We start from the raw sequence: 115,343 nt of genomic DNA, 5'->3' as shown, positions 1-115,343 counted from the left end.
AAATGCCTTGCCTAAAGCATTCCTAATTCCAGCTGAAACCTACATCTTCAGGTAGTTTGGGTATCTAACTTATTATTACTGGTGACCTTATATGGCTTATAAATTACTAATATCTAGCGCGTTAGTTCTGTGTTTAACCGCTTGTGGCTCTGATAGTAGCACCAGTGAAGCGCCCATAACGCCAGAGCCTGCACTTCCTGAAGTATCAACCTATACCGGTCAATTTTTTGATTCCGCAGTTGCTGGACTCAATTATAAAACGACCAGTCAAAGTGGACAAACCAACCAACTTGGTAAGTTTCAGTTTCAAGGTAAGGAAAGCATTATCTTCTCTATTGGGGGGATTGAACTTCCTAGTACTGTTGCCAACCTCTATTTAACACCGTTAGATATATATCAAACCCAAGATACCAATCAAATAGAAGTGGTTAACTTATTGCGACTTTTGCAAAGCCTTGATGCTGACGGCGATGCCAGTAATGGCATCGAAATAGAAGAGTCGGTTCACCAATTAGCCGCCAATCTGACTATTGATTTTTCTGCCAGTGATTTTGAACAACAAGTCGCGGATTTGGTAAGTAAAAGTGGCGCTGTTAACCAAGCACTCATTTCTGCAACAATGGCTATAGACCACTTTAAATTAACCCTCAATGAAATAGGTCAAAATAACCTTTCTAGCTGCACTAAAGAACACGAAAAAATTGGCCACACGGGTTTCTTCAGTACTTTTGCCCATAATGTCTCGGGTAAGGCAACAATTATTGATGACTGCACCATAGAGATTAGCCAATTCAGCTATGATGGTGGCGGACCAGATGTCTATTTTTATGGCGCTATTGACCATGAATATACCAGTGTAGATGCTTTTCCTATGGGGCAAAAACTTAATGGTAAAATCTACAATAACGCTAGGATATTTATTAAGTTGCCACAAAATAAAAGCTTGGATGATCTTAATGGGCTAAGTGTTTGGTGTACAGAATTTGAGGCTAACTTTGGCCAAGTGGAATTTACCCCATAACGATAACTTAACAACTTCATGAGGGTGCCCATTTAACACTGAATTTCTGGATAGATGGATCAAGCTCAGGCATAATTCAAATAATTAAGTGACATTATTATTAGGATTTAACATGATCTACAGCATGACCGCATTCTCTCGCATTGAAATTAAAGGCGATTGGGGCAACGCCGTTTGGGAAATTCGCTCAGTTAATCAAAGGTTTCTTGAAACCTATTTTCGTTTGCCAGAACAATTTCGTGGCATAGAGCCTGTTTTACGTGAGCGTTTCCGTAAACAACTTAATCGCGGAAAAGTAGAATGTAACTTACGTTTTAATGCCAACCCTGCAAATAAAAGCGAATTAGCGCTTAATGAAAATTTGGCGCTGCAACTCATTCAGCATGCTAATTGGATTAATGAGCAAACACTAAACAGCAAAGTAAATCCTTTAGAAGTAATGCGCTGGCCTGGTGTGATGGAAGCACCTGAAAGCGATATGTCTGCCATTCAAGCTGAATTACTTGCTGCTTTTGATCAAGCGCTAAAAGACTTTATTGCTGCTCGTGCCAGCGAAGGTGAAAACCTAAAAGCTATGATTGAACAACGCCTTGATGCAATAGCTAGCGAAGCTGATAAAGTAGCAGCGCATATGCCAGACGTCATTGCTTGGCAGCGTAATCGCATTATCGAAAAATTCACCGATGCTAAAATCGATTTAGACTCGGGCCGTGTTGAGCAAGAGTTAGTTTTATTGGCGCAAAAAATGGATGTTGCCGAAGAGCTTGACCGTTTAAACAGCCATGTCACTGAAACGAAGAAAATATTGAAAAAAGGTGGCGCACAAGGTCGTCGTTTAGATTTCATGATGCAAGAGTTTAACCGCGAAGCAAATACCCTAGGCTCAAAATCGATTAATACCGATATCACGGCAAGCGCTGTTGAATTAAAAGTACTAATCGAACAGATGCGTGAGCAGATCGCGAATATCGAATAACCTTCAAGAAAATTTGAATCATTAAAAAGCCATAGTTAAGTAATGCCTTAACTATGGCTTTTTTGTGAGCAATCAAACACATCAACATAGTAATGAAGCATATAGCTTGCTATAACATCAGTAGCTATTTTATAAAGGTACCTTCAAGATGATTACACTTTCCGCAGAACAATGCCGCATTATTGGCGTAATGCTTGAAAAAGAAACCACCACGCCTGAGCAATATCCTCTTTCTTTAAATGGTATTACAACTGGCTGTAATCAAAAGAGTAATCGTGATCCGGTGATGTCACTATCAGAAAGTGACGTGCAAAACCTAGTTGATGAACTCGTGCAAATGAATCAATTAATGGTTGACCAAAAAGCATCGACTCGCGTTAATAAATATTTTCATCGTTTTTGTGATACCGAATTTGGTAATTTGAAATTTACGCCTCAACAACGCGCCGTTATTTGTGTTCTATTTTTAAGAGGCCCGCAAACGCCTGGTGAATTGAGAACGCGTACTAATAGATTGGCTGACTTTGCTGACGTGAGTGAGGTTGATAACACCTTAACTCAGTTGCAGGACTTAAATGGCCTGACCTTGGTCAGAAAACTAGAACGTGAACCCGGTAAAAGAGAATCTCGTTACGTACATTTGCTTTCAGATGTTGATGAAAGCAGTTTCACCCAAGCTGTCACGACTCAAACTGAAGTAGTGCTTTCAGAAGAACAAACATCACTCACGCAGAGAGTAACCGAGTTAGAGCAACAAGTTGCTTCATTAACAGAGCAAATCAATTGCATAACTGAATTGTTGAATGATGATTAAAGATAAATTTAAGCCTTATTCAGCGCACTAATTTGGTGTAAGTACTAGATCTGTGCGGATTGAGACAGAACAGTATAAAATAAACAAGTAACCACACATATTATGGAAAATATCCTTTATGGGTAACTATCTATCGTTAATCAGTTTTTTATTTTGCTCTTTGTTTACCTTGTCCGCACAAGGTGCTGAGCAAAAACTCACCACTGAACCAGCGGAGTCTTTGAAAAAAATCAGCACAGCGCCTGAGTCAAACAACGAATCAGCCATCATACTCTCAGAGCAACAGCAAAATCAGTGCGCGCAATACTGCAGCGAAGCCAAAACTAATGAGAGTTATAAACAACAAGTAAGTGACAGACAAAACCCTATCTCAAGTGTTGGTTATGAATTAGTAATACCTGAAGCCTTACCTCCAAGAAATCGCTGGTCTGATTTCCTTCCCTTTTTAGGTAAAGAAGCCCGTGAAGCTGGCTATTTATTACCCTTACCTTTTGGCATTTCATTGGTTGGTTTAACACAAGAGCAACCTTTCACTGTGTCTGAAATTGGCTTAGAAATTGATGGGCAGCAAAGCGAGCTCATTAATGACTTTATTGATAATTCAATTAGCGCTAAAAACCTTAAAGTATCTGACACGACTTATAATTTACGTTTTGACGCCTGGATCCTGCCCTTTTGGAATGTTTACGGCTTAGTCGGTAAAACAAAGGGCAAAGCAGAGCTTGAACTAGATGTAGACCTTGAACTCCCCACATTACTATTAGCGGCCGCAGGTATTGGTAGTGGCCTTAATGATAAACGTTGCACCAGTATTAACTTACCTTTTCAAGGGCCTGCACCAGGTCATTGCTTAGTGAGCGCTGAAGGTATTCCAACAACCTTAAACTTTCATGGCACAGTGTTGGGCTACGGTACAACGATCGCAGGTGGCTACGGTGATTTTTTTGGTATGTTTGATGTAAACTACACCGAAGCCGACATTAATATCGCCATTGAAAAATCAAAACAAACGGTGTATTCCACACGTTTAGGCTGGAATGGTAGTATTGGCGCCTTCCAAGGACAAATTTGGCTTGGTGCCATGAAGCAAGATATTAAACAACAATTGGCGGTCTCTACACCAGGTAATAAAGTCGCGGTACTGATTGACCAGCATGCCAGTTCACCGTGGAATTATCTTATTGGTGCACAATGGAACATTACCGAAGAATGGGCGATTATTGCCGAAACCAACTTAGCCTTTAGTGACAGACAACAGTTTATGATGCAGCTAGGATATCGTTTCTAACGATTCCAGCACTGAATTAAACACTTAGTTATATTTCAATGGAAATTATTATGACAGACCCAAAAACCGACAAGACTGAAACCCTAACCAACACCATTACCGATACAGCGCAGCAAGCCGTCGATCTGCCTGCTGAGTTATTACGTCATGAAATTGAACAAGCGTCAGCAATTTATAAAATAGTTATCGACTTCTTTACCAACTATAGCTTCCAACTGATTGGTGCCTTACTGATATTTTTATTGGGGTTCTATGTTGCCGGTAAAATAGCTAAAACAGTATTACGTCTTTGTGAAAAACATAAACTCGATGTTACCTTAAGCCGCTTTATCGCCAGCACCACCAAAATGGTCGTGATGGTAATGATAAGTATCATGGCGCTGAGTAAAATAGGGATCAGTGTTACGCCATTTATTGCCGCGCTAGGTGCAATTTCATTAGGTGCAGGTTTAGCATTGCAAGGCTTATTAGCCAATTACGCGGCAGGCTTTAATATCATCATTATTCGCCCTTTCGTGGTTGGAGATACCATTGAAGTGCAAGGAGTTACGGGTATAGTTAAAGAAGTACAATTAGCTTATACCATCATCCAAAATGAAGATTCCGCTGAGATCACCATTCCCAACAAACATATTGTCGGTGAAGTGGTACTTAACTCAAGAAAAGATACCTTATTGAAACTCTCTGTTGGTATTTCGTACCAAGACAACCCTATCGAGATTGTAGCGCTTGTTGAACGTACTTTAGCGAAGCTTGATATATATACAGATGAAGTACGTATGCAGGTAGGTATTGATGCTTTTGCTGACAGCGCTATTAACATTGGTATTAGACTTTGGATACCCACTACCAACTTATACGCTGCCAAATATAGCGCTTATAAAGCGATTTACTTAGCGTTTGAAGAAGAGAAAATTACGATTCCATTCCCACAACAAGATATTCATCTTATTGAGCCAAAAAGCCTTAAGCAAGCTTAATATTCAAGCTTGTTTAAGAAGTCTCGTTTAAATAAAAAAGGGCAAGCCACTACTTGCCCTTTAAACTAATTAACGACCAGTTTTCACCCCTGTCCAAACGCGGGTCATAGCACGCTGCGCTTTCAATGGACGAACTTCTTGGATATACAAATTATTAATTACATCGTCAGAAGGATAAATGGCAGGGTTTTCACGAACTTCTTTATCGATTAATTTCGTCGATGCCACGTTACCGTTTGCATAGGCAACATAGTTAGTTATGCCTGCAATGACGTCCGGTCGTAGTAGGTAATTAACAAACTTATGAGCATTTTCTTTGTTCGGCGCATCTTTAGGGATGGCTAACATATCAAACCAAAGATTCGCTCCTTCTTTAGGAATTTTATACTCAATGATGTGACCATTTCCAGCTTCTTCTGCACGTGCTTTAGCTTGGAATACATCACCAGAGAATCCATAAGCAACACAGATATCGCCATTGGCTAAATCTGTAATGTAACGTGAAGAATGGAAGTAAGTAATATGAGGACGTATTTCAGCTAACAATTTACCCGCCGCTTTATAGTCACTTGCCTTGTGGCTATTTGGATTGAGTCCTAAATAGAGCAGTGCCTGTGGAATCATTTCATCTGGCGAATCAAGAACGGCTAGACCACACTTCCCCAATTTTTCAGCATATTTAGGGTTAAAAATAAGCTCTAGAGAATCAGTCGGTGCGTCATCGCCTAATGCAGCTTTAACTTGAGCAACATTATAACCAATACCATTGGTGCCCCATAAGTAAGGAACCGCATGTTGATTGCCTGGATCGGCTGTTTGCAACTTGCTCATTAATTCAGGATCTAGGTTACTATGGTTAGTTAACTGATCACGGTTTAGTTTACTATACACACCCGCTTTAATTTGTTTGGTCAAGAAGCTGTTTGACGGCACCACAATATCATAGCCAGAGCGACCTGAAAGTAGTTTAGCTTCTAGTACCTCATTACTGTCGAATACGTCGTAAATAACCCGAATTCCGGTTTCTTTTCTAAAATTTTCCAATGTATCTTCGGCAACATAATCGGACCAGTTATACATTTTGACTACTTGTTCTTCACTAGCACTAACGCTACCCACAAATATTCCGGCACTTATCAATGCCATTGCTGTTACTGTTGCTTTTTTAAAAAGTCTCATTATTTATCCTTTCGTTGCATCACAGATTAACTAAACCAGCGAAATAAAAAATCAAACGTTCAGATATGCCAAGTTTGTTTTTTATAGGCTGCATCAAGAGGGCATCGAGTCGTTCTTTGCTTAGGCCATATTTAACTTGGCTATTTCCAGTTGACTCAATATTTCCCCCTTTGATAGAGTATTGCCTCCCTTAAAGTTTTAATAAATACCATTTTTTTTAACGTTAGTTATATCATTGGTTACTTATCAGTCGTTATTGAATAAAATAAAAAACACTCTAGTTCGTAACTTGGCACTTATAAAAGCCAGAGAGTTTTGCATTAAACGCGATTTCGGTACTACTGGCATTAACAGCTCGGTGTAAATTTGAAACCAATGATTATTCATGATTGATAAATCAAGGTTAGCGCTGACTAGGCTGTTTTTTGTAATTCTTCTAAATAAGCTTCAGTTATTAAATTGGGGCGAGCGCCCTTTCGAGTGATAGCTGAAAAATTAGTGTAGAAGTTACGTTTGTGAGGTTCAATGGCACGCAACAAATCTTGTACCACCCAACGTTCGGCAAAATGAGTGGGTAAAAAACCTATAAAACGCCCCGTAAGAATGAGAAATGCAATGCCTTCTCTATCGGTAGAGGTTGCCGAGCCCTTAAATCTTTTTTGTTGTTGTTTAATGTCAGCTGGCTGAGGATAGCAGGGTAATACCGCGTCATATTTTTCAAGGGCGTAATCACTAATCGTATTGAGATCTTGGTTGAATAGTGGATGCTGAGCACTGCAATACAATAAGGACTTTTCTTTGTATAAGGGAAGGTAGTTTAACCCAGATAACGCACGTAAATCGGGGACCACGCCAATATGTAGTTGTCCTTCTAATACTGCATTTTCAATGTCGTAAGGTGGCATCATCTGAATATTAAAGATGACTTCAGGTGCACGATGTTTGAAAGTACTAAGCGATCTGGTAATACGCATTTGTGGGTTAGTAACCAAATTATCGGTAATACCTATATTTAGATCTCCAACCAGCTTGGTATTGATGGCATTAATTTGCGACTTGAAAGTATCTAAGCTGCCTAATAGCTGCAAGGTCGCGTTATAAACATGTTCGCCTTGCTCGGTAATAGAGAATCCCGTTCTACCGCGATGGCACAGCCGCATGTTCAATAGCGATTCTAATTCAGACATTGCGTTACTAATAGCAGGACGACTGATATTAAGTTCGGCCTCTGCAGCAGCAAACCCTCCAGATTCGATAACGGCTTTAAAAATGCGCAAGATCCGAATATGAGAATCACCAAGTCGGTGAGGTAAGATGTTTTTTATATTATTCATTAAGCCCCAATAAGTAACCAATCACATAACTATTGTTAAAAAAAGATGTATTTAAGAATTTAACAGGATGGTGATAATAGAGTCAACTTAATTCTAACCTTAGATATGTTGAGGTCAACTATGAACAATAACCAAACAAAACATGGCATCACTCAGGCACAACTTGATGCGCACTGGATGGCGTTTACCGGTAACCGTGAGTTTAAAAAAGACCCACGCATCATCGTTTCTGCCCAAGGCAATTACTACACCGATGCCGACGGTCGAAAAATCTTTGATGGTTTATCTGGCCTTTGGTGCTGCGGCGCGGGTCATAGTCGTCCGGAAATTACCGAAGCGGTGAGTAAACAATTAAAACAATTGGATTATGCACCCGCTTTTCAATTTGGTCACCCGAAAGCCTTTCAACTGGCCGAGAAAATTGTTGAGTTTATGCCCAAAGGGATAAACCGCGTTTTTTATACTGGCTCTGGCTCAGAAGCCGCTGAAACCTCACTGAAAATGGCGCGTGCCTATTGGCGAAAAAAAGGCTTGGCCAGCAAAACTAAATTAATCGGTCGCGGTTTGGGTTATCACGGCGTTAATTTTGGCGGTATTTCAGTTGGCGGTATCGGCGCTAACCGTTCGTTATTTGGTCCTGCCGTCGATGCTGACCATTTACGCCATACCATGTTAGATGAAAATAAATTTGTTAAAGGTCAACCCCAAACAGGCGTTGAGCTAGCGAATGAATTACTCGATTTAGTGGCGCTGCACGACGCTTCAAATATTGCGGCTGTGATTGTTGAGCCTATGGCGGGCTCTGCTGGTGTGATACCACCGCCAGTAGGTTACTTAAACCGTTTACGTGAGATTTGTGACCAGCACAATATTCTTTTGATTTTTGACGAAGTGATTTGCGCTTTTGGTCGCATGGGTGCCAATACCGGGGCAGAAGCCTTTGGCGTCACCCCAGATATTATTAACATCGCTAAACAGATGACCAATGGCACCATTCCGATGGGCGCAGTGATTGCTAAGCAAGAAATCTACGAGACCTTTATGGAGCAAGGTGGCCCTGAGTATATGGTGGAATTCCCGCACGGTTATACCTACTCCGCTCACCCTGTTGCTTGTGCAGCCGGACTGGCCGCCTTAGAGATTTTGCAAACAGACAAACTCATTGAACGTGTTAAAGACCATAGTCCGTATTTTGAAGAGTCCGTTCATAACCTTAAAGGCTGTAAACACGTCACTGACATTCGCAGCTATGGTTTTGCCGCTGGTTTTACAATCGACCCTGTTCCAGGAGAGCCTGCATTACGCCCTTATCAAATAGCGATGAAAATGTGGCAGAAAGGATTTTATGTTCGCTACGGCGGCGCCACTATCCAGCTTGGTCTGCCCTTTACCAGTGAACGCGAAGAAATAGATTCATTGCTCAGTGCTCTGGGCGAAACCTTTAACGAAATAGCGTAAACAATTTAACAATGGGCTTTATAGCCCTATGCGGAGAATTTTATGAATGAAGTAAATGTAATAGGCCATTTAATCAATGGTGAAATGGTTAATGATGATGTGCGCACACAAGCAGTCTTTAATCCTGCTACCGGCGCTGCAGAAAAGAAAGTCGCTTTAGCGTCAAAGCAAACGGTTGAACAGGCCATTTCAGCGGCTCAGACAGCCTTCCCCGCATGGCGTAATACCCCGGCAATAAAGCGCGCACGGGTGATGTTTCGTTTCAAAGAATTATTAGAACAACATGCCGATACTATCTGTCGACTCATTGGTGAAGAGCACGGAAAAATATCACACGATGCTGCCGGTGAATTACAACGCGGTATTGAAAACGTTGAGTACGCCTGTGGTGCACCTGAGTTACTCAAAGGCGAGCACAGCAAAAACGTTGGCCCAAACATTGATTGTTGGAGTGAGTTTCAACCGTTAGGTGTTGTTGCCGGTATTACCCCGTTTAACTTCCCTGCCATGGTTCCTATGTGGATGTTCCCATTGGCAATCGTGTGCGGTAATTGTTTTATCTTAAAACCATCAGAGCGTGACCCAAGTTCAACCTTGTATATCGCCCAGTTATTAAAAGAAGCAGGCTTACCTGATGGCGTAATGAACGTCGTAAACGGTGATAAAGAAGCGGTCGATGTGTTATTAAGTGACGAGCGCATTAAAGCAGTGAGTTTTGTTGGCTCAACACCCATTGCTGAGTACATTTACGCCACCGCTAATGCCAATGGCAAACGCTGTCAGGCACTGGGCGGCGCTAAAAATCACGCCATCATTATGCCCGACGCTGACATGGACAATGCGGTCAATCAACTACTTGGTGCTGCCTTTGGCTCATCAGGAGAGCGCTGCATGGCGTTATCTGTTGCGGTTGCTGTCGGTGATGAAGCGGCTGATGCCTTAGTAGAGAAAATGACAGAAGCGATGAAAAACTTAAGTGTTGGCGCTCATGACAAGGCCAGTAATGATTTTGGTCCGGTCATTACGCAAGCGCATAAAGACAAAGTCGAAGGCTATATCACCAGCGCCCAAAATCAGGGAGCAACCATTGTTGTCGATGGTCGCCAACCACACGTTGAAGGTTATGAAAATGGCTTCTTCGTTGGCGCCACCTTAATTGACGGTGTTACTGCTGACATGGACAGTTACGTTGCTGAAATCTTTGGTCCGGTATTACAAGTGATGCGCGTTAAAACCATGCAAGAAGCAATGCAGTTAATTAACGACCATGAATACGGCAATGGTACCTGTATCTTTACCCGTGATGGAGAAGCAGCGCGTTATTTCTCAGATAACATTCAGGTCGGTATGGTAGGCATTAATGTGCCACTACCCGTGCCTGTTGCTTATCATAGTTTCGGGGGCTGGAAGCGCTCATTATTTGGTGACTTACATGCTTATGGCCCAGATGGCGTTCGTTTTTATACCAAACGTAAAACCATCACGCAACGCTGGCCTTCAAGTGGCGTGCGTGAAGGCGCAAGTTTTGCATTTGCTTAGTTAATTTGGCAAAAGAAACTTGGCTCAAGCACTATAAAACAAAGAGCGGCGCAATATTTCAGCGCCGCCCTTCAAAATACATAAACATGAGAACACAAACTATGTCGAACCAAAAAATTATTAGATTAAGTCCTAATCCTCAAGATTTTGGTCATGATTGTGATGACTTAGATCCCCAAATGTTCGCATCCGAATTGCCAGTTCAGCATACTCATGTTTACTATGAAGACGACAATCTAGGTCTTTATATTGGTGTCTGGGATACCTCAACAATGGTTGAAGCCGCTGCTCCTTCGCCTTGCGACGAATTTATGTATTTACTTGAGGGTGAAGTAGAGATAAAGAATAGTAAAACGGGTACGATGGAAAAAGTGCAAGCAGGCGAAGCTTTTGTTATTCCTAAAGGTTACGATTGTCAGTGGCATCAAACAGGTTATCTGCGCAAATTTTTCGTTATTTCAGAGCACCCAAAAGAAGACATTCCCACAACACCGGTTGTTGAGGGCATCATTAAGCTTAAAGTTAATAACTCAAGCCAGATGGCCATTGAAGATAGTACTGGGGTGGAGATCGAACCAACGAACACACCTTTTGTCATCAAAGGAAAAGAGCCTGCGCAAAAACATCTGCCTTCTTATAAAGATCATACTGGCAAGTTCATTGCCGGTACTTGGCACAGTGAAGCGTTCAATAGTGAAATGCAGCCCTTCCCTCGCAATGAGTTCATTTATTTGCAATCTGGTTCACTCGTCATTACTGAACAAGAAGGTGATGAGCAGGTGTTTACCGCCGGCGATGCTTTTTTTGTCCCGCAGGGAGCTTTATGCAGCTGGAGATCAATAGGTGACGTGCATACATTTTATGCTATTTTGCAATCAAGCTAATACCAACCGGACTGATCACATATTTAAAATATTTAGCCATCAAGGTGTATATCAACAATGAATAATAAACATTATATCAATGGAACATGGGTTTCACCGGCTACGAGTGAAACATTTTCGGTGATTAACCCTGCTACTGAAGCAGTTATTGCTGAAATTCCAGCAGGTAACAGCGTTGATATTGATGCCGCTGTGAAAGCGGCTCGAACAGCATTCGATCAAGGACCATGGCCTCGTTTAAGTGGCGCTGAACGCGCAGTATATTTGAGAAAAATTGCGGCTATTATTATCAGACGTTTAGATGAGTTAGCAAAGCTGGAAGTACTCGATAATGGCAAACCCTATCCTGAAGCCAAATGGGATATTGAGGATACTGCCGCTACCTTTGAATTTTATGCCGGTTTAGCCGAACAACTTGATAATACATCGGAGCAAGTCATTGAATTACCTGAGCCGGGCTTTAGTTCAAAAGCAATAAAAGAGCCGCTTGGCGTAGCGGGAGCTATCATTCCTTGGAATTTCCCCATGCTGATGGCTGCATGGAAAGTTGCTCCAGCATTGGCGGCAGGTTGTTCCATCATCCTAAAACCCTCAGAAATAACGCCGCTCACAGCGTTAGCGCTGGCAGAGATTGCTGATGAAGCAAAGCTACCTGCTGGTGTGTTAAACATAGTGACTGGTTTAGGTAAAGATGCCGGGCAGGCTTTAGTAGAACATCCTGACGTTGATAAGTTAGCCTTTACTGGTTCGATACCAACAGGGTCAAAAATTATGGCTACGGCCGCCAGAGATATCAAAAATATCAGCCTCGAGCTTGGTGGAAAGTCGCCTTTTGTTATTTTTGAAGATAGTGATATTGAAAAAGCCGTAGAATGGATCATGTTCGGCATATTCTGGAACCAGGGCCAAGTCTGTTCAGCTACCTCGCGTGTTTTAGTCGCAAAAGAAATATACCCTGCTTTACTTGAGCGTTTGGTTGAAGAAACGAAAAAAATCACTATCGGCCCAGGAGATCAAGATGGAGTGTTATTGGGACCACTTGTTAATAGCGATCAATACAAAAAGGTACTAGCTGCAATTGAGCGTGGCGTTAGCGATGGAGCCACAATAGCGACTGGCGGTCAGCGACCACCAGGGTTAGATGTCGGCTATTATCTTGAACCAACAATATTGACCGATATTGATGAAAATAGCTGGGTCTGGAATGAAGAAATCTTTGGACCTGTTGTCTGTATCAAGCCGTTTCAGTCTGAAAGCGAAGCTATCCGCTTAGCCAATGATTCACGTTTTGGACTCGCAGCAGCAGTAATGTCTAAAGATGAAGATCGTTGTGACCGCGTTTCTAGAGCCTTTCGTGCCGGAATTGTTTGGGTTAACTGTTCACAACCTACCTTTGTTGAAGCGCCATGGGGTGGCTATAAACAATCAGGTATAGGTAGAGAGCTAGGTCAATGGGGATTAAACAACTACCTTGAAACCAAACAAATTACCCGCTTTAACAGTAGTGAGCCTTGGGGCTGGTATCTCAAATAATACCAAATAATGTGAAGTACAGACTCTAAAATATAACAAAATTCTTATGAGAGTGAATGATGAAACAGCACCTTGATGCATTAAAAGATTCGAAATATTGTCCCCTTTGGCATGATCAGGATATTCGACCAGAAACTTTACCCGCCTTGTCAGCAGATACGAGCTGCGAGCTATTAATTGTTGGTGGTGGTTTTACTGGTTTATGGGGCGCCCTTCAAGCAAAAGAGCGCCAGCCCGATGCCGACATTATCTTGATCGAGAAAACGACAATATCTGACGGTGCTTCAGGGCGAAACGGTGGTTTTTTAAGTTCAAGTTTAGCGCATGGAGAAACCAATACCGATCATCAATTTCCTGGCGAGGCAGATAAACTGCATCAATTGGGACAACAAAATCTAAAAGAATTTATTGAGACACTTGAACACTATAATATTGATGCCCGTTATGAAAAAGTTGGTGAAACGTCTGTCGCAACTGACCAAGCATCAGTAGATGCACTGCGTGCTACCTACGAGTCTGAAAAAGCCCAAGGCGAAGATGTTGTCTGGTTTAACCAAGAAGAAATGCAGGCGCAGGTCAATTCACCTACCTATTTAGCGGGTTTATGGTATCGCGGAGGACAAGATGGCGTAGTCGACCCTGCCCGTTTGTGTTGGGGATTAAAGCGCGTAATTCTGGAGCTTGGCGTACGTATTTATGAAGAAACACCACTGACAAGCCTTAAAAAACTGGGCCAAGATAAAATGGAAGTCACCTGCTCTGACGTCAAGATTATCAGCGATAAAGTATTGATGGCAACCAATGCCTACCGTAACCCCATAGGTCAAGCACGCCGGTCAATTATTCCGGTATGGGATTACCAAATAGCAACTCAACCATTAAGCCAAGAACAGTTAGATTCAATTGGCTGGCATAAGTCACGTCATGCGCTCTCTAATCATGCCAACATGTTCCACTATTATCGTTTCACTAAAGATAATCGTATTACTTGGGGCGGCGGCGGCGCTGTGCGTTATTACTTTAACAACGGCATAGATCAGAGTTATGCCGACATTCCTGAACGCTTTGCGCAATTGTCTGAAGAATTCTTTGAAACATTTCCTCAACTTAAAGGGATTAAATTCACCCATCGCTGGAGCGGTATTATTGCAACTTCTACTCGTTTTTGTGTGGTGCCAGGCGTTGCTTATGATGGACGCGTTGCATGGGCTATCGGTTACACCGGTTTGGGGGTTGGCGCTTCTCGATTTGGTGCCAGAATAGGTATCGAACTATTGGGCTATAAGCCAAGTGAAATTCTCGACATGCAATTTGTAAAGAAAAAACCAATACCATGGGCACCAGAGCCACTTCGTTGGATTGGCGTATATCTGACTCATAAGGCGCTAGAAAAAGCTGATGCTAATGGCGGGAAACGTGGGTTATGGCTTAAACTTTTAGATATGCTTAACCTAGGCTTTACTTGTTAATACCAATTCCATTAAATTTATTCCCACCTCAGAGCTATGTCAGAAGAGTCATAACAAGCAAAATTTTTGTTGGTATAGTCATTTATTGCTTTTCTGACAAGCTCCCAAGGGCGAGTACCAAATAAAAAGTAAAGGCTTACATGCTGTGTTATTGATTTTGATAAGGACGCTGCATAGATGCAGCTTATTAGAGAATGCAGGAGTATATTTTCCTGAATAACCATTCTCTTCAATCAATGCCTTGCCTTTAAGCCTTTTAATTCTCGCTGAGTGGGAAATAACTCAATGGACTTGGTATAAGTAGCTATTTTTGTATAATATACGGTCCTCAATTTATCTGCTCCTAAATAAGGAGCAAAAAGAGCTTATCTATGACAGTTACCTCACCTCGCATTGCAACTATCTTGCTACTTATCGTCTGCTTTATTTGGGGGGTAGAGTTTGTCCCAATTGATCTTGCGATTGAAGTGATGCCAACGAATACTTTCAATGCTATTCGCTTTGCTGTGGCGACACTGTCGATGTTACCTCTGCTTTGGTTTGTGCAAAAGAAAAACAAAGGTAACTCTAAGCCTATCGATTATGTCCTCTTAATAAGGTCAGGTATGTTACTGGGCTTTTTCCTCTTTATTGGTTTTTATACTCAGACTGAAGGAATGCGTTTTACCACAGTGACTAATGCTGGTTTTATTACCGGTCTGTGTGTGCCTCTTGTTCCTGTATTAGGTTTTTTAATCTTTCGAAATGTTGTTCCTAAGTCAGTATGGATAGGCGTTGTTACCGCAACAGCGGGTCTCTATATGTTAACCATAGGAGACAAGTTAGTATTTAATAAAGGTGATATTCTGGTGTTGATCTGCGCCTTTGGTTTTGCTGGCCATATCATTATGACTGACCGCTTCGTCGATAACTTACCCATCATCCCATTAAGTATTGTACAAATTTTTGCAGTCTCTATTTACAGTACGATAGCTATATTCATTGGTCCTGACCCTGTTTTTTATTATCAGGATGCCGAGCCCGTTAGTTGGTATCAACAACTGTTTACCCCTTTGATGATATTTGCCATTTTAGTATCAGGGATCTTGGGAACCGCTTATGCTTTCTGGGCTCAATCAGTAAGTCAGACATTACTAAAACCTCATAAAGTAGCGCTTATCTTTGCTGCAGAGCCTGTCTTCGCTTGCATTGCCGCTTGGGTATTTTTGGACGAAGTGCTTGGTGAAAAAGGCATGATCGGTGCTGGATTAATTCTTGCTGGAATGCTTGTTTCAGAGTTAGGAGATCGGAAAAAACAGCCAGAACTCAGAGCGCTTGATCAGACAGCTGCACTGAAATGAAATAGCCAACGTTAAAATTAATAAATGGGTACTGAAAACACTATTTTTCATACCCATTAATTTCCCTTCTTTCTGCTATCAATGCTGAGATTAATTCACTAATCATTAGCTGAATCTGCATTATACATCCAATAACAATCACTATATATTGATCTAATAATAAAAAAATACACTATATATTGTGCTTAATTATTTTATTACCACAAGTTATCTTGATCTAAATCAACAAGCCACCACCCCGAAATACTATATATTGTGCTTATTAAAACAATAACATCTATATATAGGTGACGTATGACTTTTAACTGTATTACTCCGAGTGTTGTCTTCCAAGAAGTGCCTAATGAAATTAGCCTGTGCTTTAGTATTACCGGCTGTAAGGTCGGCTGCAAAGGTTGCCACAGCACTGAGTTATGGCAAGAAGATAATGGCGTGTTACTCACCAATACAAACTTCACCCAGTGGCTTAAAAAGTATCAAGGCCTAATCAGTTGTGTGGTGTTTTTTGGTGGTGAATGGCAAGCCAACGCTTTAATTGAAAAGCTGATCATCGCTAAAAATCATGGCCTTAAAACTTGCCTCTACTCTGGCGAAAAACATATTGATATAAATATTTCTCAACACCTTAATTTTTTAAAAACGGGTGCTTGGCATGAAACGTTAGGTGGCCTAGATAGCCCGACAACCAATCAAGTTTTTCGTAATGTCATCTCAGGTGAAAAGTTAAACCATTTATTTAACAAAGCTATCGATGTGAATACCTTCAAGGTTAATACCGTCGATGCTAGTCATTCTCAAACTACTATTTTAGAAACTAACTCTTTTAAGACTAATTCTCTCGAGACTAGTGCTTTTGAGATTAGTACTTTCGAACCTTATCAATTTACTCAAGGAGCTAACAATGTTGCGGCTTAACGAAGAACAGATCACCAATAAAAAAGATTTTATCAAACAATATTTTTCAGCAAAAAATGCAGCAGATGGCTCAAAAATGGATGCCAATGCCAACGTCAGCCATAAAAACATTGCGACGTTAGAAGCTGAGTTATTAAAAGATTGTTTTGTGCAAATTAATCGCGCGTTAGTGCATGACAAAATACGCGATACTTTTGATGCTGACTTGGCCAAAGAGTATTTACGTCAAATTGAAGATCATGAAATTTACGTGCACGATGAGACCAGTTTAAAGCCATATTGTACCTCAATTAGCATGTACCCCTTTTTATTAGACGGCTTAACTAAGTTAGGCGGTGAGTCTAAAGCACCTAAGCATTTAGAATCTTTCTGTGGCTCTTTTGTGAACCTTATTTTTGCTATTTCAGCGCAATTTGCTGGTGCGGTTGCGACTGTTGAGTTTCTCACCTATTTTGATTACTTTGCTCGCCTTGAATACGGTAATGATTATCTAAGTACGCATAAATCTGAGATAGAAAATCACTTACAACATGTGGTTTATGCTATCAATCAACCAGCGGCGGCTCGTGGATACCAGAGTGTATTTTGGAACATTTCATTATTTGATCAACATTACTTTGCTTCAATGTTTGGCGAATTTGTTTTCCCTGATTTTAGTAAACCTAATTGGCAGACCGTTGACCAGCTACAACAATTCTTCCTCGGCTGGATCAATAAGGAGCGTGAACAAGCAGTACTTACCTTCCCTGTAGTTACCGCGGCAATGCTAACTGAAAATGGCCAGTGTAAAGACCTAGATTTTGCCCGTAAACTCGCTCAACAAAAAGCTGAAGGTAATTCCTTTTTTATCTACTTATCTGACAGTGCCGATTCACTAGCCTCATGCTGTCGATTACGTAATGAAATTTCTGACAATACTTTTTCTTATACCTTAGGTGCTGGTGGTGTTGCCACAGGCTCAATTAATGTAATTACTGTTAATATGAATCGTTTAGTGCAAGACGGTCGAGATTTAAAAACAGAAATAGAAAAAATACAAAAATACCAAGTTGCTTATCGAAAATTGATGCAAGAGTATCAAGCGCAAGGCGCATTATCCGTTTACGACGCTGGGTTTATTTCACTTGATAAGCAATTTCTTACCATAGGTATTAATGGTATGGCTGAAGCGGCTGAGTTTGCCCAAATTAAAGTCGGCAATAATGAAGAATATAAGCAATTTGTTAGTACACACTTAAAAGTAATTTACCAAGCGAACCAAGCCGCTAAGAAAGAATTTGGCTATATGTTTAATACCGAGTTCGTGCCTGCTGAAAACCTCGGTATTAAAAATGCTAAATGGGATAAGAAAGATGGCTACCAAGTAAGCCGCGAGTGTTATAACTCTTATTTTTATGTCGTTGAAGATGAAGCAACAAATCATATCGATAAGTTTGTAATGCATGGTCAAGAAATGACGCAATACCTTGATGGAGGTTCGGCACTGCATCTAAATTTAGATGAGTCGCTTTCTACTGATGCTTACCTGAAACTCTTCAATGTAGCGGCTGCTACCGGGTGTAATTATTTCTGCATCAATGTGAAGATTACGATTTGTAATGAGTGTGACAAAATAGATAAGCGCACTTTACATCTCTGTTCAAGTTGCGGCAGTGAAAACATCGATCACGGAACGCGTGTTATTGGTTATTTAAAGCGTGTTACTGCCTTTAGTCAGGGACGCCAAAAAGAACATGCCCTACGTCACTATCATACTGAAAGTGCTTAATAAGAAGAGTTTTTTAAGTACGAAATAACTCCCATTATTTCGTACTTTTGACAAATTCATTGAATTTACGGCGACAAGGTTTATTGCTACTAAACAGGTATGACTTTATAAGCACAACGCCTTGCTCCATCAATAATATGCTCTTCTCGACTCACTACGGCAATATCATTCATTAGCGTTTGAAACATTTGCAATTCTGAACGACAAAAACTCAAACATTTACTTGCTGCAGCACAAATTGGGCAATGATTTTCCATTAACCAAAAAATGCCATCATGCTCTTCAACGCTTGCCATATAACCTTCATCGCTACGTAATTTTGCTAAGGTTTGCAGTTTTTCTTGCACACCATAACGATCGGCTAACGCTAAGGTATAATTTGTCATCGCCGTTTCTTCTCGGTGACTGATTAACTTTTCCATACCGTCATCACCAAAGAGTGTAATAACTGAATCAAGTAACTGCACAGTTAATTCATCATGACGATCAGCAAAGCGGCTGTTGCCTTTATCAGTTAATGACCAATATCTGGTAGGTCTGCCTCGAGCAGCTTTTTCATCCTTAAAAACCACATCACCCGAATCTTCCAGTCCTTGTACATGTTGACGGATCCCCATAGTAGTGAGACCCAATTCACTTGCCAGTATTTTTGCTGTTAAAGGCCCTTGGGTCTTTAATAACTGAATTATTTTTTCATGTGTTTTCATTAGATCTCCGGCAGGAAGAAGGGATATACCCATTACCAATCAAAGTGCAGGATTTCAGTGGGAATTAAAACCACTTTTGATAAGGCAAATAATTTAAGCATAGTCATTCTATGATTTTATTATTTAACGCCGTATAAAGTGATTTTAAACCCATCAAAGAAGTGCTTGAGCAACATCACTACATCGTTGCTGTGACTTATAATGGAACAACCATTATTTCACCACAGCGTCTTGAATTGAGATTGATCAAGAACTCTGAAACCTGCATCTTGAACGATAACGGGTATATATCATTATTATTAAGCATTTTTACCATAGTTTCATCGCTTAGCACAATATTTAGTAAAGTTTTTTGTTTATATTTAACTTGACCTTATTAAGTAAAGCGTTTACTTTACTTAATAAATAAAACGCTTTACTAAAGAAAACGACGAGAATTATTATGAATTTACTTATTATCAGTGCCAGTCAACGAATCGAATCACAAAGTGCAAAGGTCGCTAAATACCTGACTAACAGCAGTAATAAATTTCGTAAAACGAGCCATATTGAATTGTGTAAACAGCGATTACCCCTATGGGACGGCGAAGAGAGTAGCAAGCAAAATGACAATAGTGACTGGTTGGCCATCAATAGCCAATTACAAACAATGGATGCACTAATTCTTATTACTCCAGAATGGGGCGGGACTGCTTCGCCATTATTGAAAAATTTATTAATGATGTCTGACGCTGCAGATATTGGTCACAAACCCGTGTTGTTGGTCTCTGTCGTTAATGGAATTAGCGGTGCTTATCCCATTGCAGAATTAAGAATGAATGCTTTTTCAAATAACAAATTAGTCGCTATACCCGACCACCTTATTATTCGAAATGTTGAAGAGATTCTAAATACAGTCAATGAGACCAACCTTCAGCAAAGTATTGCTATAGCTCGTCGTGATAAACGTATTCGTCATCGTATTGGTTATAGTTTGCATACCTTATTGCATTACAGCCAAGCGATGAAATCTTTACGTGAAACCCTGCAAGTCAGCACGTATGACAATGAACACTTATATCAATACGGCATGTAAGCTCACCAACAAAATGAATTGAACTAGATTGCACAGAACAAGATCAAATTAACGAGGAGATATTATGAATTTAAATCAAGTCACCCTTACCGTTCTTAATATGGACGAAAGTACTGAATTTTACCGTCGTTTAGGTTTTTTACACATTGTAGATACACCCCATTATGCACGGTTCGCATGCCCAGATGAGGGCGCTACTTTTTCATTAAGCTTAGCTGAGACAGACTCATTAAGTAATACACAAAATAAACTGAGCTCTGGCACAACCATCTATTTTGAGCATGAAAAATTGGATGAATGGGTAGCAACGGTCCAAAGCCGTGGTATTGAATTTGAACAATTGCCCATTTCGCAATCTTACTTATGGCGTGAAGCGATATTAACGGACCCTAGCGGCAACAAAATAAAACTCTATTGGGCTGGAGAGAATCGCTTAAATCCCCCTTGGCGAGTCGAGAAAAAATACCAAGAGTAAAAAAGACTACACTACTAATGATAGATACGTTGTTAAAACGTACAGGAGAGCACTTATGATTACTTTAGAACACATTAATTTAGTCGTTAAAGACATAGAAAAAAGCTTACAATTTTACCGTGCGGCTTTTCCACACTGGCATGTACGCGGCGGCGATAAAGGTGAATGGTCTGGAAAACCAAGAAACTGGTTACATTTTGGTGATGATTATCAATATATAGCCTTTGCTGATAATGGCGTCGGTGACAATAGAGATTTAGCGGGTCATCAAGTAGGTTTAGCGCATTTTGCTTATGTTACCAGCGATCTAAAAGGCACTATAGCGCGTATAGAAAAAGCAGGCTTTGCAATTCATAAAGACGGTACGCCTGACAAATATAGAGAGAATATCTATTTTCTTGATGCTGATGGTTACGAAGTGGAGTTTGTTCAATACCATACCGACTTGCCTGAGCTAAGAAATCGATATTAGGAAACAACGATAAACCGCTTAGATGTTGACGAATACAAAATAAGAACCCATGGTAACTTTACAGTATTCATCAACATAGCTTAAACTTAGCGGGCTATCTCCCAATTTAAGGACTCTCATGGTTAAGTTTCAATGGCTATTTATTTTTCTATTTCTCTCGGGCTGTGCCACTTTAGGGGTTATGGAATTCGACAAGCTTTATGGTCCAAGCAATGTTGAAAATAGATTAGTTCAAGTTAAAGCGACTACAGCAGAAGCCATTCATTTTAATAGACAGATACAACCAATTATTGAAAACCGCTGTGTTGTTTGTCACGGCTGTTACGATGCCCCTTGCCAGTTGAAAATGGAAAGTCGCGCAGGTATTGAGCGTGGTGCTAATAAAGCAATGGTTTATAATGGTGAGCGCTTACTTACTGCAAATATTAGTGCAAGCCTTACAAAATTAACTGAACTGAAACGAGATAACTTAGAGCCACTTCGCCAACAAGGCTATTTCCCAGTACTTAATGAGCGCCAGCAAACAGAGCAAGCCAATACTCAATCCAGCTTGTTCTATCAAATGTTACAACTCAAAAAGCAACATCCTTTACCCAGTGAGCCAATACTTAATGAGAGTTTTGATGTCGCACTCGATAGAAGTCAACAATGCCCAACAATAGAAGAGTTTGAGCAATATAAGGATAAGTACCCTCTTGGTGGTATGCCTTATGCGCTACCGGCACTCTCAACAACTGAGCATGATCAATTAACTGATTGGATAGCCCGTGGTGCCATAATGCCAGATTCGGTGCCTCCCAATGCTAAAGAACAACAAATGATCAATCGCTGGGAAAAGTTACTTAATGGCAGCTCTGCTAAAGAACAGTTGATTGCCCGTTATTTATTTGAACACTTATATTTAGCCAATTTATACTTCGATAAAGCACAATCTAGTTACTTTAAACTTGTTCGTTCAAGCAGCCCTAGTGGTGAAAAAGTAGCGGTGATTACTACTCGTCGTCCCTTTGATTCCCCTTATGCTGATGGCAGCACTGATGCCATTGTCGATAAACCTCAAGTGTACTATCGATTAATTAAGCACAACGACACCATTATTGCCAAGCGCCATATGCCCTACCCGTTTGGTGAAAGTAAATTGGCGCGTATTTCAGAACTTTTCTATCAACCTGATTACCCAGTAACTACTTTGCCTGATTACCAATTAGCAAACGCCTCTAATCCCTTTAAGACCTTTCAGGCGATCCCCGATAAAGCACGCTATCAGTTTTTATTAGACCAAGCGCAATTCTCTATTATGAACTTTATCAAAGGCCCTGTTTGTCGTGGTCAAATCGCGCTGAATGTGATTGAAGACAATTTTTGGGTGTTTTTCCTCAGCCCTAATAATTTTGATCATTACCCTAGCGAACAATTCATTAAAGCCAATACAGAGTTATTACAATTACCGGCTGGCACCAGTGATAAATCCCTATCATTACTTTACTGGCGACAATATGCTAAAAGCCAGCAAGAATACGTTAAAAATAAATTAGCTTATGTGGAAGGGCTTAACTTGCAGCCTAATCAGCTAAACCTTGATTTGATTTGGTCAGGCAAAGGAAACCCAAACGCCAGCCTAACCGTCTTCAGACACTTTGACAGTGCTTCTGTATTACAGGGTTTTGTCGGTCCTACGCCTAAAACAGCTTGGCTAATTAGCTACCCTTTATTAGAGCGGATTCATTATTTATTAGTGGCTGGTTTTGATGTTTATGGCAGTGTTAGTCATCAATTAAAAACACGTCTATATATGGATTTTTTACGAATGGAAGCAGAAAGTAATTTCATTAGTTTTTTACCTAAAGATGAACGTAAGGCAATACATGAGTATTGGTACCGTGAGACCGGTGACGACATTAAAGATTATATTTTCTCAGACGGTTTTTATCAGTTACCAGAAACAGGTATGAACTATCAAAGCAATAAGCATCAAGAAGAGCTATTTCAATTGGTTGGACAGCACACCAAAAATACCAATGTTAGCCAGTTTAACCTTTCTTCATTAGCACAAAGCAGTGCCGACAAAATCATAGCTAACTTAAGTCAGTTACCTAATGAGAGCGTTGCTCTGTTACCACAAGTGAGTTATGTGATGGTATCAAATGGCGATGACAACCAAGTCTATAGTTTAATCAATAATTCCGCACACAGTAATGTTGCCCATTTGTTTTCTGAAGAGAATCGTCGCCTACCTAGAGAAGATAATTTAGCCATTCTACGTGGTGTCGTAGGCACTTATCCCAATGCCTTTTTTAAAGTAGAACAAGCGCAGCTCAGTGAGTTTGTTAGTAACTTAAACGCGATAAAAACCGAACAAGATTACCGTAAACTTAAAGACCAATTTGCCATTCGCCGCACAAATCCTAAGTTCTGGATTTTTGCCGATGAATTACACGCTTGGTATAAAACCAATCAACCTAAATCGGCGGGTTTACTTGATTTTAATCGCTTGGAAAATCGTTAACTTGTGGTCTAAAACCCATTAGTAATACCCTGTAACAAAATACTGCTGCTTACCTCAATACTCAATGAGGTAAGCCATAGTCTTGCTAAACCCTCTTCTGATACACTGCAGAACGATTTGTAAAATAAATGTGAATGCTTAGTAACATTCCATATGAATTCACTAACATAATAGTCACTTCAACAAGCGAGACTCAAATGAAGAAACAAAGCCTTTTCTTGACCAGTATCTTGGTCACTAGCGTATTAGCCGGTTGTACTGGTAACAGTGTTGAGCAAACATCAGATAAAGTTGCTGCTGCACAAAAACAGACACAAAAAATCAGTTATCCTGTGACAAAAAAAGGTGACGTGGTTGATACCTTTTTTGGTACTGATGTTGCAGACCCATACCGATGGTTAGAAGATGATCGCAGTGAAGAAACAGGCGCTTGGGTTAAGGCAGAAAACAAAGTGACATTCGATTACTTGTCACAAATTCCATACCGTGGACAACTTAAGTCTCGTTTAGCTGAATTATGGAACTACGAAAAAGTAGGCGCACCTTTTAAAAAGGGTGATTATTCCTATTTTTACAAAAATGATGGTCTGCAAAACCAATATGTCGTTTATCGTCAAAAAGAGGGCGGCACTGCTGAATTGTTTTTAGATCCAAACACCTTTAGTGAAGATGGCACCACCTCAATGGGACAGTTAAGCTTCTCAAAAGATGGCTCTATTGCCGCTTATGCTATTTCTGAAGGTGGAAGTGATTGGCGTAAAATCATCATTATTGATGTAGAAACCAAAAAAGTACTAGAGACTCCTCTGATTGATGTTAAATTCTCAGATATTTCTTGGTTTAAAAATGAAGGGTTTTATTACTCAAGTTATGACAAACCAGAAGGTAGTGAATTGTCGGCTAAGACTGACCAACATAAACTTTATTACCATGTATTAGGTCAGCCACAAAAAGAAGATAAAGTTATTTTTGGTAATACCGCTGAACAAAAGCGTCGTTATGTTGGTGGTACCGTTACCGATGATAATCGCTTCTTACTTATTTCAGGTGCAATTTCAACGTCAGGTAACGATCTTTACCTGAAAGATTTAACCAAACCAAATAGCCCATTACTCACCATTACTGATAACTTTGATGCTGATACCTACGTCATTGAAAATGAAGGCGATAAATTATTTTTAGTTACTAACTTAGGTGCACCAAATAAGAAAATAGTCACGGTAAATGCTAAAGCACCAGCCAGTAAAAACTGGACTGATTTTATTGCTGAAACAGATTATGTTTTAAGCGCTTCAACGGGTGGTGGTTTCTTCTTTACTGAGTATATGGTTGATGCCATTTCTAAAGTTTATCAATATGATTATCAAGGTAAGCAAGTACGTGAAATCAACTTGCCAGGTGTTGGTAGTGCTTCTGCCTTAGAAGGCGATAAAGACGAAAGTACTTTATATTACTCATTTAGCAACTACAAAACGCCAGGTACTATCTATAGCTACAACATAGATAAAGGTAATAGTGACGTTTACCGTAAATCTGGCGCTAAATTCGATAGCGATGCTTATGAATCAAAGCAAGTATTCTATCCTTCAAAAGATGGCACCAAAGTACCTATGATCATTACCTATAAAAAGGGTATTGAGCTTAATGGTAAAAATCCAACTATTTTGTATGGTTACGGCGGCTTCAATATTAGCTTAACCCCACGATTTAGTGTTTCACGTGCAGTATGGCTAGAACAAGGCGGTATTTATGCTGTTGCTAACTTACGTGGTGGCGGTGAATACGGTAAAACATGGCACAAAGCCGGCACTCAATTAGATAAACAAAATGTTTTTGATGACTTTATTGCTGCCGGTGAATACTTAATTAAGCAAGATTATACTTCTAGCGACTACTTGGCGATTAATGGCGGTTCTAACGGTGGTTTATTAGTAGGTGCTGTTATGACTCAGCGTCCTGATCTTATGCAAGTTGCCTTACCCGCTGTTGGTGTATTAGATATGCTTAGATACCATACCTTCACTGCTGGTGCAGGCTGGGCGTACGACTACGGTACGGCTGAGCAAAGTGAAGAAATGTTCACTTACTTAAAAGGTTATTCACCTGTTCATAATGTTAAAGCCGGTGTAAGTTATCCTGCGACTATGGTCACTACCGGTGATCATGATGACCGTGTTGTGCCAGCACATTCATTTAAGTTTGCTGCTGAATTACAAGCTAAACAAGCAGGTAACGCGCCTACATTAATTCGTATTGAAACCAATGCAGGTCACGGCGCAGGTACGCCAGTTTCTAAAACTATTGAACAGTACGCTGACATCTATGCCTTTACCTTGTTTAACATGGGTTTTACTGCATTACCTAAGTAGTACCATTCCATATAAATAACGAAATAACGCGCTAGTTATTTTAGATGTTATTGGATAAAGCTGATCTCGATCAAGTACTTGAGTAAATTACTCAGGTACTATTTCAACAAGTTCTAATGAATTCTATTTACATTTTTTAACTATCTGGAGTAATTTATGGGTTGTTGTGGTGGTTGTGGTGGCGAAGGTCACGATGAGAAAAAAGAGCAAGAACAAGCTCAAGATAAATCAACTGAACAAACTGAAGCTGCTGAAAAAGAGTAATTGATACCAAACGGATTAATTTATTGGTCAGCTTAGAGCTATATTAGCAAGCTTAAAACAAGCAAAATGAGTTAAACATAGTTAGTCTATATTTCATTCATTTTGTGAGGTTATCAGTTTGCTAATTAGCTCCCGAAGGGCGAGTTTAAAAGGCATACAAGCGGCGTTATTGATTTTAACAAGGGAATAACCATTCTCTTCAATCAATGCCTTGCCTCTAAGCCTTTTAATTCTCGCTAAGTAATCAATAAATTAGTTCGATTGGTATTACTCTCTATCATCTGTCGTTTGTAGAAATGCCGGTCAACTATCCTAGTTAGTTAATCGGCATTTTTTTTGTGCAAATCTATATTAATTACTTATACCAATTCCATTAAATTTATTCCCACCTCAGAGCTATGTCAGAGAAGCTATAACAAATAAAAGTTTTGCTGACATAGTGATCTATATCTAACAAATTTGTGCAAATCTATATTAATTAGTGAGATAACGAACTAATTACTTATGCTCTTTGATTAACGCGAGAAAGGGTTGTCCGTAACGGGATAACTTCACGTCTCCGATACCACTAATGCTGAGCATTTCACGCGATGTTTTTGGCTTTATACGTGCCAGTTCAGACAAGGTAGCATCATTAAAGACAATAAAAGGTGCGATATCTTCGCCATCAGCAATGGCTTTACGAAGTTCGCGTAATTTTGCAAATAACACACGGTCATAACTTTTTTGTGGGCTTTTTTCTTGCCAGTAACTGGCTTTTTGCAGACGCGGGCTTGCTAACATCAAAGGCTCTTGCGCTTTTAATACCACGCCCGACGCTTGTGTTAAGCATAAAATAGATTGTTGTTCGATATCTTGCTGTAAATAACCTAAGTGAATTAGTTGGCCAATAATTGAGAACCAGTAACCCACCGTTTTTCCTTTACCTATACCAAAAGTAGAGACTTTATCATGCGCTAGCTGCTTAACTTTTTCAGTGAGTTCACCGCGCAAGACTGCAATAACATGATTAATATCACCTTGTTGCTCCACACGGTACACGCATGACAGTACTTTTTGTGCTTCTATGGTGCCATCAAACTGACTTGGTGGGTCTAAGCAAATATCGCAATTTCCACAGCCTTTTTCGGTATATTCGGCAAAGTAATTCAGTACCACCTGCCGACGACACGTTTGCGCATCAATAAAGGCATCCATGGCAGCAAAACGTTGCATTTCAACATTCACTCGCTGCGGATTATCGCCTTCACTAATACGTTTTTTAATACGCGCGACATCTTTATCATCAACCAAAAATAGCGCTTCTGCATTTAAACCGTCACGACCCGCACGGCCAATCTCTTGATAATAAGACTCTAAAGTACGAGGTGGCTCAAAATGTATCACATAACGCACATTAGGTTTATTGATACCTAAACCAAAAGCAACGGTAGCGATCACTATTTGAATATTATCTTTGGTGAACCCTTCTTGTACTAGAGAACGAATTTCGTTTTCTAGTCCTGCATGGTAAGCAGCGCAGTTTATGCCACTGGCAGCTAAATACTTAGCTAGTTTTTCTACTTGCCAGCGGCTGTTACAATAAATAATACCGCTATCTTCACCCTTCTTTTTGATATAACCCAACAATTGCTTTTCGCCATTATATTTAGGCGCTAGCGTAAAACGAATATTGGGCCGGTCAAAACTATCAAGATGAATATAAGGATTTGGCAGCGCAAGTTGGTTCAAAATATCTTTACGAGTAGTCACATCTGCCGTTGCAGTTAACGCCATAACGGGCACTGTGGGAAAATTTTGTTTTAAGCACTGTAGCTTGGTGTACGCGGGTCTGAAATCATGACCCCATTGAGAAATACAGTGTGCTTCATCAATAGCAAATAAGCTCAATGGCAGTTGGTTCAAACTTTGTAAGAAGTAATAATTAGTGAGGCGCTCAGGGGCAACATACAGCAATTTAATTTCACCTCGTCCCAATCGAGCGAAAATATCACTGATTTCGCTTTGTTCCAAACTTGAATTAATAAAGGCAGCGGAGATCCCTTGCCTAGTTAAGCCATCTACTTGGTCTTTCATTAAGGCAATCAGCGGCGATACAACAACAGTAACACCGGGTAACAGTACCGCGGGTAGCTGATAGCATAAAGATTTACCACCACCGGTAGGCATTAAGACTAAGGAGTCCTGCCCTTGCAACAAGCTATTGATAATTTTAGCTTGTCCCTCACGAAAGCTCTCATAGCCAAAATAATGCTTTAAGGTATCGAGTAATAAGGCATTATTTTCTGCACTCAGTTCTGTACTGATTTCTGCACTGGTTTGGGCATTGGCAACGGAGGAATTCAAGAAGGTGTCGACTAATTTTCTTATGAGTAATGCCGCTATTTTAACTCAGCGTAGCCATGAAAACCTAGTACAGAAATTTTTTTTTATAACCCGAGTAAAATCATCGTGTTAATCAAATAAAACTGGGGGAGTACTGACAAGTTTACGCGGTGAAAAATCACCACTTAGCTTTAAATACTTGAACCGCTTCATGTCGTGTTATTATCCTCGCTCTTTTTATACCTTATAACTATGAACAAATACTCATGAGCGCATCAGCCATAAATCAACTTGAAGAAAACAGCAACCGCAATGGTGCACTAAGTGCGCTAAGTGCCTATCTGCTCTGGGGTTTTGCACCAATATATTTTAAATTACTCACCGCAATTGAGCCCGGTGAGATAATGATGCACAGAGTGATTTGGTCAACAGTCTTTTTGTTAGTGATGATTATTGTGATGAAAAAATGGTCACAGCTAGTGGCTATTTTCCAGCAGCCTAAAATATTATTGCAATTATCTTTATCGGCTAGCTTTCTTGCAGTGAATTGGTTTCTGTTCATTTGGGCAGTAAACAACAATCATTTGCTGGATGCTAGCTTAGGTTATTACATTAACCCCCTGTTTAATGTCATTCTCGGCATGATATTTTTTCATGAACGTTTGCGTCGAAACCAATTAATAGCAGTTGGTTTAGCGCTTGTTGGAGTATTGGTACAACTCATTGCTTTAGGTACTTTACCAATTATCTCACTTGCTTTAGCAAGTACCTTTGCAATTTATGGATTAATTAGAAAGAAACTCCCGATTAATTCCTTCATCGGGTTATTCATTGAATCATTGATGATGCTACCTATAGCTCTTATTTATTGGTTTTTCTTTGTCGAAAGCAGCACCAGTAATATGGCAATAAATGCCGCCAGTTTAAACTTTACCTTGATAATGGCGGGCATAGTGACAACGGCACCTCTATTGTTTTTTACTATCGCGGCTAAAAGATTAGCACTGTCGACCTTAGGTTTTTTTCAATACTTGGGGCCAAGTATTATGTTTTTGTTGGCGACGTTTTATTATCAAGAAACCATGAAAAGTGCTGAGTTAATCACCTTTGTATTTATTTGGGCAGCGTTAGCGCTTTATAGCCTAGACTCATTTAAAAAGCGTACTTAAGCCGAAATTTATACCCATGAGACTTCAAGTATGCGAGTTTGAGGATACCTGAGTGATTCATAGGTATATGAGATTGCAAAAAAAATAGCGCTTGAAAAAGCGCTATTTTTTATTCACTGACTTTATAATATTCTTTGTATTAATCGGCCAAGACTATCTAATCGTCTAGTTCAGCACCAAAGACGACGATCTGATTGCGACCATTTTCTTTTGCTGCGTATAACGCATTATCGGCTTCATTCATTTGCTTAGAGAGCTCATCTTCGCTATCAAAAACCACCCCTAAACTTAACGTAATAGATATTGACGTATCGCCCGCGGGAATAGAAGACACCGCAATTTCTCGTCTAAAGTCATCTAATTTATTATGTAAATAATCAGCATCTAAGCCATGTAACAGTACGGCAAACTCTTCACCGCCCAAACGAGCGGTAAGTCCGGCGCCAAAATGTTTACGCATATAAAGTGCAATGACTTTTAATACCTGATCACCACTATCATGGCCATAGGTATCATTTACCTTCTTAAAAAAGTCGACATCTATCATAGCTAAACAATAAGGTACTTTTTTATTGATATATTCTTTGATGCGAGACTCAGCACTACGGAAAAAAGCGCGGCGATTAGCAAGGTCGGTTAAATAATCGGTGTTAGCTGCATGCTGAATTTTAGCAATGTTATTTAAACTCTCGATATTTTGAGTAATACGACAATAGAATTCTTCAGGGCAAAAAGGTTTACGTAAAAAGTCATCGGCGCCATTTTTTATAAAGCGCGCTGAATGAATACCATTACTCGCGCCTGAAATACCTATTACCGCTAATTGCTCACGGGTATAGACACGGCGTATTTCATTGGTCAGCTCAATACCGTCCATTGCCGGCATCTCTAAATCAGTGATGACCATTTTAATATTTTTATGCTGAGCAAGTTTTTCTAAAGCCTGCACACCATTATTAGCGGTAATGACATTAAAATTACGGCGTTTTAATAACTCTACAATATGGTTTCGCGCAGAAGATGAGTCATCGACCACCAAAATGGTGTTTTTATTATTGGTTTGTTGCCAGTGTAAAACACGCTTTAAATAGAGGAAGGCTTGACTGTTTTCTTTTGGAATATAATCAATAACTGGCTGTGATAATATTTTCTGGCGAGTTTCATCATCCATTTTCCCTGTCATAACGATGCTAGGAATACCATGGGATAAGACACAAGCTATCGCCTCACCATCTAGCGTATCAGGTAAGGCATAATCAATAGTCGCTGCAAAAAAATCAGTATCTGTTGATAAGATGTTTTCTACCTGCGCTAAATCAGTAGCAATAACCACCTCAAACTTTAACGAACGCGCTATCTGTTTGATAACAGTCGCTATAGGTTTACTGTCTTCTACTATTAATAATCTTTGAGACATCACGCTACCTTCTGATTTTTAAATAAGCTAATTTTTGGCTGATAGGTCCACTATGCAACAAGTCCCCGAATAGACGAGTACTCTCTCAACAGTTAAACCGCTTGTAAATTAGCGTATTCCACCACCAACCACTTGCTACCAACATCGGCGAAATTCACCTGAATACGTGATTGAGCACCACTGCCTTCATAGTTAAGGACCACACCTTCACCAAACTTAGCATGCTTAACCTGCTGCCCCAACTTAAAGCCAGTATTTTCAAAGGTTTCAAGTGTAAAGGTATTTGAAAATTTACCTACTTTACTGGGACGCTTTACCTGAGACTGCATGCGAATTTCTTCGATACAATCTTCAGGTAATTCTCGTAAAAATCGGCTCGCTTTATGGAATTTTTCTTGTCCATATAAACGGCGACTTTCGGCGTGGCATAAATAGAGTTTGCTCATCGCTCTGGTCATGCCGACATAACACAAGCGACGTTCTTCCTCTAAACGGCCAATTTCTTCAACCGACTGTTGCGAAGGGAACATACCTTCTTCAAGACCCGCAATAAAGACCAAAGGAAACTCTAAGCCTTTAGCTGAGTGCATTGTCATCAACTGTACTGCGGCTTCAAATTCGTCTGCTTGAGATTCACCAGATTCTAATGCCGCATGGGTTAAAAATGCCGTTAACGGGGTTTGCTCTTCCGCTAACTCAGGATCGCTTTCAAAGGTTTGACATGCGGTGACTAGCTCATTTAAGTTTTCAATACGCTGTGCAGCACGTTCACCTTTTTCAGCCTGATACATGGCCTTTAAACCACTGTGGTTGATAATAAAGTTCGCCTGCTGATCTAAATCTAAGTTAGTCGTATCATCTTCTAATTGTTCGATAAGTTGAATAAAGGCAGTGATCGTTTTAGCGCCCCTACCCTTTAATTGCTCTGCTTTTAACATTTGCTGGCAAGCTTGCCACATTGTTACTTCCAAACCCCGTGCTGCGTCTCTCACTAATGACAAGGTTTGATTACCAATACCACGCGTAGGCGTATTGATAACACGCTCAAAGGCCGCATCATCATCACGATTATTAATAAGACGCATGTAAGCAAGCGCATCTTTTATTTCTTGTCGTTCGAAGAATCGTTGACCACCGTAAATTCGATAAGGCAATTGTCCTTGCAATAACGCTTCTTCAAGTAAGCGTGATTGTGCATTTGAGCGATACAATATGGCTATTTCATCAAGTTTTCCTCCATCGTCACGCCATTGTTTTATACGGCCAGCGATAAAGCGCGCTTCATCTATTTCATTAAAAGCAGTATAAATTGAGATTTTTTCGCCCGCTTCTCCATCAGTCCACAACTCTTTACCCATGCGATTGTTGTTATTGCAGATTAATTGGTTAGCTGATTTCAAAATGTTAGCGGTTGAACGATAATTTTGCTCAAGACGAATAGTTTTCGCGTCATCATATTCTTGTAAAAAACGTTCGATATTCTCAATCTTAGCGCCACGCCAGCCATAGATTGATTGATCGTCATCACCAACAATCATCACCTTACTGCGAGCTTTGCCCAGCATAGTAAGCCAAGCATATTGAATGGCGTTGGTATCTTGAAATTCGTCTACTAGAATATGGCCAAACCGTTGCTGATAATGATCTAATAGTGCTGGATTTTTCAACCATAATTCATGGGCACGAAGCAACAGCTCGGCAAAATCAACTAAACCAGCTCTGTCACAGGTTTCTTGATAGGCTTTATAAACTTTAACAAACAATTCTTCCGTCGGGTCGAACTGAGCATCAATATGTTGAGGGCGCAAACCTTCATCTTTCTTACCATTGATATACCAAACAAATTGTTTAGGTGGCCATTTTTTCTCATCTAACTCTAATGAACGAACAATACGTTTAATCAAACGAAGTTGATCATCACTATCTAATACTTGAAAGCTTTGCGGTAAATTAGCTTCTTGGAAATGCATTCTTAATAAACGATGTGCCAAGCCATGAAAAGTACCAATCCACATGCCGTGGGTATTACCATTGGTCACTTGTTCTACTCGAGCACGCATTTCTGCCGCTGCTTTATTAGTAAAGGTTACCGCTAAAATACTGTGCGATGAGATCCCCTCAACTTGCATTAACCAGGCGATACGTTGCACTAATACTCGAGTTTTACCACTGCCAGCGCCAGCTAAAATAAGCATGTTTTGCTTTGGGGCTGCAACAACATCACGTTGCTTATCATTGAGAGAGTCGAGTAATTCTGAAACGTCCATAGGAATAACCTTTATTTAGGTGGCGAAGTTGAGGTGACGTAATTTATTGAAGTAGATATCAGTACATAAAAAGCAAAAGTATATCACTATTTAAGAGCAGGAGTGCATTTTACTGTTTATTATTACAGTACCCGCTCAATTTGGTAATCTATCAAATACTTAAGCTTTTCGAATTAGTTGTGACAGGTCGCTTACTAGGCTTAATTCAATATGAGGTATTTGCTGTAGGCTTTTACCCACACCGTATTGCGGTAACCAAGCAGTTTGGCAACCGGCATTTAATGCACCATGAATATCGGCAAAACCACAATCTCCGACATGTAATAACTGTTCAGGTAAAATATCGAGTTGCTGACAAACTAAGGAAAACATATCGGTTTCAGGTTTTTGTTTTAGCAAATGTTCACTTTCATCATGACAATTGCCTGTTTGAAAACCGGCATGATAAATATGTTGAAAATAATGATCAATGCCCAGGGCTCTGGTGTCTACATTACCATTACTGATTGAGACCAACGGAAACGCTTTACTTAAACTCGCTAAGAGTTCATGGCTTTCTTTGGGTACGGTAAAATCACTTCGTAAGTTAATGAAATAATCTAAGCCCGCTTGTGCTTCTTTTCTCGCTGCTTCTGCAGAGAGATTATGCGCCAGCAAACCTAAACGATAACTTTCAAAACGCAGTCTTACCACATCGTGAGAAATATCCTGATGTGCTTTTATCGCTTGTTGTCGATACGGTGCCCAAAAACGTCGATTAAAGACCTGCTTTGGTTCAACGAGTAGCTCAGGTAATAAAATGGCAAACTTTTCAGTAAAGTAATGCGCCATTTGCTGTTCAACCGACTGCATTATTGGTCGGTTATTATACAAGGTGTCATCTAAATCAAAACTAATGGCTTTAATCGCGGTTAAACGTCGGTAAAATTGCATAGTCTCACATAATCCTTAGAATTCTTACATTGATAACTGTTGGTGTAATAACTTGGCAACTAAGCGTTTGAACTGATTAAGTAATAAGGTATCCATACGCGGGTCGAAGTGATGAGCGTCTTCACTACCAATCGCTAAAAATCCAACTGCTTGTTCATCATGAGTTAGTTTAATCAATACTACTGAGCCTAAGCATGGCTTAGAGAAAATCAGGGTTTGTTCACTTTCTTGCAAACGACCAAAATAGTACTCGTCGTTAGTTAAGCGGTTTTGCATAACGCCAGCACAATCATTAGTCGACAAACTATGGTGAGCCACCTCGGTGTTATTTCCTGAAACTAACCACAATTTAAACGAGGATAAAGATAACAATTCTGTTGTCGCTTGATGTAAACAATCGAGTAATTCTTCCGCTGATTGACAATCCAGTAAGCGTAAATATAGATCACTATAAAGCACAAATAACTGCTCATTATGGTTAGCTACTGACATTAACTGAGTAATCTCATCTTCTAATCCATAGACTTTTTGACGCAGTTGCTGTTGTTGACGTTCCACTAAAGAAACAGTCCCACGTTGCTCATCATTGAGCCTTAAGCCAGTCATTAAGCTGTTATTGCGATTAAAAAACTCAGGGTTATCTTGTAAGTAACTTACCACTAACTCATCCGTTAATGGGATATCATCGCTATTGATAGCTTGTTGTACATCATTCATCTTGCTAGGTTCTTCTTTCATTGGATACTATTACTAATAAGGGATTGGGAAAGTAGCGGATTATATCGATATTTGACCATCAAATACGTGTGTTGCCGGTCCAGACATTTTCACTGGATGACCCGGTCCTTGCCAAAATATTCGTAATTTTCCACCTGGCAGTTCTACGGTGACTTGTTTCGCTAGTTTTTTCTGCATATAACCAATAACAACGGCTGCACAAGCACCGCTACCACATGCTAACGTTTCTGCTGCTCCACGTTCATACACTCTTAATTTAATATAATTAGGGCTAACAATTTCCATAAAACCGACATTAGCATCTTCGGGGAAACGCTCATGTACAGATAATTCTTTCCCGAGTGATTCAACATCAGCTTCTGCAACACTATCGACAGTCACTACACAATGGGGGTTACCCATTGAGACAGCACCACATAATACCGTTTCACTTTCACTACGCAGAATATAAGTACCTTCTGTTTTTTGTGCAGTAAAAGGGATTTTTTTTGGTTCAAATTGTGGCACCGGCATAGTGACTGAAATATTACCATCACGCTCTATATGTAAGTTCATTTTACCTGTGCTGGTAGAAACTTTTATCTTATGTTTATTGCATAAACCTTTCATACGGACAAACTTTGCGAAACAGCGAGCGCCATTTCCACACTGTCCTACTTCACTACCATCGGCATTATAAATACGGTAATGAAAATCTAAATCTGGATCATAAGGAGGCTCAACCACTAATAGTTGGTCAAAGCCGACACCGAAGTTTCTGTTAGCAAACTTAGTGATTTGTTCTGGCGATAAAAAAACATTTTGTGTGACATTATCAAGCACTAAAAAGTCATTACCTAAACCATGCATTTTAGAAAAATTGACTAACATTATTGTTGCTCTTTAACTTGATCTGTTGACTGGTTAGTAGCTTGTTCTATTTGCTCAATAGGCTGTTGAACGGCTTGTTTTTTTTGTGATTCATCAAGCGTAGTCACCGATTTATCTTGCGACTCAACACTTTTACTTATACTTTTCTCTTGGCTTTCATCACTTTGCGCTACCGTTTCAGTTTTTGAAGTAACCGCTTGCTCAGGTGTTTGGTACAAATCACCTTTAATGCCACACGCAGATAAAAAAGTGACAGCAACAAAGGTCAGTAAAATTGATTTAAGCTTTAACTTTTGATGTAGCTTTTGATGTAAGTAATGAAGTCTATTGGTACGCATGATGGTTTTTTGCCATGAAAGTCGTTTAAATCAAGCTTTTTAGCTTAACTTAACCGCTCTGTATCTATATTTATTTTGTCTGATTGCTATTATACTCACATGCTTATCAACAATTATACTCACTTAGACAAATAATGTATTTAAAGGATAAGCAATGAACGATAGCCAATACAACTTGATCGCCGAAGCACTTCTTCTCGCTATAGAAGAGGCGATTGAAGACTCTGGTGTCGACATAGATTACGAAGGAGTTGGCGGGTTATTAACGCTGACTTTTAAAAATAACAGCAAAGTGATAATAAACAAGCAAGCACCCTTGCATGAAATATGGGTAGCAACAAAATTCAATGGCCACCATTTTGTCCTGAATAATGATAGTTGGACAGACAAACGCAGCGGTGAAGAGTTTTGGCAGTTTTTATCAAATGCTGTAAGCACGCAAGCTGAAACTGAATTAACGCTTTCAGCACAGTAATAATTATATATTTGGATAAATCGAATGAATAACACTACAGTACGAATTGCCACGCGTAAAAGCGCCCTCGCCTTATGGCAAGCAGAATATGTTAAAGCGCAACTTGAGCATTTTCATGACGGTATTAATGTTGAATTAGTGCCTATGACAACGAAAGGCGACATCATTTTAGACACGCCTTTAGCCAAAGTCGGCGGTAAAGGTTTATTTGTTAAAGAGCTTGAAGTAGCAATGCTTGAAGACCGTGCTGATATTGCTGTTCATTCAATGAAAGATGTTCCTGTCGATTTTCCAGAAGGCTTAGGATTAGAAGTCATTTGTCCTCGTGAAGATCCCCGTGATGCTTTTGTTTCTAATACCATCAAATCATTAAGTGATTTACCACAAGGCTCTATTGTTGGCACCTCAAGCTTACGCCGTCAGTGTCAATTAAAAGCAAGCCGCCCTGATTTAGATATTCGTGATTTACGTGGCAATGTAAATACCCGCCTAAGAAAATTAGATGAAGGTCAGTACGACGCTATTATATTAGCCGCTGCAGGCCTAATTCGCTTAGAAATGAGCGAGCGTATTGCACAGTTTATCGAACCAGAAGAAATGCTTCCTGCAAATGGCCAAGGCGCTGTTGGCATTGAATGTCGTAATGATGATGCGACAATTAAAGCCTTATTAGCACCATTAGAATGTGCTACCACCCGTATTCGTGTTCTTGCAGAACGTGCAATGAATAGAGCATTACAAGGCGGTTGCCAGGTTCCTATCGGTAGCTATGGTGTTATTTCTGCTGATGGTAAAAATATCCACTTACGTGGCTTAGTTGGCTCTGTCGATGGTAGTGAAATGATAGAAAGTGAAATCACCGGCCCTGTTGAAGAAGGTGAAGCGCTCGGCAATAAACTCGCGCAAGAGTTACTAAGCCGAGGTGCAGATAAAATTTTACAGCAAGTTTATTCAGAAAATGATATCAAAAACAGCTAAATCTGCCAAAAAAATGTCTCAAGTGACCCCACTTGAGACACCTATAAATGAGCAGGTTTTACTTATGCCAGTAAAACCACTTAAGGTCCTAATTACTCGACCTAAAGCTAAAGCTCAGCAACTCGCCTTGTTACTCAATCAACAAGGCATACTTAATACCAGCCAAACCTTATTTGATTATCAAAAGAATGCTAGCGCTAACGACATAGCTACCGCGCTAGAAAACGCAGATATATTGATCTTTGTTAGTGTTGCTGCCGTTGAATTTGCTCACGCCAGCTATCCTCTACCTAACAACTTATCTCAAACCATTTTTGCTGTCGGTAATGCCACCAAAAAAGCATTACAAGCAATAGGCATGACCACCATTTTATCACCACCTCCACAGCAAGAGCACAGTGAGGGTTTACTTAAACTGCCACAATTGTCTAAAGTTATAGGTAAAAGGATAATAATCTTTCGTGGCAATGGTGGACGAGAGCACATTGCTAACAGCTTAACGCTACGTGGTGCTGAGGTTCGATATATCGAAAGTTACCAACGTGTATGGCGAACATTACCAATAATTATTGCTGAGCAATGGCGAGCACAAAAAATTAACTGTATTGTCGTTACCAGTAACGATATATTATTAGCATTACTAAAGTACCTAGCCAGTACAACAAATAGCACAGATAATTATTGGCAATCTCAATGTTTGTGGGTTGTGGTCAGTGATCGCATTGAAAAAAATGCCAAAGCCTTAGGCTTAAAACGGGTCATTAATACCCATGGCGCCAGCTCTCAAATACTCTGTAATACGTTACAAGCACTCTCTTGTTCGTAAGCCTATTTATAAAGTAAATAACGATGGAATATAGAATTATGTCGGATAATGAAGTCCCTAAAAACACACTATCGGATAATAGCGATACCGAGAAAAAACAGGACGCTACACTCCCACCTAGCAGTACTGCCAATAAAACTTCAGCTACAGAGAATGATAACGCTGATACTAAAAAAGCTACGCTTTCAAAACCTGAGCCAAAAAAATCAACGGCCAGTGCCGGAGCAAGGAAACCTTCCCCATCAAATACACAGGAGACAGCTGACAAGCCTTCTAATAAAACGGCGATTATTGCACTAGTGATTGCCTCAGTGAGTATTTTCGCATCTATTGGTCATTATGTTTGGCAACAGCAACAAAGTAGCGCGCAACTATTAACGCTGAATCAACAAAACCAGCAAGCAATACAACAAAGCCAAGCACAGTTGAAAAATAGCTTAACGGCAGAATTTAGCCGACAGTTACAGCAACAACATAGAACGACCAGTCAATCACAAGAGAGTGCTAAAAAAGCACACCTTGATAGTGATACTCAACTACAACAACTAACGACTCAGATAAGGCAGTTAGAGCAGCAAGTGAGCCTGCGTCAACCTAACGATTGGCTAATACATGAAGCAGAATATCTAGTTCGTGTAGCGGCGCGCACCATGTGGTTAGAGCGAGACACTAAAGCGGCTATCAACTTACTGCGTGATGCAGATAATCGCCTTAAAGAATTGGATCAACCTAAATTTTTGCCCGTACGCGCATTAATTAATGAAGATATTGAAAGCTTAGCCTTGATGCCTACACTGCAAAATCAAGAAGCTATTTTGACCTTGATGGCCCTTAACAAACAGGTGCCAACTTTAATGCTAGCTGGCGTAAACTTGACTGAAGCACTCGATCAAACGACAGAAGATCTTGCCTTATCTGATAATATCGGTGATTGGCAAGAAAACTTAGCCAAAACCTGGCATAAATTCCTCAACGACTTCATCACTGTTCGCAGAAGAACAGGTATGGTTGAGCCACTAATGGCGCCGGATCAACAACAACACTTAAAGCAAAATTTAAGTCTAAAAATACAACTGGTGCAATGGGCGGCTAGTGAGCAAAAAGAAGAAATTTACCAACAAACTCTGCTTGATATTCAGCAATGGTTAAATGAATTCTTCGATATGAACTCGCCTGTAAACAAAAGGTTCTATCAATCGATAGAACAGCTCAAGCAACAGACTATTCATTATGACTACCCAAGTGATTTACGTTCATTAGCGGCAATAAAACGTTTGCTGCAAGATTCCAAGCAAGTAACGAAACCGCAAACGTCTAAGTCAAAAAGTGTAAAAGTTGAACAAACGGAAAAACAGGTTGTTGAACAACTTGCTGAACCCTCATCAGCACCAAAAGATAGCCCTAAACCTGAAAGTGAAAAAGCGAGTGGAGGTCAGTTATGATCCGCATTATCATTGCCTTAATCATCTTTTTCAGTGTGATGGCAATAAGCCCTTTTTTAATCGATGAAAAAGGTTACATTCTTATTGCTATGGGTAACACCACCATTGAGTTAACCGTATTATCAGCTGGTATTATGTTAACGCTACTCTTTATTGCGCTAGTTATTAGTTTAAAACTATTACGCGGTGGTTTAAATATTAGCTTTGGTACCTGGAATAAGCTTGCTTTTGCCGGACAACGTCGTGGCATTGCCAACTTCAATAAGGGTCTTGCCGCGTATATGTTAGAGGATTATAGCCAAGCAGAAGCGTTATTTGCTAAAAGTGCTATTCCATCTAAAAGAAAACAAAGCGCTTACCTACTTGCTGCCTCGGCATCTGCAAAGTTAGACTTAAATAGTAATACCAATCACTATTTAGCATTACTTGAAAAAGAAACCGTTAAACTCAAAGACGTTGGTTTAGAAAGTGTCATTGTTAATATTAAATTGTTAATGAACCAAGATAAAACTGAAACCTACGCTAAAGCCCGTGCGCTAATTGATGAAAACCACAAACAAATTGGCCATGACGCCCGCTTATTGGCACTTGAAATTGATTTATGCATCATAGAGCAACGCTTTGCACAAGCCGTGCAATACATAGCAGCGGCGCGTAAAGAAAAGACAATTCTGGATGAAACGGTTCAAACGTGGGAGCAACTCGCCTATTACGGTAGCTTTAATGAAAGCATCAAACAGCATGATAGCGAAGTACTGCACGATAATTGGAATGGTCTGAGCCGTAAGGTTAAACAACGAGAAGCGGTGTTATTTGCTTACTGTAAAGTATTAACCGAAAACGAAATCACCGAGCCGTTAAATAAGTTATTAGTACCGCTTTTTAAAAAATCACCCAGTGGCGACTTTTTAAAACAAATTCGTAATTTACCTATTAAGCGCGCCGATGAGTTAATTGCGATAGTTCAGAAGCAACTCCATAAGAATATCCATAGTGGTAAATGGTTGAGTTGTTTAGGTCATTTAGCCATGAAAAGTGAACAATATTCTATGGCAGAAAAAGCTTTTGGTAGCCTATTAAAACTAGAAGATACCGAATATGGTACGCAATATGACCGTCAGGATTTACAAGCGTTTGCACAAGTCCATAGTAAACAAGGGCAATTTCAAGCGGCTGATGCCCTGTGGTCAAAAGCAAACTCTCTATAAAAACTCAGGTGCTTGTTGAGCTATTGCTACCCCAGTAAATACTCAACAAGCACCTGACTGTACTTTACAGCTTATCCTTAGGCGCTGCTTCATCACACTTCTTACATTTTAAGAGATGGCCCAGCATACCTTGACGCCCCTTTAATGAAATGACCCAAGGCCGATTCGTAAAAGGAGGATTGTGTCTAACATGTTGGAAGTGCCCACAGGCAAGTTGCGCCACCCAATGGTGTTCTTCATCTTGATGATAACCACAAATGGCTTGTTTCATTATTTGTTCACTACATTAGTACCACTGGTTTGGTATTATCACATGGACTTACTGAGAAAAGAGCACTTTAAACTGCTTAGCTTTATCTTCACCATCAAGACGAGAGAACTTCATCAACAAATCGTCTTTACCATCGCCATTTAAATCTTCAACCATCACCAGATTGCCATCTTTTGGTAGCTGAGTATCATAACTAACACTACGTTTTTTAAATGATTTTTTCTTCTTATTGGTTTTTATACCTAGGTATATTTTCAACTCATCGTCATCATCCGATAAAACAAGCTCTTTCAACCCATCCCCGTTTAAGTCTGCTAACTTAACAATAGCACTACCACTTTGCCCAGAGGTTAAGCTAAAGGTGAGTTCTACCCCTTTTTTAATCGCCGGCCGGGTTGGGAATTTATCTTCTTTATTCATTTTAAAGACGTAAACATCTTGGTCAATACCACCGGTAACTAAAGCACCAATAATTTGCGATAGGCCAATATCAAAGCCCGCGAGCAATACCTCAAGTTTGTCATCATTATTAATATCAACAAACTCTAGACCTGTTAATGTGCCTTCTGCGTGAATAACGCTGTCAGCCTCTTGTGCATAGCCCAACATTCCTTGATTTTTATTACCAAGGAAAATTTCATAATCGTTCACGCGATCAAGCACACCTGAAGTTTTGGTATAGCGCACGACCATATCAGTCATACCATCAGCATTAACATCTCGCAGTTCTTCAATCTTCCTATATTCCAAATCACTTTGGTCTAATTGTTCACCGCTTTCATCACGTTTATTCCACCATTCAGTGCCACTGATTGCTTTATTGATCGTTATACTTGTTGCTTCTTTAGTAAAGTAACTCGCTCCATATTGTGAATAAACAAGCATTTCACCATCACCCACCACTAAGATATCCGTTTTATCATCAAAGTTAACATCACTAAAATATAGCTTGGTCTCGGTGTAACTTGCTCCTGCAGATAAAACACGGACACTGGGCATTATTGGCAATGTTTGTTTAGCAAACGTGTTCAACCCTTGCCCTATAAAAACATGAGTTTTATTAAAATCAGCAATGACGACGTCATCAAAAGCATCATTGTTTAAGTCTTGAATGAAGTCGCCTCGGCTAATAAAGTCCGCCTGTTCTTGAATATAGAGTGACTCTATCTTTGCCAACCGCTTAAATTTATTTGTTTGATATTGGAATAAAGAATCAGTAGAAAGGAAATAAATACTTTGTTGTTTCTCGTCCGTTTGCTTACTTAAATCAAAGCGATAAAAGGCTTTAGGCACGATGATTTTTTCCGCAACAACATATTGATTAGCCGTATGGTCTAACTGATAAATGATTAACCAACGATTACTCTGTTCATCAATAGAAAAAGTAACGAGCTCTTTCCCCTTACTTGGCAGTACATCTGCTGCAATAATTTCTTGAGTAAGTTTAAACGGTGAATTAATAACAACTTCATTAAATTCGACGGCTTTTGATTTTTTTGCTAACGCTGGTGAAGACATCACGCAACTGAGGGTAACAAGTAGGGCAAACAAGGTTTTGTTGTTCAACAGTAAAGGTTTTTTCATTGTATAAGCTTCATTTTGTGAGTTCCATATCGTAAGTCATGACTATCTTCTAAGAAATACATATTCAATACCATTCAAGATGCATGTTTCATTGGTGTTTGAGCTATTTCAATACCAGGTATAACAACGTAGTGATGTGTTTAGAACATAAAAAACAAATAGAGTTCCTTAACTAAAGGTGTTTCTAATTTCGGTTTAATCTTGCATCCTAAATGGCGACTGCTATGTATAACATAGCCGAGTGCAATGGTAATAAAAAAAGCTGTTACATAATATGTAGCAGCTTTTTTCGTCATGCTTATGTTAACTAAAATCTACACAATAAGATTGTCTTACCGACTGTGCCAACCTAACTATAACCGACGTAATCTGCTTGTAGTTTCTTAGCAAGCATGGCACTCATCATCGCCCTTAACGCTGCTGGTTTCACTAATTTACGCATATATCCCACATCTAAACTTCTAGCCTTATCTTCAATCCCAGGCTCCGTTGTCGCCGTGATTAATATTGCGGGTAACGAATGATGACATTGGCTACGTAAATCACTAATTAAGGTTAAGCCATCAACTTGTTTGCCTTGTGGGTCATCAGTTTGATAACCCAATTGATAATCTACCAGTAATATATCAATCTCATTACTGTGATTAGCAAACTCTTCTAAGGCTGTTTCTCTAGAATCTGCTGCGAGGATATTACATTGCCATGCTGAAAGTAGCTCAACCATGCCACTGAGTACATCTGGATCATTATCAATACATAATACAGTAATGTCTTTTAAAGCAACGATAAAGCTTGGGTTATTAACAATACGACTTTGTACTAGTGGCTCAGCTTGTTCTACTTGCACAGAAAATTTACAGCCTTGCATAGTTTTTGATTGTAAGCTTAACGTGTGTCCCAATAACTGCGCCAAACTTTGTGTGATGTTAAGCCCTAAACCTAATCCTCTGCCCGCATGATTATTTGGGGTATTAAGTTGGGTAAATTGCTCGAACACCAGGACCTGCTTCTCAACTGGAATACCCGGCCCATTATCTAAAATTTGTATGATTACTTGATTATTAAAGACTCGGGCACCCAATAATACTTTGCCTGGACTTGCATACCTAAAGGCATTACCAACAAGGTTTTGAATGATACGTCTTAATAAGTGCCTATCTGACTTCACCCATACTTTACTCACCGCCAAACGAAACTCTACTGACTTCTCGATCGCAAGGGCCGAAAATTCTTGCGCTAAATCTTCAAATAATTCATTCAGTGCGAATGCTTGAATATTAGCTTTGATGTTGCCACTTTCTAATCGCGCAATTTCTGCTAAATCAGCTAATAAATCGTTCGCCGCTTTGAGAGAGCGATCGATATTTTCGACTTGCCTTTGCTGATCAGTCGTTAAATTATTTTGTTCTGACAATGCTGAAGTAAATAATCTCGCAGCTTCAAGCGGCTGCATTAAGTCATGGCTACAAGCGTTTAGGTATTGACTCTTTTTCAAATGCGCTTGTTCTGCTTTCTCATGTGCCTTCGCTAGCGCTTCATTCGTTTTAGCTAACGTTAGCGTACGTTCATAAACACGGGTTTCAAGATCAAGGTTTGCTTCTTTGAGGACTTGCTCTGCTTGTCGATATGCCGTGATATCAGAAAATAGCATGACAAAACCGCCACCAGGAAGCGGATTACCTTCAATGCGAATAGTTTGGCCACTCACTTGTTGCCGCTCCGAGCTATGCGGGCTACCTTTACGTAAAAAATCTAAACGACGCTCTACCTGTGACTCTATATCACCAGAGCCGCACAAACCTCGTTTCACGTTATGACGAATAAGGGCGGATATTGGGCTGCCCATATAGACTAATTCAGGGGGGTATTCGAATAAGTCTAAGTATTTTTTATTCCAAGCCACTAAGCGTAACTCATCATCAACAATCGAAATGCCCTCACTCGCATTCTCAATGGCACTTTGTAGTAAATGTTGAGAAAATTCTTGCTGTTGACTAGATGCATCTTCAACAAGTACCGCCAGCTCTTCTAGGGCAATATCACGACCATCTAATGCGGAAGAAAGCACTAGTCGTGCCGAAGATGAGCCCATAACCGTAGCTAAGGTATTTTCGGTATGTTGGATCAATTGTTGATTATAAATGACATTGCCCAACTCCTTTTTATCATGCGATGATAAAAAGGAATTAAAGTTAGCTTGTGCTTTTTCCAAACCAACGAAACGCGAGGCTAACAGTTCTAATTCTTGTACATCAAGCTGTCTTTTTTTCTCTACTTTTAATAACTTAGGTGACTGCCACTCTAAAAACAATGATGCTTGAACTCGCTCTTGTACACTTTGTCTGCTGATTTGAGACAAAGCCCACATTACAATAATGTTAGCGCCTAAACTAAATAAGGTCGCCGTGGTTTTAACAGGCAAAAAGCCTTCGGCAAAAGGCGAAGCATATAGACCAAACTGAGGTAAAAAGTTAAGAGTAAGCCACAAAATAAAACCCACTAAAATCCCTGCATAAACGCCCATTAAACTAGCACGACGCCAATAAAAAGCAGCAATAAGGGCTGGTGTTAATTGTGCGAAAGCGCCAAAGGCCACTTCCCCTAATGAAGAGAGTGTATCTGGTGAAGCCATGATGAAAACACCATAACCTAATAAAATAACAAACAAAGCCAATAATTTTCTAATATTTAACAATCGCTTGCGAAAGTTATCATAGTCAGTCTGTGCTACTTTTTGACGACGATAAAGCAGAGGGAAAACAATTTCATTACTCAACATGGTACTCAAAGCAATCGAAGAGATAATGACCATAGAACTTGCTGCCGAGACTGCACCTAAAAAGGCAAATAAGGTCAACCATGTTTGTTGGGTAACGTCAGGAAGAAAGAGTACGTAGGTATCAGAAGGCACCGTATTACCAAGAAGCATTTGACCAGCTAACCCCAACGGCACAGCAAAAAAGGCAAAAATTAAAATATATATAGGGAAAACTCGACGACTTAACCAAGTATCTCTTTGATCCTTAAGCTCAACAACCATGACTTGGAATTGCCTTGGCAAAGACAAGAAAGCCGCCATAACAATCACCAACATGGCAAACATTGACGTTACATTGTCTATGGTTAATTGCTGTTCTAATAATTCATCAGCATTGGCCTGCTGCCAAATATCTGCTGGCGAGTCATACAAGACAAAACAAACGAAGATACCTACCGCTAAAAAGGCCGCTAACTTCACTAAAGATTCAAAGGCAATGGCCAGCATCACACCTGGGTGTCGCTCAGTGACATCGATATGTCTAATACCAAATAAAACGGTAAACATAGCTAGAACTAAACTAACAACTAGACCGATGTGCCAGCTATTTAAGCTTTGGTCTATTTGAAGTTGCTGAAATGAATACACCATAGCTTTAAGCTGCAGCGCGATATAAGGCATGGTGCCAACGAGCGCAACAATTGTGACCATGATAGCGAGATTGTGAGACTTACCAAATCGAGCTGCCAATAGATCAGCAATTGAGGTTAAATGAAGTTTTAAACTAACGCGAATAATACGTTGGATAAATGGCCAAGCAAAAACGAATAATAGAATGGGCCCTAAATAAATAGGTAAGTGAGACAGTAAACTGGTCGATGCTTGTCCTGTTGTTCCTAAAAAACTCCAAGAGGTACAGTAAACCCCCAAGGTCAGTGCATAAATAATGCTCTGTCCCTTTCTAGCCAACTGGTGTCGGTATCGGTCACCTAAAAAAGCAATTAAAAATAATAGGCCAATATAAGCCAAACTTAACAGCACTAATTGCCAATTAGGAAACATAAACACTCACTACTTTTGATTTATACCAAGAGGACGATAAATGACTCCAATTAGCATTATAAGAAATTACCACAATGTGGATTCCCCAATATACCTAAGGTACCAAACAATAAAAAGATTATAGTGTATTTATTTGCTAGAATAGCGTTGAACCAAGGGGTGCGCTGTCATTTAATTATTTTTAACTGATTTGTCGCTGAGAAATATACTCTTTGAACCTGGGCAGAAAATTAGTTTACTTAATTTTTTGGCATAGGGATGGTGGATACCAAGTCCATTTATATATGACTTAGTCAGAGCTACGCTAGGGAAGTTAGAACAAATAGAATTTGTGAAAGTTTAGTCATTCTAAATCAAATAAATTCGTGCCGTTATCACTTTCCTAACGAGCTCCCAAAGGCGAGTACCTAATAAAAGGTAAAGGCTTATATGCAGCGTTATTGATTGCGACAAGGGAATAACCATTCTCTGCAATCAAAGCCTTGCCTAATAAACCTTTTAATTCTCGCTGAATAGTTAATATATTAATAGAATTGGTATTGTAGATAAATCTAAAAAATTCATCAAAATTATCCTCCTTGCACACGCTCCTACTTTTTTTTGATGAGATTTTATGACGTTCTCCAAATCTGCTACCTGTTTAGCTATCACTGCAAGTCTATTTAACGTTACCGCTTCAGCTGAACAGCAAGCGAATAATGACACCAGCAATACCGGCAATACCGGCAATACCGGCAATCTTGAAACTATCACGGTCACCAGTGATTTTCGCCAGCAAAACTTACAAAATACTCCAGCTTCTTTATCGGTTTTAACCGATATTGAAATTAATCAACGAAATGCACGTCATCTCGAAGAATTAGTTGCTGTTAGCCCTAATGTTAACTTTGCCAGTGGCTCACAGCGAGCACGTTATTATCAAATTCGTGGCATTGGTGAACGTAGTCAATTTCAAGAGCCGATCAACCCCTCTGTAGGTATGATTATTGACGATATCGACTTTACTGGTATTGGCAGCATCGCTAATTTATTTGATGTGAAGCAAGCTGAAATTTTTCGAGGTCCTCAAGGCACACGTTTTGGTGCTAACGCAATTGCAGGCATGATCAATATTACCACCAATGAACCCACAGAAGATTTTGAAGGTGCTGTTCAACTGGGTGTTGGTAATTATAATTCTTACGATATGGGTGTTGCCTTATCTGGACCTGCAAGTGATACAGTGAATTATCGTCTAGCCGTCAACCAACATAACAGTGACGGTTTTACCGAAAATATCCATTTACAACGAGATGATACCAACAATCGTGATGAATTAAGCGTACGTGGCAAGTTAGCCATAGAAGCAAGTAATGATCTAACCATTGACCTTGCTGGATTCTATTTCGATTTTGATAATGGCTATGATGTATTTTCTTTAGATAACACCAGAGAAACCTATTCAGACCAACCTGGTTTTGACCAACAAGAAACAGCTGCCTTTTCAGCAAAATTTACCTATACAGGTTTTGAAAGCGCCACCCTATTAGCCATTGTCAGCCATTCAGATACAGATTTAGGCTATGGTTACGATGAAGATTGGGCCTTTGGCGAATATGAGTGGCGCAGTGATGACCCTGTTTATACTCCAGACCCATGCATTACCCCATCTGGCTGTTTAGCTGATTTTGATGGCTACTCATCTACTGACCATTATTACCGTGATAAAACCGTATTAACGACTGAGTTACGTGCGGTTTCTAACCAAGGCCAAGAAATTTTTAATGGCAGTACTGCTTGGGTTGCAGGCGTTTACTTTAAACAAGACGATGAAGACCTTTTACGCCAATACACTTATGCTAGCGGTGACTTTACTTCAATTAACGAAAGCACGAGTGTAGCGTTGTATGGTCAATTAGATACTCAAATTGCTGAAAAATGGTCGTTAATGTCAGGCTTACGCATTGAAAATCGCAGTGCTGACTATAACAATTCAGATTTATTTGATGACAGGATCGACGATACAATGGTGGGTGGTAAGTTAGTACTTAGTTACCAGCAAAATGAAGACAGTATGTGGTACGGATCAATTAACCGAGGCTATAAAGCGGGTGGGCATAATACCGATGGTACTTTACCTGAAGATTTACGTACTTTTGACCCTGAGTATTTATTGAATTATGAAATCGGCTACAAAGTTTCTTTACTCGAGAACAGTGCTTATGTTCGAACTTCGGTTTTCTATATGGATCGCGAAGACATGCAAGTTAAGAGTTCTAAAACCATAATACGTGAAGATGGTAGCTCTGAATTTATTAGCTATTTAGGTAACGCCGCTACGGGTAGTAACTATGGTGTTGAAATTGAAGGTGCTTGGTATATAAATGACTTAATAAACGTGTACGGGTCACTCGGTTTACTTGATACAGAGTTCAATGATTTTGTTAATGCTGATGGTGTTTCATTAAGCGGGCGTGAACAGGCCCATGCGCCAAATTATCAATTTAACGTCGGCATAAATGTTCAACCTACTGACCATTGGTTAATTAACTTGTCAGTTGATGGTAAAGATAGTTTTTACTTTTCCGATAGCCATGACGAGCAATCAGAATCCGTTGCACTATTAAATGCCTCAGTCGCTTATATACAAGATAATTGGCAGATAAAGATTTGGGGTCGTAACTTAGCAAATGAAGACTACGCAAATCGAGGTTTTTACTTTGGTAATGACCCTCGTGATGGCTATACTGCAAAACAATACACGCAGCTTTCAGAGCCATTAGTCTTCGGCGCTACGCTAGATTATCAATTCTAATCACTACTGATATAAACTTGGAAGTGACTAACCTCACTTCCAAAAACCTTGAGAGGTAACTTATGAAAATATCTATCGAACTGAGCTTATACCCACTAGCAGAAGAACAGTATAAAACAGAAATTTGGGCGTTTATAAAACGACTGAGAGGTGTTGAAGGTTTACAAGTGATAACCAACGGTATGAGTACGCAAGTATTTGGTGATTACGATCTTGCGGTGAACCATGTAATGGCTGAAATTAAGCACGTTCATAAAACCACAGGTGCTGCAGTTTTTGTCTGTAAATTTATTAATGGTGATCGTTCACAAGTTGAAGCAGAAAGTTAATGACAGAATTATTAAACAGTGTATCGGCCTATTTTCAACAGCTGCCATGGCTTGAGCTAGTTGCTATGGTGCTTTCAATAGCATACGTGATTCTAGCCGCTAAAGGCTCACGATGGTGTTGGCCAGCAGCCTTTATAAGTACAGCACTATATACTGTTATCTTTTATGACGTTTTATTATTAATGGATAGCGCTTTGAACGCCTATTACCTGTTAATGGCGGTTTATGGTTATTGGCAATGGTCTAAACAACCTGATCAAAATCAAAATGAAAGTAGCCAACTAACCATCGTTAGCTGGCAATTAAGTTGGCATATCAAGGTTTGTGCTGCCCTAGCACTACTGGCGATGGGGTTAGGTTATCTTATGGATAATTATTCTCCTGCACACTTTCCTTACTTAGATACCTTCACCACGGTTTATGCGGTATTTGCTACTTATTTAGTGGCTAACAAAGTGTTAGAAAACTGGCTTTATTGGATTGTTATTGATTTAGCTTCTATCTATTTATATCTTGAAAAAGGCTTAATTCCGACTACCGTTTTATTTATTGTTTTCGTTATTGTTGCTGGTTACGGCTATCATAAATGGTTGAAACTTTACCAAAAGTCTTCAACGAATTTACAACCTTCTGCTATAGCTAACACTAGATAGTTTAATGTCGCTTACCTCTTCACAACTTAACTCACTCAGATCCCTACCTTGTTTTGAAAAGGTAGTAGATATTTCATTGTTGATTGATGGCATGAGTCACACCTGCATTAAAGTGACGACTGCCTTACAGGTTTTTTTTGTAAAAAAATTAAATAGTGAAACTGCTGAAACAGAGGTTTTATCTAGCAAATATGCAGCTAAACATGGCCTAAGCCCAAGAATTATCTACCATGACAATGCTTGGTTAGTCACTGACTATATTGTGGGTATTACACTGGATAAAAATGAACTTAGCAGTAGTCAGTGTATTGATACTGGCCTAACTCTCATGGCTAAATTACATCAGTTAGTACCACAACCGAATGCTAAAACTATTCCCTGTTTAGATACTTCTGAGTCAGTACGGCGCTTATTCACTAACCCCAACTCAATACCATCACAACAAAAACTTTTCTTAGCAGACATCACTGAAACACTGACTTTAAAGATTGGTATCGAACAGAAGCGCTCTGATGTCACTAATATTATTTGCCATGGTGATATAAATTACAGCAATATTATTATTGATGAAACGCGACAATCTTGGTTAATAGATTTCGAATGTAGCCATTTAGCACCGGTAGATTTCGACTTATCAATGTTCATTGCTATTAATAACATTTCACCTCTCCACATAGATGAGATTGTTAATCGCTATATGTCCTTAGTACCAAGTTACAAGCCGAATAAAATATTATTAACTTACTATCTTCTTTATAGCTACTTTATAAATGGCTTATGGTATTTAGATAATACAAATGATGCAAAAATTAATAATCATTTGAGATCACTAGCTATTGAACAATGGTCAGCATTCGATAGTTTTGTGGTAAAATATCACTTAGATATACCAAAATTAATGCCGTTAATAAGTTAATACTTTCCTAATCTAATTTTTCTTTCTTTCATGCAAAACATTCAACTTTACTGCAGGCACAAAAAAGCCACTTTACTAAAAGTAAAGTGGCTTTCAAAATCGGTATCTGTGTTTACTTCTACGCTTACTTTTAAGAGTAGAAGTCACTAAACCTGAGGGTATTTATCTAGTTACTAACAAAAGTAACCAAATATTAGCTATGCTTGCTAGTCGCTTGAATAACGCGTAATTGCGCTACTGCACGAGCTAATTCAGCAGCAACAGCAGCATAGTCAACATCGCCGCCATGGGCGTTCATGTTGTCTTCTGCACGTTGTTTAGCAGCAAGAGCCGCTTCTTCATCCAAGTCCGCAGCACGCGTAGCTACATCAGCTAACACGGTAACGTTATTTGGTTGAACTTCTAACATACCACCTGAAAGATAGATAACTTCTTCAGTGCCATCTGCTTTAGTGATAAGTGCCATACCAGGTTTTAGTGAGGTCAGTAAAGGTGCGTGACCAGGCATAATGCCTAATTCACCTTCACTACCTGTGATCTGTAATGATTTAATGCTACCAGAAAACAAGCTTTCTTCTGCACTTACTACATTAAGATTAACAGTTAATAATGCCATTTGACTCGACCTCTATTCATGTAATTCCCTACCGCTTTTGCTGCAGGGAATTACCAGATGATTACATCTTGTTCGCTTTCTCGATGGCTTCTTCAATACCACCAACCATGTAGAACGCTTGCTCAGGCATATCATCGTATTCACCAGCTAAAATGCCTTTAAAGCCAGCAATGGTGTCTTTTAATGATACATATTTACCAGGAGAACCAGTAAATACTTCAGCAACGAAGAACGGCTGAGATAAGTAACGCTGAATCTTACGTGCACGAGATACAGTTTGCTTATCTTCTTCAGATAACTCATCCATACCTAAGATGGCGATGATATCTTTAAGTTCTTTGTAACGTTGTAATACTGTTTGAACGCCACGAGCAGTTTCATAATGTTCAGTACCAACTACTAATGGATCTAGTTGACGTGAAGATGAATCTAGTGGGTCAATCGCAGGATAAATACCTTGCGAAGCAATATCACGACTTAATACAACAGTTGCATCTAAGTGAGCAAAAGTAGTTGCAGGGCTAGGGTCAGTTAAATCATCTGCTGGTACGTATACCGCTTGGATTGAAGTGATTGAACCTTTGTTAGTTGAAGTAATACGTTCTTGTAATACACCCATTTCTTCAGCAAGTGTTGGTTGATAACCAACCGCTGATGGCATACGTCCAAGAAGTGCAGAAACTTCAGTACCCGCAAGAGTATAACGATAGATATTATCAACAAAGAATAATACGTCACGACCTTCGTCACGGAATTTCTCAGCCATAGTTAAACCAGTAAAGGCAACACGTAAACGGTTTCCTGGAGGCTCGTTCATTTGGCCGTAAACTAATGATACTTTATCAAGTACATTAGAATCATTCATTTCGTGATAGAAATCGTTACCTTCACGTGTACGCTCACCAACACCAGCAAATACTGAGTAACCACTGTGCTCGATTGCGATGTTACGGATAAGTTCCATCATGTTTACTGTTTTACCAACACCAGCACCACCGAAAAGACCAACTTTACCACCCTTAGCGAATGGACAAACTAAATCGATTACTTTGATACCAGTTTCTAACAATTCGTTAGACATTGATTGTTCAGCATAAGCAGGTGCTTCACGGTGAATAGACCAACGGTCTTTTTCGCCGATAGGGCCAGCTTCATCAATTGGCTCACCCAGTACGTTCATGATGCGACCTAAAGTCTCAACACCAACTGGTACTTGGATTCCTTGACCTGTATTTACTACATTCAGACCACGACGCAAACCGTCAGATGTACCCATTGCGATAGTACGCACAACGCCGCCACCAAGCTGCTGTTGCACTTCAAGTACTAAACCTTCAAGGTCACCTTCAGTTATCTTTAATGCGTCATATACCTGAGGTACGGCATCTTGTGGAAATTCTACATCCACAACTGCGCCAATTATTTGGACGACTTTACCTGTACTCATGTTTATTCCTCTTAATTTAAGTTAGCCCAGCTTCGCTTAGGCTAACTTGTCGTTAAATTACGAAAATTGTTTCAGATTTATTCATTACTGAATTATCTGCTTACCCTACCGCAGCTGCACCAGCAACAATCTCACCCAATTCTTGAGTGATTGCCGCTTGACGCGCTTTGTTGTATACCAACTGTAGATCGTCGATTAAATCACCAGCATTATCTGTTGCGGCTTTCATCGCAACCATACGGGCAGCTTGCTCACAAGCTATGTTTTCAACAACACCTTGGTATACTTGAGATTCGATATAACGAACTAATAACTTATCTAACAATGAGTTAGCATCAGGTTCGTAGATATAATCCCAACGATGACTAATTTCTTCGTCATCTGATTTAGGTAGAGGTAACAATTGATCAATTGTCGCGTCTTGCGTCATAGTATTAACAAATTTGTTATACACAACGTATAGCTTATCAATTTCACCGTTATCATAAGCTTTAAGCATTACCGCAACACTACCAACTAAGTCAGTAAGTGAAGGGGAATCCCCTAAGCCAGATATTTGTGCAGATACTTTAGCGCCCATATTGTTGAAAAATGATGTAGCTTTTGAGCCTACGACACCAAATTCAACTTCAGCACCTGATGCTTGCTTTTCAGCAGCATCAGCAAGTACTTTCTTAAATAAGTTAATATTTAAGCCACCACACAAACCACGGTCGGTTGAGACGACAATATAGCCAACACGCTTAGTTTCACGTTCTTCCATATATGGATGACGATATTCTAAGTTACCAAGCGCAATATGACCGATCACATTTCGTATATTTGTCGCATATGGACGAGAGGCTGCCATGCCTTCCTGCGCTTTACGCATTTTACTGGCAGCTACCATTTCCATAGCGCTTGTGATCTTTTGAGTGTTTTTAACACTCGCAATCTTGGTTTTTATTTCTTTACCAACGGCCATGACTCTTCTCCGAAAAGGTTACTTAATTAAAGACTGATTACCAAGTTTGAGTAGACTTGAAATTTTCAAGTGCTGTTTTCAAACTAGCTTCGATATCTTTATTGTAATCACCCTTTTCGTTGATAGTAGCCATCAACGCAGCTTGCTCATTACTCATGTATGCATGTAGAGCTTCTTCAAAATCAACAACCTTGTTTATAGCAACGTCGTTTAAGAAACCTTTTTCAGCAGCAAATAATGATACCGCTGTTTCTGCAATTGATAATGGGCTGTACTGCTTCTGCTTCATTAATTCTGTTACGCGTTGTCCATGCTCTAATTGAGCACGAGTCGCGTCATCTAAATCAGATGCGAATTGAGCGAAAGCTGCTAATTCAGCGTATTGAGCCAATGCTAAACGAATACCACCACCAAGTTTCTTGATGATTTTAGTTTGCGCAGCACCACCAACACGAGATACTGAAATACCAGCATTAACAGCAGGACGTATGCCTGAGTTAAATAGATCTGATTGTAAGAAAATCTGACCATCGGTAATTGAGATTACGTTAGTTGGTACGAAAGCAGATACATCACCCGCTTGCGTTTCAATAATTGGTAAGGCAGTTAATGAACCTGTTTTACCTTTAACTTCACCGTTAGTGAATTTTTCAACGTATGCTTCGTTTACACGAGCAGCACGTTCTAATAAACGACTATGAAGATAGAAAACGTCACCTGGGTACGCTTCACGACCTGGCGGACGACGTAAAAGTAATGAAATTTGACGGTAAGCAACAGCTTGCTTAGACAAATCATCATATACGATTAGTGCATCTTCACCGCGATCACGGAAGTATTCACCCATTGAACAACCAGCATATGGAGCTAGGTATTGTAGTGCAGCAGCTTCAGAAGCTGAGGCAACAACAACAATAGTATTTGATAACGCGCCGTGCTCTTCTAAGCTACGTACAACGTTTGCAACGGTAGAAGCTTTCTGACCGATAGCAACATAAATACTTTTAATACCTGTGTTCTTTTGGTTGATGATAGCGTCAAGTGCAATCGCTGATTTACCGATTTGACGGTCACCAATGATTAATTCACGCTGTCCACGACCAATTGGAATCATAGCATCAATTGACTTGATACCAGTTTGAACTGGTTCGTCAACGGATTTACGATCGATAACACCTGGTGCAATAACTTCTACTGGAGAGAAGCCATCATTTTCAATTGGGCCTTTGCCATCAATTGGTTCACCTAAAGTGTTTACTACGCGGCCTAATAAACCACGACCTACTGGTACTTCTAAAATACGACCAGTACCTTTAACTTTTTGGCCTTCCGCTAAATCAGCGTAAGGGCCCATTACTACCGCACCTACCGAATCACGGTCTAGGTTTAACGCGATAGCAAAACGGCTACCAGGAAGTTCGATCATTTCACCTTGCATTACATCGGCAAGGCCATTGATACGAATGATACCATCTGTTACAGAAACGATAGTACCTTCGTTGCGAGCTTCGCTGACAACGTTAAACTGTTCAATTCTATTCTTGATCAGTTCAGCGATTTCAGTGGAATTCAGTTGCATGCTCTGTTCCCTTATCTAAGATTGTAATGTTGTTGCTAAGCGGTTCAGTTTACCTTTGATTGAACCATCTATTACCATGTCACCAGCTTTTATAACTAAACCGGAGACGATACTCGCATCAACAAAACAATTAAGCTTTACTTTACGTGCCAAGCGCTTTTCAAGCGCGGCGCTTAATGTTGTTTTTTGCTCTGCTGTTACTTCAACAGCAGAGGTTACATCCACAGAAACTTCTTGGTCAAAATCAGCTTTTAACGCTATAAATTGCTCAAGAACCTGTGGTAGCACCAACAAACGTTCGTTTATTGCCATTACTTTCAAAAAGTTTTGGCCTTGACTGTCTACTTGCTCACCACAAACATTTAAAAATAATGTTTGTGCTTGCTCTACTGAAGCACCACTAGATAAAAAACCTTTGATGGTTTCATCTTTAGCAACTTCAGCAGCAAAAGTTAACTGGACTAGCCAGCTATCTATTGCTTTAGCTTCAACAGCAAATTCGAACGCTGCTTTAGCGTAAGGACGAGCGACAGTTGTCAATTCAGACATAGCTCTTTCCTCTTAAAGTTCAGCGACGAGTTTATCTAAGATGTCGCTATGTGCAGCGGCATCAATTGAACGCTCAAGAATTTTCTCGGCACCGGCAATAGCAAGAACTGCAACTTCTTTGCGCAATTCTTCTTTAGCTCGGTTACGTTCAGTTTCAATTTCCGCATGACCGCTAGCTAAGATTCTTTCTTTCTCAACTTGTGCTTTACCTGCAGCTTCATCAACAATTTTAGCTTCATGTTTTTTAGCAGCATCAACAATAGACGCAGCTTGAACTTTAGCTTCTTTTAATTGAGCTGTAGCTTTCTCTTGAGCTAACTCAAGATCTTTAGCAGCACGGTCTGAAGCAGCAAGTCCGTCAGCAATAGTTGCTTGACGATCTTCTATAGCACCAATAATTGGTGGCCATACATACTTCATACAGAATATTACAAATACGACAAACGCAATTAATTGGCCAACTAGGGTCATATTAATATCCATTGTGCGTACCTCCTATCAATTATTCGTTTAAAAAAAAAGTGGTAAAATTAACCAATTTTAACGAATAAGATGTATAAACCAATAGCAACACCGATCATCGCGATAGCATCGATTAGACCCGCTACGATGAACATTTTAACTTGTAGTTGTGGTGCTAGTTCAGGTTGACGAGCAGCAGATTCTAAGAATTTACCACCTAAAAGACCAAAACCAATAGCAGTACCAAGAGCACCTAAACCAATTAGCAAAGCCGCTGCAATATACATTAAGCCAAAGTTTTCCATTTTTATCTCCGATTGTTTAAAGTTAAAGTTTTAAAAATTTCTGTTTTGATGAAGAAAGTTATTTACCCACTCGGGCCTGATAACCTTCTTCGACAAATTTAGTGATCTTCATGCGCTAAACTAAGATATACAATAGTTAGCATCATAAAAATAAACGCTTGTAATGGGATTACCAACAAGTGGAAAGCTGCCCATAAAAAGTGTACTGGCAATTGGAATACACCAATTGTTGCGATAAGTAAGAAAATCAACTCACCTGCATATAAGTTACCAAATAAACGTAAAGCTAGTGATAATGGTCGAGCTAGCATAGTTACCGTTTCAAGGATAAAGTTTACTGGGTATAAAGACCAGTGACCAAAAGGCTGTGTAGTAAGTTCTTTCATGAAACCACCTACGCCTTTTACTTTGATTGAATAGTAGATGATTAGGATAAATACACCTAACGCAAGACCAAAAGTAATGTTTGGATCAGCTGTTGGTACAGGTTTCATGTAGATATCACCTAAAGGCATACCTGTAACCCAATGGATTAAGTGTGGTAAAAGATCCACTGGAACCCAATCCATAGAGTTCATTAAGAGAATCCATACGAAAATGGTTAAGCTTAATGGTGCAATTAACGCGTTTTTGCCATGGAAAGTGCTTTTAACACTATCATCAACAAATCCAACAACCATTTCTACTGCACATTGCAGTTTGCCTGGTACGCCAGAAGTTGCTTTTTTAGCAACGGAACGAAAAATCGTTAAAAAGACCAAACCCAAGAATACAGACCATCCTAATGAATCCAAGTGAACAGCCCAGAAGCCCTCACCTACTTTCAAATTAGATAAATGGTGCGTAATATATTCTTGGCTGGTTAACACAGCGCCTGATGACATATTAATTTCCCAATAATTAAAGTTTAAAAAATAAAAAAGTAAATTACCGCTGCTGCTTAATAATAAACGGAGTTATTATTGGCAAAGCCATAACTAAACAAAACATGCTAAAAAATGGTAACGGGCTAATCACTACAAATTTGATTGTTAAACCAAGTAGTAACGCCATTAACGCCATTTTTTGCTTTACGCCACTAAAGAATGATTCTACAACCATCTTTGACGCTCTCGCACCAGCAAATCTAAATGCTTTGTATGCGAAAAATAAATTGGGCAGTATCCCAATTATGCCACCTAAAGCAGCTGACTTTGCGGATTCAAATCCCCAAATAAAATATGTTATCAGTGTAAAAATGAGTGTTATTAGGGTTATCAAAGCACTTTGTTGATAGGCAAATTTCCGGCCTGGCTTTGTAAGTTCATTTCTCATATTTTTTAAATTTTCTTATACGACGTTATTCGTATGACACACTGATTTTTTAAAGTAAAAACTTTAACTTTAAAAAGTTTGCGCAAGTATACTTAACTTGTCTTTTTTTGCAAGATATAAGGGCAATAGACGCACTATATTTGTGCGAATATCTCATATTCACCAAAGAAATACCGTTTTATATAATTATAATTTGAAACGATCAAGATAAGCCTCTTAATAGATGTATAAGGTAGTCAAAGTTAATTAATATAGACTATGTATTGTTTATAATTTCTTGGCTTTAAAAGGCTATTACAATAAAGCAGGTGGCCATATCCAAAATCACATGTTCATAGCTTGTTTTCAAAAGATATCAATAATTCAAGAAACTAGCTCAAGTGAAGTGATTATCGTATTATATTTTTGGAATCGATCTCTGTTTTCACAGTGAATATCTAACTTCTTAAGTTAATAACTTTATGACCTAACAGTAATATTCCGTTCTCTGTATACTTAACTCCCAGAGAACAAGATCACATAGCCAGAGTTATGGCCTTTTTACAATAAAGTTTAACAATGTCTTATGCTCCATAGACTACATTTTTTAAATCCCAGACAGCAAAAAGCCCGACTCATTCGAATCGGGCTTCTCTAAATATAATGTAGTAATGTCCTGCACTCACAAGTGCTTAACGAACCTAAGTCACACTACCCTCGGCGCAAGGGCTTTCACTTCACTATCTGTGAGATTGTTCAAATGCCAGAAAGCAAAAAATCCGTAGCGTAAGCTACAAGTTTCTTTAAAGAGAAACTTAGCAATGTACTACGCTCATATGGACTTCGTTTTTTAAATCCCAGACAGTAAAAAGCCCGTTACTTTCGTAACGGGCTTCTCTAATTAGAAGTTTAGCAATGTCCTACTCTCACATGGGAACTCCCACACTACCATCGGCGCAACTGCGTTTCACTTCTGAGTTCGGAAAGGGATCAGGTGGGACCACAGCGCTATTGTCGCTAAACAAAAAGGGGACAATCTTAGAAAGCTTGCTCAATGAGCTATAAATATCGTTTGGTTTTCTTGGTTCAAGTAACACGTAAGTACGTGATGTTTTCTTACCTTTCGGTCTATGTCAATCTTTATACAAATCACTTCAGTATCACTTCTCAGCAAAACTACTTGGGTGTTGTATGGTTAAGCCTCACGGGTAATTAGTATCAGTTAGCTCAATGCCTCGCAGCACTTACACACCTGACCTATCAACGTTGTAGTCTCCAACGACCCTTTAGGGGACTTAAAGTCCCAGTGAGAACTCATCTCAAAGCCTGCTTCCCGCTTAGATGCTTTCAGCGGTTATCAGTTCCGAACGTAGCTACCGGGCAATGCCATTGGCATGACAACCCGAACACCAGTGGTTCGTCCACTCCGGTCCTCTCGTACTAGGAGCAGCCCTCTTCAATTCTCAAACGCCCACGGCAGATAGGGACCGAACTGTCTCACGACGTTCTAAACCCAGCTCGCGTACCACTTTAAATGGCGAACAGCCATACCCTTGGGACCGACTTCAGCCCCAGGATGTGATGAGCCGACATCGAGGTGCCAAACACCGCCGTCGATATGAACTCTTGGGCGGTATCAGCCTGTTATCCCCGGAGTACCTTTTATCCGTTGAGCGATGGCCCTTCCATACAGAACCACCGGATCACTATGACCTACTTTCGTACCTGCTCGACGTGTCTGTCTCGCAGTTAAGCTGGCTTATGCCATTGCACTAACCGTACGATGTCCGACCGTACTTAGCCAACCTTCGTGCTCCTCCGTTACTCTTTGGGAGGAGACCGCCCCAGTCAAACTACCCACCAGACAGTGTCCCCAAGCCCGATAAGGGCCCTAGGTTAGAACATCACGCATACAAGGGTGGTATTTCAAGATTGGCTCCACCACATCTAGCGACATGGTTTCAAAGCCTCCCACCTATCCTACACATGTAGGAGCAATGTTCACTGTCAAGCTATAGTAAAGGTTCACGGGGTCTTTCCGTCTAGCCGCGGGTATACGGCATCTTAACCGCAAATTCAATTTCACTGAGTCTCGGGTGGAGACAGTGTGGCCATGATTACGCCATTCGTGCAGGTCGGAACTTACCCGACAAGGAATTTCGCTACCTTAGGACCGTTATAGTTACGGCCGCCGTTTACCGGGGCTTCGATCATCAGCTTCGTCCGAGGACTAACCGAATCAATTAACCTTCCGGCACCGGGCAGGCGTCACACCGTATACGTCATCTTTCGATTTTGCACAGTGCTGTGTTTTTAATAAACAGTTCCAGCCACCTGGTTACTTCGACTACTCTTCGCTTACACCGCAAGGGTTTAACGTTGAGCAGCGTACCTTCTCCCGAAGTTACGGTACTATTTTGCCTAGTTCCTTCACCCGAGTTCTCTCAAGCGCCTTAGTATTCTCTACCTAACCACCTGTGTCGGTTTGGGGTACGGTTCCTATATATCTGAAGCTTAGAAGCTTTTCCTGGAAGCATGGCATCAACAACTTCAACTCCGTAGAGTCTCGTCTCGTATCTCAGTGTTAATGAAGACCCGGATTTACCTAAGTCAACCACCTACATACTTTCACACGGACTACCAACGCCGTGCTTGTTTAGCCTACTCCGTCCCTCCTTCGCAATATATAGAAGTACAGAAATATTAATCTGTTTCCCATCGACTACGCGTTTCCGCCTCGCCTTAGGGGCCGACTTACCCTGCCCTGATTAACATGGGACAGGAAACCTTGGTCTTTCGGCGGGGGAGTTTTTCACTCCCCTTATCGTTACTCATGTCAGCATTCGCACTTCTGATACCTCCAGCAAACTTCTCAATTCACCTTCAACGGCTTACAGAACGCTCCCCTACCACTTGAACCTAAGTTCAAATCCGCAGCTTCGGTGACTAGTTTAGCCCCGTTACATCTTCCGCGCAGACCGACTCGACTAGTGAGCTATTACGCTTTCTTTAAAGGATGGCTGCTTCTAAGCCAACCTCCTAGCTGTCTATGCCTTTCCACATCGTTTCCCACTTAACTAGTACTTTGGGACCTTAGCTGGCGGTCTGGGTTGTTTCCCTCTTCACAACGGACGTTAGCACCCGCAGTGTGTCTCCCGCATATCACTCATTGGTATTCGGAGTTTGCAAAGGGTTGGTAAGTCGGGATGACCCCCTAGCCTTAACAGTGCTCTACCCCCAATGGTGTTCGTGCGAGGCTCTACCTAAATAGATTTCGGGGAGAACCAGCTATCTCCCGGCTTGATTAGCCTTTCACTCCGACCCACAAGTCATCACCGCATTTTTCAACATACGTGTGTTCGGTCCTCCAGTTGATGTTACTCAACCTTCAACCTGCCCATGGGTAGATCGCCGGGTTTCGGGTCTATACCCTGCAACTAAACGCGCAGTTAACACTCGCTTTCGCTACGGCTCCCCTAATCGGTTAACCTTGCTACAGAATATAAGTCGCTGACCCATTATACAAAAGGTACGCAGTCACCCGACTAAATCGGGCTCCCACTGCTTGTACGTATGCGGTTTCAGGTTCTATTTCACTCCCCTCACAGGGGTTCTTTTCGCCTTTCCCTCACGGTACTGGTTCACTATCGGTCAGTTAGTAGTATTTAGCCTTGGAGGATGGTCCCCCCATATTCAGACAAAGTTTCACGTGCTCCGTCCTACTCGATTTCACTTAAAGGTTGCTTTTGTATACGGGACTATCACCCTGTATCGTTGTCCTTTCCAGAACATTCTACTAGCACCCTATAAGCTTAAGGGCTGATTCGCGTTCGCTCGCCGCTACTAACGAAATCTCGGTTGATTTCTTTTCCTCGGGGTACTTAGATGTTTCAGTTCTCCCGGTTCGCTTCGTTACGCTATGTATTCACGTAACGATACCTACCTTATGGTAAGTGGGTTTCCCCATTCGGACATCTTTGGCTATAACGGTTTTTATCACCTCACCAAAGCTTTTCGCAGATTAACACGTCCTTCATCGCCTCTAACTGCCAAGGCATCCACCACATACGCTTAGTCACTTAACCATACAACCCTAAGTAGTCTCATCCGAAGATTTGAAAACGAAGTACGCCCCGGAGACTAATCCAAGACAATTGTAAAGTCTGACATTTTCACGTACTCAGTATATCCGAAGATATACGATGAGTTACTTGATAAGACATCATGCTCTTGCGAGCAGTATGAATTCGATAATACATCCTTGGGGGGATGCACTATCACCATTACTTCATTCACGATAAGAGAATGAGATAACAGCTTGGTATTTATAACATTACAAACAACAGCGCGACACCGTGTTTGTTATATAAATACCGATATTTATATCAGCTTTCCAGATTGTTAAAGAATTCAAATTAGCACGCATTCGGCATAATTTGTGGTTTAAAAAACCAAATTTAAAATCACTATAAAGTGTATTTAAATTTGGTCTCTTTCTTTAGTAAAAGATACGTGATGAGTTGGTGGAGCTAAGCAGGATCGAACTGCTGACCTCCTGCGTGCAAGGCAGGCGCTCTCCCAGCTGAGCTATAGCCCCATCAGGGTATCTTTCAATTTGTTATCATGTAATTTGTGTGAACACTCGTGAAATACAATCCGAAAACTGATTTCCATTAAGCAATTTTACTTCAAGATAAGGAGGTGATCCAACCCCAGGTTCCCCTAGGGTTACCTTGTTACGACTTCACCCCAGTCATGAAACACAAAGTGGTGACCGTCCTCCCCGAGGGGTTAAACTAGCCACTTCTTTTGCATCCCACTCCCATGGTGTGACGGGCGGTGTGTACAAGGCCCGGGAACGTATTCACCGTAGCATTCTGATCTACGATTACTAGCGATTCCGACTTCATGGAGTCGAGTTGCAGACTCCAATCCGGACTACGACAAGCTTTGTGGGATTCGCTCCACCTCGCGGTATTGCTGCCCTCTGTACCTGCCATTGTAGCACGTGTGTAGCCCATCCCGTAAGGGCCATGATGACTTGACGTCGTCCCCACCTTCCTCCGGTTTATCACCGGCAGTCTCCTTAGAGTTCCCGCCATAACGCGCTGGCAAATAAGGATAGGGGTTGCGCTCGTTGCGGGACTTAACCCAACATTTCACAACACGAGCTGACGACAGCCATGCAGCACCTGTCACAGAGTTCCCGAAGGCACAAGTCTATCTCTAGTCTCTTCTCTGGATGTCAAGGGATGGTAAGGTTCTTCGCGTTGCATCGAATTAAACCACATGCTCCACCGCTTGTGCGGGCCCCCGTCAATTCATTTGAGTTTTAACCTTGCGGCCGTACTCCCCAGGCGGTCAACTTAGTGCGTTAGCTGCGCCACTCACGGATCAAGTCCACAAACGGCTAGTTGACATCGTTTACGGCGTGGACTACCAGGGTATCTAATCCTGTTCGCTCCCCACGCTTTCGTTCCTCAGCGTCAGTATCTGTCCAGGTGGCCGCCTTCGCCACTGATGTTCCTTCCAATCTCTACGCATTTCACCGCTACACTGGAAATTCCACCACCCTCTACAGTACTCTAGTCTACCAGTTCAAAATGCAGTTCCAAGGTTGAGCCCTGGGCTTTCACATCTTGCTTAATAGACCGCCTACGAACGCTTTACGCCCAGTAATTCCGATTAACGCTTGCACCCCTCGTATTACCGCGGCTGCTGGCACGAAGTTAGCCGGTGCTTCTTCTGTTGTTAACGTCACAGAATGCAGCTATTAACTACACCCCTTTCCTCACAACTGAAAGTGCTTTACAACCCGAAGGCCTTCTTCACACACGCGGCATGGCTGCATCAGGCTTTCGCCCATTGTGCAATATTCCCCACTGCTGCCTCCCGTAGGAGTCTGGGCCGTGTCTCAGTCCCAGTGTGGCTGATCATCCTCTCAAACCAGCTAGAGATCGTCGCCTTGGTGAGCCATTACCTCACCAACTAGCTAATCTCACTTGGGCTAATCAAATGGCGAGAGGTTCCGAAGAATCCCCCCCTTTGGTCCGTAGACGTTATGCGGTATTAGCAGTCGTTTCCAACTGTTGTCCCCCACCATAAGGCATATTCCCAAGCATTACTCACCCGTCCGCCGCTCGTCAGCAGATAGCAAGCTATCTCTGTTACCGCTCGACTTGCATGTGTTAAGCCTGCCGCCAGCGTTCAATCTGAGCCATGATCAAACTCTTCAATTAAAAATCGTTTGTGTAACCTCATCGCAAGCGATGTGTTACTGCTCAATGAATTCTGTCGTGATACCAACCGAAGTTGATATCGCATTACATAGTCGCTACCTATCTAACTAAAGATAAATAACTATATTTATTTGCATGAACATCATTCATTAAGCGTTTTTTTGTTCTCCCCGAAAGGAAAACTATGTAAAACAACATTAATGTGAGTGCTCACACAAATTGCATGATAACTAATTGTTAAAGAAAAGGTCTGTTCATATTGCTATGAAAGACAGAAGATAATCGCATTCGTTATCTTCTTAACCTCAGGCCTTGCCTGAGTGAGGTGCGCATAATACGCCTCTCAGTTTTATTGTCAACACTTAGTTTCATAAAGAAAATAAGTATTTTATAAAACAGTATTTTTTACATTAATCGCTCATTTATCAGGCAATTAAGTTAACAAATAGTGTTTCTCAAGTAGCCCGTCACAAATGTAACGGGCTTCTCGTGTGCCGCAGCACAAATTAGAAGTTTAGCAATGTCCTACTCTCACATGGGAACTCCCACACTACCATCGGCGCAACTGCGTTTCACTTCTGAGTTCGGAAAGGGATCAGGTGGGACCACAGCGCTATTGTCGCTAAACAAAAAAGGTACAATCTTAGAAAGCTTGCTCAATGAGCTATAAATATCGTTTGGTTTTCTTGGTTCAAGTAACACGTAAGTACGTGATGTTTTCTTACCTTTCGGTCTATGTCAGTCTTTATACAAATCACTTCAGTATCACTTCTCAGCAAAACTACTTGGGTGTTGTATGGTTAAGCCTCACGGGTAATTAGTATCAGTTAGCTCAATGCCTCGCAGCACTTACACACCTGACCTATCAACGTTGTAGTCTCCAACGACCCTTTAGGGGACTTAAAGTCCCAGTGAGAACTCATCTCAAAGCCTGCTTCCCGCTTAGATGCTTTCAGCGGTTATCAGTTCCGAACGTAGCTACCGGGCAATGCCATTGGCATGACAACCCGAACACCAGTGGTTCGTCCACTCCGGTCCTCTCGTACTAGGAGCAGCCCTCTTCAATTCTCAAACGCCCACGGCAGATAGGGACCGAACTGTCTCACGACGTTCTAAACCCAGCTCGCGTACCACTTTAAATGGCGAACAGCCATACCCTTGGGACCGACTTCAGCCCCAGGATGTGATGAGCCGACATCGAGGTGCCAAACACCGCCGTCGATATGAACTCTTGGGCGGTATCAGCCTGTTATCCCCGGAGTACCTTTTATCCGTTGAGCGATGGCCCTTCCATACAGAACCACCGGATCACTATGACCTACTTTCGTACCTGCTCGACGTGTCTGTCTCGCAGTTAAGCTGGCTTATGCCATTGCACTAACCGTACGATGTCCGACCGTACTTAGCCAACCTTCGTGCTCCTCCGTTACTCTTTGGGAGGAGACCGCCCCAGTCAAACTACCCACCAGACAGTGTCCCCAAGCCCGATAAGGGCCCTAGGTTAGAACATCACGCATACAAGGGTGGTATTTCAAGATTGGCTCCACCACATCTAGCGACATGGTTTCAAAGCCTCCCACCTATCCTACACATGTAGGAGCAATGTTCACTGTCAAGCTATAGTAAAGGTTCACGGGGTCTTTCCGTCTAGCCGCGGGTATACGGCATCTTAACCGCAAATTCAATTTCACTGAGTCTCGGGTGGAGACAGTGTGGCCATGATTACGCCATTCGTGCAGGTCGGAACTTACCCGACAAGGAATTTCGCTACCTTAGGACCGTTATAGTTACGGCCGCCGTTTACCGGGGCTTCGATCATCAGCTTCGTCCGAGGACTAACCGAATCAATTAACCTTCCGGCACCGGGCAGGCGTCACACCGTATACGTCATCTTTCGATTTTGCACAGTGCTGTGTTTTTAATAAACAGTTCCAGCCACCTGGTTACTTCGACTACTCTTCGCTTACACCGCAAGGGTTTAACGTTGAGCAGCGTACCTTCTCCCGAAGTTACGGTACTATTTTGCCTAGTTCCTTCACCCGAGTTCTCTCAAGCGCCTTAGTATTCTCTACCTAACCACCTGTGTCGGTTTGGGGTACGGTTCCTATATATCTGAAGCTTAGAAGCTTTTCCTGGAAGCATGGCATCAACAACTTCAACTCCGTAGAGTCTCGTCTCGTATCTCAGTGTTAATGAAGACCCGGATTTACCTAAGTCAACCACCTACATACTTTCACACGGACTACCAACGCCGTGCTTGTTTAGCCTACTCCGTCCCTCCTTCGCAATATATAGAAGTACAGAAATATTAATCTGTTTCCCATCGACTACGCGTTTCCGCCTCGCCTTAGGGGCCGACTTACCCTGCCCTGATTAACATGGGACAGGAAACCTTGGTCTTTCGGCGGGGGAGTTTTTCACTCCCCTTATCGTTACTCATGTCAGCATTCGCACTTCTGATACCTCCAGCAAACTTCTCAATTCACCTTCAACGGCTTACAGAACGCTCCCCTACCACTTGAACCTAAGTTCAAATCCGCAGCTTCGGTGACTAGTTTAGCCCCGTTACATCTTCCGCGCAGACCGACTCGACTAGTGAGCTATTACGCTTTCTTTAAAGGATGGCTGCTTCTAAGCCAACCTCCTAGCTGTCTATGCCTTTCCACATCGTTTCCCACTTAACTAGTACTTTGGGACCTTAGCTGGCGGTCTGGGTTGTTTCCCTCTTCACAACGGACGTTAGCACCCGCAGTGTGTCTCCCGCATATCACTCATTGGTATTCGGAGTTTGCAAAGGGTTGGTAAGTCGGGATGACCCCCTAGCCTTAACAGTGCTCTACCCCCAATGGTGTTCGTGCGAGGCTCTACCTAAATAGATTTCGGGGAGAACCAGCTATCTCCCGGCTTGATTAGCCTTTCACTCCGACCCACAAGTCATCACCGCATTTTTCAACATACGTGTGTTCGGTCCTCCAGTTGATGTTACTCAACCTTCAACCTGCCCATGGGTAGATCGCCGGGTTTCGGGTCTATACCCTGCAACTAAACGCGCAGTTAACACTCGCTTTCGCTACGGCTCCCCTAATCGGTTAACCTTGCTACAGAATATAAGTCGCTGACCCATTATACAAAAGGTACGCAGTCACCCGACTAAATCGGGCTCCCACTGCTTGTACGTATGCGGTTTCAGGTTCTATTTCACTCCCCTCACAGGGGTTCTTTTCGCCTTTCCCTCACGGTACTGGTTCACTATCGGTCAGTTAGTAGTATTTAGCCTTGGAGGATGGTCCCCCCATATTCAGACAAAGTTTCACGTGCTCCGTCCTACTCGATTTCACTTAAAGGTTGCTTTTGTATACGGGACTATCACCCTGTATCGTTGTCCTTTCCAGAACATTCTACTAGCACCCTATAAGCTTAAGGGCTGATTCGCGTTCGCTCGCCGCTACTAACGAAATCTCGGTTGATTTCTTTTCCTCGGGGTACTTAGATGTTTCAGTTCTCCCGGTTCGCTTCGTTACGCTATGTATTCACGTAACGATACCTACCTTATGGTAAGTGGGTTTCCCCATTCGGACATCTTTGGCTATAACGGTTTTTATCACCTCACCAAAGCTTTTCGCAGATTAACACGTCCTTCATCGCCTCTAACTGCCAAGGCATCCACCACATACGCTTAGTCACTTAACCATACAACCCTAAGTAGTCTCATCCGAAGATTTGAAAACGAAGTACGCCCCGGAGACTAATCCAAGGCAATTGTAAAGTCTGACATTTTCACGTACTCAGTATATCCGAAGATATACGATGAGTTACTTGATAAGACATCATGCTCTTGCGAGCAGTATGAATTTGATAATACATCCTTGGGGGGATGCACTATCACCATTACCACATTCACGATAAGAGAATGAGATAACAGCTTGGTATTTATAATCATGTAAACAACAGCGCGACACCGTGCTTACCTTATAAATACCGATATTTATATCAGCTTTCCAGATTGTTAAAGAATTCAAATTAGCACGCATTCGGCATAATTCGTGGTTTAAAAAACCAAATTTAAAATCACTATAAAGTGTATTTAAATTTGGTCTCTTTCTTTAGTAAAAGATACGTGATGAGTTGGTGGAGCTAAGCAGGATCGAACTGCTGACCTCCTGCGTGCAAGGCAGGCGCTCTCCCAGCTGAGCTATAGCCCCATCAGGGTATCTTTCAATTTGTTATCATGTAATTTGTGTGAACACTCGTGAAATACAATCCGAAAACTGATTTCCATTAAGCAATTTTACTTCAAGATAAGGAGGTGATCCAACCCCAGGTTCCCCTAGGGTTACCTTGTTACGACTTCACCCCAGTCATGAAACACAAAGTGGTGACCGTCCTCCCCGAGGGGTTAAACTAGCCACTTCTTTTGCATCCCACTCCCATGGTGTGACGGGCGGTGTGTACAAGGCCCGGGAACGTATTCACCGTAGCATTCTGATCTACGATTACTAGCGATTCCGACTTCATGGAGTCGAGTTGCAGACTCCAATCCGGACTACGACAAGCTTTGTGGGATTCGCTCCACCTCGCGGTATTGCTGCCCTCTGTACCTGCCATTGTAGCACGTGTGTAGCCCATCCCGTAAGGGCCATGATGACTTGACGTCGTCCCCACCTTCCTCCGGTTTATCACCGGCAGTCTCCTTAGAGTTCCCGCCATAACGCGCTGGCAAATAAGGATAGGGGTTGCGCTCGTTGCGGGACTTAACCCAACATTTCACAACACGAGCTGACGACAGCCATGCAGCACCTGTCACAGAGTTCCCGAAGGCACAAGTCTATCTCTAGTCTCTTCTCTGGATGTCAAGGGATGGTAAGGTTCTTCGCGTTGCATCGAATTAAACCACATGCTCCACCGCTTGTGCGGGCCCCCGTCAATTCATTTGAGTTTTAACCTTGCGGCCGTACTCCCCAGGCGGTCAACTTAGTGCGTTAGCTGCGCCACTCACGGATCAAGTCCACAAACGGCTAGTTGACATCGTTTACGGCGTGGACTACCAGGGTATCTAATCCTGTTCGCTCCCCACGCTTTCGTTCCTCAGCGTCAGTATCTGTCCAGGTGGCCGCCTTCGCCACTGATGTTCCTTCCAATCTCTACGCATTTCACCGCTACACTGGAAATTCCACCACCCTCTACAGTACTCTAGTCTACCAGTTCAAAATGCAGTTCCAAGGTTGAGCCCTGGGCTTTCACATCTTGCTTAATAGACCGCCTACGAACGCTTTACGCCCAGTAATTCCGATTAACGCTTGCACCCCTCGTATTACCGCGGCTGCTGGCACGAAGTTAGCCGGTGCTTCTTCTGTTGTTAACGTCACAGAATGCAGCTATTAACTACACTCCTTTCCTCACAACTGAAAGTGCTTTACAACCCGAAGGCCTTCTTCACACACGCGGCATGGCTGCATCAGGCTTTCGCCCATTGTGCAATATTCCCCACTGCTGCCTCCCGTAGGAGTCTGGGCCGTGTCTCAGTCCCAGTGTGGCTGATCATCCTCTCAAACCAGCTAGAGATCGTCGCCTTGGTGAGCCATTACCTCACCAACTAGCTAATCTCACTTGGGCTAATCAAATGGCGAGAGGTCCGAAGATCCCCCCCTTTGGTCCGTAGACGTTATGCGGTATTAGCAGTCGTTTCCAACTGTTGTCCCCCACCATAAGGCATATTCCCAAGCATTACTCACCCGTCCGCCGCTCGTCAGCAGATAGCAAGCTATCTCTGTTACCGCTCGACTTGCATGTGTTAAGCCTGCCGCCAGCGTTCAATCTGAGCCATGATCAAACTCTTCAATTAAAAATCGTTTGTGTAACCTCATCGCAAGCGATGTGTTACTGCTCAATGAATTCTGTCGTGATACCAATCCGAAAACTGATATCGCATTACATAGTCGTTACCTATCTAACTAAAGACAAATAACTATATTTATTTGCATGAACATCATTCATTAAGCGTTTTTTTGTTCCTACCTAGTAAAAGATAGAGAACTATGTAAAACAACATAATGTGAGTGCTCACACAAATTGCATGATAACTAATTGTTAAAGAAGAACTTCGTAAACTAAGTTTAGAAGTAGATAAGAGTCGCATTCGCTCTTTATCTGAAGCAAAGTAAGTTGAACTTAATTTGCGTTGCTCGTTGCTGTTGCCCCGAAGCAGGAGGCGTATAATACGCTTCCGAGTTTTGATGTCAACGTTTATTTTAAATTATTTTGAAAAACATTTAAAAATTCAAGTTAACTTACGTTATTTCTCGCTAAAGCGAGTAGATAACGTATCAAAACAGTTCGTTGATGATTCATTTTGCGTGAACCCCTTGGAACTGGAGCGCATTATAGAGAGAGTTAGCTTAAGTACAAGGTCTTATTTAACCTTTTTGTTTGTTCGATGATAAATCCCGCTATTCGCTTACTATGCATAACATAGTAGTACATAAATGAACCTGTCTGATGTTTTCACTATGCTCTATCGTCTTCTATTTCTAGTATTAGGTCTGTGCCCTTTAGACTTATCACCTGCGGATAGTGCATCCTTGCGTGCATTCTTTTTATTTATTGGTCTTTTATTTGAATTAGCAATTTTCGTCAAATCTAACTCATAACCTGGTAACCATTGTTGTAATAGCTGGATATCAAGTAATTCTTCTATAGCTGTTAGTAACCATTCTTCTCCAGGACTGACCAGAGAAACAGCTAATCCTGAATTACCCGCTCTTGCAGTACGCCCTATACGATGAACATAATCCTCTGCGTTATAAGGAAGTTCATAGTTAATCACATGTGATAAACCTTTTATATCGATACCACGCGCAGCAACGTCGGTTGCTATTAGTGCGCGAACTTTTCCTTCCTTAAACTCATGTAATGCTTTTTCACGTGCGCCTTGAGATTTATCGCCATGAATAGCTAATGATTTAACACCATCTTTAGTCATTTCTTTTGCTAGGTCATCTGCGCACTGCTTAGTTCGAGTGAACACTAAAACTTGTTTCCAATTTCTTGATCCAATTAAAAACGAAGTTAGTTCTCGTTTGCGATCAGCATCAACACCATAGACAAGTTGCTCTACATCATCAGCAGCTTTGTTTTTCTCATCAATCTCAACCATTTTAGGTTCAACTAAAATGTTTTTACTCATTTTGTAAATATCATCCGCGAATGTAGCTGAGAAGAGCAGTGTTTGCTTTGTTTTTGGTAGATATTGAGTAATCTGATCTATTTCTTCTTTAAAACCCATATCTAACATACGATCTGCTTCATCGAAAACTAATGTTTCTATGTTGGATAGGCTGACAGATTCAGTTCTAAGCAGATCTAATAATCTTCCTGGCGTTGCAATTAATATATCAACACCCACTTTCAATTCACTAATTTGTTTTTTTGTACTAACGCCGCCGTACGCAATACCAATTGTAACATCAGTAAATTGCCCGTAATGACAAAAGCTTTTATGCACTTGCTGAGCAAGTTCTCTCGTTGGAGTTAGCACCAATGCTCTTAGTTCTGGTTTACAAGGTTGAACTGATATTAATTGTTGAAGTATTGGCAGTGCAAAAGCAGCTGTTTTCCCTGTACCTGTTTGAGCTCTTGCCATAACATCATGTTTAGCTAGAATAAGAGGGATACTTTGCTTTTGTATTTCTGTTGGTTCATCATAAGCAGATTCGGTTATTGCTTTAAGCAATGTTGAGTCCAAAGAAAAGGAAGAAAAGGTCATTCGTTTAGCCAATATATTTTTAAGTTGGTTAATTGTAGCAGAAGTCGTATATGACTATCCCAGTTATTAGCGTATTTCATATTAAGGATGTTATGGCTAAGTACAATTATCAAAATATGCGATTCTTGATTGTTGACAATATCAAACCATCGCAAGAAATCCTCAAACAATTTGTTATGCGCTTAACGTCGAAACAAGTAGATAGCACTCATTATGCACAAGATGTTGCTTCAATTTGCCAGCAAAGACATTATGATGTGATTTTCTTGGGTTATGACCTAGGGGAGAATCAAAAGAATGGCCAACAGATCCTCGAAGAGTTAAGGGTCAATGGTTATATAAATCGTCATTGTATCGTCATTCTAATTACTGCAGAAGTATCACAATCCATGGTATTAGCTGCGCTTGAACACAAACCAGATCACTATTTATGTAAGCCCTATACATTAAGTGAATTAGAAAAACGTTTAAACTTTTGTTTGCATAAAAAAATGGCAATGGCAGCTATATATCAAGCTCTCGATACAGATGACCCAGAGCTTGTTATCAAACGTTGTAAACATGCTTTATCAATAAACACACCGTATAAAACTGAATGCTTAGGTATTATAGCAAGACAATATTTTGAATTAGAAAAATTTGATGAAGCCAAAGCGATTTATTTGGCCCATCAAAATACTTCAAATTGTCAATGGGCTACTATTGGTTTGGGTAAAGTTGCTTTACATGAAAAGAAGTTAAATCAAGCGGAAAAGTTATTTAAGCTTTTAATAAGGGACTGCCCGCTTTATTTATCAAGTTATGATTGGCTGGCAATAACTTATGAAGAACAATTCCATTATATACTTGCTGAAGAAATATTAGAGCAAGCTCTGCTTTTATCACCACGTTCTTTAACGCGTTTAAAAAAATATGCCCACCTTTGTATTCATAATGAGCATTTTGATAAAGCCACTGCAGCCTTCGAGCAAACTTATAACCTAGCGCAGAATTCAATTCATCATTGTGCTGATAACGCAATAAAGTACGTACAAGCATTGATTGAGCACTTACCCTCACTACCATTAGTCGATGCAAAGAAAATGAATAACAAAGCCTTCTCCTATTTAAAGCAAATGGCAAGAGACTTCAACGAAAGTGATATCAGAGTCCAGTCTCATTTACTTGGTGCATGTTTATTAGAAATAACAAAAGAACGACAACTTGCGAATGACGAAATTGTTAGAGGAGAAAGATTACTTCATAGCGAACATAACAATATTGAAAATAGTAAATTAATTGATATATCACTAACATTAAAAAAATTGAAAAGAGATGATCTTGCCAGCAGAATACTCGCCGCTAGGGAAGAGTCAGCTATTTATCAGTCATCGAATGAAATGAATAGACAAATTTTTAATATAAAAGATAAGGCTCAGGCGGATATTGAACTTGGTTTAACTCTATATACTCAAAAGAAATATCGGGAGGCAACTCTCAAACTACAAGATGCTTCTGCAATGTTTCCAAAACATATAGGTATAAAATTAAATCTAATGCAGGTTTTGTTAGTCTCATACGACCAAGACAAACAATCAGAGGAAGATTTGCATAAAGCTAAGATCTTATTAATGGAACTAACTCGATTAGATTTAAGTAACAATGAGCTGGAAAGACTGAAAAAAATGCAAAAAAAATACCAGCTAATTGCTGGTATTTAATCATTCTATAAAAATATGGTGGAGGGAGGTGGATTCGAACCACCGAAGGCTGAGCCGTCAGATTTACAGTCTGATCCCTTTGGCCACTCGGGAACCCCTCCACGGGGCCATTACATCACACTAGTTGATGGAATTAGGAGTTTGACAATGTCCTGCTACGCTCTCACATGGGCTTTACTGCGACATAAGTCACGCTACCATCGGCGCTATTGCGGTTCACTATCAAACTTTAATAGGAGTCTAGCAATGTCCTACTCTCACATGGGAACTCCCACACTACCATCGGCGCAACTGCGTTTCACTTCTGAGTTCGGAAAGGGATCAGGTGGGACCACAGCGCTATTGTCGCTAGACAAAAACTTTTATTTATTATGTTACTTACAATATTTTGATAAGTAATTTAATAAATAAAAACTTCAGCAAAAAGCCCGACTCTATCGAATCGGGCTTCTCTAATTAGAAGTTTAGCAATGTCCTACTCTCACATGGGAACTCCCACACTACCATCGGCGCAACTGCGTTTCACTTCTGAGTTCGGAAAGGGATCAGGTGGGACCACAGCGCTATTGTCGCTAAACAAAAAAGGTACAATCTTAGAAAGCTTTGCTCAATGAGCTATAAATATCGTTTTTTTAGTTTCAAGTAACACGTAAGTACGTGATTTTACATTTTATGTATTTGTCAGTCTTCACACAATCACTTCAGTATCACTTTTCAGCAAAACTACTTGGGTGTTGTATGGTTAAGCCTCACGGGTAATTAGTATCAGTTAGCTCAATGCCTCGCAGCACTTACACACCTGACCTATCAACGTTGTAGTCTCCAACGACCCTTTAGGGGACTTAAAGTCCCAGTGAGAACTCATCTCAAAGCCTGCTTCCCGCTTAGATGCTTTCAGCGGTTATCAGTTCCGAACGTAGCTACCGGGCAATGCCATTGGCATGACAACCCGAACACCAGTGGTTCGTCCACTCCGGTCCTCTCGTACTAGGAGCAGCCCTCTTCAATTCTCAAACGCCCACGGCAGATAGGGACCGAACTGTCTCACGACGTTCTAAACCCAGCTCGCGTACCACTTTAAATGGCGAACAGCCATACCCTTGGGACCGACTTCAGCCCCAGGATGTGATGAGCCGACATCGAGGTGCCAAACACCGCCGTCGATATGAACTCTTGGGCGGTATCAGCCTGTTATCCCCGGAGTACCTTTTATCCGTTGAGCGATGGCCCTTCCATACAGAACCACCGGATCACTATGACCTACTTTCGTACCTGCTCGACGTGTCTGTCTCGCAGTTAAGCTGGCTTATGCCATTGCACTAACCGTACGATGTCCGACCGTACTTAGCCAACCTTCGTGCTCCTCCGTTACTCTTTGGGAGGAGACCGCCCCAGTCAAACTACCCACCAGACAGTGTCCCCAAGCCCGATAAGGGCCCTAGGTTAGAACATCACGCATACAAGGGTGGTATTTCAAGATTGGCTCCACCACATCTAGCGACATGGTTTCAAAGCCTCCCACCTATCCTACACATGTAGGAGCAATGTTCACTGTCAAGCTATAGTAAAGGTTCACGGGGTCTTTCCGTCTAGCCGCGGGTATACGGCATCTTAACCGCAAATTCAATTTCACTGAGTCTCGGGTGGAGACAGTGTGGCCATGATTACGCCATTCGTGCAGGTCGGAACTTACCCGACAAGGAATTTCGCTACCTTAGGACCGTTATAGTTACGGCCGCCGTTTACCGGGGCTTCGATCATCAGCTTCGTCCGAGGACTAACCGAATCAATTAACCTTCCGGCACCGGGCAGGCGTCACACCGTATACGTCATCTTTCGATTTTGCACAGTGCTGTGTTTTTAATAAACAGTTCCAGCCACCTGGTTACTTCGACTACTCTTCGCTTACACCGCAAGGGTTTAACGTTGAGCAGCGTACCTTCTCCCGAAGTTACGGTACTATTTTGCCTAGTTCCTTCACCCGAGTTCTCTCAAGCGCCTTAGTATTCTCTACCTAACCACCTGTGTCGGTTTGGGGTACGGTTCCTATATATCTGAAGCTTAGAAGCTTTTCCTGGAAGCATGGCATCAACAACTTCAACTCCGTAGAGTCTCGTCTCGTATCTCAGTGTTAATGAAGACCCGGATTTACCTAAGTCAACCACCTACATACTTTCACACGGACTACCAACGCCGTGCTTGTTTAGCCTACTCCGTCCCTCCTTCGCAATATATAGAAGTACAGAAATATTAATCTGTTTCCCATCGACTACGCGTTTCCGCCTCGCCTTAGGGGCCGACTTACCCTGCCCTGATTAACATGGGACAGGAAACCTTGGTCTTTCGGCGGGGGAGTTTTTCACTCCCCTTATCGTTACTCATGTCAGCATTCGCACTTCTGATACCTCCAGCAAACTTCTCAATTCACCTTCAACGGCTTACAGAACGCTCCCCTACCACTTGAACCTAAGTTCAAATCCGCAGCTTCGGTGACTAGTTTAGCCCCGTTACATCTTCCGCGCAGACCGACTCGACTAGTGAGCTATTACGCTTTCTTTAAAGGATGGCTGCTTCTAAGCCAACCTCCTAGCTGTCTATGCCTTTCCACATCGTTTCCCACTTAACTAGTACTTTGGGACCTTAGCTGGCGGTCTGGGTTGTTTCCCTCTTCACAACGGACGTTAGCACCCGCAGTGTGTCTCCCGCATATCACTCATTGGTATTCGGAGTTTGCAAAGGGTTGGTAAGTCGGGATGACCCCCTAGCCTTAACAGTGCTCTACCCCCAATGGTGTTCGTGCGAGGCTCTACCTAAATAGATTTCGGGGAGAACCAGCTATCTCCCGGCTTGATTAGCCTTTCACTCCGACCCACAAGTCATCACCGCATTTTTCAACATACGTGTGTTCGGTCCTCCAGTTGATGTTACTCAACCTTCAACCTGCCCATGGGTAGATCGCCGGGTTTCGGGTCTATACCCTGCAACTAAACGCGCAGTTAACACTCGCTTTCGCTACGGCTCCCCTAATCGGTTAACCTTGCTACAGAATATAAGTCGCTGACCCATTATACAAAAGGTACGCAGTCACCCAACTAAATTGGGCTCCCACTGCTTGTACGTATGCGGTTTCAGGTTCTATTTCACTCCCCTCACAGGGGTTCTTTTCGCCTTTCCCTCACGGTACTGGTTCACTATCGGTCAGTTAGTAGTATTTAGCCTTGGAGGATGGTCCCCCCATATTCAGACAAAGTTTCACGTGCTCCGTCCTACTCGATTTCACTTAAAGGTTGCTTTTGTATACGGGACTATCACCCTGTATCGTTGTCCTTTCCAGAACATTCTACTAGCACCCTATAAGCTTAAGGGCTGATTCGCGTTCGCTCGCCGCTACTAACGAAATCTCGGTTGATTTCTTTTCCTCGGGGTACTTAGATGTTTCAGTTCTCCCGGTTCGCTTCGTTACGCTATGTATTCACGTAACGATACCTACCTTATGGTAAGTGGGTTTCCCCATTCGGACATCTTTGGCTATAACGGTTTTTATCACCTCACCAAAGCTTTTCGCAGATTAACACGTCCTTCATCGCCTCTAACTGCCAAGGCATCCACCACATACGCTTAGTCACTTAACCATACAACCCTAAGTAGTCTCATCCGAAGATTTGAAAACGAAGTACGCCCCGGAGACTAATCCAAGACAATTGTAAAGTCTGACATTTTCACGTACTCAGTATATCCGAAGATATACGATGAGTTACTTGATAAGACATCATGCTCTTGCGAGCAGTATGAATTCGATAATACATCCTTGGGGGGATGCACTATCACCATTACTTCATTCACGATAAGAGAATGAGATAACAGCTTGGTATTTATAACGTTACAAACAACAGCGCGACACCGTGTTTGTTATATAAATACCGATATTTATATCAGCTTTCCAGATTGTTAAAGAATTCAAATTAGCACGCATTCGGCATAATTTGTGGTTTAAAAAACCAAATTTAAAATCACTTTAAAAAGTGTATTTAAATTTGGTCTCTTTCTTTATAGAAGAATCTACCAATTACTTTAGTTAAGTAAATTGGTAGGTCTGGGCAGACTTGAACTGCCGACCTCACCCTTATCAGGGGTGCGCTCTAACCAGCTGAGCTACAGACCTATCGTTTCTTCTAATTTGTTATCATGTAATTTGTGTGAACACTCGTGAAATACAATCCGAAAACTGATTTCCATTAAGCAATTTTACTTCAAGATAAGGAGGTGATCCAACCCCAGGTTCCCCTAGGGTTACCTTGTTACGACTTCACCCCAGTCATGAAACACAAAGTGGTGACCGTCCTCCCCGAAGGGTTAAACTAGCCACTTCTTTTGCATCCCACTCCCATGGTGTGACGGGCGGTGTGTACAAGGCCCGGGAACGTATTCACCGTAGCATTCTGATCTACGATTACTAGCGATTCCGACTTCATGGAGTCGAGTTGCAGACTCCAATCCGGACTACGACAAGCTTTGTGGGATTCGCTCCACCTCGCGGTATTGCTGCCCTCTGTACCTGCCATTGTAGCACGTGTGTAGCCCATCCCGTAAGGGCCATGATGACTTGACGTCGTCCCCACCTTCCTCCGGTTTATCACCGGCAGTCTCCTTAGAGTTCCCGCCATAACGCGCTGGCAAATAAGGATAGGGGTTGCGCTCGTTGCGGGACTTAACCCAACATTTCACAACACGAGCTGACGACAGCCATGCAGCACCTGTCACAGAGTTCCCGAAGGCACAAGTCTATCTCTAGTCTCTTCTCTGGATGTCAAGGGATGGTAAGGTTCTTCGCGTTGCATCGAATTAAACCACATGCTCCACCGCTTGTGCGGGCCCCCGTCAATTCATTTGAGTTTTAACCTTGCGGCCGTACTCCCCAGGCGGTCAACTTAGTGCGTTAGCTGCGCCACTCACGGATCAAGTCCACAAACGGCTAGTTGACATCGTTTACGGCGTGGACTACCAGGGTATCTAATCCTGTTCGCTCCCCACGCTTTCGTTCCTCAGCGTCAGTATCTGTCCAGGTGGCCGCCTTCGCCACTGATGTTCCTTCCAATCTCTACGCATTTCACCGCTACACTGGAAATTCCACCACCCTCTACAGTACTCTAGTCTACCAGTTCAAAATGCAGTTCCAAGGTTGAGCCCTGGGCTTTCACATCTTGCTTAATAGACCGCCTACGAACGCTTTACGCCCAGTAATTCCGATTAACGCTTGCACCCCTCGTATTACCGCGGCTGCTGGCACGAAGTTAGCCGGTGCTTCTTCTGTTGTTAACGTCACAGAATGCAGCTATTAACTACACCCCTTTCCTCACAACTGAAAGTGCTTTACAACCCGAAGGCCTTCTTCACACACGCGGCATGGCTGCATCAGGCTTTCGCCCATTGTGCAATATTCCCCACTGCTGCCTCCCGTAGGAGTCTGGGCCGTGTCTCAGTCCCAGTGTGGCTGATCATCCTCTCAAACCAGCTAGAGATCGTCGCCTTGGTGAGCCATTACCTCACCAACTAGCTAATCTCACTTGGGCTAATCAAATGGCGAGAGGTTCCGAAGAATCCCCCCCTTTGGTCCGTAGACGTTATGCGGTATTAGCAGTCGTTTCCAACTGTTGTCCCCCACCATAAGGCATATTCCCAAGCATTACTCACCCGTCCGCCGCTCGTCAGCAGATAGCAAGCTATCTCTGTTACCGCTCGACTTGCATGTGTTAAGCCTGCCGCCAGCGTTCAATCTGAGCCATGATCAAACTCTTCAATTAAAAATCGTTTGTGTAACCTCACCGCAAGCGATGTGTTACTGCTCAATGAATTCTGTCGTGATACCAATCCGAAAACTGATATCGCATTACATAGTCGCTATCTACCTAACTAAAGATAAATAACTATATTTATTTGCATGAACATCATTCATTAAGCGTTTTTTGTTCCTACCTAGTAAAAGATAGAGAACTATGTAAAACAACATAATGTGAGTGCTCACACAAATTGCATGATAACTAATTGTTAAAGAAGAACTTCTCAAGATAAATCAAGAAGTAGATGAGAGTCGCATTCGCTCTTCACCTTAGCTACGTTAAGTAGCGCTGTTCGTTGCTGTTGCCCCGAACTGGATGCGTATAATACGCTTCCAAGTTTTGATGTCAACGTTTATTTTAAATAATTTAGAAAAGATTTAAAACATCATGTTAACTTACGTTAGTTATCGTTAAAGCGAGTAGATAACGTATCAAAACAGTTCGTTGATGATTCATTTTGCGTGAACCCCTTGGAACTGGAGCGCATTGTAAAGAATTTTATAACTAGGTCAACCCTTTTTTAGTTAAAATTCCAATAAAAATGACTTCGCTTAACTTTCATACAGCCCTTGTCTTTGTTTACCTCAATACGTTCAATACTTGCTCATATTAAATAATCTCATTTCAATTACTTAGTTTTATCTTTATAAGTTTTTTAGTTACTAAGACCTTTGAATACTGGTTTTATTAGCTAGCTATGTTATTTTTATTACTACTTGCCATTCAATTAAATTGCAGCATTGCAATAGGTGCTAAATGAGTACAACTAACATACGTCCTTATAAAGGTATTCTCCCTTCTATCGGATCAGATAATTACATTGATAAATCAGCTATTCTCGTTGGAGATATTACTTTATCTGATGATGTCAGTATTTGGCCGCTTGTTGCCGCTCGTGGTGATGTAAACACTATTACTATAGGTGCTCGAACGAATATACAAGACGGTACTGTTTTGCATGTGACGCGGAAAAGTTCTGAAAACCCGCAGGGTAATCCTTTAATTATTGGCAGTGATGTGACAGTTGGACATAAGTGTATGTTACACGGCTGTCAGCTTGGTGATCGAATACTCGTTGGTATGGGAGCGATAATTATGGACGGCGCTGTTATCGAGGATGATGTCTTTATTGGCGCTGGCAGTTTAGTGCCTCCGAATAAAACACTGCTTAGCGGTTATTTGTATGTCGGAAATCCGGTAAAACAAGCTAGACCTCTAAAAGAAAGTGAAGCAGCCTTTCTTAAGCAGTCAGCCATAAATTATGTAGAGTTAAAAAATGAGTACTTAAATAATTAACGCATTTGTATGTGAATAGTATTTCCCTCTGGCTCATTTTTTTCGAGCCAGAGTTCAACAATTTCTTCTAGATCAAATTTAGTACAGTTGTCTATCTCTTCCAATTTCTTTAGTTGCATTGAGTGAAAGTAAATACTAATAACTTGAGCTGATAACAATACAGTAAAGCACCAAGCATCTTGCTCTTTATCAAAGGCTAAATCATCATTAAACAGAATGGCTTGATTCATACAGATTTCTCTCTTTATTTTAAAGAAGCTCTTAATTTATCAATCACTGGCTGAACTTCTGGAGTTACTCCTCGCCAAACTTCAAAGCTAACGGCCGCTTGCCCTACTAACATACCTAAGCCATCAATTACTTTCATTGCCCCATGTTCTTTTGCCCATTTAAGAAACGGTGTTTCATCCTTTCCGTATACCATGTCATAACAAACTACATTCTGACTTAGTAGTGATGTTGGAATTGGCGGTAAATTTCCTGATAAGCTGGCAGATGTCGCATTTATAATGACATCGAAATGTTGTTGTTCGAGATCTTGGTAACCAGAGGCACTAAGGCGAATATCAGAGAAATGCTGACATAATGTTGCAGCTTTACTTGCCGTTCTATTAGCAATGACAATAGAGCGAGGATTTTGTGCAAGTAAAGGAAGTAAAACACCTCTTGCCGCTCCGCCAGCACCCAATAGTAATACTCTACTTTCATTTAAAATGACTTTGTTAGTAATTAGATCTTGAACTAAACCTTCACCATCGGTGTTATCACCGAATATCTTGCCATTTTTAAAGGTCAGTGTATTAACTGCGCCAGCGAGTGTCGCACGTTCGGTGAGTTCATCTGCTATGGCAAGCGCCTGCTCTTTGAAAGGTGCTGTTACATTTGCGCCTTTACCGCCGTGACGGATAAAGTCTGCAACAGCATTAGAAAAATCTTTAGTATCGACCAACTGCTTTTGATAATCGATATTTTGTTGACTCTTATCTGCAAATATATGATGAATAGCTGGAGATTTAGATTGCTCAATGGGGTTTCCAAAAACGCGATATTGATCTGGGGTCTGTTGTGTCATGGTTATTGCAATAAATTAACTAATGATTACAGCCTATCTTAATCATTAGTTAATGAAAACAAAAAAGCAGTAACCCTTTAGAATAAGTTACTGCTTTTTATTTTTGTTGGTAATTAACTTAATTTAGAATGTGTAACCAAGCATTACTGAATAAACCATAGGATCAACATCAACGCTTGCACTACCTTTGCCAACTAGGCCGCCATCTACTCCTAAAGCATTGTCGATATTAAACGTAGCTTTGGTGTTAATATCAATGTAACGAGCTGAAACATTAACAGACCAATTTTTATCTAGCTCATAATCAAGACCAAGCTGAACAGAGTAACCCCATGAACCATCAAGTTCTAGATTACTAAAACCTGCCGCTTGAGGCGTTGAAGTAAAGTCTTCATCGAAAAATATCGTGTAGTTCACACCAACACCAACATAAGGTTTAAATGCAGTGCCCGTATCAAAATAATAGAGCGCGCTTAGTGTTGGCGGTAAATGGCTTACTTCTGCCAAAGTAGCACCATTTAAATCAATACCATAAATATCATTCGTTGCGCCTTTTGGATCATGTAATATCACATCATGGGTAAATGGCGTTGCCGCTAATAATTCAATTGCCCAATTACTATCAAAAAAGTAAACCAGGTTTAAACCAAACTGGGTATTATCGTCTACTGAAACTGATAACGGTGTTGCAGATCCATCTAAAAGTACCGTTGCTTCATTACTACTAGGTGAAACCATAGTAACACCACCACGAACGAGGATGTCACCAGCTTGGTTTGCAAAAGCTGTAGTTGAAAGACTTGATAGTAAAGCTATGGTTAATAAAGTTTTTTTCATGATTATATATCCTTAAAATAATTAAGGGTATGATAATCCTGTTGCCTTAATAAAATTTGATTTAGCGCAAGGTTTTGACTGCTAACTATGAAGCTAAGCAATACTTTGATCTTGATCAAATTCTTATAATAATCAAAAAGAAAATAGTATTAAATAACGTTAATTATTAATAGACTAGCGGCGATATTCGCTCAAATTTATCCCATGTAACCATTTTCTTAGTTTCTGATGATTTTCCCCGTCAACGCATCAATAATTTTTGACGGTGAAGTTCGACCTAAAGTAACCCCTTTAAGAATGAAGTCTACTTGTTTAGATAAAACTAGGTCTAATGATTGCCATGTTTTAGCCGGTTCTTGTCCAGATAAATTAGCACTTGTCGAAACTATGGGTTTATTCGTTTGCTGACACAAGGCAACAACATCTGGCTGACTGGTGATTCTCACCGCAATGGTGTCAAAGCTACCTGATAAGAGTGATGAGATATTATTATTTTTTGGCACTAGTTGAGTAATGCCATCAGGCCACCTTGATAACAGGGTCAAGCGCTTATCTTGTGGAATTTTACTGTCATCGATATAAGGCAGTAATTGAGAATAACTACCTGCAAGTAAAATTAGTCCCTTTTCAGGAGATCTTTGTTTTAACTTTAACAATCGCTTGAGTGCTTCTTTATTGTCAGGGTCACAACCAAGGCCGAATACGGCTTCTGTTGGATAAGCAATAATTCCACCATTTTTAAACGCTTCAACAACATTCTTTTCGCTCACAGACAACCCTTCTATTTATAATCACTTCCACCGCAATATTACCAAACACTGTTCATAAACGCCTAATGATGGATTAATTTATCGATAGAAAAGTTCTATATTCCGTATTTCGTTAAACAAGGTTATAATTGCAGCTCTATTTTTACTTTCTTCATATATGAAGAACATTCTATTTTTTTAAAGGGCATAAATTCATGACAGTCGGTATCATCATGGGATCAAAATCAGATTGGCCAACAATGCAGCATACAGCAGAAATGCTTGATTCTTTAGGTGTACAGTACGAAACCAAAGTAGTTTCTGCACACCGTACTCCTCACTTACTTGCTGAGTATGCTGAAAGTGCAAAAGATAGAGGTATTAAGGTAATTATTGCAGGCGCTGGTGGTGCAGCTCATTTACCAGGTATGGCCGCAGCTTATACTTCTTTACCTGTTTTAGGTGTGCCAGTGCAATCTAAAGCGCTTAATGGACAAGATTCTTTATTATCTATTGTGCAAATGCCAAAAGGTATTGCAGTAGGTACATTGGCCATCGGCAATGCCGGTGCTGCCAACGCAGGTTTACTTGCAGCACAAATTATTGGCACTCATAACACTGAGATCCAACAAAATATCGAAGAGTTTCGTCGAAAGCAGACAGAAACCATACTTGCTAACCCAAACCCGGCAGAATAAAAACCCTCATGAATAAAATTCTCATACTTGGCGCAGGTCAATTAGCTCGAATGATGGAGTTAGCAGGCACACCTTTAAACTTAGATATTAAAGCACTAGATGTATCAAGTAATAAGGTTGTACAACCACTTTCACCTGAAAATATTTATGGCGATTTAGAAGCAGGCATTAAAAATGCTGATGTAATTACCGCCGAATTTGAGCATATTGCCCATGACATACTTGCTGAGTGTGAGCAATCAGGGAAGTTATACCCGACAAGTAACGCTATTAAAATTGGTGGCGATAGACGGTTAGAGAAAGCATTGCTTGAATCTTGTAATGCCGCTAATGCCAAACATTACTTTGTTAACGCTAAAATAGATTTTGATAAAGCAATTGAGCACTTATCTTTACCTATTATCTTTAAGACTGCACTTGAGGGGTATGATGGAAAAGGGCAATGGCGATTAAAGTCAGCGGCTGATGCTGAAGTAATCTGGCAAGATATGGCAAACTTTCTTGCGGCTTCAAAAACCACTGTTAAGCAAGGAATTGTTGCTGAACAAATGGTGCCTTTTGATCGCGAAGTATCGCTTGTTGGTGTTCGTCGCGTTAATGGAGACGTTGCCGTGTATCCTTTAACTGAAAATCATCATACTAATGGTATTTTAAGTGTCTCAGTCGCTGCTCCTGTTAATGAACAATTACAGCAACAAGCCAGTACCGTATTTAAGGCCTTATCAGATGAACTCGATTATGTTGGTGTTATGGCTATTGAGTTTTTCCAAGTTGGCGACCAACTCTTAGTCAATGAAATTGCACCAAGGGTTCATAACTCTGGACATTGGACTCAACAAGGTGCTGACACCTGTCAGTTTGAAAACCACTTAAGGGCCATCTGTGATTTGCCTTTAGGTAGTACAGCACTTATTCGTCCAACAGCAATGGTCAACATTATTGGTGAAGATACTGTTTCTAATGAGGTGCTTGCTATACCTAGCGCAACTATTCATTGGTATAACAAAGGTAAACGTGTAGGGCGTAAAATGGGTCATATAAATGTTAGCGGTGAAAGTGAATTACAGCTTGCTCAACGTTTACAACATCTAGCTGATATCCTTTGCAAAGAAGCATTTCCTGATCTTAATGACTTCGCAAAAAACTATTTAGATAAACAAAGCTAATAAATACGTTCATTTAATTAGTTATTAAAAAAGACGCTATTTAGCGTCTTTTTTTATGAGTAGCATTGCGGATATTTATCATATTTTTTGCATATGAGAACATTTTTTATCTGCACACTGATATTTAATTCCAGCAGCCATATTTCTTTTTAGCAACAAAGGAAATTGGCACTTTTCACATCGCCCTTCTACTGGCTCATGATTAACGACAAATTTACACTTTGGATAAGCATCACAGGAGTAAAATTTCTTGCCAAAGCGACTTGTTTTTTCTTGCAATGAACCACGTTTGCAACTTGGACATACCACGTCCTGTATTATCTCCTGCGCTTCATGTTCAATATGATGGCATTGTGGAAAGTTACTACAGCCAATAAACATGCCATAACGACCTTGCTTAACCGCTAATACATGGGAGCATAATGGACACTCGCTACCCGATAATATTTTATCTTCAACACGTTCATGCTCTACTACTGCTCGTGTATATTGACAATTAGGGTAATTAACACAACCTAAAAAAGTCCCAGACTTACCATGCTTCATGGTCAACTCTGATCCACAATCAGGACACACTTGATATTCTTTCTCTAAAGCATGTTCGTGTTGAGTAAAGAGTGGTTTTTCAGATTCAGACATTATTGAAAATTGCGTTCAAAACAAGTGTAGCGCTATTATGCCACAAAAAATTTCTGAACAATACGATCGGTGACTGCTGGCTAAATATACTAGATAGTTAGCCAGCTTTATTCACGTTATTAGTGAAGAGGGCCTTCTTGTTCTTCGAATATCAAGTCTTCTAGTTGAGAATAAGCTGACTCTTTACCTGGTACATTAAATAGCACCATCAGAATTACCCACTTTAAATCATCCATAGAGAAGTACTTGGTATCAAGTTCCATGACTCGGTCAATAACCATTTCGCGAGTAGTAAAATCAAGTACATTTACTTGCTCTAAAAACAAGATAAAACCACGGCTTGGTGTATCAAGCAACTGCATTTCTTCGCTAGTATAAATCCGTACAGACTTACTGCCTACGCGCGTAAGATATGGGTAAGCGTCAGTGTCTTGTAATGCGGTAAGTTTTTCTAGCCAATTTAATGCTTTGTATATTTCATCCTGATGAAAGCCCGCTCTTGTTAACTCATCTGTTAACAACTCATGATCCACCATGGCTTCTGATTCATTTTGGATATACGTTTCAAAAAGATACATTAAAATATCAAACATAATTAGCCCCTTATATACTTTATTGCGTTCTAATATAGCCACCAGGTACCGCAGATACCAGACCATTTAGCTCCAGCATTGTTAATCTAGTTAACACTTCCTCTACGGGAAGTTCGCTCCGTAAAACTACTTTATCTACGGGAGTAATTTCAAATCCCACACTATCCAACAACGCATCGTTACACAAGACTTTTTGATTTATTTCATCGCCTCCTTTGTGAGTACTATGTGTAGCTGACTTCAAAGGCTTCAACTCACTCTTTAAGTGTAGACTAGGTTTATCTGCAAAAGCGAACTCATCTATTATATCGGCACATTGTTCTACAAGTTTAGCGCCTTGTTTAATTAACCAGTGACAGCCTTTTGCTTGTTTATTTTCAATAGAGCTAGGTATAGCAAAAACGTCTCTATTTTGCTCTAGTGCACAACGAGCTGTTATCAAAGAGCCACTTTTTAATTCAGCTTCAACGACTAAAACCCCCAAACTTAAACCACTAATAAGGCGATTTCTTTTTGGAAAATGCCCCGCCCTAGCTTGCGTTCCAGGTACAAATTCACTAATGATGGCGCCGCTTGAATCTATAATTTTCTGCGCCAAAGAATGATGTCTGGCTGGGTATACCTGATCTAAACCCGTAGCAACTACCGCGATTGTGCTAGCAGGCTCACTAAGGGCACCTCTATGCGCTGCAGCATCGATACCAAGGGCTAACCCACTTGTAATAATAAAATTATGCTGCGCAAGTTGTTGGCATATTTTGAATGCGGTATCTCTACCTCCTACGCTAGCAGCTCTACTTCCAACTACGGCCACCTGCGGAGCATTAAGTAATAATGGATTGCCCTGCATAAATATCACTAAGGGTGGATCATAGATTTGTTTGAGCAATTGAGGGTAATAAGTATCGTCATAGCAAATGATGGCACTATTACATGCAGCACTTGCATGGATAATATGAGTTATTGTTTGCCAATCAGGCTGATGAAAAGCGTGAAGTTGTTTCACACTTAAGTTATTAGCTGAGCTAAGTACTGAGGGTTTATTGTCTAACGAAAACAACGCTATCAAACCAAAGGTCTCAACAAGCGCTATTTTTTTGTGAATGGCTAATCGAGGAACAAACTTTAAAGCTAACCAGTATTCAATATTACTTTTACTGTTATTAATCATTACTTGTCTTCTCCTTAAGAACAAGTCATACCTTTATTTTCCCTCTTATAAGGAGGGAAAATAAACTTTTTAACAGTTAGTTATTATGGCGCGGTAATCAAATCATTTATTCTTGCTGGCTTCTCTGTATGTAGAATAAGGGCCATACTCGCTTTTTGGTAAACTTTAAAAATCATTAGTTCACCTAATTGCTCTTCTGGCATCTTATAATCACTACCCGTAATTTTATTCCAACGTGAAGACTCTACACTATAAGCAGGACCACTCCCAGTATCTACCACGGCAGGGCTGGTGCGTTTTATCGCCATAACATCACCAACGGTCACATCATGATCTATGCCGCGGTTAATCATAACAACTTCAAGCTTGGCAAACTCACGACCATTGCTAGTGGCTTTAACAATAGAGCCACGAAGTGATTTATTAGCTGCTTTCATAGAAAAAATAGCGGGTAACAATTGTCCTTCATTAACAGGTACTACATAGTCTCCTGAATGAATTTCTCTTTTTACCGAGCCAACACTCATAGTAGAAGGCACATCATTTTCTATATCACCACGTTTTGTTACTTGCCCAGTTCCTACCAAATTGACATAAAAACCTAACGAATCATCTGTTTCAGGATCAAAAATCTCTTCACCTTTATCATAGATTGCATAACTTTGTGCGACCTCGAGATCCTTATTCACGTAAACTTTAAAGTCTTTCGTTGTCATTCTGTAGCCTTCATCACTACCTATAATGTGTGGTAGCTGTTCTAGCTCATCTTCGGTAAATAGATGGTCATATCTAACAAAAGGAGCAATAACTTCTAGCGGTAACAAAGTAATTGCAGAGTCTTTTTTCTTCTCTTGACGTATTTTTGGCGACCATTTATAGCTTGGTTTTACCGGTTCTACCACCAGCATAGGCTCACCATTTTCATCAAAAACAAGTTTTAAAACATCACCGGGATAAATTAAATGCGGATTATTGATTTCTGGATTTAAACGCCAAAGCTTCGGCCATAACCAAGGTTGCTCAAGAAACAGTGCTGAAATATCCCATAAGGTATCACCTTTCACTACTACATGTGTCTTAGGTGCGTCATCATTAAGTGTTATCTGATCGGCAAGGGCTACCAATGAACACGATAGTAAAGATAGTGATAGTATTATTTCTTTAAGCATGGAGCTCGTTCCTTTTAGTGCACACTGCTGTAACGCACTATAATTATTAGTTATATCAAGTGACTTAAAAATGCAGGTTTCAGTTACAGTTACTTGAGTATATAATTAAAACATAACATTCTAGATTAATTATCGCTAATTCTTTTAATAAAATATGACTATTTTAACTATTTTACGTTTTCCTGATCCGCGTTTGAGAACAAAAGCGCAGCCCGTTACTGATATAACTGACGCTACGGCTACAATTATAGACGATATGCTGGCAACTATGTACGAAGAAAATGGCGTAGGTCTTGCCGCTACTCAAGTAGATATTCATCAGCGCATTGTTGTCATGGATACTTCTGAAGATAATGACCAACCCATCATCTTTATCAATCCCGAAATTATTGCTACTAGTAATGAAACATCGATCAATGAAGAAGGTTGTTTATCCGTGCCTGGTACTTATGCCAAAGTAGACCGTCATGATGCATGTACTGTAAAAGCACTTGATCGACACGGTAAAGAATTCTCTTTAAACGCTACGGAATTACAAAGCATTTGTATACAACATGAACTTGATCACTTAAAAGGTGTTTTATTTGTTGATTACCTATCCCCGCTAAAGCGTCAGCGCATTCAAAAAAAGCTTGAGAAAGAAGCAAAGACTGACAAAAACAACAAGTAAGTACTTACTTACTTACAATAATAGGAATTACTTTGGTTACTCCACTAAATATCATTTTTGCAGGTACTCCTGAATTCGCTGCCCAACATTTAGCAGCGTTAATTAATTCTGAACATAATATTGTCGCCGTTTATTGTCCCCCTGATAAACCAGCTGGCCGCGGTAAAAAACTAACAGCTTGTGCAACAAAGTTACTCGCAATAGAGCACGACATTATTGTTGAGCAACCTATTAACTTTAAAAATGAGGAAGACCAACAACAATTAGCGAAATATAACGCTGATATCATGGTTGTTGTTGCTTATGGTCTGCTATTACCTGAAGTCATTTTAAACTCTCCACGTTTAGGCTGCATTAACGTACATGGCTCAATTCTACCAAAATGGCGTGGTGCAGCACCTATTCAACGTTCTCTTGAAGCTGGAGATAAGAAAACCGGTGTCACCATTATGCAAATGGATAAAGGGTTAGACACGGGAGACATGATTCTATCCGCTGAGTGCGAAATAGAAAATACAGATACCAGTGCAAGTCTTTATGAAAAACTTGCCAACTTAGGGCCAACTGCCTTAGTTAATACATTAACTATTATGGCTGAACCTGATTATCAAGCCAGTAATCATAATATCGCTCAAGATGATGAATTAGCGACTTATGCCAAGAAACTTGATAAAACTGAAGCAGAGCTTAACTGGCAATTCAGTGCTGATGAACTACATCGAAAAATTCGTGCTTATATTCCTTGGCCAGTTGCTCAATTTACCTTTACAGAATCTGAAGGTAAGCAGCATAGGTTACGCATATGGCAAGCATCCGTGCAAGAATATCGAGGCAATGCTGATCCAGGCACGATAATAAAGGCAGACAAAGAAGGGATAGAAGTAGCAACAACCAGTGGTTCGTTACGACTAGAAGTCATTCAACTTCCAGGGAAAAAAGCATTAGCCGTAAAAGACATCCTAAATGGTCGCAGCGATTGGTTCGTTGTTGGCAGCACTATTAACAAGCTTGGTTAAGAGAAACAATGATAATTAATATTAGAGCTCTTGCAGCAAAATGTTGTTACGCCGTTATAGATCAAGGGCGAAGCTTAAGTGATGAACTACCCAAACAACAAGATAAGTTGATAGGTAAAGATAAAGGTTTACTGCAAGAAATTTGCTACGGTGTGTTGCGGTACTTACCAGAATTAGAAAATGATGTGAGTCAATTGGTACAAAAGCCAATAAAGGGCAAACAGAGAGTCTTTCATTTTTTACTTTTAGTGGGGGTTTATCAAATAAGATATATGCGTATACCTGACCACGCAGCGGTGAGTGAAACGGTAGCAGCAACAAAAACGTTAAAAAATGACCATATGAAAGGATTGGTTAATGCCGTGCTTAGAGGTTTTTTACGTGCATTAGAAGCAGAAAATAAACAAGTAAACAAAACAGATAAAAAGATACCTGATCCAATAAAGTACAATCACCCTGGTTGGTTTATTAAAAAAATACAACAAGCCTACTCAGATCAGTGGCAAGCGATACTCGATGCAAATCAGCAAAAGCCTCCGATGTGGTTACGTGTCAATCAACAACACCACACTAGTGAACAATACCAAGCGTTACTTGAGGAAGCGGAAATTGAAATTGCTCACGTTGAGCCAAACTCCCAAGCAATTGAACTTGCTAAACCACTCGATGTCGCAAAATTACCGGGCTTTGATGATGGTTGGGTTTCAATACAAGATGGCGCAGCACAGCAAGCGGCACGCTTATTAGATTGCCAACCCAATGATATTGTATTGGATTGTTGTGCAGCACCGGGTGGTAAAACTTGTCATATCATTGAACAAACGCCTGATATTGCCTCAATGACAGCAATTGATATTGAAGAAGGCCGCCTCACTCGAGTTCATGAAAATTTAGATCGCTTAAACCTAACGGCTAACGTAATTACTGCAGATGCAGCGACTCAAAATTGGTGGTCTGGTGAACAATTTGATCGCATATTACTTGATGCGCCCTGCTCTGGAACTGGCGTAATTCGTCGTCACCCAGATATAAAGTGGTTACGTAAAGCTGATGATATTGATAAGTTAGTGGTCTTGCAGCAGCAGATTCTTGACAATATCTGGTCATTACTCAAACCAGGCGGTACCTTACTTTACGCAACTTGTAGTGTTTTGCCTGAAGAAAATAGTCTGCAAATATCTCGCTTTATTGAACAAAATCAGGACGCACAACTAATTGCCATTAACGGTAATACTCCTGAGACTGATAAAAATGCAATTGGCTGGCAATTATTACCTGATGCTGAAAACATGGACGGCTTTTATTACGCCAAATTATTAAAACTCAAATAATACAAATAACACAAGCAGAAAAGTAACGCATGAAAATAATCATAGTGGGTGCAGGACAGGTTGGCGGTACGTTAGCTGAAAACCTTGTTGGTGAAAACAATGACATTTCGGTAGTAGACGTAGATGGTGAAAAGCTACGTGAACTGCAAGATAAAATGGATTTACAAGTCGTTACCGGCCAAGGGGGGCATCCTGATGTTTTGAAAAGTGCTGGCGCTGAAGATGCTGATATGGTTATTGCGGTAACCAGTGATGACGCTACCAATATGATCACCTGCCAAATATGTTCTTCATTGTTTAATACACCGAAAAAGATTGCCCGTATTCGTTCGAATCAAATATTAAAGTATTCTGAGCAACTTTTTCATAAAAAACACATTCCTGTTGATCATATTATCGCTCCCGAAGAATTAGTAACGCGAGATATTGCGCGTCTAATTGATTACCCTGGCGCACTGCAAGTATTAGAGTTTGCGAATGGAAAAGTAAGCCTAGTAGCAGTAAAAGCTTATTACGGCGGTTTACTCGTTGGCCACGCGCTTTCAACATTGAGAGATCATATACCTAATGTCGATACGCGTGTAGCTGCCATATACCGAAACGGTAAACCAATACGCCCTCTTGGTACCACAGTAATTGAAGCAGACGATGAAGTGTTTTTTATTGCTGCGAGTATACATATACGCGCGGTGATGAATGAGTTACAAAAACTCGAATCAGCTTATAAACGTATAATGATTGCCGGTGGCGGTAATATTGGTGCTGGTTTAGCTCGAATTTTAGAAAAAAATCATCAAGTAAAATTGATTGAACGTTCACCAAAACGTGCTGAGCAATTAACGTCTGAGCTCAATGACACCTTAGTTTTCGCTGGTGACTCTTCCGATCAGGAATTACTCACTGAAGAAAACATTGATCAATTTGATATTTTTATCGCAGTAACCAATGATGATGAAGCTAATATCATGTCGTCACTGCTTGCTAAAAAGCTTGGCGTCCGTAAAACTATGGTACTTATCCAACGAGATGCCTATATTGATTTAGTACACGGCAGTACTATTGATATTGCCATATCGCCACAGCAAGCCACTATATCAGCCCTATTAACACATGTTAGACGTGGTGCTATCGATAATGTTTATAGCTTACGTGGCGGCGCAGCTGAAGCCATTGAAATTGTTGCCAAAGGTGATGAAAAATCATCTAAAGTGGTTGGTCGTGCAATCAAAAATATCAAATTACCGCCTGGTGCTACTATTGGTGCTGTTGTCCGTGGTCATGAAGTATTGATTGCCCACTCAAACACCTTAATTCACGAAGAAGACCACGTTATTTTATTTTTAGTTAATAAACGCTACATCTCTGATATCGAAAAGCTTTTCCAAGTGAGTGCTATTTACTTCTAAGGGTACTTTATCCAGCACAAGAGAGTCATAATTTAATAAAATTGGTATAACTATCTCCCTCCTCTGACATAAATATTTACAGCTAATCACTTATCCTACAAGTGATTAGCTGTAATAATCCCCTTGTTGACATAATAAAATACTTATTATTTTCACTCGTTGAAACATATTAGACCATTTACATTAATTTAGAGCTCAAAATTCAATGAGGATAAATCTTCAAGTTCAAGGCGCGTGATTGAGCAATAGCTGGCTATTGGGATTGAGCGCGACGCAGAAAGTGTAGATGTAGACCATTTGAAGATGGGCAATTAATTTGTGTAATTGGTATTAGATTAAGCCCACAATTTACAAGGATTTTTATGAAAGTATCTAAAGTACTCACGGCCATCACGCTAGCACTCAGTAGTATAGCTTTTAGTAGTCAAGCAGAACTTGTTGATAATACTAAAAATTGGCAAACTTTTGAAACTGAAAACTTTCGTGTACATTTCACCCCAGAATACCGTCAGTGGGCTTTATCAAGTGCAAGGGAAATGGAAGTTGTTCGCCAACTCATTAAAGATCAACAAGGTCGCGTTATCACAGAAAAGGTCGATGCTTATATCGTTGACCCCTACAATGCCGCCAATGGTTTTGCCTTCCCGCTAAGTCACCGACCTTACATGGCTTTCTTTGCAACCCCTCCACAATCAGACACTATTATTGCTAACTCTACGGGTTGGCAACAACTATTAGTACTGCATGAGTATGTCCATCTGGTTCATTTAGCCCAAAAGAGCCGCAGTAATTGGCGTAATAACGTAGCCAATTGGTATGATTTTTATGATGCTTCACAAATTAATGGTGAACGTTGGGTAAGTGAAGGTTATGCCACGTTGTTAGAGTCTAAGCTGACCGGTCGCGGCCGATTATTTAATAATCAGGTGGAAGCCATAATCCAGAAATTTGCTCGACAAGGTGCTTTACCTAGTTATAAGCAACTAAATTCAGGCGATGATAGTTTCATGTCTGGCTCAATGGCTTATCTCGTTGGTGTACGCTATTTAAAGTGGTTAGAAGAGAACTACGGTGAAGAAACCCTTGATGCGGTTTGGACTCGTTGGTCTGCTGTTGAACAACGTGACTTTGAAAAGTCGTTCAAAGGAGTATTCCCAGATACAGCGAAAAACCTTTATCAACGTTTTGTTGCTGAATATACCTACAAAGCCATGCAACATGAAATTAAGCTTACGGCGCAAAGTAATGAGGATAATCGTTCAAAATTATGGTTAGATTTATCCGGTTACACTAGTGACCCGAGTTTAAGTCCGCAGGGTGATTACCTTGCTATTGTAGAAACCCAACGAACAGAAGAAGGTAATACCACCAAGTTAAATATTTATAAAACAGGTGAAAACACAAAAAGCATTGAAGAGTTTACCAAAAGATCCAAAGAGTTATTAGCAGATGATCCGCAAGATATTGCTGATAAAGCGCCCAGTGTTTTTAAACGTGAAGTCGCTTATACCTTAAATCAAAGAAACAACCGCGGTATAAAGAACCCACGTTGGCTTAATAAAGATACCCTTATCTATGGAGCCAGTAGCTTAACGAAGAAAAACAGTTATCATCAAGATCTCTTTTCTTGGCACTTACCGACAAACACGATAAAACAACTGACAACCAGCGCAAATATCCGTCGCTTTGATATTAGTAACGATGGACAATTTATTATTGCTGAGCGCAGCCGTGTTGGTAACTCACAGTTAGTTAAAGTAAGTTTGGCGGCTGAATCTTTAGGTGAAATAATTGCAGAACTAACACCACCAAGCCTTGAGCAAGTTTATGATTTTCCGCGACTTCGCCCAACACTTGATGGCTCCACTTCAGATAGTTTTGCTTATGTTAGCTCAAGTTTGAATAATAAATGGCAATTAAAAGTTCGCCAATTTGAAGATGAACAAGAGCAAATAATACCCTTACCCGAAAACTATCAATTCCTTTCTTTCCCTGAATGGTCTAAAGATGGTCAATCACTGTATTTTGTTGCCGGTTTAGATAGTGCAACGCGCTTATACAAGTATGATTTTTTAAATAAAGTTTTGTCGACTGTGACCTCAGGAGAACAAGTCATAACTTGGCCTATGGTTAACGGAGATAATGAACTCCTTCATTTAGCCATTAATGCCCAAGGGCCTGATGTTTATCAGCTTGACTTGAACAAAGCCAATAACCAAATAATTACAAACACCACCACATCTTCGGCAATGACGGTTAACTTAGCTGACAGTTTAAAACTGTCTGAGGCGACTATCGCTGTTGATGAGAGTATTGGCGAACAATCAGCCTATGGCATTGGCCCTCAACAAGGGACAATAACGATCGCTGAAAGTATTTATTCCGCCAGTAGCAGTATGTTAGAAGTCGGTTATAAATCAGGTGATGTACTTTCTCGTTTTGATTGGCAAGTCAATGCTAGCCAAGATATTTTCAGTAGCATTATCTCTGGCGCATCAGGGGCAATTCGCTGGCAAGGCTGGCCGGTAAAATTACTGGCTCACGGTTATGTCTTTGACTTGAAAACAGATAAACAGGATAGTGATGCGTTAAACTTAGGTAAAACAACAGAAAAAGGGCTGTTACTTGAAGCTCGCTATCCCTATAGCATAGAGACACTCGCTGTTGATATATTTGCACAAATGCAAGCATCACAATATGAGAATAGCCAGCATGTGGATTTTTCTAGCTTATCTTTTTCTCTAGGTATTGAACAAAGTTGGTCACACGACCAACAAAGCTGGGGTATTTCACAAGCAATAAATGCCCAATTAATTTCGGCTCAAGATGATCAAGCAGAAATTAATGGTAATGATGGTAGTTATACCGGTAGCAATGGCCTAGCTAGCTTGAATGCTCATATACAGGGCTTTACTCTAGGTTTTAAGTACCTTTGGGCACAACGCTCAGAAGATGCTGGCGATATCCTCAGTTTGGGTGGCTATTCTTCAACGCTAATCCAAGAAAAAGCGCACATCAATAAACAACTTGCACCTGAATTGGCCTTTTATCGTCAACTGGGTAATGACTATCAAGCTTATCAAGCATATATGCCCTTAGGTATTGTGGAAGTATTTTATACTCGCCATGAAATGACTGAGCGAGATATTATCGATAGTTACGGTGTTAAAGGCTCACTCAACAATGACTTTGGTTTTACTGGGATAACCAACGTAGCCATTAATTATGGTATCGCACAAGTTAATCCAGAGAATGAAAGTTCAGATACCCAAGGCTGGGTAGCCCTTAGTTATAAATGGTAATTTACGCTTTTAATATTTTGATGAATCAATAAAATCGTATATAGGTATTTAGCTATATACGATTTATGAGCGCCAGAAGGCAGGAGTAAACAGAACTAGCAGCGTAAATATCTCTAAACGACCAAACAACATGGCCATGATTAATACCCACTTGCTCATATCATTAATCGAAGAAAAGTTAGCAGCAACCTCCCCTAACCCTGGTCCAAGGTTATTGATACAAGCCGCAACGGCTGTAAAGGCTGTGATGTCATCCATACCTGCTGCCAGTAGCAGTAACATACAAATAACAAACACCGCAGCGTAAGCGGAGAAGAAACCCCATACGGCCTCAACAATACGGTCAGGTAAAACTTTTCGACCTAATTTAATACTAAAAATAGCTCGAGGATGTACCAGTTTATTTAACTCTCGAAGACCTTGTAAATAAAGTAACACTACCCGTACTACCTTCATACCACCACCAGTACTACCTGCACAACCACCAATAAAACTAGAAAAAATAAGTAACATAGGCAAAAGCGTGGGCCAATCAGCAAAAGATGTTGTTGCAAACCCTGCGGTAGTACTAATTGAAACCGATTGGAATAGTGCTTGATCGAGTGCTTGGTCGACATCTTGATAAGTACCCGTAGCTAATAGTACGGTAAAGCAAATTACAGTCAGTACAATTTGGATACCAATAAAGACTTTAAACTCAGGGTCAAAGAAGTAACTCCTAACCGATCTACTCTGCACAGCGGCATAGTGCAAGGCAAAATTAACCCCAGCAATTAATAGAAAGGTGACACAAACTAAGTTAATTGTTGGGCTATTAAAGTAGCCCATACTAGCATCATGGGTAGAAAAACCACCAATTGCAATCGTAGAAAAGGCATGGCAAATAGCATCAAAACCCGACATACCTGCGAGCCAGTATGCTAAAGCACACGCAATAGTTAATCCTAAATAAATGTACCATAAATGTTTTGCGGTATCGGCAATCCGTGGCGTCATTTTTGAGTCTTTCACTGGGCCAGGTGTTTCAGCACGATATAATTGCATACCACCAATACCAAGCATCGGTAATACCGCAACAGCTAAAACAATAATACCCATACCACCTAACCACTGTAATTGCTGGCGATACCATAAGACTGCGTGGGGTAAATCATCAATATGATTTAAAATAGTTGCCCCTGTCGTGGTTAATCCTGAAAAGGATTCAAAAAAGGCATCAGCGGTAGATAGGTTGGGTTCTTCTAATAACATCAGAGGAATAGCAGAAAAGCTGGCCAGTACTAACCAAAAGAGCACAACAATTAAAAAACCTTCTCTGGCTTTAAGATCCGTTTTTTCAAAGCGATGAGGGTACCAAGCCAAAAAGCCTGTGCAGATACACCATAAAAAAGCCAGAATAAAAGGTAAACCACCACCATCGCGGTAGATTAATGAGATTAATGCTGGAGGCAGCATAGTCACACTAAGTAACCCTACCAACAAGCCTAGAATTCGGATAATATTTTTATATTGCACGTTTTATTTTTCTTATTCGATTTATTATTCGGTTTCTTGTTCGATAGCGGTTAACTGTAATTGTCCTGATGACAATGTGTGTAACTTATCCTGCATTAAACCCAATTTTTCTATTGGAATGGCGAGTCGAAAAATGACTGTTTGTTGATAGTCTTGAGTAACAACTTGACCTTCAATTTGCCTAAGCAAGTGCAAAACATCATCTATTTGGCTATATTGACACGCTAAGGTTTTATGCACCATAGCTATTTTAATTTTTGACTGTAAAAATGCTAATGCTTGGCGAACACTACCACCATATGCTCTTTGTAGACCGCCAGTACCTAATTTAGTACCACCAAAGTATCGAACTACAATGGCACAAACATGCCCTATGCCACCACCTTGCAATGCTAATAACATAGGTTTTCCCGCAGTACCTGTTGGTTCGCCATCATCAGAAAAACCATAACCTTGACTATCATCGGCTGCTTTCGATAAAAAAGCATGACAATGATGACTCGCTTGCGGATGAAGCTGCTGTAGCTCTTTTAACATAGCTTTAGCTTGTGCTATATCGTCACAAGGCCGTAAATAGCAAATGAAACGACTGCGATTAACAATGCTTTCATCTTCAACATCATTAATCGCAATAGGATAGGATTTAGTCACAATAAACTTTACTTCTCTGAAATAGGGTCTGTTGATCTTTCAGTTTGTAACTCTGTTGCACTGACAATCAAGGCGCTTCATTCAATATTCGATTGTTCCAAGTGCGAATGAAGCAACAAAGAATGACACTTTTTCAAGGCAAGCCGAAAGCTATAGCAGAGACTAAAATGAAAGGTTAGCAGACCCTAGCTTAAACCTAAGTCTCTGGTCATATTTTCATTGTGTGATTGATGTACAATAATATTATCTTCAATACGAATACCACCAAAGCAGCGCATTTCATCTACATTTTGCCAATTCACTTGATCCGCATTAGCTGACGCTTTTAAGTCAGCAAGCAACGAGTCGATAAAATACAAACCGGGTTCAATAGTAAACACTTGGTTTGTTTCTATCACACGTGAAGTACGTAAAAATGGGTGTTCTGCTGGTGTATTCACATGGGTTCCACGTTCATCAGCCATAAAACCACCAACATCATGTACCTGTAAACCTAAATGATGACCTAAACCATGTGGGAAGAAAGTAGAAATAATGCCTGACTCTACGGCAGTGTCAGCATCAACATTGATAAAGTTAAAGTCTCGCAACACTTGCCCTATGGCTCTATGCGTTTCAATATGAAGATCAACATAACTCACACCTGGTTTTAATCCTGCAACAGCATTAAGCATCAACTGATCCATACGGGCAATTAATTCAGCAAATTTATCATTTTTATATGAATAAGTACGGGTAATATCTGCAGAATAACCATTGAAGTTAGCTCCGGCATCAATAAGAAATGATTGATGTACTTGCGGAGTCATTTTATCTAAAGACATATAGTGTAAAATTGAGCAGTTTTTATTTAAGGCAACAATATTACCGTATGGCGTGTCGTTAGTGCCGTAACCGATAGATTTAAGATATGCCTGTTGAATATCGTACTCACTATCCCCTTGTAAAAAGGCATTACGAGCGGCTTGATGTGCCTTTACTGCCAAAGCATTCGATTGGCGAAGACATTCGTGCTCATATTTACTTTTATAACCACGATGATAATGAACATAATTAAGTAACGGCTCTGGATTAATCGCTTCAAAACCTAACGCCGTAGCAACTTCAATATGACTACCAATATAGGCAAAGCCTTTTTTATCATAAGGCAATAATTTATCAACTTCGCTCGCTTTAGTTAATATTTTAATATTAAAAAACTCACCCCAATAACTTTCTGCTAAAGGCGTTACCTTGTGCCAAAAATCAACCGGTTGATAATATATTAACGTGGGTTTATCTTCACCATTAACCACTAACCAAGAGTTTGGAATATCAATTAATGGTAGCCAATATTTAAAGTGAGGATTTACTTTAAAGGGATAACAGTTATCATCAAGAAAGGCCTTAACTTCTTGTCCAGAATGGATAACTAAACCTTCTAAGTTTTCACGTGAAAGTACCGATTTAGTCATCTGTTGCAATTGGGCAATATGAGCTGGGTATTGGCTAGCCAACTTAGCATTAAGTGTTGTCATGTATTCTGTCTCCGAAAAACGGCCATCAAAAATTTAACTTATGATAGCATATCCCTCAAAAGCCATACCATTAGCAATATAAAGTCCCATTTTAAATGTGCTAAATTTGTGCATATAACTTTGCAAAGACAAACATAGTTTATCTTGCAGTGTTAAGTTATTTACTTAATCACCAATACTCATATTAATGACTTGCTCAAAAATCTGACTAACCTGCCCTGGTTTATGTTGATAAATCTCTTGATACGCTAAAACACTTTTTACGTAATTACGAGTCTCTTTAAAGGGAATGGTTTCTATCCAAATATCTGCAGGCATCGCATGGCTATTCTTTAACCACCCCTTTACTCTATGAGGTCCTGCATTGTAAGAAGCTGTAGCAAGAATCTGATTTCCTTTGTTTTTATCCAGAAGCTTACGTAAGTACTTTGTTCCTAATTTGATATTATTATCCGCATTGTACAAATACTGTCGACTAACACTACCGCGTTTTAATTGCTTTGCTGTATTTGGCATAAGCTGCATTAAGCCCTTGGCTCCAACCGGTGAACGAGCATCTGTCATAAACGAACTTTCACGTCTGGCGATAGCAAAAGCCCACGCAGGGTTAATTGCTTGCTTCTTGGCATGCTGGTTAATCTTCTTATCAAATGCTTTTGGAAATCTCAACTCAACATCATCCATATAACCAACTTTTGACAAGGTGAATATTGCTCGGTCAAACCAACCATTTTCATTAGCGAGTTTTGCAGCGACTAATTTTTCACGATTATTCAGTTGTGTAAGCCAATAACGCCACTCTCTGCGCGCTTTGACATAACGGCCTAAATAATAAAATTCAAATGCCCGCTTAGCTGAGGGGTGCAACAATATAGCGTTTTTCTCCTGGCTAGTGATCGCTAATGGACTATCTTGCAAACTGACGGGGGTTTCTAGGTAGCTAGCAGCCAAAAAACCATAATAATGACGTTTACTTGATAATTCATTCATTACATCTTGGCCATGTTCTAAATCATCGGTTGCAATCAATGCTCTTGCATACCAGTACCGCCACTGTAATTTTGCTTTATATTTTTCAGGCATTGTTGCCAGTTCTTTCAAGACAAGTTGCCAATTTTGTTGCTTTAAAACTTCAGTTAACTGCCACTGCATAATATTACTATCTATGTTCAGTGGATCTAACTTTTCTAACCAAATCCTAGCTTGTGGATGATTTTTACTTGCTAAAGCCACGGCAAATTTTGCGACTATTTGCTGATGTTGTGTTGTTGAAAAAGTGAATATTTGCTGCGCCTTTTTAAAACTGGCTAATGCTTTATCAGGATCACGCCAGATTAAGCGTTTGATACCATAAGTATATATTTGGCTTTCTTTTGTCGATTTTTTAATAAACTTATACTGTCTCGTTACGGTTGCAGGATCACGTCTTACTTGATGCCACAGTCGTCCTAAATATTGCTGATCCTTTGGCAGTAAGTTTGTTAAATAAGGAATTAAGGTATGTTTTCCGCCATCTGCCGCTAACCCTATACGTTGCCATACAATTTCATCGGTTCTATAACCCGCTTGTTGCCATTGTTCAATTATTGGGTCACAAACTTTATCTAACGATTTACCGACTAACCATAGTTTTGTTACTTGAGGTAATACAACATTTGAGGGTAGACCCGCCTCTAAAGAAAAGTTGAGTTTGTGGCAAGTAAGTACGTTATTACGAGTACTTTGATAAAACTCAAGGAAAAGTGCGCCCTTATTCTTTTTGGCTAAGAACATTAACCATGCTTTTCGTAATGGCCAATCCAATGGCGAATGTTGATGTTTTTCTAAGAAAGTGGCTATTTCCCCTGCTGAAGATAACTGCATGTTTTCTATTAGACGGCGCTGATCTAAATACGGTTGTAGAGGGTAGTAATACAGCTGATTATAGAGGCTTTGATACTGTTGAGAATTACTTTTTACTAATAATTTTTCAGCTTTTAAGAATATTCTTTGTTGTCCAACATCTGTCAATATTTGCAAACTATCATTTGCTTGCAAAATATTAATTGACGAAAGTGTGCAAACAGACAGTAATATAACCTTTAGAATACTTTTCACTGGTACCTCTGGAGTCGGTAATAAAAATATTGGGGAGATAACGTACTTAGTTATTTCGATAAATTCAGTATAGTTGAAGCCATTTTTTTATACGTTGAAATACCTAAACGAGGTATAATTATTTATAAATTACTTTTGCTAATGTACACCTAATGACTACGACTATTTTTCAACAAACTAATCATACCTTAGATGCCATTGGCCTACGTTGTCCTGAACCAGTGATGATGGTTCGCATGAACATTAGAAAAATTGCTAGCGGTGAAACATTGCTAATAAAATGTGATGACCCCTCTACTGCTAGAGACATCCCAAGCTTTTGCCGCTTTATGGAGCATGAATTACTGGCTAAGCAAACAGATACGCTACCTTTTTTATATGTCATTAAAAAGAATTGATAAGTGTAAGTAACTATTTCTCTGTGGAACTTTCACTTTATTGTATTGCCTTATATTCAATAGCTATCGATAGCTATTAAACACGGAGCAATACCTTATGACCAACTTTAGTAATAAAAAATTCATTTCTTTTTTACATAGTAACAAAAAATTCCTTATTTTCATCTTGTTGATGTCCGTTTTTCGAAGCGCGGTTGCCGACTGGTACTCTGTGCCCACAGGTTCAATGAAACCGACTATTCAGGAAGGCGACCGTATTATTGTTAATAAAATAGCCTATGACGTTCGCTTACCTTTTACCGATGTATCACTACTATCAATTACTACGCCTAAACGCGGTGAGATTGTTGTGTTTGAATCTAAAGCTGCAGAGTTAAGATTAGTTAAACGTGTCATTGGTTTACCTGGCGATGTCGTTGAAATGAATAATGAAGTTATTAAGGTTAACGGAAAACCTTTGTCCTACAAAATAGTAGATAAGCTGATTAACAAAACTAATTCCCAAAACATCACAACCTCGATAGAAAAAATAGGAAATGTTGAACACCACATTAATATCAATAATACCGCAAGTAACCGGCTCAGTAATTTTCTACCTGTAACCGTTCCTTCGGGTCATTATTTAGTATTAGGTGATAACCGCCGACACAGTGCAGATTCACGTGTTTATGGCTTTGTCCCTCACCAAGAGTTACGAGGAAAGGCCACTGCAATTGCTTTTTCTATTGATTACAATAATTATTATATCCCTCGCTCGGACCGATTACTCCAAGATATTTATGGTATTTAGCAGTTATTCACCTTTATTTACACAAAATCCCCAGTACCTTAAAGATACAGGGGATTAAGGTTGTAACTTTATACCCGTTACCATTCAAAATGCAGAATTTCAGTGGGAATTAAAATGACTTTAGGCAAGGCAAATAATTTAAACATAGTCTTTCTATGGTTTGATTATTTAACGCTGTATAAAGTCAGTTTAAACCCATCGAAGAAGCGCTTGAGCAACTTCACTTCATCGTTGCTGTGATTTATAAAGGATAACCATTATGTCATCACAGCGCCTTGAATTGAAACGGCTCAAACACTCTGAAACATGCATCTTGATTGGTAATGGGTATACACCAAAAACTATGCTGGTATTTGTACTTTTTTCAACATAACAAATAACTTATCTTTTAGCTTAAGTCTTTGTTTCTTTTTACCTTCTAGGTATTCATCACTGGTGTTTTCTACACCTTGCTCAATACGGTTAACTTCATGATCTATTTCATGATATTCAGTAAAAAGTCTCGCAAAGTGATTATCATTTAATTTTAAGTGATGTATCTCATCCGTAAATTCTGGAAATTCGTGGTGTAAATCATGTTTTTCTAATGTCATATTTTGCTCCAAAAGTTATTGTTAATATTTTATTAAACAGCGCACTTAATACATTTAGTTGTATAAGGTAATGCCGACAATCTATCAGGGTTAATGGGTTCCTCACATTCAACACAACTTCCGTATAACCCCTCTGTTATTCGTTTTAATGCCGACTTGACTAAACTCAACTCTAGCTTCGCCTCATGATGAATTTCATCGAGCACACCATCATTTTCAGTTTCTGTTGCTTGTTCAGAAAAGTCTTGTGATCTACCTTTATGAAAATCAGCTTCTATCGCACTAATTCGCTTAGTTAATTGCACTAATTTATTTTCTAATAATGTCGTTATTTCTTTGCTTGGCATAACCAGCTCCTTATTGGTCGGTATTTATATATACCCAAGCCACTTGAAAATGTGTGTTTCAGGATGCTTGAGCAATTCATGATCAAGGCGCCTCATTTTATTAAGGGTTATTCCCTTAAAAAAGGAGGCAACGAAGAACATTGTTTGCTCAAACATCCCCGTAGGGCTGGTTTATAAACGCTTTAAGCTACGTTATTGATGTCGACAATAGAATAACTATTCTCTTCAATCAATGCCTTGCCTAAAGGGATTTATAATTCCAGCTGAAATCTGCATCTTCAAGTAGCTTGGGTATTTACCCTTACATTCACCTTACGCCTATTTATGTTCTTGTTGTTGATCTAGCTCAAATTTTGAATGTCATTTATTAAATTTATTTCACTCGAATTTTAGGCATAAAAAAAGGCCATGTTGCCATGACCTTTTTATTTTATTTCTAACTTTTTTCTAACGCAGGGTTTACTGCAAGACAGATATATCTGCGATTGCAAAGAAGCTATTTCTAATTTGATTGAGTAAGGTTAAACGGTTTATTTTAACTGCTTCATCATCGCTCATCACCATGACACCATCAAAGAAGGTATCTATAGGAGCTTTAAGCTGAGCTAATTCAGAAAGAGCGGCTTGGTAATTCTTATCAGCCATTAACGGCGCAACTTTCAAGCTTATATCTCGATAGATATCAGCTAAATCACGTTCCGCTTGCTCTGTTGCTAAATCAGTATTAAACGACTGGTAAAGTTCACCATCGAATTTAGCCAATATATTTCCAACACGCTTATTAGCAGCAGCAAGTGTTGCAGCCTCAGGTAACTCACCAAAGAAAGTTACTGCTTTAATGCGCTTTTCAAAGTCAAGTGGTGCACTCGGCTTCTTAGCCAATACCGCTTGGATAACATCAACGCTAATACCTTGTTCTTGATAAAAAGCACGGAAACGACCCATAATAAATTCAAGTACATCAGTGGCGGTATTTTCGTTTACTAATTTATCGCCAAATAATTCAATACTTTTATTAATCAAAGTGGATAGGTCTAAATCGAGCTGTTTTTCAATGATTATACGAATACTACCAATGGCAGCTCTTCGTAAAGCAAACGGGTCTTTATCACCCTTAGGGGCTTGATTAATACCAAAGATACCCACTAAGCTATCAATTTTGTCACTAATAGCTACTGCACAACCAATATTAGCTTCTGGTAAAGAATCACCGGCAAAACGTGGACGATATTGATCTTCCAATGCTTGTGCAATGTTTTCATTTTCACCATCATGTAATGCGTAATACTTACCCATAGTGCCTTGCACTTGTGGGAATTCTAATACCATATCTGACATTAAATCAGTTTTACTAAGTAAACCTGCACGATAAGCATCTTGTGCATTCTCGTTTAATTGTTCAGCGATGAATTGAGATAATGAAGCAATTCGCTCAGACTTAGCCTTCAATGTACCTAGCTGCTTTTGAAATAACACTGACTCAAGACTTTTTAATCTTGATTCTAAACTCTGTTTTTTATCCGTTTTAAAGAAAAACTCAGCATCGGCTAAACGAGGACGAATGACTTTTTCATTACCAAAAATAATCGTATTCGGATCTTTAGATTCTATATTAGTAACAAAGATAAACTTATTAACTAATTGACCATTTTTATCTGTGACCGGGAAATACTTTTGATGATCTTTCATCGAGTATATTAACGGCTCTGCTGGCACATTTAGGAAATCTTCATCAAAAGTCCCAACTAAAGTCACTGGCCACTCAACTAATGCCGTTACTTCGTTAAGTAACTCTTCATCAATTAAGGCAACAGCGTCAATATCATTAGCAACTTGTTTTATTTGAGCAACAATTTTGTTTTGTCTTTCATTAAAGTCTACTTCTACGTAAGCTTTTGCTAATTCGGCTTGGTAATCATTAGCATGATTAATAGTCACTAAACCTTCATGATGAAAACGATGCCCTTGTACTTGATTACTTGAGCTAACCCCAAGGGCCTCTCCTGCAATAATATCGCTACCAAAAAGCATGGTTAACGTTTGTACTGGGCGAATAAACTGAGTTCGTTCAGCTCCCCAACGCATAGGTTTAGCAATTGGCAGTTTATTTAATGCCGTCGTTACCATGTCCGGTATTAGTTCAACGACAGCTTTACCTGATACTGTGGCACGATGAAGTAACCATTCGCCCTTGCCGGTAACTAAACGCTCTGCTTGATCAACCTCTATGCCATTCGACCGAGCCCAACCTTGTGCAGCTTTGCTAGCATTGCCAGCATCATCAAATGCTACATTCACTGCTGGACCGCGTTTCTCTACGATTTTATCATCCTGTTTTTCAACTAAATCAAAAACTTGAACAGCAAATCGACGAGGTGTAGCAAACCATTTAATATCGCTATACGATAAGTTATGACTATCAAGTTGACCCTTGATGTTGTCATAAAAAGCAGTCGCTAATGTTTTTAATGATTTAGGTGGTAACTCTTCTGTACCAAGCTCAATAAGGAGTGTTTCAGTAGTCATTATTTATCTCCTTTAGCTAAAGTTTCATTATTCTTGCACATTGGAAAACCAAGCTCTTCACGTTTCTGGTAATAAGCTTCTGCAACAGCTTTAGATAAAGTACGTACACGTAAAATATAACGTTGGCGCTCAGTTACCGATATAGCATGACGAGCATCAAGTAAGTTAAAGGCATGTGATGCTTTCATTACTTGCTCATAAGCAGGTAAAGGTAAATTAGCTTCAATCAGTTTTTGACTATCTTTTTCACATTGGTCAAATTGCTTAAATAATGCATCCACATCCGCATACTCAAAATTATAAGTAGATTGCTCTACTTCATTTTGATGGAAAATATCACGGTAATAAACAGTGCCTAGAGGACCATCAGTCCATACTAGATCATAAATGCTATCCACATTTTGTATATACATGGCTAAGCGCTCTAACCCGTAAGTTATTTCACCCGTAACCGGCGTACACTCTAAGCCACCTACTTGTTGGAAGTAGGTGAATTGTGAGATCTCCATACCATTTAACCAAATCTCCCAACCTAAGCCCCAAGCACCTAATGTAGGTGACTCCCAGTTATCTTCTACAAAACGTATATCATGAACAAGCGGGTCTACACCTAACTCTTTTAAAGAATTTAGGTAAAGCTCTTGAATATTCTTAGGTGAAGGCTTTAACATCACTTGAAATTGATAATAATGCTGTAAGCGATTTGGGTTATCACCATAACGACCATCCGTAGGACGACGGCAAGGTTGTACATAAGCACTGCTAATAGGCTCTGGGCCAATTGAGCGTAAAAAAGTCATCGGGTGGAATGTACCTGCCCCAACTTCCATATCAAGAGGCTGTACGATTGCACAACCTTGACGTGACCAATAATCTTGCAATTGCAAAATTAAGCCTTGAAAAGTATTACTATTATAAGTTGTCATGGTGTTCAAATTCACTTTTGTATTGTTTAACTGAGCAAAGAATATTTTCTGAAAATACTTAGGGACTCTTTACCATCTTATTCGGTTTATTAATTATAACCATTTTTAGAGTACTTATTCTACAAAAATGCCCGGATATGAAGACCGGGCATTTTATTTAAAAATCAATAAGTACTATATATCAAGGTTTGAAACTTTTAAGGCATTGTCTTCAATAAACTTTCTACGTGGTTCAACATGATCACCCATTAGAGTAGTGAATAGTTGATCCGCTGCGATAGCATCTTCAATAGTTACCTGTAACATACGTCGCGTTTCAGGATCCATAGTCGTTTCCCACAGCTGCTCAGGGTTCATTTCACCTAACCCTTTGTAACGTTGTATATATTGACCACGTTTCGATTCTGCCATTAACCACTCTAACGCATCCTCAAAGTTAGCTGCTGGGTTAACTTTATCACCACGTTTAACGTAAGCACCTTCTTCCATCAAGTCATTGATTGAGGTATTTAATGCCATAATCGATGCAAATTCTTTTGATTGGATAAACTCATAACTACAATGATATTCTTTATCGATACCGTGTTTTCTTACGATAAAGTTAGGAAAATAAATGTTACGTTCTTGATTATACTTCACTTCAATTTTATAGATTGAACCATTACCATCTTGATTTTCAAGCTGAGTAATTAAATTCTTTGCCCAAGCATTAACTTTAGCTTCATCAGCAAAATCATCAGCACTGATAGTACTGCTATAAACCATTTTCTCAAGAATATCCGCTGGAATCTGTCTAGATAGGCGTTTAATGATATCCATAGTATTACGGAATTGATTTACTAATTGCTCTAAAGCAGCACCTGTTATTGCAGGAGCATCTTCATTCACATGAATAGAGGCATTATCAAGTGCAAGTGTTGTTAAGTATTCAGTTAAACCATCATCATCTTTAATGTAGCGCTCTTGCTTACCTTTCTTTACTTTGTAAAGTGGTGGCTGTGCGATAAAGATATGTCCACGTTCCATAATTTCTGGCATTTGACGATAGAAGAAAGTCAGTAATAAGGTACGGATATGAGACCCATCGACATCGGCATCGGTCATGATAATGATGCTGTGGTAACGAAGCTTTTCCGGGTTATATTCATCACGACCTATACCACAACCTAGTGCAGTAATCAGCGTGCCAACTTCCTGAGAAGATATCATCTTATCAAATCGAGCTTTCTCAACGTTAAGAATTTTACCTTTTAACGGTAGGATAGCTTGGTTTTTACGATTACGCCCCTGCTTAGCTGAACCACCAGCAGAGTCCCCTTCCACAATATATATTTCAGATAATGCAGGATCTTTTTCCTGACAATCTGCTAACTTACCAGGTAAACCAGCAATATCTAATACACCTTTACGGCGAGTCATTTCACGAGCTTTACGAGCAGCTTCACGTGCTCGAGCAGCATCAACAATTTTCATGATGATAGTACGTGCTATCGATGGATTCTCTAATAGGTATTCACCTAGTTTTTCACCCATAGCTTGTTCAACTGCAGTTTTTACTTCAGACGAAACAAGTTTATCTTTTGTTTGTGAAGAGAACTTAGGATCAGGAACTTTCACAGATATAACAGCAGTTAATCCCTCACGAGCATCATCACCAGTAGCACTAGTTTCAGTAGCGCCACCTTTCTTCGTCTTATTTAAACCTTCTTTGGTCATATAAGAGTTCAGGGTTCTTGTTAGTGCTGTTCTAAAACCACTTAAATGAGTTCCACCATCACGCTGTGGAATATTATTAGTGAAACAGTAAATATTCTCTTGGAAACCATCATTCCATTGCATTGCTACTTCAACCGCAATGCCATCTTCACGTTCTAAATCGAAATAGAATATTTCTTCATTTACAGGAGTCTTATTGGTATTTAAATAATCAACAAATGCTTGAATACCACCATCGTAATGGAAGTGGTCTTCTTTACCTTCTTCGCGTTCATCAATTAATCGAATTGATACGCCAGAGTTCAAGAATGATAATTCACGAATTCGTTTTACTAATATTTCATAATGAAATAAAACATCAGTAAAAGTATTAGTACTTGGCCAAAAGCGCACTTCAGTACCTGTTTTATCGCTTACACCAACTTCAGCTAGTGGAGCTTCAGCTACACCAATATGATAAAACTGTTCAAACAATTTGCCATCGCGGCGAATGTTCAACTTAAGTTTTTCACTTAACGCATTTACTACTGAAATACCAACACCGTGTAAACCGCCTGATACTTTATAACCAGAGTCTTCACCACCAAACTTACCACCGGCATGTAGAACCGTCATAATAACTTCAGCAGCAGATATACCCTCTTCAGGATGAATTTCAGTAGGTATTCCACGGCCATCATCTTGCACTGACACTGAGCCATCTAAATGGATAGTCACTATAATATCAGTACAGTGTCCCGCTAATGCTTCATCGATTGAGTTATCTAAAACCTCAAAAACCATATGATGTAAACCAGTGCCATCATCCGTGTCACCTATATACATACCAGGTCTTTTTCGTACTGCATCAAGTCCTTTTAGTACCTTAATACTGGACGAGCTATATTCATTTTCTACTGTCATAGTTTTAGCCTACTCAATCTTAACTGAATTATTCACAGGTAATATACCACCATGTTTCACGTGAAACATATGATATTTTGTTTTCTTACTACTCTCTTTATCAGCAACTGAAACGTCATCAATAAAAGGTTGTAATACACCTTCTTCTATTGCCGTGATAATAACTTGGCAATCCAAAATACTTAGCGCTTGTGATAAGGATTCCCTAGAATTAATATCTAATTCTGCCCCTATATCATCAATAAGTAAAATTGGTTTTACTCGATTAACTCTTGCAATTAATTTAGCCTGTGCAAATGTTAATGCCAGTAAAAACAACTTTTGTTGTCCCCTTGAAAGCTGGCTCTCTAATGCCTGCTTTGCAATGAGAAATTTCACATCAAATTTATGTGCGCCATAAATACTATAACCAAAAGCTTGTTCTCTCTCATGGCTATCGTTCAGCGAATCCATTAAATTCTTTTTTTGTGGCCAACCCTGTAAATATTGTACAGTTACCTTATCAGCAATATTTGGTAACAAAATTTCTAACCAATAAGGTAATTCTGAAATTAAGTTAGTAATATATTGAGATCTTACTTCAGCAACCTGCTCTGATAGTTGACAAAATAAACCAGTCCAATAATCAAAGGTAGCTTTATCTAAGTTATGTCGTATACAAGCATTACGCTGTTTTAAGACTCTGTTAAATTCACGCCATTGTTTAGATGAATCATGTTTCACGTGAAACATACCTAACTCTATAAAACGTCGACGCTCTTTCGGTCCTCCAAAAAACAATTTAAAACTTTCAGGAGTGACAATTTGCACAGCAATATTTTTTGCCAATTCAGATAAACGTGCATGACGCTCACCATTAATTTTAATGAGCGTAACGCCGGTCTGTAAATTTTTACTTAAACCAAGTTGTAAATCGTTAACATCTTTAATACTGACAACAAAATTATCGGTTTCGTAACAAGCAAGATGCTCTACTTTACTCGTTCGAAATGACTTACCGTGACCCAGAAAAAAAAGGGCTTCAAGTAAACTACTTTTTCCACTGCCATTATTGCCAATAAAAAAATTAAGCTTGGGATGTAAATCAATAGCAACAGATGATAAATTTCTAAAGTTATACGTAGTAAGCCTAGCAACACTCATCGGTAAAAAAAACACCTATTCACTATAATATAAATCTATAAACGCATAGGCATAACAACATAAAGCGCTTCGCCATTGCTACTGCCCTCAATGACTACACTACTGTTTGCATCAGCTAAGGTAAATTTAACATTTTCATCTTTGATAGCACTTAGCACATCGAGAACATAGCTAACGTTAAAGCCAATTTCTAATTCGCCATAAGGAAAGTTAATTTCAATTTCTTCCTCAGCTTGTTCTTGCTCTGGGTTATTGGCCGTAATTTTTAAATTAGTATCTGAGAAATTTAAACGTACACCTTTAAATTTCTCATTAGATAAAATTGAGGCACGTGATAAAACCTGACGAAGTGCATCTTTGTTAGTTTCAAAAACTTTATCGCCGTTTCTCGGTAATACTCTTCTGTAATCAGGAAATCGACCATCGACCAATTTACTGGTAAAAGAGAACTCACTATCAATAATGCGAATGTGATTAGAGCCTAAAAACACCTGCACTGCTTCATCAACAGGAGCAAGTAGACGAATTATTTCAAGTATACCTTTACGGGGAACAATAACTTGTCTAGCTGGTAATGCTAAAGTTTCATTTGATATTTTACAAATAGCAAGACGATGACCATCTGTAGCCACTGAACGAATCTCATTTCCTTCACTTTCGATAGACATGCCGTTTAAGTAATAACGGACATCTTGGTTGGCCATCGAAAAATGAGTGCTTTCTATTAAACGTAAAAATTCAGATTTTAAAAGTTGAAACTCAACATCCCCTTTCCATTCTTCAATATTTGGAAAATCGACAGCAGGTAACGTAGAAAGTGAATATTTACTACGACCTGAAGATAACTTAATAGTTTCATCTATCACTTCAAAAGAAATTAAAGAACTCTCTGGTAGACTTTTACATATGTCTAATAATTTACGAGCCGGAATAGTGATCTTACCATCGTCACCTTGATTCTGAATTTCAGCATAAGCAACCATTTCGAGTTCTAAATCCGTGGCTGTCAAAGTAAGTGACTGACCACTAACCTCAAAAAGTATATTACTTAAAATTGGCAACGTACTTTTACGTTCTACTGCGCCAGAAACCAATAATAATGGTTTAAGTAATAATTCCCTATTCAGTGAAAACTTCATTTTGGTACCTGCTTAAGTGCTGTTTTTATTTTTAATTATTAAGATGAAAGTGTTCTGATTAAATTTGAGTAATCTTCTTTAATATCATGCGTCTCTTCACGTAATGATTTAACTTTACGGCAGGCATGCAAAACTGTTGTATGATCTCGACCACCAAATGCATCACCAATTTCAGGCAAGCTGTGGTTGGTTAACTCTTTAGATAATGCCATGGCAATTTGGCGAGGTCGAGCAACAGAGCGATTTCGACGTTTTGATAACAAATCCGCTATTTTAATTTTATAATATTCGGCAACCGTTCGTTGAATATTATCTATAGTAACGAGTTTATCTTGTAAGGCGAGTAAATCTCGTAATGCTTCACGGACAAAATCAATAGTAATAGCACGACCAGTAAAATTGGCATTAGCGATAACACGGTTTAAAGCCCCTTCCAATTCACGAACATTAGAGCGAAGACGTTTAGCAATAAAAAAGGCAACTTCATCAGCCAAATTAATCTGACTTTCTTGTGCTTTGCGCTTTAATATAGCAACCCGCGTTTCAAGTTCTGGCGGTTCTATTGCTAAAGTTAAGCCCCAACCAAATCGAGATTTTAATCTATCATCTACACCATTAATTTCTTTTGGATAGCGATCACTGGTTAATATAACCTGTTGATTCCCCTCAAGTAATGCATTGAACGTATGGAAAAATTCTTCTTGAGTTCGCTCTTTACCAGCAAAAAATTGAATATCATCGATAAGTAGTGCATCAACACTACGATAGTATTGCTTGAATTTTTCCATCGCATTATTTTGTAATGCTCTAACCATATCTTGCACAAATCGCTCTGAATGCATATAAGCGATTTTTGCATTGGGTTTGTTGAGCAAAATCCCATTACCAACAGCATGTAATAAATGCGTTTTACCTAAACCAGTACCACCATAAATAAATAATGGGTTGTAAGCAGTGCCCGGATTATCTGCAACTTGTGAAGCAGCAGCTCGAGCAAGTTGATTAGATTTACCCTCAACGAAATTTTCGAAAGTGTAATTTAAACGTACATTGGTTTTCTTTGGAATATTACTTTCTGGCTCAGCAACTTTAGGCGCTGAAGTAGCTTTGGCAAATAATGATTCGTTGCCACCCGTATTTCTAGAAACGGGGCTATTGGTAACAGAATTATCAATAGTCGGTTTACTACCCACATCAAAGCGAAGTAATAATGGATTATTTGATTCGTTAATAGTAAGAAGTTCATTTATACGATTTACATATTTATCTCTAACCCAATCTAAAACAAAGCGATTAGGAGCATAAAGCGTCATAACATTATCATTTATAACGCATTGTAAGGGTCGGATCCACATACTAAATTGCTGAGCAGGCAATTCTTCTTGTAGAACAGATAGGCATCTTTGCCAAGGGGAATGATCCAACCAAAACTCCAGTAGTAACTAGGTTATTATTTTTCTGAAGGCTATTATCTATTGAGTTATCCACAAGTGCA

Annotated in this window: 82 protein-coding genes, 4 tRNA genes and 10 rRNA genes; 39 read left to right on the top strand and 57 right to left on the bottom strand. The window is 40.1% G+C overall.

The window, feature by feature from the left end; translation table 11 throughout:
* The first annotated feature begins 91 nt into the window (after positions 1 to 91).
* The 5 genes from CPS_RS00485 (at position 92) to CPS_RS00465 (ending at position 5,079) form a co-directional block, all read left to right on the top strand.
* On the top strand, positions 92 to 1,021 hold the full coding sequence (locus CPS_RS00485; protein ID WP_011040983.1) for a DM13 domain-containing protein: 930 nt from the start codon (positions 92 to 94) through the stop codon (positions 1,019 to 1,021).
* 112 nt (positions 1,022 to 1,133) lie between these two features.
* Positions 1,134 to 1,997 (top strand): YicC/YloC family endoribonuclease, encoded by an 864-nt coding sequence (locus tag CPS_RS00480; protein ID WP_011040982.1) that lies wholly within the window; start codon positions 1,134 to 1,136, stop codon positions 1,995 to 1,997.
* Between the two features lie 148 nt (positions 1,998 to 2,145).
* Positions 2,146 to 2,811 carry a YceH family protein gene (locus CPS_RS00475; RefSeq protein ID WP_011040981.1) on the top strand — a complete coding sequence of 222 codons (666 nt, stop codon included), beginning with the start codon at positions 2,146 to 2,148 and terminating at the stop codon, positions 2,809 to 2,811.
* Positions 2,812 to 2,929: 118 nt separating this feature from the next.
* Positions 2,930 to 4,099: a hypothetical protein gene (locus tag CPS_RS00470; RefSeq protein ID WP_011040980.1), complete on the top strand. Its 1,170-nt coding sequence runs from the start codon at positions 2,930 to 2,932 to the stop codon at positions 4,097 to 4,099.
* 50 nt (positions 4,100 to 4,149) lie between these two features.
* Complete coding sequence (locus CPS_RS00465; RefSeq protein ID WP_011040979.1) at positions 4,150 to 5,079, top strand: mechanosensitive ion channel family protein; 930 nt, start codon at positions 4,150 to 4,152, stop codon at positions 5,077 to 5,079.
* A 69-nt stretch (positions 5,080 to 5,148) separates the two neighbouring features.
* Here CPS_RS00465 and CPS_RS00460 read toward each other — a convergent pair whose 3' ends face one another.
* The gene (locus tag CPS_RS00460) at positions 5,149 to 6,258 is read right to left on the bottom strand and encodes a polyamine ABC transporter substrate-binding protein (RefSeq protein ID WP_011040978.1); all 1,110 of its coding nucleotides are present in this window, start codon (positions 6,256 to 6,258) and stop codon (positions 5,149 to 5,151) included.
* A gap of 413 nt (positions 6,259 to 6,671) precedes the next feature.
* Complete coding sequence (locus CPS_RS00455; RefSeq protein WP_011040975.1) at positions 6,672 to 7,592, bottom strand: LysR family transcriptional regulator; 921 nt, start codon at positions 7,590 to 7,592, stop codon at positions 6,672 to 6,674.
* 120 nt (positions 7,593 to 7,712) lie between these two features.
* Between CPS_RS00455 and CPS_RS00450 the strand changes: the two genes are divergently transcribed.
* From CPS_RS00450 to nrdD, 8 genes are all read left to right on the top strand, one after another.
* A complete protein-coding gene (locus CPS_RS00450) occupies positions 7,713 to 9,050 on the top strand; it encodes an aspartate aminotransferase family protein (RefSeq protein WP_011040974.1) in 1,338 nt (445 codons plus the stop codon).
* A 42-nt stretch (positions 9,051 to 9,092) separates the two neighbouring features.
* Entirely contained in the window at positions 9,093 to 10,589 is a 1,497-nt protein-coding gene (locus tag CPS_RS00445; RefSeq protein WP_011040973.1) for a CoA-acylating methylmalonate-semialdehyde dehydrogenase, read from the top strand.
* Between the two features lie 86 nt (positions 10,590 to 10,675).
* Positions 10,676 to 11,473, top strand: a complete 798-nt coding sequence (locus CPS_RS00440) for a cupin domain-containing protein (protein ID WP_138140213.1) — start codon at positions 10,676 to 10,678, stop codon at positions 11,471 to 11,473.
* Between the two features lie 57 nt (positions 11,474 to 11,530).
* Positions 11,531 to 13,006 (top strand): aldehyde dehydrogenase family protein, encoded by a 1,476-nt coding sequence (locus CPS_RS00435; protein WP_011040971.1) that lies wholly within the window; start codon positions 11,531 to 11,533, stop codon positions 13,004 to 13,006.
* Between the two features lie 56 nt (positions 13,007 to 13,062).
* Entirely contained in the window at positions 13,063 to 14,475 is a 1,413-nt protein-coding gene (locus CPS_RS00430; RefSeq protein WP_011040970.1) for an NAD(P)/FAD-dependent oxidoreductase, read from the top strand.
* A gap of 371 nt (positions 14,476 to 14,846) precedes the next feature.
* Positions 14,847 to 15,815, top strand: coding sequence for a DMT family transporter (locus CPS_RS00425; RefSeq protein WP_011040969.1), 969 nt, complete (start codon positions 14,847 to 14,849; stop codon positions 15,813 to 15,815).
* Positions 15,816 to 16,109: 294 nt separating this feature from the next.
* Complete coding sequence (gene nrdG / locus CPS_RS00420) at positions 16,110 to 16,730, top strand: anaerobic ribonucleoside-triphosphate reductase activating protein (RefSeq protein WP_011040968.1); 621 nt, start codon at positions 16,110 to 16,112, stop codon at positions 16,728 to 16,730.
* Positions 16,717 to 18,498 (top strand): anaerobic ribonucleoside-triphosphate reductase, encoded by a 1,782-nt coding sequence (gene nrdD, locus CPS_RS00415; protein ID WP_011040967.1) that lies wholly within the window; start codon positions 16,717 to 16,719, stop codon positions 18,496 to 18,498. Before nrdG ends, nrdD begins: the two co-directional genes overlap by 14 nt.
* A gap of 89 nt (positions 18,499 to 18,587) precedes the next feature.
* On the opposite strand, the gene CPS_RS00410 is transcribed toward nrdD, so the two are convergent.
* Entirely contained in the window at positions 18,588 to 19,205 is a 618-nt protein-coding gene (locus tag CPS_RS00410) for a helix-turn-helix transcriptional regulator (protein WP_011040966.1), read from the bottom strand.
* 442 nt (positions 19,206 to 19,647) lie between these two features.
* Here CPS_RS00410 and CPS_RS00405 point away from each other — a divergent pair, with 442 nt between their 5' ends.
* From CPS_RS00405 to CPS_RS00385, 5 genes are all read left to right on the top strand, one after another.
* Positions 19,648 to 20,280 (top strand): NAD(P)H-dependent oxidoreductase, encoded by a 633-nt coding sequence (locus tag CPS_RS00405; protein ID WP_011040965.1) that lies wholly within the window; start codon positions 19,648 to 19,650, stop codon positions 20,278 to 20,280.
* Between the two features lie 64 nt (positions 20,281 to 20,344).
* Positions 20,345 to 20,755: a VOC family protein gene (locus CPS_RS00400; RefSeq protein WP_011040964.1), complete on the top strand. Its 411-nt coding sequence runs from the start codon at positions 20,345 to 20,347 to the stop codon at positions 20,753 to 20,755.
* A gap of 55 nt (positions 20,756 to 20,810) precedes the next feature.
* Positions 20,811 to 21,227 (top strand): VOC family protein, encoded by a 417-nt coding sequence (locus CPS_RS00395; protein ID WP_011040963.1) that lies wholly within the window; start codon positions 20,811 to 20,813, stop codon positions 21,225 to 21,227.
* A gap of 118 nt (positions 21,228 to 21,345) precedes the next feature.
* Positions 21,346 to 23,733 (top strand): fatty acid cis/trans isomerase, encoded by a 2,388-nt coding sequence (locus CPS_RS00390; protein WP_041736518.1) that lies wholly within the window; start codon positions 21,346 to 21,348, stop codon positions 23,731 to 23,733.
* Positions 23,734 to 23,930: 197 nt separating this feature from the next.
* Complete coding sequence (locus tag CPS_RS00385) at positions 23,931 to 26,102, top strand: prolyl oligopeptidase family serine peptidase (RefSeq protein WP_011040961.1); 2,172 nt, start codon at positions 23,931 to 23,933, stop codon at positions 26,100 to 26,102.
* Between the two features lie 762 nt (positions 26,103 to 26,864).
* Here the strand turns inward: CPS_RS00385 and recQ are convergent.
* Positions 26,865 to 28,712, bottom strand: a complete 1,848-nt coding sequence (gene recQ / locus CPS_RS00380; protein WP_011040958.1) for a DNA helicase RecQ — start codon at positions 28,710 to 28,712, stop codon at positions 26,865 to 26,867.
* A gap of 245 nt (positions 28,713 to 28,957) precedes the next feature.
* On the opposite strand from recQ, the gene rarD reads away from it, so the two are divergent.
* Positions 28,958 to 29,860, top strand: coding sequence for an EamA family transporter RarD (rarD, locus tag CPS_RS00375; protein WP_011040957.1), 903 nt, complete (start codon positions 28,958 to 28,960; stop codon positions 29,858 to 29,860).
* A gap of 157 nt (positions 29,861 to 30,017) precedes the next feature.
* Here rarD and CPS_RS00370 read toward each other — a convergent pair whose 3' ends face one another.
* The 6 genes from CPS_RS00370 to lptM form a co-directional block, all read right to left on the bottom strand.
* On the bottom strand, positions 30,018 to 31,277 hold the full coding sequence (locus CPS_RS00370) for a diguanylate cyclase (protein WP_011040956.1): 1,260 nt from the start codon (positions 31,275 to 31,277) through the stop codon (positions 30,018 to 30,020).
* Positions 31,278 to 31,369: 92 nt separating this feature from the next.
* On the bottom strand, positions 31,370 to 33,544 hold the full coding sequence (gene uvrD, locus CPS_RS00365) for a DNA helicase II (protein ID WP_011040955.1): 2,175 nt from the start codon (positions 33,542 to 33,544) through the stop codon (positions 31,370 to 31,372).
* Between the two features lie 159 nt (positions 33,545 to 33,703).
* A complete protein-coding gene (locus CPS_RS00360) occupies positions 33,704 to 34,477 on the bottom strand; it encodes an HAD-IA family hydrolase (RefSeq protein ID WP_011040954.1) in 774 nt (257 codons plus the stop codon).
* A 24-nt stretch (positions 34,478 to 34,501) separates the two neighbouring features.
* Positions 34,502 to 35,215, bottom strand: a complete 714-nt coding sequence (locus CPS_RS00355) for a DUF484 family protein (RefSeq protein WP_232769085.1) — start codon at positions 35,213 to 35,215, stop codon at positions 34,502 to 34,504.
* Between the two features lie 39 nt (positions 35,216 to 35,254).
* Complete coding sequence (gene dapF, locus CPS_RS00350) at positions 35,255 to 36,085, bottom strand: diaminopimelate epimerase (RefSeq protein ID WP_011040952.1); 831 nt, start codon at positions 36,083 to 36,085, stop codon at positions 35,255 to 35,257.
* Complete coding sequence (lptM, locus tag CPS_RS00345; RefSeq protein WP_011040951.1) at positions 36,085 to 36,423, bottom strand: LPS translocon maturation chaperone LptM; 339 nt, start codon at positions 36,421 to 36,423, stop codon at positions 36,085 to 36,087. The genes dapF and lptM overlap by 1 nt, the downstream gene beginning before the upstream one ends.
* Before the next feature lie 154 nt (positions 36,424 to 36,577).
* Here lptM and cyaY point away from each other — a divergent pair, with 154 nt between their 5' ends.
* The 5 genes from cyaY to CPS_RS00320 are packed head-to-tail and all read left to right on the top strand — an operon-like array spanning position 36,578 to position 41,352.
* On the top strand, positions 36,578 to 36,898 hold the full coding sequence (gene cyaY / locus CPS_RS00340; protein WP_011040950.1) for an iron donor protein CyaY: 321 nt from the start codon (positions 36,578 to 36,580) through the stop codon (positions 36,896 to 36,898).
* Between the two features lie 24 nt (positions 36,899 to 36,922).
* On the top strand, positions 36,923 to 37,876 hold the full coding sequence (gene hemC, locus CPS_RS00335; protein ID WP_011040949.1) for a hydroxymethylbilane synthase: 954 nt from the start codon (positions 36,923 to 36,925) through the stop codon (positions 37,874 to 37,876).
* The gene (locus CPS_RS00330) at positions 37,857 to 38,702 is read left to right on the top strand and encodes a uroporphyrinogen-III synthase (protein ID WP_238383574.1); all 846 of its coding nucleotides are present in this window, start codon (positions 37,857 to 37,859) and stop codon (positions 38,700 to 38,702) included. The genes hemC and CPS_RS00330 overlap by 20 nt, the downstream gene beginning before the upstream one ends.
* 23 nt (positions 38,703 to 38,725) lie before the next feature.
* On the top strand, positions 38,726 to 40,144 hold the full coding sequence (locus CPS_RS00325; RefSeq protein ID WP_011040947.1) for a uroporphyrinogen-III C-methyltransferase: 1,419 nt from the start codon (positions 38,726 to 38,728) through the stop codon (positions 40,142 to 40,144).
* Complete coding sequence (locus CPS_RS00320; RefSeq protein WP_011040946.1) at positions 40,141 to 41,352, top strand: heme biosynthesis protein HemY; 1,212 nt, start codon at positions 40,141 to 40,143, stop codon at positions 41,350 to 41,352. Before CPS_RS00325 ends, CPS_RS00320 begins: the two co-directional genes overlap by 4 nt.
* A 64-nt stretch (positions 41,353 to 41,416) precedes the next feature.
* On the opposite strand, the gene CPS_RS00315 is transcribed toward CPS_RS00320, so the two are convergent.
* From CPS_RS00315 to CPS_RS00305, 3 genes are all read right to left on the bottom strand, one after another.
* Complete coding sequence (locus tag CPS_RS00315; RefSeq protein WP_011040945.1) at positions 41,417 to 41,623, bottom strand: DUF3565 domain-containing protein; 207 nt, start codon at positions 41,621 to 41,623, stop codon at positions 41,417 to 41,419.
* Between the two features lie 48 nt (positions 41,624 to 41,671).
* On the bottom strand, positions 41,672 to 43,207 hold the full coding sequence (locus CPS_RS00310) for an FG-GAP repeat domain-containing protein (RefSeq protein ID WP_011040944.1): 1,536 nt from the start codon (positions 43,205 to 43,207) through the stop codon (positions 41,672 to 41,674).
* A gap of 349 nt (positions 43,208 to 43,556) precedes the next feature.
* On the bottom strand, positions 43,557 to 47,027 hold the full coding sequence (locus tag CPS_RS00305; protein ID WP_011040943.1) for a hybrid sensor histidine kinase/response regulator: 3,471 nt from the start codon (positions 47,025 to 47,027) through the stop codon (positions 43,557 to 43,559).
* A 613-nt stretch (positions 47,028 to 47,640) separates the two neighbouring features.
* On the opposite strand from CPS_RS00305, the gene CPS_RS00295 reads away from it, so the two are divergent.
* From CPS_RS00295 to CPS_RS00280, 4 genes are all read left to right on the top strand, one after another.
* Positions 47,641 to 49,821 carry a TonB-dependent receptor gene (locus CPS_RS00295; RefSeq protein WP_011040942.1) on the top strand — a complete coding sequence of 727 codons (2,181 nt, stop codon included), beginning with the start codon at positions 47,641 to 47,643 and terminating at the stop codon, positions 49,819 to 49,821.
* A gap of 62 nt (positions 49,822 to 49,883) precedes the next feature.
* Positions 49,884 to 50,150 carry a hypothetical protein gene (locus CPS_RS00290; RefSeq protein WP_011040941.1) on the top strand — a complete coding sequence of 89 codons (267 nt, stop codon included), beginning with the start codon at positions 49,884 to 49,886 and terminating at the stop codon, positions 50,148 to 50,150.
* A complete protein-coding gene (pnuC, locus tag CPS_RS00285; protein ID WP_011040940.1) occupies positions 50,150 to 50,803 on the top strand; it encodes a nicotinamide riboside transporter PnuC in 654 nt (217 codons plus the stop codon). The genes CPS_RS00290 and pnuC overlap by 1 nt, the downstream gene beginning before the upstream one ends.
* Before the next feature lie 4 nt (positions 50,804 to 50,807).
* Positions 50,808 to 51,719 carry a choline/ethanolamine kinase family protein gene (locus CPS_RS00280; RefSeq protein ID WP_011040939.1) on the top strand — a complete coding sequence of 304 codons (912 nt, stop codon included), beginning with the start codon at positions 50,808 to 50,810 and terminating at the stop codon, positions 51,717 to 51,719.
* Between the two features lie 193 nt (positions 51,720 to 51,912).
* Here the strand turns inward: CPS_RS00280 and CPS_RS00275 are convergent, their stop codons facing one another.
* The 18 genes from CPS_RS00275 to CPS_RS00190 form a co-directional block, all read right to left on the bottom strand.
* The gene (locus tag CPS_RS00275; protein WP_011040938.1) at positions 51,913 to 52,335 is read right to left on the bottom strand and encodes a F0F1 ATP synthase subunit epsilon; all 423 of its coding nucleotides are present in this window, start codon (positions 52,333 to 52,335) and stop codon (positions 51,913 to 51,915) included.
* A 61-nt stretch (positions 52,336 to 52,396) separates the two neighbouring features.
* On the bottom strand, positions 52,397 to 53,782 hold the full coding sequence (gene atpD / locus CPS_RS00270) for a F0F1 ATP synthase subunit beta (protein WP_011040937.1): 1,386 nt from the start codon (positions 53,780 to 53,782) through the stop codon (positions 52,397 to 52,399).
* A 100-nt stretch (positions 53,783 to 53,882) separates the two neighbouring features.
* Positions 53,883 to 54,746: a F0F1 ATP synthase subunit gamma gene (gene atpG, locus CPS_RS00265; protein WP_011040936.1), complete on the bottom strand. Its 864-nt coding sequence runs from the start codon at positions 54,744 to 54,746 to the stop codon at positions 53,883 to 53,885.
* 37 nt (positions 54,747 to 54,783) lie between these two features.
* Positions 54,784 to 56,325 (bottom strand): F0F1 ATP synthase subunit alpha, encoded by a 1,542-nt coding sequence (atpA, locus tag CPS_RS00260; RefSeq protein ID WP_011040935.1) that lies wholly within the window; start codon positions 56,323 to 56,325, stop codon positions 54,784 to 54,786.
* A gap of 15 nt (positions 56,326 to 56,340) precedes the next feature.
* Positions 56,341 to 56,874 carry a F0F1 ATP synthase subunit delta gene (atpH, locus tag CPS_RS00255; protein WP_011040934.1) on the bottom strand — a complete coding sequence of 178 codons (534 nt, stop codon included), beginning with the start codon at positions 56,872 to 56,874 and terminating at the stop codon, positions 56,341 to 56,343.
* Positions 56,875 to 56,886: 12 nt separating this feature from the next.
* Entirely contained in the window at positions 56,887 to 57,357 is a 471-nt protein-coding gene (gene atpF, locus CPS_RS00250) for a F0F1 ATP synthase subunit B (protein ID WP_011040933.1), read from the bottom strand.
* A 47-nt stretch (positions 57,358 to 57,404) separates the two neighbouring features.
* Positions 57,405 to 57,641 carry a F0F1 ATP synthase subunit C gene (gene atpE / locus CPS_RS00245; RefSeq protein ID WP_011040932.1) on the bottom strand — a complete coding sequence of 79 codons (237 nt, stop codon included), beginning with the start codon at positions 57,639 to 57,641 and terminating at the stop codon, positions 57,405 to 57,407.
* Positions 57,642 to 57,739: 98 nt separating this feature from the next.
* Complete coding sequence (atpB, locus tag CPS_RS00240) at positions 57,740 to 58,525, bottom strand: F0F1 ATP synthase subunit A (protein ID WP_011040931.1); 786 nt, start codon at positions 58,523 to 58,525, stop codon at positions 57,740 to 57,742.
* Positions 58,526 to 58,568: 43 nt separating this feature from the next.
* Positions 58,569 to 58,955: an ATP synthase subunit I gene (locus CPS_RS00235; RefSeq protein WP_011040930.1), complete on the bottom strand. Its 387-nt coding sequence runs from the start codon at positions 58,953 to 58,955 to the stop codon at positions 58,569 to 58,571.
* A gap of 886 nt (positions 58,956 to 59,841) precedes the next feature.
* Positions 59,842 to 59,956: ribosomal RNA gene (rrf, locus tag CPS_RS00230) — 5S ribosomal RNA — on the bottom strand.
* A gap of 169 nt (positions 59,957 to 60,125) precedes the next feature.
* Positions 60,126 to 63,019 (bottom strand): 23S ribosomal RNA (locus tag CPS_RS00225).
* A 436-nt stretch (positions 63,020 to 63,455) separates the two neighbouring features.
* A tRNA-Ala gene (locus tag CPS_RS00220) sits at positions 63,456 to 63,531 on the bottom strand.
* A gap of 97 nt (positions 63,532 to 63,628) precedes the next feature.
* Positions 63,629 to 65,173, bottom strand: a 16S ribosomal RNA gene (locus CPS_RS00215).
* A gap of 512 nt (positions 65,174 to 65,685) precedes the next feature.
* Positions 65,686 to 65,800 (bottom strand): 5S ribosomal RNA (gene rrf, locus CPS_RS00210).
* Positions 65,801 to 65,969: 169 nt separating this feature from the next.
* Positions 65,970 to 68,863 (bottom strand): 23S ribosomal RNA (locus CPS_RS00205).
* A gap of 436 nt (positions 68,864 to 69,299) precedes the next feature.
* Positions 69,300 to 69,375, bottom strand: a tRNA-Ala gene (locus tag CPS_RS00200).
* A gap of 97 nt (positions 69,376 to 69,472) precedes the next feature.
* A 16S ribosomal RNA gene (locus CPS_RS00195) occupies positions 69,473 to 71,015 on the bottom strand.
* The 16S, 23S and 5S rRNA genes sit together here with 2 tRNA genes alongside, the layout of an rRNA operon.
* Positions 71,016 to 71,684: 669 nt before the next feature.
* A complete protein-coding gene (locus CPS_RS00190; RefSeq protein WP_041736510.1) occupies positions 71,685 to 72,935 on the bottom strand; it encodes a DEAD/DEAH box helicase in 1,251 nt (416 codons plus the stop codon).
* 50 nt (positions 72,936 to 72,985) lie between these two features.
* On the opposite strand from CPS_RS00190, the gene CPS_RS00185 reads away from it, so the two are divergent.
* Positions 72,986 to 74,635 (top strand): response regulator, encoded by a 1,650-nt coding sequence (locus tag CPS_RS00185; RefSeq protein WP_238383573.1) that lies wholly within the window; start codon positions 72,986 to 72,988, stop codon positions 74,633 to 74,635.
* Positions 74,636 to 74,651: 16 nt separating this feature from the next.
* Here CPS_RS00185 and CPS_RS00180 read toward each other — a convergent pair.
* The 6 genes from CPS_RS00180 to CPS_RS00155 form a co-directional block, all read right to left on the bottom strand.
* Positions 74,652 to 74,736: transfer RNA gene (locus CPS_RS00180), tRNA-Tyr, on the bottom strand.
* A 137-nt stretch (positions 74,737 to 74,873) separates the two neighbouring features.
* A 5S ribosomal RNA gene (gene rrf, locus CPS_RS00175) occupies positions 74,874 to 74,988 on the bottom strand.
* Between the two features lie 109 nt (positions 74,989 to 75,097).
* A 5S ribosomal RNA gene (gene rrf / locus CPS_RS00170) occupies positions 75,098 to 75,212 on the bottom strand.
* Between the two features lie 161 nt (positions 75,213 to 75,373).
* Positions 75,374 to 78,267 (bottom strand): 23S ribosomal RNA (locus CPS_RS00165).
* Between the two features lie 453 nt (positions 78,268 to 78,720).
* Positions 78,721 to 78,797: transfer RNA gene (locus CPS_RS00160), tRNA-Ile, on the bottom strand.
* Positions 78,798 to 78,891: 94 nt separating this feature from the next.
* Positions 78,892 to 80,436: ribosomal RNA gene (locus tag CPS_RS00155) — 16S ribosomal RNA — on the bottom strand.
* Positions 80,437 to 81,228: 792 nt separating this feature from the next.
* On the opposite strand from CPS_RS00155, the gene CPS_RS00150 reads away from it, so the two are divergent.
* Positions 81,229 to 81,768, top strand: a complete 540-nt coding sequence (locus CPS_RS00150; RefSeq protein WP_011040922.1) for a gamma carbonic anhydrase family protein — start codon at positions 81,229 to 81,231, stop codon at positions 81,766 to 81,768.
* On the opposite strand, the gene CPS_RS00145 is transcribed toward CPS_RS00150, so the two are convergent.
* From CPS_RS00145 to CPS_RS00130, 4 genes are all read right to left on the bottom strand, one after another.
* Complete coding sequence (locus CPS_RS00145) at positions 81,765 to 81,998, bottom strand: hypothetical protein (RefSeq protein WP_011040921.1); 234 nt, start codon at positions 81,996 to 81,998, stop codon at positions 81,765 to 81,767. The two genes, CPS_RS00150 and CPS_RS00145, sit on opposite strands and share 4 nt — an antisense overlap.
* Positions 81,999 to 82,012: 14 nt before the next feature.
* Positions 82,013 to 82,840, bottom strand: a complete 828-nt coding sequence (gene aroE / locus CPS_RS00140) for a shikimate dehydrogenase (protein WP_011040920.1) — start codon at positions 82,838 to 82,840, stop codon at positions 82,013 to 82,015.
* A gap of 123 nt (positions 82,841 to 82,963) precedes the next feature.
* Positions 82,964 to 83,677: an OmpW/AlkL family protein gene (locus CPS_RS00135; RefSeq protein WP_011040919.1), complete on the bottom strand. Its 714-nt coding sequence runs from the start codon at positions 83,675 to 83,677 to the stop codon at positions 82,964 to 82,966.
* 218 nt (positions 83,678 to 83,895) lie between these two features.
* Positions 83,896 to 84,447: an L-threonylcarbamoyladenylate synthase gene (locus CPS_RS00130; RefSeq protein ID WP_011040917.1), complete on the bottom strand. Its 552-nt coding sequence runs from the start codon at positions 84,445 to 84,447 to the stop codon at positions 83,896 to 83,898.
* Between the two features lie 194 nt (positions 84,448 to 84,641).
* Between CPS_RS00130 and purE the strand changes: the two genes are divergently transcribed.
* Together purE and CPS_RS00120 are read left to right on the top strand one after the other, a co-directional pair.
* Positions 84,642 to 85,124: a 5-(carboxyamino)imidazole ribonucleotide mutase gene (gene purE / locus CPS_RS00125; protein WP_011040916.1), complete on the top strand. Its 483-nt coding sequence runs from the start codon at positions 84,642 to 84,644 to the stop codon at positions 85,122 to 85,124.
* Positions 85,125 to 85,132: 8 nt separating this feature from the next.
* On the top strand, positions 85,133 to 86,290 hold the full coding sequence (locus tag CPS_RS00120) for a 5-(carboxyamino)imidazole ribonucleotide synthase (RefSeq protein WP_011040915.1): 1,158 nt from the start codon (positions 85,133 to 85,135) through the stop codon (positions 86,288 to 86,290).
* Positions 86,291 to 86,368: 78 nt separating this feature from the next.
* Here the strand turns inward: CPS_RS00120 and CPS_RS00115 are convergent, their stop codons facing one another.
* The 4 genes from CPS_RS00115 to CPS_RS00100 all read right to left on the bottom strand — a co-directional run bounded on the left by CPS_RS00115 (position 86,369) and on the right by CPS_RS00100 (position 89,862).
* Positions 86,369 to 86,929, bottom strand: a complete 561-nt coding sequence (locus CPS_RS00115; protein WP_011040914.1) for a DNA topoisomerase family protein — start codon at positions 86,927 to 86,929, stop codon at positions 86,369 to 86,371.
* A gap of 119 nt (positions 86,930 to 87,048) precedes the next feature.
* Positions 87,049 to 87,522 carry a DUF494 family protein gene (locus CPS_RS00110; protein WP_011040913.1) on the bottom strand — a complete coding sequence of 158 codons (474 nt, stop codon included), beginning with the start codon at positions 87,520 to 87,522 and terminating at the stop codon, positions 87,049 to 87,051.
* A 19-nt stretch (positions 87,523 to 87,541) separates the two neighbouring features.
* Positions 87,542 to 88,693 carry a DNA-processing protein DprA gene (dprA, locus tag CPS_RS00105; protein ID WP_011040912.1) on the bottom strand — a complete coding sequence of 384 codons (1,152 nt, stop codon included), beginning with the start codon at positions 88,691 to 88,693 and terminating at the stop codon, positions 87,542 to 87,544.
* 83 nt (positions 88,694 to 88,776) lie between these two features.
* Entirely contained in the window at positions 88,777 to 89,862 is a 1,086-nt protein-coding gene (locus CPS_RS00100; protein WP_011040911.1) for a LysM peptidoglycan-binding domain-containing protein, read from the bottom strand.
* Between the two features lie 154 nt (positions 89,863 to 90,016).
* Here CPS_RS00100 and def point away from each other — a divergent pair, with 154 nt between their 5' ends.
* From def to CPS_RS00075, 5 genes are all read left to right on the top strand, one after another.
* Positions 90,017 to 90,532: a peptide deformylase gene (gene def, locus CPS_RS00095; protein ID WP_011040910.1), complete on the top strand. Its 516-nt coding sequence runs from the start codon at positions 90,017 to 90,019 to the stop codon at positions 90,530 to 90,532.
* A 32-nt stretch (positions 90,533 to 90,564) separates the two neighbouring features.
* Entirely contained in the window at positions 90,565 to 91,548 is a 984-nt protein-coding gene (fmt, locus tag CPS_RS00090) for a methionyl-tRNA formyltransferase (RefSeq protein ID WP_011040909.1), read from the top strand.
* 8 nt (positions 91,549 to 91,556) lie between these two features.
* Complete coding sequence (rsmB, locus tag CPS_RS00085; protein ID WP_011040908.1) at positions 91,557 to 92,879, top strand: 16S rRNA (cytosine(967)-C(5))-methyltransferase RsmB; 1,323 nt, start codon at positions 91,557 to 91,559, stop codon at positions 92,877 to 92,879.
* Positions 92,880 to 92,908: 29 nt separating this feature from the next.
* Positions 92,909 to 94,285, top strand: a complete 1,377-nt coding sequence (trkA, locus tag CPS_RS00080; protein WP_011040907.1) for a Trk system potassium transporter TrkA — start codon at positions 92,909 to 92,911, stop codon at positions 94,283 to 94,285.
* A 362-nt stretch (positions 94,286 to 94,647) separates the two neighbouring features.
* A complete protein-coding gene (locus tag CPS_RS00075) occupies positions 94,648 to 97,587 on the top strand; it encodes a TolB family protein (RefSeq protein ID WP_011040906.1) in 2,940 nt (979 codons plus the stop codon).
* 63 nt (positions 97,588 to 97,650) lie between these two features.
* Here CPS_RS00075 and CPS_RS00070 read toward each other — a convergent pair whose 3' ends face one another.
* From CPS_RS00070 to CPS_RS00055, 4 genes are all read right to left on the bottom strand, one after another.
* Positions 97,651 to 99,102, bottom strand: coding sequence for a TrkH family potassium uptake protein (locus CPS_RS00070; RefSeq protein ID WP_011040905.1), 1,452 nt, complete (start codon positions 99,100 to 99,102; stop codon positions 97,651 to 97,653).
* A gap of 24 nt (positions 99,103 to 99,126) precedes the next feature.
* Entirely contained in the window at positions 99,127 to 99,753 is a 627-nt protein-coding gene (locus CPS_RS00065; protein WP_011040904.1) for a YigZ family protein, read from the bottom strand.
* Positions 99,754 to 99,938: 185 nt separating this feature from the next.
* Entirely contained in the window at positions 99,939 to 101,270 is a 1,332-nt protein-coding gene (gene pepQ / locus CPS_RS00060) for a Xaa-Pro dipeptidase (protein WP_011040903.1), read from the bottom strand.
* A gap of 165 nt (positions 101,271 to 101,435) precedes the next feature.
* Complete coding sequence (locus CPS_RS00055; RefSeq protein WP_011040901.1) at positions 101,436 to 103,367, bottom strand: transglycosylase SLT domain-containing protein; 1,932 nt, start codon at positions 103,365 to 103,367, stop codon at positions 101,436 to 101,438.
* 152 nt (positions 103,368 to 103,519) lie between these two features.
* Between CPS_RS00055 and tusA the strand changes: the two genes are divergently transcribed.
* Both tusA and lepB read left to right on the top strand, forming a co-directional pair.
* Positions 103,520 to 103,765 carry a sulfurtransferase TusA gene (gene tusA, locus CPS_RS00050; RefSeq protein WP_011040900.1) on the top strand — a complete coding sequence of 82 codons (246 nt, stop codon included), beginning with the start codon at positions 103,520 to 103,522 and terminating at the stop codon, positions 103,763 to 103,765.
* 97 nt (positions 103,766 to 103,862) lie between these two features.
* Positions 103,863 to 104,555, top strand: a complete 693-nt coding sequence (gene lepB, locus CPS_RS00045; protein WP_011040899.1) for a signal peptidase I — start codon at positions 103,863 to 103,865, stop codon at positions 104,553 to 104,555.
* A gap of 341 nt (positions 104,556 to 104,896) precedes the next feature.
* Here lepB and CPS_RS00040 read toward each other — a convergent pair whose 3' ends face one another.
* The 8 genes from CPS_RS00040 to dnaA all read right to left on the bottom strand — a co-directional run bounded on the left by CPS_RS00040 (position 104,897) and on the right by dnaA (position 115,272).
* Positions 104,897 to 105,148 carry a YdcH family protein gene (locus CPS_RS00040; protein WP_011040898.1) on the bottom strand — a complete coding sequence of 84 codons (252 nt, stop codon included), beginning with the start codon at positions 105,146 to 105,148 and terminating at the stop codon, positions 104,897 to 104,899.
* A 32-nt stretch (positions 105,149 to 105,180) separates the two neighbouring features.
* Entirely contained in the window at positions 105,181 to 105,495 is a 315-nt protein-coding gene (locus CPS_RS00035) for a TraR/DksA family transcriptional regulator (RefSeq protein WP_011040897.1), read from the bottom strand.
* A gap of 459 nt (positions 105,496 to 105,954) precedes the next feature.
* Positions 105,955 to 108,021 (bottom strand): glycine--tRNA ligase subunit beta, encoded by a 2,067-nt coding sequence (gene glyS, locus CPS_RS00030; protein WP_011040896.1) that lies wholly within the window; start codon positions 108,019 to 108,021, stop codon positions 105,955 to 105,957.
* Positions 108,021 to 108,947, bottom strand: a complete 927-nt coding sequence (gene glyQ / locus CPS_RS00025; RefSeq protein WP_041736508.1) for a glycine--tRNA ligase subunit alpha — start codon at positions 108,945 to 108,947, stop codon at positions 108,021 to 108,023. Before glyQ ends, glyS begins: the two co-directional genes overlap by 1 nt.
* A gap of 174 nt (positions 108,948 to 109,121) precedes the next feature.
* Complete coding sequence (gyrB, locus tag CPS_RS00020; protein WP_011040894.1) at positions 109,122 to 111,566, bottom strand: DNA topoisomerase (ATP-hydrolyzing) subunit B; 2,445 nt, start codon at positions 111,564 to 111,566, stop codon at positions 109,122 to 109,124.
* Between the two features lie 9 nt (positions 111,567 to 111,575).
* The gene (gene recF, locus CPS_RS00015; RefSeq protein WP_011040893.1) at positions 111,576 to 112,709 is read right to left on the bottom strand and encodes a DNA replication/repair protein RecF; all 1,134 of its coding nucleotides are present in this window, start codon (positions 112,707 to 112,709) and stop codon (positions 111,576 to 111,578) included.
* Positions 112,710 to 112,744: 35 nt separating this feature from the next.
* On the bottom strand, positions 112,745 to 113,848 hold the full coding sequence (gene dnaN, locus CPS_RS00010; RefSeq protein WP_011040892.1) for a DNA polymerase III subunit beta: 1,104 nt from the start codon (positions 113,846 to 113,848) through the stop codon (positions 112,745 to 112,747).
* A 38-nt stretch (positions 113,849 to 113,886) separates the two neighbouring features.
* Complete coding sequence (dnaA, locus tag CPS_RS00005; RefSeq protein ID WP_011040891.1) at positions 113,887 to 115,272, bottom strand: chromosomal replication initiator protein DnaA; 1,386 nt, start codon at positions 115,270 to 115,272, stop codon at positions 113,887 to 113,889.
* Between the last annotated feature and the right edge of the window lie 71 nt (positions 115,273 to 115,343).

It is taken from the genome of Colwellia psychrerythraea 34H, from assembly GCF_000012325.1.
Lineage (GTDB): Bacteria > Pseudomonadota > Gammaproteobacteria > Enterobacterales > Alteromonadaceae > Colwellia > Colwellia psychrerythraea_A.
This window is presented reverse-complemented; position numbering and strand designations above follow the sequence as displayed.

Bases quoted from the DNA above. Each gene is read 5' to 3' on its own strand.
- CPS_RS00485 (WP_011040983.1), top strand. From the start codon at position 92: ATGGCTTATAAATTACTAATATCTAGCGCGTTAGTTCTGTGTTTAACC.
- CPS_RS00480 (WP_011040982.1), top strand. From the start codon at position 1,134: ATGATCTACAGCATGACCGCATTCTCTCGCATTGAAATTAAAGGCGAT.
- CPS_RS00475 (WP_011040981.1), top strand. From the start codon at position 2,146: ATGATTACACTTTCCGCAGAACAATGCCGCATTATTGGCGTAATGCTT.
- CPS_RS00470 (WP_011040980.1), top strand. From the start codon at position 2,930: ATGGGTAACTATCTATCGTTAATCAGTTTTTTATTTTGCTCTTTGTTT.
- CPS_RS00465 (WP_011040979.1), top strand. From the start codon at position 4,150: ATGACAGACCCAAAAACCGACAAGACTGAAACCCTAACCAACACCATT.
- CPS_RS00460 (WP_011040978.1), bottom strand. From the start codon at position 6,258: ATGAGACTTTTTAAAAAAGCAACAGTAACAGCAATGGCATTGATAAGT.
- CPS_RS00455 (WP_011040975.1), bottom strand. From the start codon at position 7,592: ATGAATAATATAAAAAACATCTTACCTCACCGACTTGGTGATTCTCAT.
- CPS_RS00450 (WP_011040974.1), top strand. From the start codon at position 7,713: ATGAACAATAACCAAACAAAACATGGCATCACTCAGGCACAACTTGAT.
- CPS_RS00445 (WP_011040973.1), top strand. From the start codon at position 9,093: ATGAATGAAGTAAATGTAATAGGCCATTTAATCAATGGTGAAATGGTT.
- CPS_RS00440 (WP_138140213.1), top strand. From the start codon at position 10,676: ATGAGAACACAAACTATGTCGAACCAAAAAATTATTAGATTAAGTCCT.
- CPS_RS00435 (WP_011040971.1), top strand. From the start codon at position 11,531: ATGAATAATAAACATTATATCAATGGAACATGGGTTTCACCGGCTACG.
- CPS_RS00430 (WP_011040970.1), top strand. From the start codon at position 13,063: ATGATGAAACAGCACCTTGATGCATTAAAAGATTCGAAATATTGTCCC.
- CPS_RS00425 (WP_011040969.1), top strand. From the start codon at position 14,847: ATGACAGTTACCTCACCTCGCATTGCAACTATCTTGCTACTTATCGTC.
- nrdG (WP_011040968.1), top strand. From the start codon at position 16,110: ATGACTTTTAACTGTATTACTCCGAGTGTTGTCTTCCAAGAAGTGCCT.
- nrdD (WP_011040967.1), top strand. From the start codon at position 16,717: ATGTTGCGGCTTAACGAAGAACAGATCACCAATAAAAAAGATTTTATC.
- CPS_RS00410 (WP_011040966.1), bottom strand. From the start codon at position 19,205: ATGAAAACACATGAAAAAATAATTCAGTTATTAAAGACCCAAGGGCCT.
- CPS_RS00405 (WP_011040965.1), top strand. From the start codon at position 19,648: ATGAATTTACTTATTATCAGTGCCAGTCAACGAATCGAATCACAAAGT.
- CPS_RS00400 (WP_011040964.1), top strand. From the start codon at position 20,345: ATGAATTTAAATCAAGTCACCCTTACCGTTCTTAATATGGACGAAAGT.
- CPS_RS00395 (WP_011040963.1), top strand. From the start codon at position 20,811: ATGATTACTTTAGAACACATTAATTTAGTCGTTAAAGACATAGAAAAA.
- CPS_RS00390 (WP_041736518.1), top strand. From the start codon at position 21,346: ATGGTTAAGTTTCAATGGCTATTTATTTTTCTATTTCTCTCGGGCTGT.
- CPS_RS00385 (WP_011040961.1), top strand. From the start codon at position 23,931: ATGAAGAAACAAAGCCTTTTCTTGACCAGTATCTTGGTCACTAGCGTA.
- rarD (WP_011040957.1), top strand. From the start codon at position 28,958: ATGAGCGCATCAGCCATAAATCAACTTGAAGAAAACAGCAACCGCAAT.
- CPS_RS00370 (WP_011040956.1), bottom strand. From the start codon at position 31,277: ATGTCTCAAAGATTATTAATAGTAGAAGACAGTAAACCTATAGCGACT.
- uvrD (WP_011040955.1), bottom strand. From the start codon at position 33,544: ATGGACGTTTCAGAATTACTCGACTCTCTCAATGATAAGCAACGTGAT.
- CPS_RS00360 (WP_011040954.1), bottom strand. From the start codon at position 34,477: ATGCAATTTTACCGACGTTTAACCGCGATTAAAGCCATTAGTTTTGAT.
- CPS_RS00355 (WP_232769085.1), bottom strand. From the start codon at position 35,215: ATGAAAGAAGAACCTAGCAAGATGAATGATGTACAACAAGCTATCAAT.
- dapF (WP_011040952.1), bottom strand. From the start codon at position 36,085: ATGTTAGTCAATTTTTCTAAAATGCATGGTTTAGGTAATGACTTTTTA.
- lptM (WP_011040951.1), bottom strand. From the start codon at position 36,423: ATGCGTACCAATAGACTTCATTACTTACATCAAAAGCTACATCAAAAG.
- cyaY (WP_011040950.1), top strand. From the start codon at position 36,578: ATGAACGATAGCCAATACAACTTGATCGCCGAAGCACTTCTTCTCGCT.
- hemC (WP_011040949.1), top strand. From the start codon at position 36,923: ATGAATAACACTACAGTACGAATTGCCACGCGTAAAAGCGCCCTCGCC.
- CPS_RS00330 (WP_238383574.1), top strand. From the start codon at position 37,857: ATGATATCAAAAACAGCTAAATCTGCCAAAAAAATGTCTCAAGTGACC.
- CPS_RS00325 (WP_011040947.1), top strand. From the start codon at position 38,726: ATGGAATATAGAATTATGTCGGATAATGAAGTCCCTAAAAACACACTA.
- CPS_RS00320 (WP_011040946.1), top strand. From the start codon at position 40,141: ATGATCCGCATTATCATTGCCTTAATCATCTTTTTCAGTGTGATGGCA.
- CPS_RS00315 (WP_011040945.1), bottom strand. From the start codon at position 41,623: ATGAAACAAGCCATTTGTGGTTATCATCAAGATGAAGAACACCATTGG.
- CPS_RS00310 (WP_011040944.1), bottom strand. From the start codon at position 43,207: ATGAAAAAACCTTTACTGTTGAACAACAAAACCTTGTTTGCCCTACTT.
- CPS_RS00305 (WP_011040943.1), bottom strand. From the start codon at position 47,027: ATGTTTCCTAATTGGCAATTAGTGCTGTTAAGTTTGGCTTATATTGGC.
- CPS_RS00295 (WP_011040942.1), top strand. From the start codon at position 47,641: ATGACGTTCTCCAAATCTGCTACCTGTTTAGCTATCACTGCAAGTCTA.
- CPS_RS00290 (WP_011040941.1), top strand. From the start codon at position 49,884: ATGAAAATATCTATCGAACTGAGCTTATACCCACTAGCAGAAGAACAG.
- pnuC (WP_011040940.1), top strand. From the start codon at position 50,150: ATGACAGAATTATTAAACAGTGTATCGGCCTATTTTCAACAGCTGCCA.
- CPS_RS00280 (WP_011040939.1), top strand. From the start codon at position 50,808: ATGTCGCTTACCTCTTCACAACTTAACTCACTCAGATCCCTACCTTGT.
- CPS_RS00275 (WP_011040938.1), bottom strand. From the start codon at position 52,335: ATGGCATTATTAACTGTTAATCTTAATGTAGTAAGTGCAGAAGAAAGC.
- atpD (WP_011040937.1), bottom strand. From the start codon at position 53,782: ATGAGTACAGGTAAAGTCGTCCAAATAATTGGCGCAGTTGTGGATGTA.
- atpG (WP_011040936.1), bottom strand. From the start codon at position 54,746: ATGGCCGTTGGTAAAGAAATAAAAACCAAGATTGCGAGTGTTAAAAAC.
- atpA (WP_011040935.1), bottom strand. From the start codon at position 56,325: ATGCAACTGAATTCCACTGAAATCGCTGAACTGATCAAGAATAGAATT.
- atpH (WP_011040934.1), bottom strand. From the start codon at position 56,874: ATGTCTGAATTGACAACTGTCGCTCGTCCTTACGCTAAAGCAGCGTTC.
- atpF (WP_011040933.1), bottom strand. From the start codon at position 57,357: ATGGATATTAATATGACCCTAGTTGGCCAATTAATTGCGTTTGTCGTA.
- atpE (WP_011040932.1), bottom strand. From the start codon at position 57,641: ATGGAAAACTTTGGCTTAATGTATATTGCAGCGGCTTTGCTAATTGGT.
- atpB (WP_011040931.1), bottom strand. From the start codon at position 58,525: ATGTCATCAGGCGCTGTGTTAACCAGCCAAGAATATATTACGCACCAT.
- CPS_RS00235 (WP_011040930.1), bottom strand. From the start codon at position 58,955: ATGAGAAATGAACTTACAAAGCCAGGCCGGAAATTTGCCTATCAACAA.
- CPS_RS00190 (WP_041736510.1), bottom strand. From the start codon at position 72,935: ATGACCTTTTCTTCCTTTTCTTTGGACTCAACATTGCTTAAAGCAATA.
- CPS_RS00185 (WP_238383573.1), top strand. From the start codon at position 72,986: ATGACTATCCCAGTTATTAGCGTATTTCATATTAAGGATGTTATGGCT.
- CPS_RS00150 (WP_011040922.1), top strand. From the start codon at position 81,229: ATGAGTACAACTAACATACGTCCTTATAAAGGTATTCTCCCTTCTATC.
- CPS_RS00145 (WP_011040921.1), bottom strand. From the start codon at position 81,998: ATGAATCAAGCCATTCTGTTTAATGATGATTTAGCCTTTGATAAAGAG.
- aroE (WP_011040920.1), bottom strand. From the start codon at position 82,840: ATGACACAACAGACCCCAGATCAATATCGCGTTTTTGGAAACCCCATT.
- CPS_RS00135 (WP_011040919.1), bottom strand. From the start codon at position 83,677: ATGAAAAAAACTTTATTAACCATAGCTTTACTATCAAGTCTTTCAACT.
- purE (WP_011040916.1), top strand. From the start codon at position 84,642: ATGACAGTCGGTATCATCATGGGATCAAAATCAGATTGGCCAACAATG.
- CPS_RS00120 (WP_011040915.1), top strand. From the start codon at position 85,133: ATGAATAAAATTCTCATACTTGGCGCAGGTCAATTAGCTCGAATGATG.
- CPS_RS00115 (WP_011040914.1), bottom strand. From the start codon at position 86,929: ATGTCTGAATCTGAAAAACCACTCTTTACTCAACACGAACATGCTTTA.
- CPS_RS00110 (WP_011040913.1), bottom strand. From the start codon at position 87,522: ATGTTTGATATTTTAATGTATCTTTTTGAAACGTATATCCAAAATGAA.
- dprA (WP_011040912.1), bottom strand. From the start codon at position 88,693: ATGATTAATAACAGTAAAAGTAATATTGAATACTGGTTAGCTTTAAAG.
- CPS_RS00100 (WP_011040911.1), bottom strand. From the start codon at position 89,862: ATGCTTAAAGAAATAATACTATCACTATCTTTACTATCGTGTTCATTG.
- def (WP_011040910.1), top strand. From the start codon at position 90,017: ATGACTATTTTAACTATTTTACGTTTTCCTGATCCGCGTTTGAGAACA.
- rsmB (WP_011040908.1), top strand. From the start codon at position 91,557: ATGATAATTAATATTAGAGCTCTTGCAGCAAAATGTTGTTACGCCGTT.
- trkA (WP_011040907.1), top strand. From the start codon at position 92,909: ATGAAAATAATCATAGTGGGTGCAGGACAGGTTGGCGGTACGTTAGCT.
- CPS_RS00075 (WP_011040906.1), top strand. From the start codon at position 94,648: ATGAAAGTATCTAAAGTACTCACGGCCATCACGCTAGCACTCAGTAGT.
- pepQ (WP_011040903.1), bottom strand. From the start codon at position 101,270: ATGACAACACTTAATGCTAAGTTGGCTAGCCAATACCCAGCTCATATT.
- tusA (WP_011040900.1), top strand. From the start codon at position 103,520: ATGACTACGACTATTTTTCAACAAACTAATCATACCTTAGATGCCATT.
- lepB (WP_011040899.1), top strand. From the start codon at position 103,863: ATGACCAACTTTAGTAATAAAAAATTCATTTCTTTTTTACATAGTAAC.
- CPS_RS00040 (WP_011040898.1), bottom strand. From the start codon at position 105,148: ATGACATTAGAAAAACATGATTTACACCACGAATTTCCAGAATTTACG.
- CPS_RS00035 (WP_011040897.1), bottom strand. From the start codon at position 105,495: ATGCCAAGCAAAGAAATAACGACATTATTAGAAAATAAATTAGTGCAA.
- glyS (WP_011040896.1), bottom strand. From the start codon at position 108,021: ATGACTACTGAAACACTCCTTATTGAGCTTGGTACAGAAGAGTTACCA.
- glyQ (WP_041736508.1), bottom strand. From the start codon at position 108,947: ATGACAACTTATAATAGTAATACTTTTCAAGGCTTAATTTTGCAATTG.
- gyrB (WP_011040894.1), bottom strand. From the start codon at position 111,566: ATGACAGTAGAAAATGAATATAGCTCGTCCAGTATTAAGGTACTAAAA.
- recF (WP_011040893.1), bottom strand. From the start codon at position 112,709: ATGAGTGTTGCTAGGCTTACTACGTATAACTTTAGAAATTTATCATCT.
- dnaN (WP_011040892.1), bottom strand. From the start codon at position 113,848: ATGAAGTTTTCACTGAATAGGGAATTATTACTTAAACCATTATTATTG.